Below are 113236 nucleotides of genomic sequence, written 5' to 3' on the forward strand. Positions count from 1 at the left end.
GAGTCATAAGCGTAGATGCGAGCCAAGGCGGGGTTGACCTTGAGGTAATGACCATTGGGACTAGATTGCAAGATCCCCTCTGTGGCATTTTCAAAAATACTGCGGTACTGGCTCTCGGCAAGGCGGAGCGATCGCTCGATCTCTTGGCGCTCTAGCACATTGGTAAATACTTGACCCATCACTTGCAGCAGTGGTAGGAGGGTCTCTAGGTGGGAATGAGCCTGACGTACAAAGTCTAATCCCAAAAAGCCGATCAACTCCTCACCGCGATTGAGGGCAACCACAAGGAGGGACTGAATTTGCTGGACGTCTAGACCTTGGCGATCAGGGGAATCCTTGGGCAGGTTTTGGATGCAAGGCCAGATGACATGATCCTGGCTCTGAATTTCTTCGAAAAAACGGGGATAGTCTTGAGTCACAATCCCCTGAAGCTGTTCCTGCTGAGGTTCAATGCCAGGGGCGCACCATTCGTAGGTATTGGAAAAGCTCCCTTGGGTACCGGGGTCACGTTCAAAGAGGTAAGCGCGATCGGCCTCCGTCATTTCCCCCAAAAGACCCAGCACCTTGTGGATGGCCTGGGGAATCTCCGTCAGGGGGTCGAAAAAGGTTAGCAGTGCTCCATCCTGAAGCAGTGAAGCTACGGAGAGGTGATTCCCCAAAAGCTGCTGGCCAATGCTGTTGGCGCTAATGACTTGATATTGGGGTGGGCGGGTGGCAGAAACACCAATCAGTAGTAGCCCTTGGGCACTGTAGTTAAAAAAAATCTCCAACAGGCGATCGGCCATGGAGAGGGAGGAAGCGGCCAGTGTCTGGCCTTGCAGAGGAGAGGGCTGAACCACGGCCAATGTTTCTAAATTTTATTTCTTAATCCATCTACTCTAAACGATTCTGGCCAAGATGAACTGCTAAATGGAAAACACTTTATGCCACACCAAATGCCACACCAAAACGATGCCGCCTGTGGCTGTAAGGGTGATCAGGTAGAGGGAACGGCTGAGCCGCAGAGCTGCAATAATCGTGCCTTGATCAATGGGGTGCAGCGGTTCTCCTAAAAAGGGTTTCACTTTCACCGTGCCGCGATAGATATTCGTACCCCCCAGCCGTACGCCAAAAGCGGCTGCATAGGCACACTCACTCCAACCGGAATTGGGACTGGGATCCTTGGGCGCATCCTGGCAACACCACTGCCATACCCGCTGCCACTGCCTAGAGCAAAGGGCAACTAGAAAGACGAGCCACCGACAGGGCAACCACGTGAGCACATCATCGGTTTTGGCAGCAAACCATCCCCAGTGGGTGTAGGGTGGCTCGCGATAGCCAATCATTGAGTCCAAGGTACTGGCAGCTTTGTAGGCCATGACGAGGGGCAAGGGGGTTAGTTGCGGAACGATAAGGGTGGCGATCGCCCCATAAAACAGCGGTGCCATCATGCCATCGGTCGTATTCTCACTCACCGTTTCCAGAACCGCCCGCAGAATCTCAGGCGCCTCTAAGTGGGCAGTCTCGCGACCCACATACTTAGCCAAGGACTGGCGTGCCCCCTCAAGATTGCTAGCCGCCAAAGGTGCCAATACCTCTGCCGCTGCATCCCGCAGACTACGACCCGCAAAGCCACTGGCGGTGCCCACGACTGCAATCCCCCAACCGAGGAGGGGCGAAATCGTCATTCCCAGTGCCACCACCCCCCAACTGATGAGGGCAGAACCTAGGATTAAGCTCAGTGTCAGCAGCGCCCCCCCCAACCGCTGTCCCCAAACTGGCCAGCCTTGGCCATAGTTGAACCCGTTGCTAAGGGATTGAATATAGGCTCCCATCCAGCGCACGGGATGCGGCCAGCCCCACGGATCCCCAAGGCCAAAGTCAAGGAGGGCAGCAGCCAGAAGAATCGTGTAGGCAATGAAGGCGCAAGACACAGGAACGATCAACGGGGGCGATCGCTCATTTTAGAACCTTAGCGCCACCCCACCCGGTCCATAATCCGCAGAGCGTCGGCATTGTTGCGGCCAAACACTGCAGCATTGACATTTTGGCCACGGAAGTTGCCAAAGCGCCGCACAACCGGATGCAAGGGTACCCCGGAGCGCACGGGATATTCAAAGTTGGCCATGGCAAACATCTCCTGCGCCTTGGGACTCACTAAGTATTCGAGAAAACGAATGGCCCCTTGCCGATTGGGGGCACCCGCCACCACGCCACCACCGCAGATATTCACGTGGGCACCGCGATCGCGCTGATTCGGGAAGAACAAACCAACCTTCTCAGCAACTGCGCGGTCTTCTGCTTTATCTGAGGCCATTAATCGAGCGAGGTAGTAATGATTTGTAATTGCAATACCTCCAACACCCGCTGCACAAGCGCGAATTTGTGCAGTGTCATTTCCCTCTGGGGGTCGGGCAAAGTTGGCAACCAATCCCCGCACCCACTCTTCTGTTCTTTGAGAACCATGAATCGCCAGCAGTGAGCCTACCAAGGATTGGTTATAGACATGGCTGGAGCTGCGTGTGAGAATCTGCCGCCGCCACCTAGGATTAGCTAAGTCTTCGTAGGTGGACAGTTGATTGGGATTGACGCTGGATTTGTTGTAGATTAGAACGCGTACGCGCCGCGAGAGGCCAAACCAGTGACCTTGGGGTTCCCGCAGGTTGGCTGGCACCACGCTGTTGAGCACCCTTGACTGAATCGGCTGCAAAAGACCGGCCTGCTGGGCTCGCCACAAGCGACCAGCATCCACCGTAATCAACACATCGGCAGGACTCCGACTGCCCTCACTGCGAATCCGTTCAATTAGGGCATCGGCCTCAGCTTCAATGAGATTGACCCGAATGCCAGTTTGCTCGGTGAAACCGTTGTAGAGGGCTTTGTCGGTATCGTAGTGCCGTGCTGAATAGACATTGATCACACCCCCTGCCTGCCGCTGTTGAGCATTGCTCGATTCTGCTTTTTGGTTCCAGAGGTGGTGGGCGACATAGGCCGTTGCCCCAGCGCCCATGCCCAAGAGTACACGGCGACCGACTTTCTGCATAGTTGAGAATTTCTCCTAAATGCAATCTGAGAAATATTCTAGGACGATGGCTTTGTTTTTGCAATTTAGTTGCAATAAGTTAAGTCTTTGCTGTACCACCACTGGCGATCGCTAGGGGATAACTCCACCCAATAGAGCGTAATCACCATCATGGCGCCCGTTTCGAGGTGGCGCACCCAATAGCTGGGATGCCGTTTTGTGGCACTGTCGAGAATAAGCCGCCGCCCAATGCGCCGCCAACTGGGTTCTTTGCTGCGCCAAGCAATGCGGCAACAGGGCCATGGTAACTGCTCGCGGTCAAAAAGGCGACAACAGGCACCCACGACCTCATAGCTGAATGAATAGCCGGGACTGTAGAATTGAGTCCCACTCGCCAAGACAGGTGGCTGTTCTATGGTTGAATCTAAGCCAATCAAGGGGATGCGCTAACGTGCAGGCCAGCTTTCCAGTGTATCAGGAATCCCCCCTAGGGTTCTTGGGCGGCAATCAAAAGGGCACAGCAGCTAAAGCCAATGACGAGGGGGAGCAAAGACTGCAGCCAGCCACTCAAGCCCGTGGTGACTAGGGCGATCGCCAGTGCCAACATCTGTAGGCGGCGTTGCTGCGGGGATGGGGCAGCCGGCAGGTCAATGAATTGCAAGCCATCGGTGGGCAAAGGTAAGGGCATCACGCCGCCAGGGGGAAACGCCCAATACTGGTACTGCTCAATAAAGAGATCTGTCCACCCATGTTCTTGGCACCAAGCCACTGCGGACTGATAGGAGTATTTGAGTAATTGCAACGAAGAATGACGATCCATAGGGGCACTGGTCAGGGCCAGACAATGAACATCTCTATTGAGAACATAACAGAACTGGGAAATCGGTTTGGAACCCTTGTAGTAACTCTTAATCCTTTTGCTTGGGAGAAAATTAAGATTCCCGAAAAAGGTCAGCAGATATACTGAAAGATAGATAGAGTTGTGTCAGAAAGCACAACGGTTCCTACACCACCGTTCGTTGCAGCCGAGTGATGTAAAGAAGTATTTATTTATGTTTTGCAGTGAGGGGTATTGTTAAGCCATCAATTCATGGTTTTCAAGAATCACTAAATTTCCCGCAAATCCCCATGAAATCTGGCTTTGCCATGAGTCCAACCGAATCATGAATTCCCTTAAAATCATCTAGGAGGCGGTTATGTTGCTGGAGGCACCGACTGTACCGGTTTCACCGGTTGCCTTGCTCCATAGCTTGTTAGAACTGCGGCAGGAAATTACTAAAGAGGGGGAAGCCCGTTTTCAACAGTGGCAATCAAAAATTAAGCGATCCGAATTTATACCTAGTGCCCGCAATCTTGCCTACTATTTGGCCTTGCGCTGGCGGGATCTACGGGCAATTCAAATGGCCTTGATGCCTTGGGGGTTATCGTCCTTAGGACGGATCGAGTCGCGGGTGCTCCCCAATTTGGATGCGGTGATCAATACCTTGGGCGCCCTGTGCCATACCCATGAGTCACTGCCCCCCCGCCCACCCTTAGATGCCTTTTTTGCGGGCGATCGCCAACTGCGCCGCCAGACGGAAGAACTCTTTGGACCCATTCGCGGCAAACGCCATGGGCGCATCATGGTGACCCTGCCCCCTGAGGCGGCGACTGACCCCCAATGGAGCATTACCCTGCTGCGCAAGGGCATGAACTGTGCCCGCATCAACTGTGCCCACGATGACCCTGCCACTTGGGAAGCGATGATTGAGCACCTGCAAGCGGCAAGCCACATTACGGGTCAACCCTGCAAAATTCTCATGGACTTGGGGGGGCCAAAACCCCGCATTGCCGACATTTTTCCGGAAACGGTGCGCGTCCACGGCGGCGATCGCCTGCGGCTGACAACGGAAATTTGCCCTGATGGTGGAGAAATACCGCAATTCACCTGCTCCTTGCCAGAAATTTTGCCGCAATTGGCGGTGGGGCAGCGGGTTTGGATTGATGATGGCCACATTGGCGGTCGCATTGTCAGCAAAGATGAGCAAGGGGTGGAACTGACTATCACCCACTGCAAAGAAGGACAGCGGTTGAAAGTGGCCAAAGGCTTGAACTTCCCCGACAGTGATTTGCGCCTGTGTCCTCTGACCGAAAGCGATCGCGAGCATCTGGCCTTTGCTTGCCGCCATGCCGACATCATTGGCTACTCCTACGTCCAGTCCGCCGAGGATATTGCCCTACTGCAACGGGAACTGGAGCATTGTTGTGGCGATCGCGCCGACCAGATGGGCATCATTGCCAAAATTGAGACCCCGAAAGCAATTCGAGCACTGCCAGAACTGATCATCCAAGCGGCGGGTCGGCAACCCTTTGGCGTCATGATTGCCCGGGGTGATCTCGCGGTTGAAATTGGCTACCAACGCTTGGCAGAAATGCAGGAGGAAATCCTCTGGCTCTGTGAAGCCGCCCATGTGCCCGTGGTTTGGGCCACCCAAGTCCTTGAAAACTTGGTGAAAAAAGGCGTGCCCTCCCGTGCAGAAATCACGGATGCGGCGATGGCGGAGCGAGCGGAGTGTGTCATGCTCAACAAAGGCCCCTATGTGGGACTGGCAGTAGATATCCTCGATGATGTCCTTGCCCGCATGGAAGCCCACCAGCAGAAGAAAACACCGCAACTGCGGGCACTGCACTCGTGGCACCCCTACGAGACAATTGTGCGCCAATAAACCTCTAGTTAGCCTTCAGAGAGGATGCTGGGGCGAATTTTATCCCCGTCCCGCAGGGGCCGACCCGAACGGACGACATAGCGATCGCCGGCATTCAAACCACTGAGGATTTCCACTTTGCCCTCCCGCCGTTGGCCTAGGGTGACCTGCCGCTCCTGCACGCGATCGCCAACCACCACAAAAACGCTGCCTTGCCGTGAGGATAGTTGCCCCTCCTCAAAACCACTGAGGGCGGATTGCGGAATCATCAAGCGCGGCGCATTCGCTCCTTGGAAGGCCACCCGTGCCAGTAAACCACTGCCCAAGCGTTCATCGGCATTGTCAATCACGACTTCCACAGGAATCAGACGGGCAGCGGCGGCGGCAGGTGAAATTCGCGTAATCCGTCCTTCATAGGTGCGGTTGGGCACGGCATCAAACGTCACTGTTGCCCCTTGGCCGGGAGCTAATCTCGCTAATTCCCGTTCCGAGACTTCCACAACAACTTTGAGTTGACGAATATCGCCAAGGCGAAGAACTTCTCCCCCCGGTTGCAGTAGGTTGCCCACTTCTGTCAGTCGCTCTAGCACCACGCCATTGAGGGGCGATCGCAGGAGGGCTTGATTCAACCGTGCCCGTGCCTGTTGGACAAAGGCGATTTGGGCTTGCACCCGACCTTGGGCAACGGCCACCCCCTGTTGGGCGGTCACCACCTCTGCTTCACGAGACCGCAGTACCTGCCGTGCTGTTTGCGCCGTTGTGCGTGCCTGTTCCGCTGCTTGTGCTGAGACGGCACCATCCCGCAGCAGGGTTTCAAGGCGGCGGGCGTCACTTTCCGCCTGTTGGAGGGTAAGACGGGCTTCTTCGACGGCTGTACGAGCGCGATTGACGGCGGCTTTGGCTTGGATCACCTCGTTGCGACGGGCAGCCAGTTCTGCCTCTGCTGCAAAGACGGCATTTTTGAGGACAACGGGATCCACCTCCGCCAACAGTTGCCCCGCTTGCACGCGATCGCCCACATCTACACTCAGGTGAAGAACTTGTCCCTCCACCTGCGATCGCACCATCACTTCACGGTAGGGGTGAGTGGTACCTGTCAGGGTTGAGCCTGTTTCCAGCCGTTCCAAGCGTGCCACCGCCACATCAGCAGTAACCCCTTCACTCTCCGGACGCGCGACTGCCGGTGATTCTAAGCGATTTATTGCCGACTGGCATCCCCCCAAGAGCACCGCGATCGCGATCGCCCCCAGCCATTGTTGTTTCGCCATCATCTGTCTATTTATCTTCCCAACTGCTGCCGATAGCCTATCACACCGTCCCCAACTGCATCAGTAACACCTCCCAGACAAGGCGAGGCTGAACGTACTGCTGCAAATACTGACGGGCACGCTCCAATTGCTGAAGCATAGACACCTTCTGCGGGAACGATCCCCCTTGCCAAATTTGCTGCTGCATTAGACCGAGGAGCCAGAGCTGTCGTTCCACATCAAGGGATTGGCTAATATCTCGTGCCAATTCCAAAGCAGTTTGTAAAGGGAGGGGTGTGGTCAGTTGTTTGCCGAGGTGGCGGAACGGCTCAGGAATCTCTCGCCATGTTTGCCACGCTTGCAGAACTGCTCCTGGGGAGCCAGCTCCTAGGTCAAAGAGGGCGGGGCTAACCTCCTGCCAAAATTCAGGGGGGGCGACCTGTCGCAGGACCTGTTCGAGATCGGAACGGTTGAGGGGATAGAAGGGAATTTTCTGACAACGGGAAACTATCGTATTCAAGAGTGCTGACGGACTGGGAGCAATGAGAATCAACGTGGCACGCCCCGGTTCTTCGAGGGTTTTTAGCAGGGCATTGGCGGCGGCTTCGTTCATGGTTTCAGCTTGGGTCAAGACCACTAGCGATCGCGACGCACGCATCGGCGGTTGGCTGAGGTGACGGCTAAGTTGGCGAATTTGCTCTAGACGAATCTGGGGGGCACTGCGGGGAATCTCCTTCTCAGCGGCGAGGAGTTGGCGACGGGTGTAGAGCGTCCCTTGGACACTGTAGGTGGGTTCAATCCAGAGGACATCCGGGTGGTTGCTGAGATCACTGGCCTCGTTGAGAATTGCTTGCAGAAAACAGCGGGCAGTGAGGGCACGGCCTACCCCTTCAGGTCCAATAAAGAGATAGGCGGGGGCGAGTCGCTGGCGATCGAGGGCATGGGTCAGGAGTTGCACAGCGGTTGGTTGACCAATGACAGAGCGAAACCAATTCATGGTTTGGGGAAATGGGCTGCAACATAGGCAATGGCACTGGGGCGATCGCTGACAAGGCCATCAAGCATTGCCGATCGCAGGGCAAGGAGAATTTGCCGTAACTGCGGTCCGCGAGGATAGCCCAACTGTTGCAGATCATGGCCATTTAGGGGCGGCTTTTGCAATCGCCAATGCCAGAGATACTCCCGCAATAGGGCGACATCCCCTAAATCGGCTGCGCTACCTTTTGCCTGCTGTACTGCGGCCAAAAGCACAATGACGGGTAAGGGGTGACGCTCTAAAAATTCACAGTAGCGACTGCGCTGTTGCTGGCTCTGCCGCAATCTCTGCCACTCCTGTTGGCATTGAGGAAAAGTGTCCAGCCACTCACAGATGTGCTCCCCCAGTTGCAGTTGACGGGCGATCGCCCCCGCCGTGGGGACAGTCACAATCAAGGCCAAGAGTTCTAGCTCCCACAGGGGAAAGGTTTGCCACTCTTGCCGCTCAGGCACTTCTGGCCACCACTCCCAAACCAATTTCAAGCGCACCTTGGCCGCCTGATCAAAGGTGACTTGGCGATCTAAACACTCAAGGGCACCCAATTCCGCGAGTAACGTCAAGGCACGCTCACCGCCAAAGTGTTCCGTTGGCGCAAGGGGCAGTTCAAGGATGTGGCGCAGTTCATTGCGCAGCCGACTTTGGAGGGAAGGCCGTTTTGAGGTGGGGCGATCGCGGGTGGCAAAGACACCGCTGGTGAGGGCATATTCAATGTACTGGCGGGTTTGCGGCTCTAGGTCAAAGCCAAGGCGCACAGCAAAGCGCACGGCTCGAAAAATCCGCGTCGGGTCTTCAATAAAACTATTGGGGTGGAGCACCCGAATCAGTCGCCGCTGCAAATCCTCCCGTCCGCCAAAAAAATCAAGGACTTCCCCATGGCGCGGTGGTGTTAGGCGCATGGCTAGGGCATTGATGGTAAAATCGCGGCGGTAGAGATCTTGGCGAATCGAACTGGCAGCCACTTCCGGATGCGCGGCTGGATAGGGATAAAACTCACTGCGGGCGGTGGCAATATCCACAGCAAACCCGGCTAAGGGCAAGGCCTTCGGCCAGTGAAGTGCAGCGGTTTGAAACTGACCGTAGATCTGTAAATCGGTCTCTGGGTAGAGGTCATGGAGCGCTTGTGCCAAATGCACGCCAGCAGCTTCCTCCTGTTGCACCCCATCCACCACCAAATCAAACTCCCGTGTCGGTAAATGGTGATTTCCTTGGGCGATCGCCAGCAGTAGATCCCGCACTGCGCCACCCACAAGGTATAGTTGCCAGCCGCGTTCCTTGGCGATCGCTGCCGCCCGTTGTAGTAGTGTCCACAGTTGCTCCGGCAGCCGTTGTTGCAGTGCCTCGTAAAGATTTAGGGTTGGCAAGGGGCAGACCGTTTCCGTTTCGCGGCTGAGGGCATAGAGGTGGCGCAGCACATCGGTACGGGTGACAATTCCCACAAGATCACCTTGCTTATTCACCACTGGTAATCGCCCAATATCGTACTGCACCATTAGGGCTTGAATCTCTGGCAGTGGCGTTGTCGGGGAAACCGTGCGCACCGGTGCTTTCATGTATCCTTTGACCGGGGCATGGGCAAAGCCGTGGTGCAGCGCTACATCCAAATCTCGCCGTGAAATAATCCCCAGCAATTCCCCTGCAGCACTCACCACCGACAGACCAGAGTGGCCATAGCGCAGCAAGACGCGGTGGGCATCGGCAATGGGGGTTTCTGGACGTACTGTTCGTACGGGTGAGGACATGAGTTCTGCCGCTGTTGGCGGATGGGGAATCTGTGCTTGAAGCGCTGTAAATATCTCTTTGAGCACCGCCTCTGGCTGGTCTGTGGTCATCGTCACTGCGGCGGCTTGGGCATGGCCACCCCCGCCAAGGGGAGCCAGCAAATGGGCAACATTGACATTGGGAATTTGGCTGCGGGCAATAATGGCGAGATGATGTTGGCGATAGCTATGCCCAAGGAGAATGGCATCGCATTCACTGAGATCCGCCAATTGGGTGATTAACCGCGAGAGGCCGGGGAGATACTCCGCCGTATGCAGCAGCACCCAGCCCAGCCGATAGCCCTGATAAACTACTTGCTGGAGATTTGCCCATGCTTGGCGTAGATAAGGTTGCAGGTCTGCACTCAAGCCAGCCTCGGAATAGGTGGCGATCGCCCGCTGATTGGCACCTTGGCTCAACAGCCATGCCAAGGCCTGCACATCCCGCACCGTGGTTTGCTCAAAGGTCAAGGAACCCGTATCGGCGTGAATCCCTAGGGCAAGAACCGTTGCTTCTGTGGGTGTGAGGCGAACCTCTGCGGTCTGCAACTGCTCGCAAATGATAGTACTGGTGGCTCCAACGGGTTCTAACCATTGCTGCTGGGAGACAATATCCCCCGTCATCTCCAAATGGTGATCGTACAGGCCAATTTGGACTTGGGGTTGATCCAGCCATCCTGCGGCTTGCCCCAACTGGCGACGCCACTGCGTATCCACCACCCAAATCTGGCGCAATTGACTGGGGTCAACGGCTCTTGCTTCAATGAGGGGATATTCATCGCGATGGTAGGCCAAAAACTCCCCCACCTTGGGATGGGTTCCCCCAGTCAAGACAATTTTGGTTCCCGGATAAAGGCGTGTGACACCGACGGCTGCCCCAAGGGTGTCAAAATCAGCAATTTGATGACAAAGGACAACATCCATCAAAGATTCCGCAAGGGGATTGCAATCATAGCGTAGCTTAATGGCCTAGGCAATAAATGAGTACAAAAATTAGTGTTAAGTATTTTAGTACAGGAAGGGAATCAGTTTCTTCACCCTTTGCCGATACGTGGCATAGTCCTTAAACTTGGCCAACAGCCACTGTTCTTCTTGAGCGGCCTTGTGGTCAAAGAAGATAAAGAGGGCGATCGCCCCCAGCCCGTGGGAAAGACTCATTTGCCATACACCATAGGCCAAGGCCAAAAAGATCACACTGCTATAGATCGGATGGCGCACCCAACCATAAACCCCCGTGGTCACTAACTGACTGTCCTCCTTGGGATGGGGTAGGGGCGTCAAGTTGTTCCCTAGGTGAAACAAGCCAGCCATGCCTAGACCAAGGCCAATCAGACCCAAGCCAAGGGTCAATCCTAGGCGCACCACCAAGGGCAGGCTAACCACTCGGACCACTGGCAAGAGAATAAAGCCGATACTGAGTACCGTTTGGCCAATGACCCAAAATTCTCCCCGTTGATTGCGCCACCAGTCTTTGCTGAAGCCCCACTCTTGCAGTTTATTCACCTTGGTTGCCGCTGTTGGTGGATATCTTCAATTCTAGCGATCGCGCGCTCATTCCACAGGGGGCAACAATTTTGTGGCTTTCGCACTGGCCTTTTTCGCCTTCGTCTGGCCACTTCCCAGTTTACCCAAGGATTCTTGGAGTGTGCCCATCGGGCAAATCGCGCACCATGCCCGCTGATTAAAGATCACCCCCAAGAGAATCGCAACAATGGAGGTGACGACGCACATATTGACAAAGAGGCCACCTACCGCCACCCAGTTGCCCCATGCCAATGTCATGCGAAGGGCAAAAACCGTCATGATGAAGCTAAACACCGCCCAGCGAAAACTTTGTTTTTTGAAGAGTTTGGGATAGGGACGGTGGGGACTAAAGTGATAAAGCACAATGTCTAGGAACGCGCCACGCGGGCAGAGGTTGCCACACCAATAGCGGCTACGAAAATAGGCCAGCGCAGGAATACCCAGCATCATGGCCAGCATGAGGTACCCCAGCCACGGATACCAGAGGCCACCGATCGCAATTAGAAAAAATAGCCAAATCATTGCCCACTGACTGGGCTTGCCCCTCAACGATCGCTTCATAACCTGCCTAGTTTTATAGTCTTATATGACTATAGAGTTATTTAATAGAAAAAATCAAGGCCTAGATGCAGTGTCTTTATGACTCTTTACGTTGCTCAGGGGAATAGCTAGCCGTGCCGCTCTAGGGCCAATTGCACCAAGCGATGGACTAATTCTGGAAAGGGCACACCACTCGCCGCCCACAGTTGGGGGTACATACTCAGGGCGGTAAACCCCGGTAGGGTATTTACTTCATTAATCAGGATTTCGCCAGTGCTGGGTACATAGAAAAAATCAAAGCGGGCAAGGCCAGCGGCATCAAGGGCTTGAAAGGCCTGTAGGGACATCGTGCGGATCTGCTCACTCACCGCTGGGGGAATCTCCGCAGGAATATGGAGTTGAGCGCGGCCATCGGTGTATTTGGTTTCGTAGTCATAGAACTCGCTGCTGTAGGTAATCTCCCCCACCACCGAAGCTTGGGGTTTATCATTGCCGAGCACCGCGCACTCTAGCTCACGGGCAACCACACCCGCTTCCACAATGATGCGGCGATCCAGTTCGGCAGCGGCCTCAAGGGCAGTTGTCAGTTGTTGGCGATTTTTGGCCTTGGAGATGCCCACGGAGGAGCCAAGGTTGGCAGGTTTGACAAAGCAGGGATAGCCCAATTCAGTTTCAATGCGATCGCACAAATGGTTGTAACGACAGGGATCCGACCACAGGTCACTGCGCTGCAGGGCTACGTAGCGCACTTGGGGTAAGCCCACAGCCCCAAAGACCGTTTTCATCAAGATTTTGTCCATACCAATGGCCGAGGCAGCCACCCCCGAACCCACGTAGGGGCGTTGCATCAATTGCAGCAGGCCTTGCATCGTACCATCTTCACCATTGGGGCCGTGGAGAATCGGGAACCAAACGTCAATGGTTTCGGCAACCGCAGGAAACTGCCACAGGGAGTCCTCTGGTGTTGCGCCCTCGGGGATGCCAACGCGGTCTGTGGAGCGCCAGCGACCGTCTTTTTGGATGTAGATCGGAATCACGTCATAGCGATCGCGATTGTCGCCCTCGGTAAAGGCTTGGGCGATCGCTGCCGCCGAGACCACCGAAACTTCATGCTCCCGTGAGCGACCGCCAAACAATAGCCCGACCCGCAGACGACCCATAGGACAAACCCGTGTGAATGTGACGGTTTCTTGGTACGATTTTCAAGGATTATACAAAGTTTGGGAGTTGCTATGGACGTGGGGCAAAAAGTGCGCGTCTGTCGAATTCGCGATCGCGTCGCCCAAGACATCATTCAAAAACTCGGCCAAGTGGGTCAAATTACTGGTTTTAAGATGACCGATGGCAGTGGGGTTGGCGTCATTGTCACCTTCGACGATCGCTCCAGCACTTGGTTTTTTGAGGACGAAATTGAAGTCGTCGGCTAATTCCTGCCCTGCCGCCTTTTTCACAGCAACTGAGCGGGGTCAATAAGACCTCAGATTTGGATCCCACTGAATCCGATAGAAAAAGGCTGCATTAGTGGTACGTTGTATTGTGGTGCGCTTGCACCAAACGCTGCATTCCACTTTCAGTCTCGATCGTTGTGCCCCTTGGGGAGCGATCGCCCTCTGAAAAAACGCAAATGAATTTACCTAGACAGTAGGCAAACGTCCATGGTCATATCAGCAGAACGAACCAATGTAGGCTTTATTACTCAGGTCATTGGCCCTGTCGTTGACATTGAATTTCCCAGCGGCAAAATGCCCGCCATTTACAACGCCCTGCGGATTCAAGGCAAAAACGAGGCCGGCTTAGACGTGGCTGTAACCTGTGAAGTGCAACAACTCCTTGGCGATAACCGCGTCCGTGCCGTTGCCATGAGCAGCACCGATGGCTTAGTGCGGGGAATGGAAGCCGTAGATACCGGTGCCCCCATCAGCGTGCCCGTAGGGACAGCCACCCTTGGTCGCATCTTCAACGTGCTGGGTGAACCCGTGGACGAAAAAGGCGCTGTCAGTGCCACTGAAACCCTGCCCATTCACCGTCCTGCTCCCAGCTTTACGCAACTGGAAACCAAGCCCTCGGTGTTTGAAACGGGCATCAAGGTGATTGACCTGCTCACCCCCTATCGCCGTGGCGGTAAAATTGGCCTCTTTGGCGGTGCGGGCGTCGGCAAGACCGTGATCATGATGGAACTGATCAACAACATTGCCACCCAACACGGTGGAGTGTCGGTGTTTGCTGGCGTGGGCGAACGTACCCGCGAAGGCAATGACCTCTACAACGAAATGATTGAATCGGGCGTGATCGACAAAAACGATCCCAGCAAATCTAAAATCGCCCTTGTGTACGGTCAAATGAACGAACCCCCCGGCGCACGGATGCGTGTGGGTCTGTCGGGGCTGACGATGGCCGAATACTTCCGCGATGTCAATAAGCAGGATGTGCTGCTCTTTATTGATAACATCTTCCGCTTTGTGCAAGCCGGTTCTGAGGTGTCGGCGCTACTCGGTCGGATGCCCTCTGCGGTGGGATACCAGCCCACCCTCGGTACCGATGTGGGTGCCCTACAAGAGCGGATTACCTCGACCACGGAAGGTTCGATTACTTCGATTCAAGCGGTCTATGTGCCTGCGGACGACCTGACTGACCCTGCTCCGGCCACGACCTTTGCCCACTTGGATGGAACAACAGTGCTCTCCCGTGGTCTAGCTGCAAAAGGGATTTACCCCGCTGTGGATCCCCTTGGCTCCACCTCCAACATGTTGCAGCCGGACATTGTGGGTCAGGAGCACTATCAAACAGCACGGGCGGTGCAAGCGACCCTTCAGCGCTACAAAGAGCTGCAGGACATTATTGCCATTTTGGGTCTCGATGAACTCTCTGAGGAAGACCGCCTAACCGTGGCGCGGGCACGCAAAATTGAGCGCTTCCTGTCTCAGCCCTTCTTTGTGGCGGAAGTGTTCACCGGTGCCCCCGGCAAATACGTCACCCTCGAAGAAACCATCAAAGGCTTCCAGATGATCCTCAGCGGTGAGCTGGATGATCTGCCCGAACAAGCCTTCTACATGGTGGGCAATATCGAAGAAGCCAAAGCTAAGGCTGAAAAACTCAAAGCCTAGGTTTCACAGGTGTCCATACAGGGTGGGGCAACCCGCCCTTTGATCATTGAGTGGCAAGGGAAGCGTTATGGTGATGACCGTCCGGGTAATTGCACCCGATAAAACCGTTTGGGATGCCCCCGCTGAGGAAGTGATTTTGCCCAGCACAACGGGGCAATTGGGTATTCTCTCAAATCATGCCCCTCTCTTAACCGCCTTGGAAACGGGCGTGATGCGGGTGCGCCAAGACCGCGAATGGGTGGCGATCGCCCTCATGGGGGGCTTTGCCGAAGTTGAAAACAACGAAGTGACCATTCTTGTCAACGGTGCTGAGCGCGGGGACACAATTGACCTCGAAAAAGCCAAGGCCGAATTTGCTGAAGCACAGGCCGCCCTCGTTAAAGCCGAACAGGGGGAATCTAAACAGGCCAAAATTCAAGCTACCCAAGCCTTTCGTCGTGCCCGTGCTCGCTTGCAGGCCGCAGGGGGCGTGGTCGAGATTTAGGTTCTTTCCCTGATTTGCTGAACTGCAATTGCTCCCCCTAGGGGGAGTTTTTTGTTTAACTGGCTTCCTCCGTTTGCTGCCGCAGGTAGGCTTGGATAAAGGGATCGAGGTCACCATCCATGACCTCTTGAATGGCTGTCGTTTCCACCTCCGTGCGCAGGTCTTTGACCAGTTGATAGGGATGGAAGACATAGTTGCGAATTTGGTTGCCCCAAGCCGCTTCAACAGCATCACCGCGAATATCAGCAATTTCTTTGGCCTTTTGTTCTTGGGCAATGACTAATAGCTTGGCCTTGAGAATGGCAAGGGCTTTTTCCTTGTTTTGTAGTTGCGATCGCTCCTGCGTACAGCGGACGGCTAAGCCCGTTGGCTTATGGACAATGCGCACGGCTGTTTCCACCTTGTTGACGTTTTGTCCTCCCTTGCCGCCACTGCGAGAGGTGGTAATTTCTAAGTCGCTTTCGGGAATCTCTACCGTAACGGATTGATCCAGTTCGGGCATCACATCCACGCCGGCAAAGCTGGTTTGCCGTTTACCATTGGCATTAAAGGGAGAAATGCGCACCAGCCGATGGGTGCCCTTTTCAGAGCGCAGATAACCGTAGGCATAGCGCCCCCGAATTTCTAGGGTGGCTGACTTAATGCCCGCCTCCTCCCCCTCCGATAACTCGGCCAGATGGGTTTGGTAACCATGGCGCTCCGCCCAGCGGGTGTACATTCGCAGCAACATTTCTGCCCAATCCTGAGCATCAGTCCCGCCAGCACCAGCATTGATCGTGAGAATGGCGTTGTTTTTGTCGTAGGGGCCACTGAGGAGTTGTTCCAGTTCCCATCGACTCAACTGGGCGTCTAAATCCTTGAGCAGCGTAGTCGCCTCTGTCACCAGCCCTTCATCCGGTTCTAGCTCCAGCAGTTCCAGTGCCGTTTCCACGTGTTCAATCGTTTTTTGCCACTGCTGAAGTTGGTTGAGGGCGTCTTTGGCTTCGGTCAACTGTTGGAGTGTGACTTGGGCGATCGCTTGATCATTCCAGAAGTCTGGCTGAGCGGCGGTGTGCTCAAGGTCGTGAATCTTGGCGTTTAAGGCCGCCGGGTCAAAGATAGTCCTGGGTATGACCCAGGCGATCGCGCAACAAAGAAAAATCGCGTTTGAGGGTACTTAAATCAATCATTCTACGATGCAAAAGAGAGGAATTCTGTTGATATTTTATCAAAGGCTTGCCCGCTTCCTCACTGTAGTGTCGGGCATTTCTAGGCTAGCTGCGGGGTTGAGTGACCGAATGTTAAGCTTCTTGCCCTTGCCCTGAGTCCCTTCCAAGTGTCACCATGATCGGTAGGTGAACTCTGGGGAATCTAACCTATGGCCATCAAGAACCCGCCCGAAGTACCCCGTAATCGCTGGATTGGTAATCTGCTTCTTTTCGTGGGGTTGGGATTTCTCCTATTGAACCTACTTTTCCCCCGACTTTTTGCCCCCCGTCCACCTCAGGTTCCCTACAGTATGTTTATCCATCAGGTGCAAGAGGGGAAAGTGGCGCGTGCCTATGTCAGCCAAAATGAAATTCTCTACCAATTAAAGCCAGAGGGAGATAAACCGCCCCAAGTACTAGCGACAACGCCAATCTTTGATCTGGAGCTACCGAAACTCCTACAGGAAAAAGGTGTTGAGTTTGCCGCTGCCCCCCCACCGCGCAACAGTTGGTTGTTGAATGTCCTTGGTTGGGTCATTCCGCCGATTGTGTTTGTGCTCATCTTTCAATTCTTTGCCAGTCGCCAAGCGGGCGGTGGTCCTCAGGGGGTTCTCTCCATCAGCAAAAGCCGCGCTAAGGTCTATGTCGAGGGTGCCAACACGGGGATTCGCTTTGATGATGTGGCTGGGGTTGAGGAAGCTAAGGCGGAGCTGGTCGAAATTGTTGATTTTCTGAAAAATCCCCAACGCTATATTCAAATTGGTGCCCGCATTCCCAAGGGGGTGCTGCTGGTGGGGCCACCGGGAACAGGGAAAACCCTGCTGGCCAAAGCTGTTGCTGGCGAAGCCAATGTCCCTTTCTTCTCCATTTCGGGTTCGGAGTTTGTCGAGCTATTTGTGGGTGTCGGGTCGGCCCGCGTACGGGATCTCTTTGAGCAGGCGAAAAAGCAAGCCCCCTGTATTGTCTTTATTGATGAGTTAGATGCCATTGGTAAGTCCCGTTCCAGTGCCGGTTTTTATGGCGGTAACGATGAGCGGGAGCAAACCCTCAACCAACTGCTCACGGAAATGGATGGCTTTGATGCCACGGGGGCAACGGTCATTGTCCTTGCGGCAACCAACCGCCCCGAAACCCTTGATCCGGCATTGCTGCGCCCTGGACGCTTTGACCGCCAAGTCTTGGTCGATCGCCCCGATTTGACTGGTCGGGAGGCAATTTTGAAAATCCATGCCAAAAAGGTGAAACTGGCTCCTGAAGTGGATCTACACGCGATCGCTGCCCGTACACCGGGGTTTGCTGGCGCAGACTTGGCCAACCTAGTCAATGAAGCAGCCCTACTGGCGGCGCGCAATCAACGGGAAGTGGTGACGCAGCAGGACTTTGCTGAAGCCATTGAACGCATCGTGGCTGGCCTTGAGAAAAAAAGCCGTGTCCTCAACGACAAGGAGAAGAAAATTGTTGCCTACCACGAAGTCGGTCATGCCCTTGTCGGCTGTGCGCTGCCAGGCAGTGGTCGGGTAGAGAAAATCTCGATTGTGCCCCGTGGCATGGCAGCTCTTGGTTACACATTGCAGTTGCCGACGGAGGATCGCTTCCTCCTTGATGAGCAAGAATTGCGCGCCCAAATTGCCACGTTGCTAGGGGGGCGATCGGCAGAGGAAATTGTCTTTGGCACGATCACAACTGGAGCCGCGAACGATCTACAACGGGCCACAGATTTGGCAGAGCGGATGGTGCGCAGCTACGGCATGAGCAAAGTCCTTGGTCCTCTTGCCTTTGAGCAACAACAGGCGAGCTTTTTGACGAACAATGGCATGATGCTACGGGCAGTCAGTGAGGAAACCGCTCAAGCCATCGATCGCGAAGTCAAAGAAATTGTCGAGTCAGCTCACCAGCAGGCGCTCAGTATTCTTAAGGAGAACCGTGACCTTCTCGAAGCGATCGCCCAAAAACTCTTGGAAAAAGAAGTGATTGAGGGCGAAGAACTCCACGAACTACTGAGCCAAGTAAAAACCCCAACCACTGCCTAACCAAGGGAGCTGCAAAACCGCCAAAAAAAAAGACCAGCGGATTACTGGTCATTCAGTCCAATGTTTTTGTCTCAGAAGAGAAGTCAAGGCGCACACAAAGCGGTGAGGGCGATCAAAAAGCTGCACTGCCTTAGCTCCTCTTCTTCTTCCATGATAATGTAGCCAGAGTCACAAAAATTCACATATAAAATCTTTAGGCATTTCTACTCAAACCCATAACCGCAGGTAATCAGTTTAGCGGCCACCGACGGTAATGGCATCGACTTTAATGTGGGGTTGACCAACGGTGACGTAGATACTACCGCTAATCGAGCCACAAAAACCGGGGGCAAGGGCGAGATCGTTGGCTGACATTGAAATTCGCTGCATGATTTCCTTGGCTTCGCCAATCAGTGTGGCTCCCTTGAGGGGCTGTTTGATTTGGCCATGTTCAATCCAGTAGGCTTCCTCAACGGCAAAGTTAAATTGCCCCGTGGCACCGACACTGCCACCCCCCATGCGTTTGCAGTAAATGCCGCGATCAATGGAGGCAATTAAGTCCTCAACACGGTATTCACCGGGGGCAATGTAGGTATTGCGCATCCGCGAAGCGGCAGCATAGGTATAACTTTGGCGGCGGCCACTGCCCGTGCGAGGGTGCCCTGTGCGCATCGAACCCGCGCGATCGCTCAGGAAATTCTTAAGGATGCCATTTTCAATCAGCAACGTGCGCTGCGCCGGCATCCCCTCATCGTCCATATCAATACTGCCAAAGGCACCGCTGGTAATTCCCTCATCCCAAGCGGTCAAGTTTTCATGGGCAATTTTTTCGCCTTTTTTATCGGCAAAGGGGGTCGTACCGCGTTCAATTTGAGTGGTTTCCAAGAGGTGACCACAGGCTTCATGGAAGATCACCCCGCCAAATTGGTTGGCCATGATCACCGGGTAAGTGCCCGATTCCACATAGTCAGCATAGAGCATTTTGCCCGCCGCTTCGGCAACGGTATCGGCCAAGGTGGTGTAGTCCCACTGGCGCAAAAAGTCTGGATTACTGGTATCGCCATTGCGCTCACCAATGGAGGCGCGGTGCTCGCCATCCGCACAGAGAACAGAGGCCACTGCTGATTGGGTGAGGCGAATATCGCGACCAAAGGTGCCATCACTGGCGGCCACCATGACCTCTTGCCAATCGCGAAAATAACTGAGGCGGCGGGATTGCAGATGCTGGGTTTTCTGGCGTAGGCGATCGCTGCCCGCCAAGAGAATATCGGCCACTTCAGCAATAGAACTACAGGCGGCTAGCCAGCCTTCCTTGCGGCCTTGGGCATAGTCCCGCAGCAATTCAAGGTGGATTTCAGGCACGTAAGCTTGCGGACTGGGTAAGAGCAACCCCATTAAGCCCAGAGCCTTCTCTAAAGCTGCCTGCAACCCCTTAAAGCTGAGGTCATTGGTGCTCACGTAGCAATCACTAGTACCGCGAAAAACGCGAATACCCGCCCCTAAACTCAAGCGAGGGGAGACACTCGTCAGGCGATCGTCCTCGACAAGAGTACTAAGGTAATGGTTGCGCTCAAGGAAAATCTCGACAAAATCAGCGCCAGCCGCCCGCCCAAGGCCAAGGAGCGTAGCGAGGGGAGATTCCCAAGAGCCATCAAAGCGATCGCCTTCGGGGGAATAGCTAAGGTGGGCAAGATCTGCAGAACGAAGGAGCGTGGCTGGCATTGTTAACAATCACTTAACATATCCCCACTATAGCAAATTCCCCCTTGCAGCCTAGTTTTCAGCTTTGGCTAAAAAGGAGAGGTGGTAAAGGGTATCCTTGGCGGGGTGGGCTTGCACCTCTTGGAGCACCACCGTTCCCTGCCACGGCAAATCGGGGATCGAAAGCTGGATCGGGGTTTTCTGGAGACGGGCATCCCGCACCAAAAATTCGGCGGCATGGGTATCCACCACCAAGGAAATCGAAGACTCAAGCGTCGGGCCGTAGAGGACGGCAGGGGTTTTGCCCTCACGGCGTAGGGCATTGGGTTTAGCATCGGCAGGGCGTAGGTGCCCCTCAATAGCTAAGGAACGAGACATTGCTGCAACTCCAATTAAGATAAAACGGGATGGACTTGGGTGCCATCATCCTTGAGGAGTGCCCGTTTCGGACCATGGATCGGATCCTCAACAATGATGGTTTGGCTGCGCTCTGCCCCCAACGAGACAATGGCGATGGGCACAGACATAATTTCAGCCAAAAACTTGAGATAGTTCAATGCCGCCTTGGGCAGATCATCAAGGGAGCGGCAATGACGGGTGGATTGCTGCCACCCCGGCAGGGTTTCATAGATGGGACGACAGCGGGCAAATTTGAGGGCATTGCTGGGGAAGTGTTCGCAGCGCTCACCGTCAATATCATAGGCAACACAGACTTTGATCTCTGGCAGCTCATCGAGGACATCGAGCTTCGTAATTGCTAAGCAATCGAGGCCATTGATGCGCACCGCATAACGGCCAATCACGGCATCAAACCAGCCACAGCGGCGGCGCCGTCCAGTTGTGGTACCAAATTCAGCACCGCGATCGCCCAAGAGTTCTCCCACCTCATCCAGTAATTCCGTTGGAAAAGGCCCTTCGCCGACCCGCGTGGTATAGGCTTTGGCCACACCAATGACGCGGTCAATCATCGTTGGACCAATCCCCGCCCCGACACAAGCACCCCCGGCCACAGGGTTTGAGGAGGTGACGTAGGGATAGGTGCCATGGTCAAGGTCTAAAAGAGTACCTTGGGCACCTTCAAAGAGAATGTTGCGCCGCCGGCGGATGGCATCATCCAGCACGAGGGAACCATCGACAATGTGCGATCGCAGGCGCTCACCGTAGGCACAGTACTCTTCAATGATCGGCTGCGGTTCGAGGGGCGCCAGTCCGTAGAGCTTTTCGAGGATCAAATTCTTTTGGGCGATCGCCCACTCCAGCTTGGCGGCCAACTGATCAGCATCCAGCAGATCCAGCATGCGAATCCCCGTGCGCTCGGATTTATCGGCATAGGTGGGGCCAATGCCGCGTCCTGTGGTACCAATGCGCCGTGAGCCACGCCGTTCCTCAGCAGCAATATCCAACTGGCGATGGTAGGGCATCGTCACATGGGCTGTTTCTGCAATCAGCAGATTCTCAGTGCTCACCCCCAACTGTTCCAGTTGTTCGAGTTCCTCAAGGAGCACCTTAGGATCCACCACCGTTCCCGCCCCAATGATGCACTGGGTATCGGGGTAGAGAATCCCTGACGGAATCAGGTGCAATTTTAGGGTCTGGTCTTTGACGACAATCGTGTGACCTGCATTGACACCGCCCTGATAGCGGACTACCACATCGGCAGACTTGCTCAGGAGATCGGTGATTTTACCCTTGCCTTCATCGCCCCACTGGGCACCAACAACGACGACGTTTGCCAAGTGATTTTCTTAACTCGTTAATTAACACAATCGTCTATTGTAACCCTTGGGGCAAATGCACACAAGCGCGCGATCGCAAAAATTTTGCCATTGCCCTGCCCGTCCTAGGGGCGATCGTGCTAGCATAAATAATGCTTTGAATGCCGATGTAGCTCAGTGGTAGAGCACTCGATTCGTAATCGAGCGGTCGTGAGTTCGAATCTCATCATCGGCTTGGCTCACCCATTTCCAATCGTCTGCGAGCAGGAACAGACTGTGTTTGCCTACCTCAGAGGAACTGTTGTTGCCCATCAATCGGAGGGGAGCCATCGCTCTGCCCTCATCCTAGAGGTGAATGGGGTCGGCTATCGCTTACTGGTCCCGTCCCATCTGTTGCGGCAGTACCCACCGAGTGCTGAGGTGGTGCAGATTTTTACCCATCTCAGTGTCCGTGAGGATCAGATGCTCCTCTATGGCTTTGCCTCGGCAGCGGAGCGGGATCTCTTTTTGCGTTTGATCCGTGTCAATGGGGTTGGGCCACAGATGGCGCTATCGTTGCTGGATACCCTACCTTTGCCAGAGCTAGTCCAAGCGATCGTCAGTGGCAATACCCGTCGTCTCAGCCGCGCGCCCGGAGTCGGCAATAAAACCGCTGAGCGCATTGCCTTGGAACTGAAAGCCGCCCTGAGTGCTTGGCGACAGGAAACGGGGTTAACAACGGCTCCCGCTGGCCTGCCCACGGAAGCGATGCGTGAAGAACTGGAGTTGACTCTTTTAGCCTTGGGTTATAGCGATCGCGAGATTGAAGCTGCCCTTACTGCCATCGGCCAAACGAGCACCCTCGCCAAGAATAGCGATCCAGAGGCATGGCTACGGGAAGCCATCACATGGCTAAGTGCCAATACCTAGGCCTTAGGATAAATAGAGACGACACTTAACTCTAGACTGCTATGGGGCAGCCAACCTTCATTGATCTATTTGCTGGCATTGGTGGTATGCGGCTCGGTTTTAGCCAAGCAGGTGGTTGCTGTGTTTTTAGCTCAGAGTGGAATAAGTTTGCCCAAATAACCTACGAAGCAAACTTTGGCGAAGTGCCAGCAGGAGACATTACTCAAATCCCCTCGGAGAGGATTCCTGACCATGACATATTATTAGCGGGTTTTCCCTGTCAGCCCTTTAGCATTGCGGGTGTCAGCAAGCACAATGCCCTAGGAATGAATCATGGTTTTCAGCACCCGACTCAAGGCAATCTATTTTTTGAAATTGCGAGGATCATCAACGATAAACGTCCTAGGGCTTTTTTGCTAGAAAATGTTAAAAATCTTCAAAGCCACGATCGCGGTAGAACCTTTCAAAGGATTCAAGAAATTCTAAATGATTTGGGATACTACATCTATTACCAAGTCATCAATGCTGTTCATTTTGTGCCCCAGCATCGAGAAAGAATTTTTATTGTGGGTTTTAGAGAACCCCTTGAATTTACATTTCCTCAGGTACCAATTCAGCAACATAGAGTTAGGGATATTCTGGAACCGTCAGTAGATGCTAAATATACGTTGAGCAATCATCTGTGGCAGTATTTGCAAAACTATGCTGAAAAGCATCGTGCCCGTGGTAATGGATTTGGCTATGGGCTAGTTGATTTAGAGGGAGTAACCCGAACATTAAGCGCAAGGTATTACAAAGATGGCTCGGAAATCCTCATTCCCCAAGAAAACAAGAATCCCCGCCGCCTGACGCCAAGGGAATGTGCCCGCTTAATGGGGTTTCCCGACTCTTTCAAAATTGTGGTGAGTGATACAAGGGCATACCAGCAGTTTGGCAATTCAGTTGTGGTGCCGCTGGTGAAAGTTATTGCTGATGAGATATTAAAATCCCTAAAGCAGGGAAAATTATTAAAACAAACTAGGCAGCTTACGCTCTTTTAGTTCAGATATGTCATTCAAGGTTTTAAGCAAGCAGGAAAAGAAAGTTTTAAGAAAGATATGTTCAGGCAATAAGTATTACATGAAGCCTATTGTTAAGAGAATTAATCAATGGGTTGCTAGTCAGAAAAACATTAAGGAAGCATGGCTATTAGTGCTTAACCAGTTACACGACATCATACGAGCTTCTCAGATTGATGTGGAAATACTTTTAGATCAAAAGGTTCAACAGGGGAAAATAGAGAATAAAAATCAAGCAATAAAGAGCATTGCTGGCAATGCTTTTTCAAACGCCTTAATTTACATCTTTCTTGTTAACAAGTGTTGCAAAAACATACCTGAATGGATGTTCATAACATCTCAGCTATCAAGTGTTCCAAATTTCAGGTAGTCAATTAATATCAATATCCAAAATGAAGTGCAAAAACCAGATATGGATATTGTGATTTATGCAAATAATAATATTAAGCAAAAACATACACCTGAAAGCTATATCATTTTGTCTCTTAAAACATCCTTAAGGGAAAGGGCGGCTCAAACTTATAAGTGGAAACTCCTAATGGAAGTTGCTCTACATAGCCCTGAATTATGCGAAAAATATAATATCTCCTATCGATCGTCAGTAGTTCCGATTATTTGCTTTGCAACAACAAACTTTTATAACGAAATTAATAACCCTCAGCAACGCGGAATGTTGAAATTCTTTGATCGGTCTTTTATCGCTAAGGAAATAATAGATTTTACAGAAGATGCGTTTATTTATCCTCTTTCTAACTTAATTCCATTTGCTATAGAAAAGCTGTCAAATCCCTATGTTCAGCTTAGTTTGTTTTAACCCCCAAATAAAAAAGGGGCAGTTTTATGCCCCCTAGTATTAGCAAACTATAGCGAACAATTTGAATCTCTAGGAAAACATCGGCAGGTGAGAATAGATGGCTGTCCACAGCGGACTCCAAGGCCCAAGGTTGAGTACTAGAGTTGCGATCGCCACGGTGCTGCTGAGCCATGTCAGCCATTGGGCGTAGATATTTGCTCCTTGCTTCTGTGTTTGCAGGTGTTCAACAGTTTGCTGAAGCTGCTCAACTTCTTGGTTAAGATCTGTAATCTCATGGCGTAGCCCGTCAATTTCACGATCGCGCTCGCTGACTGTGGCATGACAAGCCGCTAGTTTTGCCTCTTTTTCGCGACAGGTGGCTTCAATCGTGGTCAGAGAAGCGGTCAATGTCGCCGTTTGACTGGCGTATTCTTCTTCGAGGCTGCTACTGCGCTGGTAGGCGGTTTCTAGCTCTTGGCGATAGCGATCGCAATTGTCCCGTAGGGCTTTGTTTTCCGCTTGGCTAGTGTTGAGGGCATGCGTCAATTCCGCCACCTGTTGGCGATAGTCACTAACTTGAGTGTGTAGTTGCTGTTGTTGGTCTTCTAGCTCTTGGCGATAGCGATCGCAATTGTCCCGTAGGGCTTCGTTTTCCGCTTGGCTAGTGTTGAGGGCATGCGTCAATTCCACCACCTGTTGGCGATAGTCACTAACTTGAGTGTGTAGTTGCTGTTGTTGGTCTTCTAGCTCTTGACAGCGGTTTTGCAACCGTTCCACCTCTGAGCGCAATTGCTCAATTTCTTGGCGCTGGCGATCGCGCTCCTGTTCACTACGGCTGACCAGTTCCTTTAGCCCTTCGATGCGCTGGGCTTGTTCGCTGACAATTCGGTGCAGGCGATCGCACTCTTCCTTCAAACGTTGCACAGAACCCTTGTACTGCCGCTGTACCCAAGCCCGCAAAAACGATAGGCCAGAGATGGTAAATCCAATCAGGGCATAGGTGCCCACCAATATATGACCCGTGGCCGACATCTGTAACATATTGAACCCCTGAACTTCAGTTGAATGTCAATGAAAACGCCGCCATCCAGAATACAGCCCTTTTCCCAAGGATGGAACCCGCCCAAAACAGTCAAAGCCGCTGTCGGACAGGCCTCTATCTCTTTATCCTTTGGCGATCGCTCCCCTATGCAGGGGCACAGCGATAACTTTATGGGAATGCATGCAGAAACTTCTATTTCCTAGTCTAGCGAGGGAGAATGACCGCTGGGGCTAGCTTCTTGCCAGCATTGGTACAATAAGGGATGCACTTGAATTTGCAAGGGGAAGACCAATGACCGAGGCACCTGTATTGCCCATTCTATTGATGGGGATTGCGAACTTTTTGCAGATCTACTTAATTGTGCTGCTGATTCGGGTTCTGCTGTCGTGGTTTCCCAATATCAACTGGTACAATCCGCCCTTTTCGATTCTCAGTCAGTTAACGGATCCCTACCTGAATATCTTTCGTGGCCTGATTCCCCCCATCGGTGGCCTTGACTTTTCGCCGATTATTGCCTTCTTCCTCTTGCAATTTATTGTCCAACTCTTATCGGGGTTCTCCAGTAGCGCCACGTTCTTCTAAACCATCGCTAGCCTAGGGTGCAATCGCCATGTCAACGCTGCCTGCGTTTCAGGATGAATTTGATGTCATTGTTGTTGGTGCCGGTCACGCCGGCTGTGAAGCGGCCTTGGCAACGGCACGGTTGGGTTGTCGTACCCTCTTGCTGACCCTCAACCTCGATAAAATTGCTTGGCAGCCCTGTAATCCTGCCGTGGGTGGCCCCGCAAAATCGCAACTGGTGCATGAAGTGGATGCCCTTGGGGGCGAAATTGGGCGTGTGACCGATCGCACTTATCTGCAAAAGCGGCTCCTGAATGCCTCACGGGGGCCAGCGGTCTGGGCATTGCGGGCGCAAACCGATAAGCGCGAATACAGCGCCGTCATGAAGCAGGTGGTGGAAAATCAGCCCAACTTGCTCGTGCGCGAAGGCATGGTCACGGATTTAGTCCTTGATGCCAATGACACGGTGATTGGGGTTGAAACCTACTTTGGCGTCGCCTTTCGCTGTCAAGCAGTGATCCTGACAACGGGAACCTTCCTCGGTGGCCGCATTTGGGTGGGAAATAAATCCATGGCCGCTGGTCGGGCTGGCGAATTTGCCGCTGAGGGACTCTCCCAAACCTTAGCACGGCTCGGTTTTGAGGTGGATCGCCTGAAAACAGGAACACCCGCACGGGTAGATCGGCGATCGGTGGACTACAGCAAGATGGAACCGCAACCCCCAGATGAGCAGGTACGCTGGTTTAGCTTTGACCCCACCGCATGGGTGGAAAGACCCCAAATGAACTGCTACTTGACGCGCACCACCGCTGCTACCCACCAACTCATTCGCGAAAATTTGCACCTGACGCCCGTCTATGGCGGTTGGGTGGATGCCAAAGGCCCCCGCTACTGCCCCAGTATTGAGGATAAAATTGTCCGCTTTGCTGACAAAGAAAGCCATCAAATTTTCATTGAACCCGAAGGCCGCGATACACCAGAACTCTATATCCAAGGCTTTTCCACGGGGCTACCGGAACCGCTGCAATTGCAACTGTTGCGCACCCTGCCGGGGCTAGAAAACTGCATCATGCTGCGTCCGGCCTATGCAGTGGAATACGACTACTTGCCGGCAACCCAGTGCTTTCCCACCCTGATGACGAAAAAGATTCAGGGGCTGTTTTGTGCCGGACAAATCAACGGTACCACCGGCTATGAGGAGGCCGCCGCCCAAGGGATTGTGGCCGGGATCAATGCGGCTCGCTTTGTTCAGGGGAAACCGATGATCACCTTCCCACGCCAAGAGAGCTACATCGGCACCCTGATTGATGATCTGTGCACGAAGGAACTGCGGGAACCCTACCGCATGCTCACCAGCCGCTCGGAATATCGCTTGGTGTTGCGATCGGACAATGCTGACCAGCGGCTCACCCCCTTGGGGCACGAGATTGGCTTGGTGAGTGAAGCCCAGTGGCAAGTGTTTCAAGCAAAGCAACAGCGCCTTGCGGCGGAGACCCAACGCCTGCAAATGACGCGCATTAAAGCCCATGAACCCGTGGGCGAAGCGATTGTGGCCGCGACGGGTCAAGCGATTAAGAGTGCCATTGCCCTTGATGAGTTGCTGCGGCGATCGGGGGTACATTACGACCTACTGGATCGCCATGGCCTTGGCAATCCCGATCTGACTCCCCAAGAGAAAGAGGCGGTTGAAATTGCCATTAAATACGCCGGCTACATTGAACGGCAGCAACGGGAAATTGAGCAGATTGCCCGTCAAGACCAGCGTCCGCTCCCTGCGGATTTGGATTACTTTGCCATCCCCACCCTTTCAATGGAAGCACGGGAAAAACTCAGTACCATCCGCCCCCTCACCATTGGTCAAGCCAGCCGTATTGGTGGGGTCAACCCGGCAGATATTAATGCCCTTTTGGTCTATCTCCAAGTGCAACAGCAGCGGCAATCCCTAACGGCGGTGGGGAGCTAGAACCGTGTGGCCGGCTGAACTAGAGTTGTCCTATGTCAGACATCAAGCTCCCCTGTATACTTCTGGCAACCCAGTTGGGGAAGCGAGCAAGCATCTCCCTTGGCCAAAAGCTCCCTTTTTTGCAAAACAAACCCATGATTGCTCTGAACCTGCGTCCCACGATTGAATTAACTGATGAAGCCTTCGAGCAACTTTGCCGTAGTAACCCTGAGCTACGGCTAGAGCGTAGCGCTCAGGGAGAATTGATTGCCATGGCGCCTGCCGGCAGTGAAAGTAGCCGTCAAAACCTCAGTCTCAGTGCCCAGTTATGGCACTGGAACCAACAAACAAAGCTGGGTGTAGCCTTTGACTCCTCCGCTGGTTTTCGTTTACCCAATGGCGCCATTCGCTCCCCTGATGCTGCTTGGATTGAAAAAAGTCGCTGGCAACGCCTCACCCCTGAGCAACGGCGCCGCTTTGCCCCCATCTGTCCTGATTTTGTGTTGGAACTCAAGTCGCCAACCGATGATTTGGCTGCTCTCCAAGTCAAGATGCAGGAGTATGTGGACAATGGTGCCCAACTGGGTTGGTTAGTTGATCCCGAAATGCGACAGGTTTACTGTTATCGATCTGGGCAAGCTGTGCAGGTTTTGGAACATCCCCCTTGTCTTTCAGGAGAGCCCCTGTTGCCTAACTTTGTAATGGATTTCACCTTGATTTGGGATTAGGGATTCTCTATTATAGGACGGCTCTGCCGTTCGTACTGCCCTTCCCCAGCATGAGTGTCGAGGCTTGGCGCGCCCTAGGTCAGTGCCCTGATTCGTGGAGTGGTTTGTCGCTATCGCGGTTACTCTATGGGGGAATTATGGCGCTGGTTTGTGGCGGCTTGGCAATTGCTGCGGCAGGAGCAAGGTTCTCATCTTACGGTTTGTTATCGCCGGGTGTGGCCACGATGACCCGCAATCTTGCTCTTACGGATTATGAGCGGCAACAAATTAAAAAAATCAGTGCGTGGCTGCGGGAGGAAACGAACCCTCTGCAACAGGCGGTGCAATCGGTCAATGCCACAGTCGAGCGTCATATCAGTCGGATGTTGTCCCCTGAACATCTAGCGATTCTGCGTAAGGCGGGCGATCGCCTACTAGCCAATAGTGATCAGGCTTGGCAACACCTGAAACAGCGATTGGGGAACACTCGGATGCCAGTCGATCATTGGCAGGATCTCAAGGATCAACCCCTAGAGGTGTGCGATCGCCTGCAAGCTAGGGTTGCCGGTGCGGCCTTGACCAACGCTGCCTTGGAAGCCCTGATCACTGCTCCCTTTGACTTTCTGGGCGAACTGGTGGATGTGGGGTTGACTCTGCTATTGGGTCTCAAAACCATTCAAGCGGTGGGCTTGTGCTATGGCTTTGGCAGTGAGACCACAGTTGAACAGCACATCATCTGGGGCACATTGGGGATCAGTTTTGCCGGCACTGCCAAGGAACGTCAGCATCTATTGTTGAGTTTGCTGCATCCTTCTGAGGACAGTGAACGGGGGGCGATCGCCGGCCTCTTGGAAGACAGTGCCTTTGAAGTTTTTACCGACAACACAGTGGAGGCGGTGTTGAGTCGCGCATTAGTGATGTTGAGGGAAGAATTGGGTGGCGAGTTGATCCCCGTGATTGGCACTGCTTTGGGGGTTCTGGAAAGCGAACAATTTGCCCGAGAAGTGGCAACGACCGCGCGATATGTTTATCAGTTGCATTGGCTACTGCGTGCTCACGGTGGCAGCGGAGTGGATGGTTGACAGCGGCTACCGCCGCCAAAGTCCATGGTCGTGCCAAAATCTCTGTGGAAGAAACAATCCACTACTATCTTGCCGATGACGCTGTTTTGGAATGGCTACCTCAAGAAAAGAAACAGTCGTTTGTCACTATCGGGGTTACTCAATTTTATTCAATTAATGGAGTCAATTCTCTTTTCATTTCTTCTGCTGTCTTGATACAGTTAAATCCCCAAAAATAGTTACAGGCTTCATACTGATCATGTGTAACACTCAGTGAGATATCGCGAAATAAATTCGTTAAATGTGATGAAATTGATTGATATGTTTTTCTTTCTTGATAAAATTTTATACCATTCTCTACCCTGATTTTCAAGGGAATGTTGATCAGAACATCTGCTGTACAGATTATCTGTTGTTCAAATAGCCAATGGGGTTTATTCATGTAAATACAGTACCCAATGTGAGTACCAATAGCGTTAGAAGCAGTGACATCTGACAGCCAGATGATTGATTTAAGACGATTCAGAAAATTCCAATCATAAATGTGACCTGCTGTTGTGCAGTGAAACCCTGCATTCAGGTAGAGTTCTACAATTTCAGGACGGCAATCTTTCCAGTAAAAACAAATAAGTACTGATTCAAACTGATGATCCTTTGATACTCTTCTAAGCCATTCGATAGCCTGTAAATGATTGAATGAAGTTTTAATTAGATGGGTTGAGTGTGCAGGGAAAAATAGTAGCGTTTTTCCAAGTTTTTTCTTGTAATCCTTTAGTGTTTCAATATCGATTAACTCTGCGTAATGTATATATGGCCCTATAGGTAATACTTTCCTCTCTGTATACTTTGAAATAACTTCTTTTCTAAACTCACTGAATGTAATAATTGCCCTTGCAAAGGGATCATCGTCAGGTGCTCCGGAATCATCTAGATAGCAACCATGTTCGATAGGCGCCAGAAGCTTTTTTTTAGGCTGAATGCCAGCATAATGCTTGATTGTTTTGGATATACCATAGAGTGAGTTTTGTGAAAATTCTTCCGGAACTAAGTGATAGCAAATTCTCATAGGGATATCTACGTTATTAATATCCCGGTCAAACTGAAGTATGTTTGCATTCTTTTCTATGTAGGGCAAATATAGGTAAGACTCAAGTTTTGTAATTGGGTTTCTTGCAGGTGCAATCAGAAACAGTCTAATAGCCCTGATCGTTTTCTCAATCCCTCTTGACAAAGATCGATTTAGTAGCATGACTTCTTGTATATCCGTTTTTAGAGGAGGAATAATTCTTCGTCTAAGATTATACTAGGCGCTGATTCTTATTAACAGAAGCTAAAGCTAATTTGGTTAGTAATAGAGTTTATTAAGTTTGGGCAAATGACATTGGCGGTACTGTTGGGTCTGAAAATGATCCAAGAGTTGGATCTATGCTCCTAGCAGTGAGATTGTGGCTGAACAGAAGATCATTTGGGGCACGTCGGGGTGAGTTTTCTAGCTATAGTCTATAGTCAAGGATCATGAGTATCTCTACAGTGCTGGCTGCTGCGTGCTCACGGTGGCAGCGGAGTGGATCGCGCTTGCAGTTGATCGCCAATGCGCTGTAGGGCAGCCATAGAGCCAGTGAGGAGGAGGCGATCGCCCGCCATTAGGGGACAGTCCTCCTTGGGTTCCAAGAGCAGCGTTCCCTCTCGCCGCAGGGCACGGATGGTGATGGTCTCAGGCAGATGCAGATCGGCAATGGTGCGATGTTGTTCGCCAATCTCTTTGGGCAACATGATCCAAAGAAACAAGGTTTCCCCTTGGGGCACACTGACACGGCCATTGATCAGGGCTTCACAAGCTGCAAACTCTGCTGGCTGACCAACAATCAGGAGGCGATCGCCCCCCTCAAGACAGGTTTCACCACTGGGATAATCCACCTCAGTACCATTGGCACGGACAATGGCCAACAGAGTCACCCCCGTCAACTGGCGCAGTTGAATTTCCGCAAGACTCATGCTCCGAATGGGGGAATCCTCAGGGACGGTCAGCCAGCGACTATTCATATCCTGAGCTGCTTGCCGCAGGAGACGGGCGGTTCCCTCCGGGGGAGTATCGCCGCGCAAATTGGCGTAGTGGCTGTCGCGCACCTGTTGTACCTGCTGCTGAATGTGGCGTTCACCCATGCCTAGCGTAAAGAATAGATGAGCGGCCAACTCCAGACTGGCTTCAAACTCGGGCTGCACCACCTCCCGTGCCCCCAGTTGATAAAGCAACTCAATGTCGCGATCGCTATTGGCGCGCACAATGACATCCAGTTCCGGGGCAAACTCTAGGGCACGCTTGAGACAGAGGCGGGTACTCATACTATCCGAGAGAGCGATCGCCATACCAAGGGCTTGATCGACGCCTGCTTTGGCCAGAATGGTGGTACTAGCGGCATTGCCGTAAATGTAGGGCAGTTGGGCATCGCGCACTTCGTTAATCACCGTTTCACTTTGCTCAATGACCAACACGGGATAATTTTGTTTTTGAAGGAGTTTCACCACACTCTTGCCGACGCGACCATAGCCACAGACAATCACATGGTTCCGCTGCGGCAACCCCGTTAAATCCATGTCGAGGATTTCATCTTCCTTGAGGATGCGGCGCAGTAGGGGCAGTTCCAACAGCACAGGCACCAGCTTTAACAAAAAGGGCGTCACCAGCAACGTCACTGCTGTCGTGCCGAGGGTGAGCAGATAAACTTGTTGGGACACCAATCCCAAGCCCCGCCCTGCCGTCAGCAGCACAAAGGAAAATTCCCCAATCTGAGCCAGCCCAATCCCCGCCAGTAATGACGTTTTCCACGAATAGCCAAAGAGCTTGACTATGGGGGTGGTGATCAGGAATTTACCCAGAATCACTAGGCTGACCAGTTCAATAATGCGATCCAAGTGCTGCCAGAGAAACACTGGATCAATGAGCATACCAATGGAAGCGAAGAAGAGCGTGGTAAAGACATTGCGGATCGATTCCACGTAATCGAGAGTTTGATCGGCATACTCCACCTCGGAGATCATCAGACCGGCAATAAAGGCACCAATCTCAATCGAAAGCCCCAAATACTGGGTCAGCAGGGCAATTCCCAAACAGAGGGCAACGACGCCTAAAAGGAAAAGCTCACGACTTTCTGTTTTGGCCAGTAGCCGTAGCAGAGGCGGCAGCAACCACATCCCAGCGGCGATCGCCCCCACGGCAATCAAAGCAATGGTCAAGACTGCTTGGCCGAGGGCAAGTCCCAACTCCTCTGGGGGTTTGTTCAGGGCGGGTAAGACGGCAATCATCAAGCCCACCGCCAGATCCTGCACCACCAAGATGCCCAGCATAATTTGCCCTTGGATCGACTCCAGCTCATTGCGATCCATGAGGCTGCGCAGCACCACTGCTGTTGAAGAGAGGGAGAGGACAGCACCGAGGAAAATCCCCTGATTGGGGGAACTTACCCAGCCAACCCCAACGGAAATGAGCGTTGTAACTGCAATGGTCAGGAAAATTTGCAGGGCACTGCCCCCCAAGCTAACCCCTTGAACTTTGCGAATTTCACCGAGGGAGAAGCTCACCCCTAGGGCAAAGAGCAAAAAGGCCACCCCCAGTTGTGCCAAACCTTCCACTTGAGGTACTTCCTTGAGGAGTCCCAAGCCCGTTGGCCCGACCAACATACCGGCCAAAAGGTAGCCCAGCAGGATCGGTTGTCGCAGCAAAGCCGCCAACACACCTCCTACTGCCGCTGCCCCCAGTACCACACTGAGGTCAATGACAAGGCGAAAATCTTCGGTCATGGGATCTCATGCTAGGGCATCAAGGCTAGCATCTGAGCCACAACGGCAAAACTCTCACTGTAGAGGAAGTCTTGTCCCCAGCGCTGAAGTTCCTGACTCAAGAGCACCTCAGCCGTGAGATCACTCAGGGGAGACACATGATAAGTACGGCACATTTGAGCACTGCCCCCGGCCTCCATGCGCATACAGCCACGGGTTTCTGAGCAAATGATTGTACAGCAATCGGCTTGGAGATTGGAGGAGGTGAGTTTGAGGTCAATTAAATCCCCCAGCACGAGGCCAGCATCACCCGTGGGAATGCCTGCTAATTCTGCCTTAATCAACCGTTGATCGGAGGCCACCAGTTCCACGTGATAGACATCATAGTCACCGCACTCGTGGCGGATCTGGCGCGGCTGCCACTGAAGCCGGGAAGCTAACCAGCCAAGGTACATTAAAGCTTGGGCGGGATTGCCCTTTTCGTAGTCAATGACCACCTGATCAATTTCCTGAATGGCCAAACGGCGTTCGGGGGGATCAAAGGCTTCAGCCGCCAGTTCTTGCCATGCCCCCAGACGGCGCCAGTTTAGATCTGTTAGGGGAAGCGGTTGTTCAAGGAGGGGGGCAATTGCCCGCAAGCCCCGCAGCGGATCGAGAAATTCACTGGAATCCACAATCACGCGGCTAAATTGGGGCGCAAGGGTTTGAAACAACTCAAAGTTATTGAACAAGTCCCCCTTCCACCACAAAAAGCGGGGGAGTTCGCGAATGATTAAAGACTGCAACAGGGGTTCCACCCGCTGGAAGGCGCTATGGGTGCCCTTGAGGGTAATGTATTCACAGCAAACGAGGGAACTGCGCATCTTTTTGTTGATCGGGCAGTAGGCCGCCACCTGAGCAGTAATTCCCGTATCTTCGCCAAGGGTAGGACACAGGGCAATCACCCGACAGGGATTTTGGCTGGCGATCGCGTCAGCAATGCCACTACCGCGCATATCCACGGCATAGCGATCGCTCCGAGGGGTTCCCTGAGCATATTCTGCCTGCAAGGCCTGCCGCAGTTGGGGCGTGACTCGACCCGTCAAGGGCAAGTTGTGATTCTTTTCAGCAGCACGAATCGCCGACTGCATGCGGGGGCCAAGAATACCATCAATGGGGCCTGTGTAGTAGCCCAAGGCCGCTAGCAATTGTTGGGTATCATCCGCCTCATAGACAACTAGGGTAAAGGTGGTTGCCCGCACTGCTGCTGGCGCCGTACCATCCCCGCCATGGCTGAGCCAAATTTGCCGCAAACTTTGCTCAATATCATCTAATGAGACATCCACGGGATCTTGGAGCGCTACGAGGGGAGTTGATTCAGTTGCCATACCTAGGTACCTATCTGTGAATGAAGTTCGGCCTTGATTCCCATCTCTTCCCATGATGGATAAAGATCACAGTCGCCGCCACCGCCGACCATCGGCATTAATCATCGCTTCTGCGGCATCGGGATCCCATGTCCCCGCTTCATAGGTGGGAATCGTGTCTGGATCCGTAGGGGCATCCCAAGCACTGAGCACCGGCATCACCACCCGCCAAGCCGCTTCCACCTCATCCGCCCGGGTAAACAGGGTTTGATCCCCGAGCATGCAGTCCAGCAAGAGCCGCGCATAGGCATCCGCCGTTGCCATTCCAAAGGAGGAGCCGTAGCTAAAGTCCATTTCCACCGTGCGCGTGCGCAGATCTGCACCGGGCATCTTTGCCTCAAAGCGCAGGGCAATCCCCTCATTCGGCTGGATACGCATTGTTAGAATATTGGGGTTGGTTTGGCGGGCGGCCGACTGGAAAATCAGCAGGGGCACATCGCGAAACTGAATCGAGATTTCCGTCACTTTTTTTGCCAAGCGTTTACCCGTGCGCAAATAAAAGGGCACCCCCTGCCAGCGCCAGTTATCAATCACCAGTTTGAGTGCCACATAGGTGGGCGTGGTGGAGGTGGGACTCACCCCCGGTTCTTCGCGGTAACCCACCACAGGTTTGCCCTTCATCCAGCCGGCTCGGTATTGGCCGCGGACAGCACAGGCATCGAGATTATCCAAATCTGCTAAACGGGTGGCTTGGAGCACCTTCACCTTTTCGTTGCGCAGACTATCGGCATCGAGGGCATTGGGGGGTTCCATGGCGGTCAAGGCCAATAACTGAAGGATGTGGTTTTGCACCATGTCCCGCAGAGCACCCGAAGTTTCATAGTAGCCCGCGCGGTCTTCAACCCCCACGGTTTCGGCAACGGTAATCTGCACATGATCTATGTACTGGCGGTTCCAGAGGGGTTCAAAAATAGCATTAGCAAAGCGAAACACCATCAGGTTTTGAACGGTTTCTTTGCCGAGGTAGTGGTCAATACGGTAAACCTGCTCCTCTTTGCACACCGACTGCACCACTTCATTGAGGGCTTGGGCAGAGGTGAGATCGCGGCCAAAGGGCTTTTCAATGACGAGGCGATGCTTTTGGGGATCACTCAATAGACCGGCTGCCCCTAGTTGTTGAATCGCTTCAACGAAAAAGTTCGGTGCGACCGCAAGGTAAAAGACGCGATTGCCGCGAGTTTGGCGTTTTTCATCCAGCTCGGCCAAGAGGGTTTTCAGCTTGGTGTAGGCGGCGGGATCATCCATATTGCCAGAGCAGTAAAACAGGCCTTGGGCAAATTCTTGCCACAGGGGTTCCGCCTGAATGCCACCGCCAAATTCCTCGACCCCTTGGCGCAGATGCTCGCGAAAATAGTCATCACTCCAGTCGCGACGCGCCACACCAACAATCGTGAGTTCTGGGGGCAGACGGCGTTCCAGTTTCAGTTGATAAATGGAGGGAATGAGCTTGCGCTGGGTGAGATCTCCACTGGCACCAAAGATCACTAGAATCAGTGGTTCTGGGGTGCGCTCTTGGCGTAATCCGACCCGCAGGGGATTTTCAAATAGGATTACCATGGGTTACACCTGTGTCACAGTTGCGTTGGCAGGGGTAGGCTGAATAAAGGATTCCACAAGGGCAACGTTCTCAGGGCTGCCAATAATGAGTGGTGTGCGCATGTGCAGATGATCAGGCACGACATCGAGGAGGGGTTGGGTGCCGGTACTGGCTTTGCCACCGGCCTGTTCCACGAGGAAGGCGATCGGTGCCGCTTCGTAGAGTAGACGCAACTTCCCCGCGGGATTTTTCTGGGTGCCCGGATAGAGAAAGACCCCCCCCTGCATGAGGATGCGGTGAATATCGCCGACAAGGGCACCACTGTAGCGGGCACTGTAGCCGGGCTGGCGATGGACATGGCGGACATAGTTACGAATGGATTCTTCCCATGCCCAGAAGTTGCCTTCGTTGACACTGTAGATGGAGCCACTAGCGGGAATTTGCAGGTTCTCGATCGCCAGAATAAACTCGCCGAGGCTAGGGTCAAGGACAAAAACATGGGTGCCCCTGCCCAGGGAATAGACCAGCATCGTACTAGGGCCATAGAGAATATAGCCCGCGGCAATTTGCTTGTGGCCATCTTGTAGAAGATCAGCAGCGGTGCCGTCTAGATCAGTGCCCTCCTGCTGGCGAATCGCAAAAATGGAGCCTACGTTCAGGTTAATGTCCACATTGGAGGAACCATCGAGGGGATCGTAAAGCAGCGTGTAGCGGCCAATGGGGCAGTTTTCGGGAATGTAGTAGGGCTTTTCCATTTCCTCAGAAGCAAGGCGACACACCAAGCCACTTTGCTTGAAGGCCGCAATAAAGACTTCATTGGCATAGACATCCATTTTTTTGACGTCTTCCCCTTGGATGTTCACTGCCCCTGTAAAGCCCAACACCCCCTCCATGAGACCCGCTCGACTCAAACGGCGAGCAATCAGTTTGCCAGCAAGGGCAATGCGATTCATCAGGGCACTCAGGTCTTGGGCAGCGGCGTCAAAGCTTTGGAGTTGCTGGAGAACGTGGCGAGATAGGGTCAAACAATCGCGATCGAGGGCTTGTTCGTGAGCTGCAAAATCAGTCATAGCCCCTCCCTAGTGAGGATGCATCTAGCCCCGATCCTAAACTGTCTCTTTTCAGAAGTGGTAAGTCTTTAGATCAACTAAAGATTCAGGGAAGCACTGCTAGTACTGATGCGGTGCATGCCGGCAGCAGCAAACTGGGCAAAGGTTGCATTGGCAGTTTCGCTGAAGTCCACGACCCCCGGCACCACCACAGGGGACATACAATCCTCAAGGAGATAGACGCGTTGCGCTAGTTGGGGATCGCGCTGCTGAATTTCACTGAGCAGGTCGGCCACCGTCCAAGCAACACAGTGACTTTTGGCTTGACCGGCAATGATCAGGCGATCGCCCGCCAGCAGATGCTCAATCAAAGCGCTATTCACCGCCACTAAAGGACGCCCTTGGAGGTCATGGCTCACCTCTGGACGCAACACCGAATAATTCTCCGTCAGGGGGTGGCTCCCCTTGAGTTCGATGCGGGTTTGCTGCTGTCGCGCCACAGTATGAAAGAAACAGGCCTCCTCCACAGCAGACACAAGGGCATGGCCAATCCCCCCCAGCATCGAGTGGTAAGGCCAAATCGTCAACGGAAATTTGCCTTTGGCGGCTAACTGGGCAACGTAGTGCCGGGCATAGGCCTGCAAACTCTCTTGATCAGTCATGCCGAGGGAGGTTAGCAGATGGGGATTGGGTTGCCATCGCCCCCGCTCAACATCGTCAACGGTAATCGTGGTTAGAGGTGGCGGCGGTTCCCCGGTAGCATCTCGCCAAAAGAGGGGATGAAAAATTTGACTGGCGGTATGGGTATCGAGGGTAACAATAATCTCGCTAATGTGGGCAAGGTGGGTGTAGATAAAGCGGCAGAGGCGTTGATTATCCGCAACCGCCCCTTGGACAAATAGCTCAAAGTCGGGTAGGCAAAAGGTGTTTTGCACATCAATGAGCAAAAGGATCGTACGCTGCCGATCCTCAGCGGCAGGGGGAATTTGATACTGCTGTGCCCATTGCCGCGCCTGCACTGCTCGCTCTTGGTAGGGAACGCGCCACACTTGAGCAACCTTAGTGGCATCAAAAAAATCGGGGATAGGCAGTTCTTTGATCGGCGCCATAGGCAAGGGATCCGCTGCAGACCCGCTGCAAAATAGTGTAAAAAGTATTTTTGGATACAATTGTTAATTTTTAATAAAAGTCTAGAATATCAGAAATTCTACGGATGCGCAACAATTGATTACCTCTATAAAGTAGAGTTAGTCAAAGCTTAATCTTGATTGGGAAATTCGCAATGCTGGTGCGTACACTCAAGAGTGTTTTAGAGCAACATATTGCCGGAGTCCCGGGCGTGTTAGCTGTGTTAATTGGCCGCACGACGGATGGAGCAACCATTGCCGAAATTAACTACAGTGGCAATAGCCTTGAAAATGAGTCCTTGAGTTCTTTGGGTGCCTATGCCAGCGATCTGCTGCGAGCCAACAATCGCGTGTGCCAAGTGGTGGATCCGGCCTCAGAGGCAGACTATCTGCTAGCGGGTTCGGCAGAGGTGCGATTGGTCATCAAAGCCTTTAGCAAAACTCCCTACTTTGTCCTCTTTCTCACCAAGGGTAGCACGAACCTGAAGCTGGTCTTTGAGCGGATCAAGGCGATCTTGGCGGATGGCAAGCCCCTGTTGCCGCCTGTCCAAGACAACACCACCTCCGTCGCTCAACTGCTGCTTAGCTATGCCCGTCGCTATGCGCCGGATCCCAACTTTGTGGCGCTGCGGCTGTCGTTGAAAACGGGCTTGCACCGCGAGCGATTGGAAAAAGGCCAGTTGGATGAACGGGAAGTGCGCATTCTCTACAAGGGCGTGGCCGATATCTTGGGTGTGGAACGCCTGCCGGTTGCCCTTCCCTAGGTTGATTTGACTCACCCTTCACCATTTAACAAAAGATTGGCCCTATGTTTGAGCATCTCCGTATCGATCGCCCCCGCAAGCTGGTGGCTTTTTTTGACGAACCAGTGATTTTCCACTGCCACCACTACAACCTATTTCTCCAGCAAACCATTGAAGACCCCGACTGGATTGATGGCGTCAGTATCCTACAGACCTCAGCCCAAGAGATTTTCTATAGCTTGCTCGCCAATGCCTTTAATACGTTGGGAGTGCAAACGCCAGCGGAACGCCTTGCCACCGCCGCCCAGATTTTTAGCTTTTTGGGCTTTGGCCACCTCAACTTTGAGGTGACAGAAGAGGGGGGTGAGGTGGAATTAACCCACTCCCACTATGCAGAGGGCTGGCTTGGAAAATACGGTGAGCAGGTGAGCCGCACGAAACCCATTGATCACTTGGCGGTGGGTTATGTGGCCGCAGCCCTAGATGCCACCTTTGCGGCGTTGGGTACCTATGTGGCTGAAGAAACCAGTTGTATGGTAGTGACGCGGCAGGATCACTGCATGATCCATGTGACCAAAGCACCGGTGCGCCGCTCCCTAACACCGAGTCCGCAAATGGGCAAGCTCATTGATCAACCGGCGCCCCTGCCGCAGCCAGAAACCAGTGTGGACTACGATGCGGTGAACGAAGCCCTCTGGGGACTGCCCCTAGAAGGGGATGTGAATGGTCAAATCCGAGCGTTTAATGTGCTGCTGACGCGCATGCCTGCCAACTACTACAACCGCATTCAGTACCGTTTCTTGGATGAGCTGCAAAAGGTAGATCCGCAGCTTTTAGAGGTGGGGCAGGCCTTGATCCGTGAATCAGGCCATGTTTGTGTCTTTTACACCTTTGGCAATATCATGGAGTCTTTGGAGTGGGAAACGGTCGTTGGCCCGATGTTAAAAACCGATACCGATTGGATTCACGGGGGGTATGCCGTTGCCAGTAGTTTGGGATGGGGGCGTTGGCAAGCCCTAGAGGTGGTCGGGAATGAATCCTGTCGGGTGGCCATTGATGGCAACTACGAAACCAACTACTTCTTGGCTTCCTATCCCCATACCCTGCAACCGGCCTGTTATTTTGCCCAAGGGGCGGTACCGGCAATGATGAACATTGTCTATAACGGGCGCATTCAACAGAAGCCTGTCTTAGATGAGGCGTTTTACAATCGTCTCTTTCAACGGGGCGGTGTGTTTCAAGGGGCAGAGGTGAAGGCGCGGGAAAAGGGTGATCCCTGGTGTGAATTTTATGCTCAACGCCTATAAGTTAAGTTCTGAGAATGCCAATTCAACTCTCTAAACGGCGGGAATGTGGCGGTACATGGGTGGTTGATGTGGATCTGGGGCGATCGCCCACCAACGAGGAACTCACTACCCTTGCCCAGCGCCATGGTGGTCGCTGTCGCCAATTTCAACAGTTGGTGTGGCTCGATTTCCCTAGCGGTCGGATTACGGCCTCCCTGCGGCTGTCGCGTCTGACGATTCGCCTTGGGGATAACGCCCTCGAAGCAGCCATTATTGCGGAGTTGCAGCAGCTTGCTGCGGCCAGCGTGCCGGCCTGTGCAATGGATGCTTAGCAGTAATTATGGCGGGTTGGCTCGGCACGTACGACTTCCTACTGGTTTCAATGACCTTGGGGGCGATGCTGGCCTTGTCACTCTATTTGCCCCTGATGAGTGGCCAACTCTCCCTTGCGAGTCCAGCGTTTTATGCCATGGGTGGCTATATTGCTGCCTTGGTCTCAACCCGTCTTTTTCCTGACCTGAACCCCTATCCCGTGCCCTTGGTGCTGGGGGAAATGGTGTTGGCGGCTGTGGTCTGTGGTGTGGTGGGCTGGGGCTTGGGGGTGCCGGTGCTGCGGTTACGGGGCATTTATTTTGCCATTGCCACGATTGCTTTCTCTGAGGTGCTGCGGGTGTTGGCACTCAATCTGGAGGTGACCGGGGGGGCGATCGGCATCTTTGGCATTCCCCAACCCTTTAGTACACCCTTGGGCTATTTGTGGCTGACGCTGCCCTTGCTGGTCATGGTGGCGATCGCCATCGGTCGCTTGGAACAGACCCGTGCGGGCAAGGCGATGCAGGCCATTCGTGCCGATGAATTGGTGGCACAGACCCTTGGCATTGATACCACTCGCTACAAGGTTTTGGGTTTTGTCTTGGGGGCAATTCTAGCGGGGGTGGCGGGAGTTTTGGCGGCCCATCTTTTGAATACTTGGAATCCGCGTCAGGGCACGTTTGATATGGGGGTGTTGGCACTGACAGCAGTGCTGGTGGGGGGCAATCGCACGTTTGTGGGGGCGATCGCTGGCGGTATGCTCTTTACAGCTCTGCCTGAACTCCTGCGGGGACTCGCCGATCAACCCTATTTGCCAGTGGCAGTGGCCACTTTTTTCCGCGATGGCCGTCTGATGCTCTATGGGTTGCTGATTATCCTCGGCACACGGTTCTTTCCCCAGGGGTTGTGCCAGCCTCCCAACTGGCGATCGCTCTGGTGCACCCTATTGGGCAACAAAACGAGGAAAATGTAATCAGTCCTCCTGCATTTGGCTGCTTCATGTCCCATCTGCGTTGCCCCATTGAACCCTCTTTCTCCTGCAGCCCATCTCAGCAGCCCTCCAGCGGCGAAACGTCTATTCGTCATGGCTCCATTTGCATCCTTTACATTCAGTGGGCAGGGCGAGCTGCGGAGCTGTTTTTGACCTCTTGGTATCCGATCCTAAAGCTCTGCAACTGATTCCACCCCAGCAAGGACAACTCAGCCTATGACGCCTCCCTTCACCACGGTTTCCCTAACCCTGACCAGTGACCTGACCCAACTGGAGGCTCTCTTGGCATGGTTCAATCAATATCGCCCCACGACGCTGCCCATCGAAGAGTGGTTGAAATTGGAACTCGCCCTTGCCGAGGGGTTTACCAATGCTGTGCGCCATGCCCATCGCGATCGCGCCAGCGATACCCCCATTCGCATTGATCTCTCCCTTGCAGATACTGTGATTGAATTGCGCATTTGGGATCAAGGGGATCCCTTTGATTTGATGGCCAAACTGGCAACACTCCCCAGCCAAATTGCCCTCGATGCCGAAGGGGGACGCGGCCTACGCCTCTTGGCAACCATCATGGATGAATTGGACTATCAGCGCGTGGGCAATACGGGTAACTGTTTGATTCTGCGCAAAACCGTGAAGCCGACTCCCCAATAACCCTATTCCTTGTGGGGGAAAAGGCGGGCTGCCAATTCCTCGTAGGTGGCATCAAAGGGACAGCGATCGCCCATCGCACACTGGCGACAGTATTTGCCATCGCTATAGCGCTCGAGGTTTTGACGGTTAAAAAAGTAGGGCTTGTGGCTAAAGGTACTGGCCACCCACTGCCACGAGAGGTTATTACTGGCCGGATCGCCATCGAGGAGATGCTGCAAAAACCAAGCGGCTCCCGCCTGCCAGCGCACCCGACACCAATGCACCACATAGGCTGCCAACCATAACCGCGCATGGTTATGCAAGTAGCCCATTCGTTGTAGGTCGGCACTAAAGGCATCCATACAGGCCAGTCCCGTTTCCGCTGCGATGAGTGCAGGAGGTAAGTCGGTTTGATAATCGGTTGCTTGCCAACCCGTTTTATAGGGTTCGATGTCCTGCCACAGGCGATCGCCCCAACGGATATAGAGGCGCTGCCAATAGTCTCGCCACGCCAGTTGTTGCAGTAAGGCTTCCGCTTGATAGGGGTGAGACACCACTTCCCGCAGGCGATCGCGCACCGCCGCCAAACTGATCACCCCGTGGCGCAAATAGGCCGAAAGCCCCGTTACTGCCCCCGCCAAAAAGTTGCGACTCTTGCCATACCGTAGAGGCTGTATCTTGGCCAAACGCTCTTGGGCTGCTGCTAAGCCACCACGGGTTTCACTGACCGCGTCATCCTCCCCCACCACATCGGCAAAGACTTGGCGCAGATAGGGCACATAGGCATCACGAGTTCCCGCCATTCGCTCCACAGCAGCAGCCGCGAGCAGGTCTTTAGCAGAATTTGTCATCGGTCTAAGGGCTTAATAAACGTTGCAGGCGATCGCGATTATCCAAGTGTCCCACAAGGCGGCGCACCGGCTGGGGATAGACCCGCACTAAGGTTGGCGTGGCCTGCACTTGATCCTCCTCCGCCAGATCGGGTTGCTTGGTGACATCCACCACTTTGAGCGTATAGGGCACCTTGAGGAAGCGACTCAGCAAGTCATGGAGATTCTTCAGGGCAACTTCCGTGGCATGGGTTTCTCCACGCACATAGAGGCGAAAGACATAGCGATCGGGTTCCGAAGGACGCGGTGCAAAACTGCTCAGGGGGGTGGCTTCCTGCAAATCATAGATCAGTTGGTGCTGCTCCCACAGTTGGGGAAAGCTGCTGCGGTAGGCCTCTAGGGCTTGGACATCGCAGGGATGCTGCGGATCCTGTACCAACTGCCACGGCAATGTGGGCTGATGAGCAGGGGCAAAGAGGGCATTCAATAGGGGACGATGGGGCCATGCCAAGGGATAGACCTCCGCCGCCACTCGCAGGCATTGCTGCTCCTCATCAAACCAGTAATCTACCGCCGCTGTGTAGCAGGGGGATAGAAAAAGGGGCGGCTCCTCCAAATCCAACAGTTGTTGCAGGGCTTGACAAAGCGACTGATGCCAATGCCCCTGTTTTGATGGGTCACGGCAAAAGACCACATCCTCCCCCGGTGTAAAGAGGGCCAACCCCTTGTATAAGACAGGCTTGAGGCCAACCATTGCTCTAGACACGACCCCGTAGAATTTGCGCCATTTCGTTGGGTTTGGGGGAGTTTTCGATGGCGGTTTCCTCATCAATGCGCCCCGCCTCATAGAGTTCGTAGAGGCATTGGTTCATCGTGCACATGCCGTCATACCGACACTGCGGAATAATCGCCTCAATTTCCTCCACTTCACCCCGCAAAATGTAGTCCTTGATGGCATCGGTGTTGATCATGATCTCGTGAATCGCTGCCCGCTTACCATCCGTCGTACGCACAAGGGCTTGGGCAATGACTGCCACCAGCGACTCCGCCACCTGCATCCGCATCGGTCCTTGTTCATCGGGGTTGTAGAGGTTGAGGATCCGCTCAATCGTTTTCACGGCACTGTTGGTGTGCAACGTACCAAAGACCAAGTGACCCGTTTGCGCTGCTTTTAGGGCTGTATTCACTGTCTCGCGATCGCGCATCTCCCCAATCAGAATAATATCGGGGTCTTCCCGCAACGACGCCTTCAGAGCATTGTCAAACTTCAGTGTATGGATACCCACCTCCCGCTGGCGGATCAGGGCACGGCGACTTTGGTGCACAAACTCAATCGGGTCTTCAATGGAGATAATGTGCTTCGGCATTTCGGTATTGATATAGTCCACCATTGCCGCAAGGGTGGTGGATTTCCCAGAACCCGTTGGCCCTGTCACCAGAATCAGACCCTTGTGGTAGTGGCAGAGATCCTTGAAGACCGGCGGCAAATTCAATTGCTCTAGGGTCAGAATCTTCACCGGAATCAAGCGCAGCACCATGGCGGGGCCTTTGAGGGCGACAAAGATGTTGATCCGCACACGGCATAGCCCTTCGTACTGATAGGCACCATCGTATTCAAGGTGGGTGCGAAACTGCTCAATTTGTTGGGGGGTCAGCAGTTCATTCAGCCAGTAGTTAAAGGTTTCCTCATCAGTAACGGGATAGTTGGTAATTTCTAAACGTCCGCGATCGCGAAAGCGCGGCGCTTCGCCAACCCCAACATGAATATCGGAATAGCCGTGCTCAAAAGCCTCCCGCACCAGTTGTTCCATTGTCGGGCCAGAGATCCGCGCGGCTGGTGTGGGCATCGGTTGGGTCGGTACTGCCTGTTGGGGCATTCCCGGCTGCGGCGGCATTGGTCGTGGCGGCATCCCCGGTTGTGGTGGCATGGGTCGAGGCGGCATGCCGGGCTGTGGGGGCATCCCTTGGGGAGGCGGTGGGGGGGCAGCAGGACGGGGAGGCGCCATTCCCGGTTGGGGAGGCAGCGGCGGAACACCCGCCCCCATTGGCGGCCGGGGCGGTGGCATCGGGGGTGAATTGGGAACACGTGGCGGTGGAGGAGGAGGACTTTGGGGATTCGTCATAGGGAAACTCGTGAGAGGGCTAGCAATGGATCAGGTATTTTCAGTGTGCCACTGTTCTTGGAAAAGGAGAGCAGTCGTTAGCGTTATGTTAAAACTTGGCGGCACAGGAACACCCACAGCGGTAACACCGCCACAAAGCTCAGGGTACTCAGAGCAATCACCGCCGGTGGCAGTTCGGTATTGAGTTCGTATTCCTCTGCCAAAATTAGCGCGGCAAAGGCGGTGGGCGTACCAGTCATAATCGCGATCGCCAGCAACGTATCGCCCCGCAAGCCCAAACCATAGGCGATCGCCATCATCGTCAATGGCAGCAACAACGTCTTCACTAACATAGGCAGCAACCCCATACGAAAACTTTGCCAGCCGGGGAGCCGACTCAAACGAATTCCAGTGAGGACAAAGGCAAAGGGAATCACCAAGTGAATATCCATCTCACACAACTTTTCAATCGCCTCGGGAAAGGAAAGATCATGGGTCGCAAAGCCGGCCATGGAGGCCCAAAGGGTCGGCACGGTTGGAATCACCGCCAAGGCGCGCCACCAAGGTTGATCATTGCCCTTACCGTAGTACTGACCGAGAAATGAACCCAATCCATAGGTGCCGAGGGCATTTTGGGTAATGGCATAGAAGGCCGCCCAGGGCAATGCCGTGGCACTCAGGAGAGGAATCGTGACCCCCAAACCGACAAAGCCCGTATTGCCGAGAATGCTGGCAATCAGATAGCTCCCCTGAAAGCGGCGACTTTCTCCTTCGGGAACTGTACTTGTCAGGAAGGGAGGAGTATAGTGGAGCCATTGGGGCTGAAAGTAGCGTTGCTGCCAATAGTAAAGGCCTTGGGCAAGGGTATAGCCGACAATGAGCGCCACAAAGGCCAGCAGCGGTGCCAACCAAATTAACCCCGCGAAGTTGGTTTGCCGCACCAAAGCAAAAATTTGAATGGGTACCCCGACCCAATAGAGGCTGCGCCCCAACCATTGGGGAATCACTGCTGGCAACCAACGGCCACAGATGAACCCCAGACTTGTCCAAATGACTAAGGGACTAGCTGCGCTGAGTGCACCCACCATCGCGATCGCCCTTAACGATTCTCCACTCAATATACTGTGGACATTCCTAAATTCCTAAATACAGGAGTTGAGTCATGGTTTGCCAAAAAGGCTCCGCCCTCAGGTTTGTCGTGCTCCTAGGGGTGGTTTCCCTCTGTGCCGACGCCACCTATGAAGGCGCCCGCAGTCTTACGGGGGTCTATTTAGGAGTATTGGGTGCCAGTGGTACCGTTGTCGGCCTCGTAGCGGGTTTGGGGGAATTCATCGGCTATGGTCTACGCCTTGGGATTGGCTATCTCAGCGATCGTACCCGTGCCTATTGGCGCATTACCACCCTTGGTTATGCCATCAATACCTTAGCTGTGCCCCTCATGGCCTTGACCCATCGTTGGGAAGTCCTAGCGGGATTCATGATTGCTGAGCGCACCGGTAAAGCGATTCGTACACCCCCCCGCGATGTGTTGCTCTCCTACGGTGCTCGCCAAGTGGGTCGCGGCTTTGGCTTTGGTCTCCATGAGGCGATGGATCAAATTGGTGCCGTTGTTGGGCCGCTGATGGTGGCCGGCGTCTTTGCCCGCACCCAGCACTATCAATGGAGTTTTGCCGTCCTCGCCATCCCTGCCCTGATGGGGCTGGTCGTTTTATTGGTGACGCAGCGGCGGTACCCAGAGCCACGGGACTTTGAAACGGTGGTGCAGGATCTGAATACCAAAAGACTACCAACACTGTTTTGGATTTATCTATTGGCCGTGGCCTTTCTGGGCGCCGGTTATGTGGATTTCCCCTTGATTGCTTTTCATTTACAGCAGGGAGACAGTCTGCAAACGAGCCAAATCCCGCTGCTCTACGCCTTGGCGATGGGGGTTGATGCCGTGGCTGCGCTGCTCTTTGGGTACTTACTGGATCGCATTGGCATCATGGCCTTGATCCTTGCGGTTGTGCTGTCGGTAGGCTTTGCTCCCTTGGTCTTCCTCAGTTCTGCGGTGATTTGGGGCATGGTGCTGTGGGGTATTGGCATGGGTGCCCAAGAATCCATTGTGCGGGCGATCGTCGCCAACCTCGTCCCCCCAGAGCGGCGGGGGTCAGCCTATGGCATCTTTAGCACTGGCTATGGCTTAGCGTGGTTTCTCGGCAGTTTCCTCATGGGAGTGCTCTACGATCGCTCCTTGGGGCTGTTGGTATTGGTGTCGGTAGGGCTACAACTGCTAGGGCTGCCACTGCTGTTGTGGATTAGGATCAGGCGTCCTGGGTAGGGGCTGCTTCTTCGGCAAGCGCCTGTAACCGGTAGAGATGGGCATACACCCCATTGCGGGCCAAGAGTTCACTGTGGGTGCCCTGCTCCACCAGTTGTCCCCGTTTGAGCACAAAAATGCGATCCACATGGCGAATCGTGGCCAGGCGGTGGGCAATCATAATGGCGGTTCGATTCACCAACAGGCGGTTCAAGGCCTCCTGAATCATTACCTCTGTACCCACATCCAAATTGGCGGTTGCCTCATCAAGGACAAGGATTTCTGGATTGCGAATCGCTACCCGCGCAAAGGCTAAAAGTTGTCGCTGCCCCGCTGATAGATTCGTGCCCCGCTGCCGCAGGGGAGTGTCATAGCCTTGGGGCAACTGCTCAATGAAGTCGGCAATGTTCATTTCGGCGGCCACCCGCTGAATTTCGGCAAGGGTGTAGTTGTCACCGAGGGCAATGTTGCTTTTCACATCCCCTGAAAAGAGAAAGCTATCCTGCAAAATCACGCCAATGTGCTGCCGCAGTTCTGCTTGGGTAAAGTCGCGGACATTGCGACCACTAACAAGGACTTCACCGCGCGTTGGATCATAGAGGCGACAAAGCAAGCGAATAATTGAACTTTTACCTGCACCCGTAGGACCAACAATCGCCACCTTTTCGCCAGCATGGATCTGAAAGGAAAGTTGCTTGAGGACGTAGTCATCGTCTTTGTAGGCCAGCCAGACATCGCGAAACTCAACGGCAGCGGCTGTATTTTCTGGCTTGGGCAAACGCAAAAAGGTGCGATCGGGATCCTGAATTTCAATCGGTTCTGAGAGCAGATCATGGATGCGCTCAATGGCGGTTAAGCCCGCTTGCACCGTGGTAAATTTCTCCGCCAACTGCCGCAACGGATCAAAAACGCGCTGGGAAAAGAGAATAAACGTGGCCAAAGTGCCAAAGTCAATCGTGCGCTGCTCCACCAAGGCACCGCCCAGCCAGAGAACCCCCGCGATCGCCACAAAGGCAATCCACTCCAACGTTGCTGATACTGCCGAATCGTAGAAAATCGTCCGATCCACCTCTTTGATGTAGCGTTGATTGCGCCGCCGAAACAGTTGGCTATTAAAGGCCTCACGGCGAAACAGTTGCACCACGGTAATGCCAACGATGTTTTCCTGAAGATCGGCATTCAGTAGCGACAGCTCCTCGCGGGATTTGTAGTTGGCCACGCGGTAGCGATGTTGAAAATAGATAATCAGGGCAGTGATCGGCAGTACCAAGGCCAGCAGCAGCGTTGCTAGGAGGCGGTCAATGAAAAACATTGTCAGGATGACCACCAGCATTGAGAAGACATCGCTGAGAACCCCCACGGCGCCAGTGGCAAACACATCCCCCAGAGCATCCACATCACTGGTCAAGCGGGTAATGAGCTTACCGACGGGGGTGCGGTCAAAAAAGCGCGACGATAACCGGAGCACGTGGTCAAATAAGTCATGGCGAATATCGGCAGTAATGTTTTGGCCAATTTTTTGAATCCAGTACCCCTGCACCGCCTGCACCCCAAAGCGCAGCACCACGGTAATCAGCAGTGCAATGCTCAGTAGATCAATCCCTTGGGTCAGGGTCAAAGGTTTCAAAAAGCTATAGGTACTCTCTTCGCCTTTGAGGAAGGCGATCGCCTGACCAATGATGATCGGTTGTAATGCTGCTGCTGCCGCCAAGGGAATCAAGAGCAAGCCACTTCCCACCAGTCCCCAGCGATAGGGCTTGAGGTAAGGAATCAGTCGTTGCAAAAGTTGCCAATCCGTGGAGCGTGTTGCCGCTGTCATGCCCTGCTGAAATTTGTGAACATCCTTTTTCCCAGTCTAGTGGGTGCTTGTAATTGTTTGTAACAATTTACACGCTTTAGGGAGTTGTCATCTGGCCATCCCTTAGCTACACTAAAGGTAGTTCGGGCTATTAATCCCCCGCATAGCCCCACTGAAATCCCCGAAAAGGTAAGTTACGCCGAAAGGGTAACGCACAAATCAAGGATCCTGTAGCCGCCGCTTCAGAAAATGGTATGGATGTCCTTGATGCCGAAGGGATTTTTTCCAAGCTTCTCAACCGCTCTAAACTTAGGGTGTAGGTTAGCTTGGTTGTTGATACGTAGGATAGTCAAGCGATCGCCACCCGCTTCCTATCACTCTTTTGAAATCGCAGTAGGCTAGAACTAGCGGCACCCCGTTCCATTCTATTGATCGGTTTATGAGTGATTCCCGTTTGCTGGATATTGCGCGGCAGGGCGACCCCCGTGCCATTGGTACGCTGCTGAATGCTGTCCTCCTGCCAAAGCGGGTAAAGGCCACTGTGGTACGTCAGGCCGAGGAGTTAATGATCACGCTGCATTCAGAAAAAATACTCAATCAGGGGGCAGCCGTAACCTTGATCCGCACTGCCTTAGAAAAATTGCACTTGCCAGAGATTCAACGGGTTTTCATTGAGTCACGGGTGTTGGGCGTCCCTCTCTGGGAAAGTCATTTTCAGCTCCAAGTCCTGCCACCCACCCAACCCCATCGAGACGTGGTCGAGGATCCATGGGGCACCGAAACGGCAGCGACTGAGCCACCCCCCCCTGAACCCACGCTGCTGGATTTAATGTCTGCTTTTATGACCTCCGAGGTACCTGCCACATCTGAAAGTCAGGATGCTGTGGCGCGATCGCCCGAAGAGAAGGAACACCCGATTCCAGTAGAGAGCACACCTGAATATGGGGATGTAGCTCCTCCCTTAGAGCAAGTCACTGAGAATGGAACAGGGGCAGAACCCATCAGTGAGCCGCAAGAGCGTTTCCTAGATGAGATTCCAGAAATCGATCCTGATGAGGACATTAGTTTGGCAGATTTAGCTGCCGCCTTTGACCCCAACCCACCCTCACCAGAACCCAATACTGACCGTGAAGAATCTCCATCTGAGTCGCCCTCGCTGCAAGAAGAACACATTGAAGCCAGTACCGTTGGGGGGTTCTCAGGGGAATGGGAATTGCCAGTCCTCGAAGTCGCTGCTGAACCACCTCCAGAAGCTTCTGAGTCCATAGAAGAGAGCATTGCAACACCAGAAGCCCAAGACAGTATTGCTGAGATCCCTGAACCAGCACCCGAACTCTCTGAAGCTACCCTAGAGCAACCGACCCTTGAAGCATACGACTTCCCTGAACCGACGACTGAGGATATTGCCGCCCTAGAAGCCTTAGAGGCGGAGATCGACCCCCAGCCCGCCATGACTGCTGAGATGACGGCTGAAGCTGAATCCTCGCCTGAGGGGGCGATCGCCCCAGACGCTGCCTCTGTTGTTGAGGATCCTTGGGCAGTCTCAGACATGTTGCCCACTGCACCCCCAGTTCCTTCAGAATCTTCTGCCCTTCCCCAACACCAAGAAGCCGCCAACTATCCTCCCCTACGGGATCCTTGGTTAGAGGCCGAGCCTGAGCCACCGGTTCAGGCAGATAAGACACAAGAACCCCCACCACCCCCTGAAACCGCCACAGAACCCCCCCAGCCCCCCTCTGAATCCGAGATTTACACCATTCCCACCATTGAAAAAGTCCCCCGCGATCATCAATCAAAGGTGGCAGGTCTTGCCGGCATAGTCATGGGTCTGGGCTTTTGTGCCACGGGATTAGGAACCATCATCGGTCTGCCGATGGTCGTGGGCAGTATGTGGATGCTTGGGGATGAGGAGGTATGGAGTGGCGAGTGTCCCCATTGTCATCACCCGCTGAAAGTTCCGGTCGGTAAGCTGTGGCGCTTTAGTTGTGAAAAGTGTCAAGGGTTGATTGAAATGAAGAATGGCCGCTTCTACGCGCGGCAAACGCCCCCTGCACCCCCCTCGTCTTGAATCTGAATCTAAACAGAACTCTAGATGTCTGACTTAGGTGTCTAAATTCTCTAAATTCAAACTGACCCGACCCCGTTGGCGACGGGCTTCAAGAGCTTGGGCAATGAGATCCAATAGCCCCGGTGCTTCTTCCTGAATCGTCAGCAATAGGCGTTCGCCCATGGCCAGATCCGCGTCGAGCGGCGGAGGCTCGTGTTCAACCAACTCTCGCAGTCGCGGCACTGTATTGTCAACGATTTCCACGAGTGCCCCCAAGCAGCGAAAAAATTGCCGTTCGGTGAGGGTGCTGTCCTCAATGGGGAATTCAATCATGGCACGCACTTCACCCTCATTGGGGTCGTACTCCCACTGCAACATTTTTGTCTGCCACGAAATGCACAGTAGCGTTTGCAAAATGGCATCACGAAACTGGTGGGTTTTAATCCCCGGCAAAAGATTGGGGGCATAGAGCTTAAAAAACTCGCCTCCCTCATCTAGCTCAATGACGACGATAAATCGCTCAAGGTGATCACCGTTGACGCCCGTAATAATTTGGTGGTTGGCCGCATTCAACCGATAGTTCAGTTGGTGCCGTTGGAGATATTGGGCAATTTGGCTGAGGGCGATCGCCATGCCACGGTGATCCTACACTGCTGCCAAGGGTCGGTGGCTAATCGTTGTTCCCAAAATCTCTAAAAATGCCGCCAACCACTGGGGATGGGCAGGCCAAGCGGGCGCCGTGACCAGATTGCCATCCACTACGACTGCATCCACTGCCACACTGGTAAAGTTACCCCCAGCACTCACGACCTCAGGGCCACAGGCCGGATAGGCCGTACAGGTTTTGCCCGCAAGAACGCCTGCTGCCGCCAACAGTTGGAGGCCGTGACAAATGGCTGCAATCGGTTTTTGGGTCTCGCCAAAGTGCTTGGTGATTTCCAGGACCCGTGGATTGAGGCGCAAATACTCTGGGGCACGACCCCCCGGCACCACTAGTGCATCGTAGGTAACGGGGTCAATCTCTGCAAAAGTGGCATTGAGGGTAAAGTTATGTCCCCGCTTTTCACTATAGGTTTGATCCCCCTCAAAATCGTGAACTGCCGTGCGAACAATGTCCCCAGCGACTTTATCAGGGCAGACAGCATGCACGGCATGACCCACCATTTGGAGGGCTTGGAACGGCACCATCACTTCGTAATCTTCCACATAGTCACCCACAAGCATGAGAATCCGTTTGCCGCTCATGATTCGCTGCCTCTTAAACTGACCTGTCTTGATCCTGACATAACTTGTGTTACCGGCAAAAGTTAATCTTAGTAAGGGGAATAATCAGGTGCAGTGTAGTGCTAAAAAGACAGACCTCGGCTGGGGTTTACTTTGTGGGTGCTGGCCCCGGTGATCCAGAATTACTCACCCTCAAGGGACAACGGCTGATCCAAGAGGCCGATGTGATTTTCTATGCCGATTCTCTTGTGCCGACGGGGATTTTGCAGTTTGCACCGCCGAGTGCCACCTGTATTCCCACAGCCGCAATGACTCTTGAAGAAATGATTCCGCTGATGGTTGAAGCAGTCCAAGCGGGTAAAAAAGTGGTACGGTTGCAATCGGGAGATCCGAGCCTCTACAGTGCCATTCACGAGCAGATTGCCCGCCTCACCGAAGCAGGCATTACCGTTGAAGTTGTCCCCGGCATCAGTGCCTATCAATTGGCCGCCGCCCGCCTCAATGCCGAACTCACCCTACCCGAATTGGTACAGACAATTATCCTCACCCGTGCCAGTGGCCGTACACGCGTCCCACCAACAGAAGAATTGGCCAGTCTAGCCGCCCACAAAGCCAGCCTTTGCCTCTACCTGAGTGCGAATTGTGTCCACCGTGCCCAGCGAGATTTGCTTCAGCACTATCCACCCGAAACCCCAGTTGCTGTGGGCTACCGCTTGGGATGGCCCGATGAGCAGTTGTGGCTGGTTCCCTTGGCTGAAATGGCGGCGTTTAGTCAGCAGCAGCGCTTGACGCGCACCACCCTTTACCTGATCAGTCCAGCACTGGCAGTACAACATCAAGGCCATGGCTCATTGCGCTCCTGCCTCTATAGTCCAGAACATCACCATCTATTTCGCCCCCATTAACCTGCGTATAATTGGGATACCTTGTAGGCAAAGGCTGTGGACAACTGGCTAAGCAAAGCACTGATCTTTTTGATTCGCGCTTATCAGCATTGGATTTCGCCCTTATTTTTGCCCACCTGTCGCTATAGGCCCACTTGTTCTGTCTATGCGATTGAGGCGATCGCCCGATTTGGAGCAGTCAAGGGAACCTATTTAGCTATTCGTCGTATTTTGCGCTGCCATCCCTTTGCCGCCGGCGGCTATGACCCTGTACCCGATCCCCACGATGACTCTGTGCCCCCCTCTTCCCCTTGTTAGTGTCCGGGAGAGCCTATCGACCCTCTACGGCATCGGCATAGCGATAAATTTCTATTCCCAATGCTGCGGCAACTGGTCGTGCCCGATCCTCTACCATTGGCGAAATCACGATTTTACGGTCAATTTGGCGTTGGGGGTGACGTGCATAAAAATTCACCTTGCGATCAAAGATATACATCCCTGCCTTGTCAATTGAAGATTTATAGCTATTTCGAAAAAGAATGAGATATTTTCAAGAGGGATAGGCTATACTCAAAGCGTCATGAATGTTACTCAAGAATATGAGCTATGGCTTGAACTGACGAGAGCGGGTTGTCTCCTACATCCAGCAAGGTGGCAAAATCAGTGAAGCAACTCAAATCTTCCAGGTGAGCCGCGCCACTATCCATCGCTGGCTGAAGCGAGAGGACTCAGCCCCCACGGTTGTCCCCCGTCGTCCTTGGAAACTGGATTGGGCGTCTTTAGCAGCCGATGTTGCTGCCCATCCCGATTGATGGAGAGCGAGCGGGGAAGCGTCAGAAAAGAGAGAGTTGAGTCGCAGGACGGTATAGACACCAGAAAGACTTCATCGCCCCAATGCTGTTTTGCGGATACTTGAATGCGGTAGGGTTTGTGAGCTGGCTGAGTCAGTACTGTTTGCCGGCATTAAAGAGACCTTCGTTGTTGATGATGGATAATGCACCGATTCATCCGAAAGGGGCGATTCAGGCAGTGGTGAAAGCGGCGGGTCACGAGGTGTTATTTTTACCGAAATACTCTCCTGATTTGAATGTGATTGAGCACGACTTCAGTGCGCTGAAGCGAGCGCGGATGTATGCAGGGTCAAACAGTTCGATTGATGAAGTGATTCGCAAGTATTGTGCTGGATGATATCTCATTCCTTATTGGAATAGCTATATGTGGTGAATGGCAAGCCTGCCATCGAGTGGGTGATGGATCGCTATCAAGTCACTGTGGATAAAGACAGCCAAATTCGCAATGACCCCAACGACTGGTCAGCAGATCCCCGCTACATTATTGACTTACTGAAGCGCGTGGTGCGAGTGAGCGTCGAAACGCTCCAGATTGTCCAACAGCTTTCAAAGTTCAAGCTCCTCAGCAAAAAGGCAACTGCCCCCTGATTAGCGCCTAGGCAAAGACTGCCGTGCGATTGCCATACACGAGAATGCGGTTCTGCAAATGCAGCCGTACTGCCCGTGCCAAGACCACCCGTTCTAAATCCTTGCCCTTGCGAATCAGATCTGCCACCGTATCGCGATGGCTAATGTGCACAACTGCCTGCTCAATAATCGGTCCTTCATCCAAATCCGCTGTAGCATAGTGGGCCGTGGCACCAATGATTTTTACCCCCCGCTCATAGGCACGGTGGTAGGGATTCGCCCCCGCAAAGGCAGGCAAAAATGAATGGTGAATGTTGATCACTTGGGGAAAGGCCTCAATAAATTCTGGACTGAGTACCTGCATATACTTGGCCAGCACCACCAGATCGATGTTGTAGTCCTTGAGCAGTTGCAGCTGCTTGGCTTCGGCAAGGGGCTTGGTCTCTGGTGTCACGGGGATATAGTGAAAGTCAATGCCAAACTGTTCGGCAATGGGACGTAAATGCTCATGGTTACTGATAATCAGGGGAATTTCCGCAAAGAGATCCCCCGCTCGCTGCCGCAGCAGCAAATCCCACAGGCAATGATCTTGGCGGCTCACCCAAATGGCCAAGCGATAGGGAATATCCGACGCCCGCAACTGCCAGCGCACCCCTTGCCAACTGGCAAAGACTTTTTCCCGCTGTGCATAGTTGATAAATGTGGCAGCAATCTGATCGCGGGGGATTTCAAAGCCCTCTAGTTCCCACTCGAGGCGGGAGAGAAAAATGCCCGCGACAGCATCCGTGTGGTGATCAGCATGAACAATGTTACCGTTGTAGCGATAGACAAACTGCGCCAATTTGGCCACTAACCCCCGCTGATCAGGACAGGAAATGCAGAGGGTCATGGTGGGCATGGACATAGGAATAAAGGGAATAAAGCAAGGCAGAGCAACCTGTATTCTACTACTGCTGAGGACTGGCGGCGCGATTTAACACCTTGGCGAGGTACTGCCCTGTGTAGGATTGGGGCACCAGTGCCACCGCTTCAGGGGTGCCGACGGCAACCACCTCTCCGCCGCGATCGCCCCCCTCTGGTCCAAGGTCAATAATCCAATCGGCACAGCGAATCACATCCAGATTGTGCTCAATCACCAAAATCGAGTTGCCCTTGTCCACAAGACGCTGCAATACATCGAGGAGTTTATGCACATCGTAAAAAGACAGCCCCGTGGTGGGTTCATCAATGAGGTAGAGCGTTTTGCCCGTGGCACGCCGCGACAGTTCAGAAGCCAATTTGAGGCGTTGGGCTTCGCCCCCAGAGAGGGTCGGTGCCGTTTGCCCTAGTTTGAGATAGCCCAAGCCCACATCCACGAGGGTTTGCAGCTTGCTCACTGCCTTGGGGATATTTTCAAAAAAGGCCAGTGCCGTCTCGGCGGTCATATCCAAAACGTCGGCGATCGAGCAGCCTTTGTACTTCACTTGCAGGGTATCGCGATTGTAGCGTGCCCCCTTGCACACTTCACACTGCACATAGACATCGGGCAAAAAGTTCATCTCAATCACATTCACCCCTTGGCCAGCGCAGGCTTCACAGCGTCCGCCCTTGATATTGAAGGAAAATTGCCCTGGTTTATAGCCCCGTGCCTTGGCCTCCACGGTTTGGCTAAAGACCTCACGGATAACATCAAACACCCCAATGTAGGTGGCAGGGTTCGAGCGGGGGGTACGACCAATGGGAGACTGGTCAATGACAATCACCTTGTCAATGGCATTTAAGCCTTCAATCTCGCCAACTCCCTTGGGGAGCGGCACACTGTGACCGAGATGGTGCTGCAGGGCAGGATAGAGGACTTCGTGCATGAGGGTGGATTTCCCCGACCCCGATACCCCCGTCAGACACACCAGCTTACCGAGGGGAATTTCTACGGTGATGTTCTTGAGATTATTGCGAGATACCTGTTTGAGAATCAGGGATTGACCATTCCCCGGCCGGCGATCGCTGGGGGTTTCAATGCGCTTGCGCCCCGACAGATAAGCCCCCGTCAGGGAGTCGGGATGATTGAGAATCGCCTCTAGGCTGCCTTGAGCCACAATCTGGCCGCCGTAGATCCCCGCCCCTGGGCCAATATCAACAATGTGATCGGCAGCGCGGATCGTGTCCTCATCGTGTTCAACCACAATCAGCGTATTCCCCAAGTCCCGCAGGCGAAACAGTGTTTGCAGGAGGCGATCATTATCCCGCTGATGCAAGCCAATACTGGGTTCATCGAGGACATAGAGCACTCCCGTCAGGCCAGAGCCAATTTGAGTGGCCAAGCGAATGCGTTGGGCTTCACCACCAGAGAGGGTGGCCGCACTGCGATCCAGCGTCAGGTAATCTAGCCCCACATCCACGAGAAACTGTAATCGCGCGGTCACTTCCCGCAGAGCCAGCTCCGCAATCTGCTGTTGGCGGGCACTCAGTTGGAGCGATCGCAGCCGTGCTAAACACTCACGAATCGAGACACTGGTGAGATCCGTGAGGCGATATTGCCCCAAGCGCACTGCTAGGGCGGCGGGTTTTAGGCGTTGACCACCACAGGCGGGGCAGGTTTGATTGACTTGGTACTCTTCCAATTTTTGCTTGTAGGCTTCGGAGGTGGTCTCGCGGTACTGCCGCTCTAGAATTGGGATCACCCCTTGGAATTGGCGGTAATAGTCCCGTTTGCGATAGCGGGAATCGGCGGGGATGAGAATTGGGGTATCGGTGCCGTAGAGGATAATTTCCCGTTGCAACTCCGTGAGGCGGTGCCACGGTGTATTGATGTCAAAGCCAAAGGCCTCAGCAATACCACAGAGGAGAGCAAGGTAGTAGTCGTGTTCTTTCTCGGCCCAGGGGGCGATCGCCAGATAGACCGGTAGTTCAGGATTGGGGACAATCAACTCCGGACTAAATTTGCGCAAATAGCCCAAGCCATGGCACTCTGGACAGGCACCGTAGGGGGAGTTAAAGGAAAAGAGCCGCGGCGATAGCTCATCCATCACGGCCCCATGCTCCGGACAGGCAAAATTTTCGGAAAATAGGAGCGTTTGACCCTCAGCCTCACCCTCGCGGGGTACCACACTGACCATTGCCGTACCATTGGCATGGTGCAACGCCGTTCGCAGCGAGTCCGCTAAGCGTTCTTCAATGCCAGGTTTGAGCACAAGGCGATCGACAACAATTTCAATCGTGTGGGCATGGTTTTTATCCAGTTCAATGGCATCACTGAGGTCGCGCACCTCGCCATTAATGCGAACCCGCACAAAGCCTTCACTAGCAAGACTCGCTAGCAGCTTCTTGTGGGTGCCCTTTTTCCCCTTGACAATAGGAGCTAGAACTTGAAAGCGCGTCTGAGGGGGCAACTGCATCACCTGATCCACCATTTCATCAATGGTTTGGGGGCGAATCGAGCGATCGCAATGGGGGCAATGGGGTTCACCCGCACGGCCATAGAGCAGCCGCAGGTAATCATAGATTTCCGTCACCGTGCCCACCGTCGAGCGAGGATTGTGGGAAGTGGACTTTTGATCAATGGAAATCGCTGGACTCAGCCCCTCAATGGCATCCACATCCGGCTTATCCAACTGACCGAGAAATTGCCGTGCATAGGCACTGAGGGACTCCACATAGCGGCGTTGCCCTTCAGCAAAAATCGTGTCAAAGGCCAGAGAGGACTTACCGGAACCAGAAACCCCTGTCATCACAATCAGGCGATCGCGGGGCAGATCGAGGTCAATGTTTTTCAGATTATGCTGCCGTGCACCCCGAATCCGAATTTCACCCGTAGGCACTGCATCGCCCATGCTGCAAACTGCGAATGTTAAAAAAACGTTACATTGAGGGTTATTATAGCAACGCGGCCAGACCCGTTTGGCACCATCCAATAAAAAAGCGGGGTGTGGTTTCCCCGCTGTGAGTGTAACTTAGGTTACTTGCGCTGAACCCAGTGAGTTTCAGGGATTCACCGACGGGTTGGGCTTAGTAGTCGAAGTCACCGCCCATGCCGGCACCGGCGCCTGCAGGATTGTTGTCCTTGGGTTCGGGTTTGTCAACGATGATGCACTCGGTGGTCAGCACCATACCGGCAATAGAGGCCGCATTTTGCAGAGCCGAGCGGGTGACTTTGGCAGGGTCAACGATACCAGCATCGAACATGTTGACATATTCATCTTTGGCGGCATCATAACCCACATCGAAGGGTTTTTCTTTGACCCGTTCGACAATGATGGCACCGTTTTGACCCGCGTTTTCAGCGATGCGACGCAGGGGAGCGCTAAGGGCACGCTCAACAATGTTGGCACCAATCAGTTCTTCACCCGTCAGGTGCTCAGCCGCCCAGTTGCTCAACTCAGGCGCCAAGTGCACCAAGGTGGTACCGCCACCGGGAACGATCCCCTCTTCAACAGCGGCTTTGGTGGCGTTAATCGCATCTTCCAGACGGAGTTTGCGATCTTTCATTTCGGTTTCAGTGGCAGCACCGACTTTAATCACTGCCACACCACCGGCCAGTTTGGCCAACCGCTCCTGCAGTTTTTCTTTGTCATAGCTGGAGTCGGTTTCTTCGATTTGGCGACGGATTTGCTCGCAGCGAGCTTTGACGGCTTTTTCATTGCCTTCGGCCACAATCGTGGTGTGATCTTTGGTGATGGTGATGCGGCGAGCTTTACCGAGCATATCCAGCTTGGTATTTTCCAGCTTCAGACCGGCATCTTCGGTGATCACTTGACCCGCTGTGAGGACGGCAATATCTTCGAGCATTGCTTTACGGCGATCGCCAAAGCCGGGAGCTTTCACCGCAGCCACATTCAAGACACCGCGCAGACGGTTGACCACGAGGGTCGCCAAGGCTTCTTTCTCGATGTCTTCAGCAATGATCACCAGCGGTTTACCGGCGCGAGCCACTTGTTCGAGGATCGGCACCAGATCTTGCACTAAGGTAATTTTCTTGTCGGTGATCAGCACGAAGGGTTCATCAAGCACCGCTTCCATGCGCTCGGTGTCGGTGGCAAAGTAGGGGGAGATGTAGCCCTTGTCAAAGCGCATCCCCTCAGTGACCTCGAGTTCGGTGGTCATGGATTTGCCTTCTTCGAGGGAGATCACGCCTTCTTTGCCCACCTTGTCCATGGCATCGGCAATCATCCGACCCACTTCTTCATCGTTACCGGCAGAGATCGCTGCCACTTGGGCAATGGCTTTGGAATCTTCCACCGGACGGGCATGTTCAGCAATTTTTTCCACAAGGAAGTGGGTGGCTTTGTCAATCCCGCGTTTCAGGGCAATGGGGTTAGCACCGGCAGCTACGTTGCGCAGCCCCTCTTTCACCATGGCATGGGCAAGAACCGTTGCCGTAGTCGTACCGTCACCGGCAGCATCATTGGTTTTCGAGGCGGCTTGGCGGATCAGCGCCACACCGGTATTTTCAATGTGATCTTCCAGTTCAATTTCCTTGGCGATCGTCACCCCGTCGTTGACAATTTGGGGGGCGCCAAATTTTTTCTCCAGAACCACGTTCCGCCCTTTAGGACCAAGGGTCACGGCCACGGATTCAGCCAAGATGTCCATCCCTTTTTCGAGGGCACGACGAGCATTTTCGTTGTAGATAATGCGCTTCGCCATAGGTGTTTCCTACCTCAATCGTTCAACAGTGATGAAAAATCGCACAGAAATGTAAGGAGTGTCAGCGACTTAGCCAACAATGGCCAAGATGTCTTTTTCCGAGAGGAGAACGTAGTCTTCGCCCGCCAGTTTCACTTCAGTACCGGCATATTTGGAGTACAGCACTTTGTCCCCCACTTTCACATCCATGGGCTGACGCTTGCCGTCTTCAGTGAGTTTGCCAGGACCGACGGCGGTCACTTCGCCCACTTGGGGTTTTTCACGGGCATTGTCGGGCAGGAGAATCCCCCCTGCGGTACGTTCTTCACTTTCGCTGACTTTGACAAAAATGCGATCGCCCAACGGCTTCACAGTTGAAACGCTTAGAGATACGGCTGCCATAGCGTACTGTTCTCCCAATTGTAAGAGTATGGATTGATAGCACTCACTGCACGGCTCATCGCGCAGTTTTTGGGGGGCAAGAGCATCACTTGCAGTTGTTTAGCACTCTCACCCTTCGAGTGCTAATGTAGCGAGAGACGGTTGGCGATCGCAACTCCTGTTGCAGTACGGTTTTCCGAACGGAACTTTAGCTCTTTAGTCCCGTCGTGGCAATGCCGCGAATCAGTTGCCGCTGACCCAAAATAAACAAAATCATCACCGGCACAGTGGCAATCACCGCCGCCGCCATCATCAACGGCCAATCATTGGTGAACTGCTCCTGAAAACTGGCCAAGGAAAGCTGCACTGTGATCAGTTCTGGCTTAGTGGTAAAGACCAAGGGCTTAAAGAGGTCATTCCACTCCCCAATAAAGGTAAAGATAAAGAGTGTGACCAAGGCCGGTCGGCTCAGGGGCAAGAGAATATGCCAGAGGACTTGCCAGCGATTTGCCCCATCCAAGAGGGCTGCCTCCTCAAGGGCAACGGGCAATGTGAGAAAAAACTGCCGCATCAAAAAGACGCCAAAGCCATTGGCCGCCGTCGGCAAGATCAAGGCGCCATAGGTATTGATCAGATGACCCGCCTTGAGGATGAGGAAAATTGGGATCACCAAAAGTTGAAATGGGATCACTAGGGTTGCCAGCATCAGCAGCAAAATCGTCTGTTGCCCCGGAAACGAAAGTCGCGCAAGGGCGTAACCCGCTAGGGCTGAGGTCACCAACTGGAGCGCCGTTACCGCTAAAGCCACAAACGTTGAGTTGGCAAAGGCCAAGATAAAGTGTCCCTCCTGCCATGCTGCCTGATAGCTCTGCCATGTCCAGCCTTGGGGTGGCAACAATTGGGTAGGTAGGGTTCCCGGTGGCCAGCCCGACGTACAGAGCACCACCAGTAGGGGGCTGAGAACCAGCAACGCCCCCAATGTCAATACTAGGGTCAACCCCAAGGAGTGACCCCTGCCCAAGAGCCGTTTCAGCCCATCCACAACCTTCCGCTCCCCAAACAAAACCCTGCGCCCTTCGGAAAGCCAGCCTCTTGAGAGCTGCATGTCCAATTCTCCCTCATCCCTGCTTTAACTGCCAGTGAGGTACATTCTCCTTCCCCCTTTCATAGAGATTTATCTGCCCCACTCAGGGGGTTGGGAGGGCGCTTGAGGACATCCTTGCAATCAAGATTTTGCTCAAGACGCTATCAAGGGAGCACTATACCACCCTTTGCGTCTCGCAAGAGAGTGTTTGACCACCCTCCTGAGGACTTGCTTATTCAAAGTGCTGCAGGCACAGAGACCGATTCCAAGACAAAGCTTTGAGTTTCCTCCCCAAGTTTGCATAGGAGACAAGCTGTGCCAGTTAGAGAAGTTGCAATTGTCCACCCTTGTGGAGTGTCCAGTAATGACTCATCTGTACAACCCAAATCCTGCTGTTATTTACCGCTGGGTGATGAGTTCTTGCCTTGTTGGTTTAGGATGTGCAACCCTGCACTTAGCTCCTGTAACTGCCCAAATTGCCGTCTATGAAGGGCGGCGTGTCACCGGGGATGTTACCATGACACTTCCCGACGGCAGCACCTACAAAGGGGAATTGCTCAATGGTCGCTTTAATGGCCAAGGTATCCTCACAATGGCCAATGGCAACCGCTATGAAGGGGAATTTCGCAATGGCCGCTACCACGGTCAGGGGGTGCTCACCTATGCCGATGGGGGACGCTACGAAGGGGGGTTTGTGGATGGCATCTTCAATGGCAAGGGCACTCTCCAACTGGCCAATGGTCAACGCTACGAGGGCACGTTTCTCAATGGTCAATACCATGGGGAGGGGGTGCTCACCTTTCCCGACGGTACCCGCTATGAGGGGCAGTTTCTAGCGGGCAAGTATCATGGAACTGGAACGCTCTCCTTCGGAGATGGCACAAGCTATGCCGGACAGTTTCGCAATGGCTTATTTGAAGGACAGGGGGTCTTTACGCTACCGGATGGCTCCCGCATTGTGGCCACATGGCGCAATGGTCGCCGCGAACCCCGCTAATCTGCTTCAATCAGGCTGTGAGTGATCCGCTGACGGCGGCGCTAAGTCCCTACGCCCGCTTTGGGGTGCGCCTTGGCCTTGAACCCATCCAAGCGCTGCTGAGTGCTTTGGGGTCTCCCCAGTTACAGGTGCCCTTGATCCACGTTGCGGGGACAAATGGCAAAGGGTCGGTGTGTGCCTATTTGGATAGTGTTTTGCGGGCGGCGGGCTATCGCACGGGACGTTATACTTCACCCCATCTGTTGAGTTGGTGTGAGCGCATTTGTGTCGATGGTGAACCCATTGCCCCTGAGGTCTTTTTGACCTTGATTCAACACATTGAAGCGGTACTGCCACAGGTGGCTTATCCCCCCAGTCAGTTTGAAGTGATCACGGCGGCGGCATGGTTGTATTTTGCCCAGCAGCGGGTGGATGTGGCGGTGATAGAGGTGGGCTTGGGGGGGCGCTTGGATGCCACCAATGTATGTCAGCCCCCTTTGGTGAGTGTGATTACCTCCATCGGTTGGGATCATTGGCAGCGGTTGGGCAATACCTTGGGGGCGATCGCTGGCGAAAAAGCAGGTATTCTCAAGCCGGGCGTGCCAGCCGTCATTGGCCCTGTTCCCCCCGAGGCAGAGGCGGTGATTGCGCAGCGTTTGGAAGCTTTGGGGTGCCCAGCGATCTGGCCAGAACCAGCCCAGTGGTGTGCAAAGCGGCCGGGATGGGCGATTTGGAGGGGGATGGAGTACCCCTTGCCCTTGGCTGGAGAAATGCAGTTGGTCAATTCAGCGATCGCGATCGCCACGCTACAACAGTTACAATCTCAAGGCTGGCAGATTTCCCGAGAAGCGATTCAACAGGGAATGGCACAAACCCGCTGGCCGGGACGACTGCAATGGTTACAGTGGCAAGGGCGCAAACTGCTCATTGATGGTGCCCACAATACTCCTGCCGCCGCCTACCTACGGCAATACGTGGATCAACTGGGCTGGACAGAGGTGACATGGGTGGTGGGGATGCTCGCCAATAAGGATCATGAGGGGATTCTCAAACATCTCCTGCGAGGGGGCGATCGCCTGTGGTTGGTACCCGTACTGGATCACGCTAGCGCTGACTTAGAGGACTTGAAGGCACTTGCCTACACCTGTTGCCCTGAGTTAGGGGAATGCCGTCTTTTTAAGGAGGTGACTGAGGCACTCGATAGGGCAGGCGATCGCTGTGTGGTCTGTGGCTCCCTTTACTTAATTGCTGGCGTTTTGGGAAAGAACTCATAATTGATGTGGGACACTCCCTTTCAAGGAGACACTTATTTCTACGGCACAGAGCCAAACGATTTCCTCAAAGCCCATGCCCATGACTTTGTGCCCCAAGGGCAAATTCTCTCCCTCGTCGAAGGGGAAGGGCGTAATGCCGTCTATCTTGCTCAGCAGGGATATGCCGTCACGGCTGTGAATGCCTAGGACTGGCGAAAGCCCAGCGCCTTGCTCAAGAACGGGGAGTCGCCATTACTACCTATCACTGCGATCTGCGGGATGTTGACCTTGGTGAAAATGCGTGGGATGGGATGATTGCTATTTTTTGCCATCTGCCACCGGAGCGGAACGGTAAAATCAAGGTAATGTTGTCTTATTGCTATGCCGCCGCGACGCACCCGTAGCCAAGTCATTATTCTCGATGCCCTTAGAGCCAGTGGCCGAGCGCTCTCGGCACAGGAACTATTTTTGGAACTACGGCAGCGGCAAACTCCCCTAGGACTGGCAACGGTTTATCGCACCCTCGATAGTCTGCGCATCAATGGTGAGGTGCAAGCACGGGCGTTGCCCAGTGGCGAATTGGTCTATAGCCTCGTGCAGCAGGATCAACACTACCTCACCTGTTTGCACTGTGGGGCATCGATTCAGATTAACTGCTGCCCAGTCCAGCACTTAGAAGCTGAGCTACAACAGTCCTACCATTTTGAGATTTTCTACCATACCCTTGAGTTTTTCGGTCTTTGTGCCAAGTGCCAAGTGACGGTGCAGCGCTAAAAGGGTATTCTGGATCAGACAGGTCTTCAGAAAGGGTGTGATTGAATTTGCCAACTGTACCTGGACACGGGCGATCGCCCAAGGCTGGGAAAATCCCTACCGCGTTCGCTATGCCAGCAATTTAGACGATGGCCCTTGGCATGGCATGCCGCTGGGGGGGTTTGGCGCAGGTTGCATTGGCCGTTCTTCTGCTGGGGATTTTAATTTCTGGCATATTGACGGCGGAGAGCACATTTTTGGCACCCTAGCGGCCTGTCAATTTAGTCTTTTTGAGCAGGGAGAGCAGACACAGGCCTATGCCCTAGGGACTCCCCCTAGCGATGGCCGCCTCAGCACTTGGCAATGGTATCCGGCTGGCAAAGGTATCTACGCTGCCCGCTATCCCCGCAGTTGGTTTGTCTATGAGGGGGTCTTTAAGGCTGAGATCACCTGCGAACAGTTTTCACCGATTCTGCCCCACAACTACCAAGAAACCAGTTACCCCGTGGCAGTGTTTCTGTGGACGTTTAGCAATCCCACGGATCAGCCCCTCACCCTCAGCTTGATGTTCTCGTGGCAAAATACCGTCGGTTGGTTTCGCAATACCACCCCTTCCTCTGCCATTGAAATCCGCGATGATGGCAGCCCCGTCTATACCTACATGCCCCCTTGGGGTCAAAGTGACGGCAATTTTAATGAACTGATTCAAACGGAGTCCTACCAAGGTTGGCGACTGCGCCGTACGCCCCACCCGAACCCACCCCAAGAAGGCGATGGTGAATGGGCAGCATTGGTTCCCACAGGCCTTGGTGAGTTTTTTGGCTGTAGTCGCTGGCAGCCAGAGGGGGATGGGGCACAACTGTGGCAATCATTTTCGGGGGATGGTTCCCTACCAATTGTCAATGATCCAACCCCAGCGGCAGCGGGAGAACAGGTGGCCGCCGCCTTTGCGGTGCGCTTTGCCTTGGCACCTAGGCAAACAAAACAAATTCCCGTGGTCTTGGCGTGGGACTTTCCTGTGACTGAGTTTGGTAAGGGCGTGATCTATTACCGTCGCTACACGGATTTTTGCGATCGCAGTGGCACCAATGCTATCACCCTTGCCGCCCGTGGCCTAGAGCATTACAAGGAATGGCAACAGCAGATTCGCACTTGGCAAGCGCCAATTCTCACCCACCCCGATTGGCCCGACTGGTTCAAGATGGCTCTGTGCAATGAGCTGTACGTCCTCAGTAGTGGTGGAACGCTTTGGAGTACCGCCAGCGATCGCGACCCCGTGGGGCAGTTCGCCGTTCTAGAATGCCTTGACTACCGCTGGTATGAAAGTCTGGATGTGCGGCTCTATGGCTCCTTTGCCCTGCTGCAACTGTGGCCAGAACTGGAAAAATCCGTAATGCGTGCCTTTGCGCGGGCGATTCCCACCGCTGATCCCACCCGGAGAATCATTGGCTACTTCTATCGCGGTGACCCCGAAACCGCCTACAAAGCCCCTCGCAAACTGGCCAATGCTGTACCCCACGATCTCGGTGCGCCCAATGAGCATCCTTGGGAAAGGACGAACTACACTGCTTATCAGGACTGCAATCTTTGGAAGGATTTAGCTTCTGACTTTGTCCTTTTGGTCTATCGCGACTTTTTGTTTACTGGGCAGACGGATCTCGAGTTTGCGCGCGAATGCTGGCCGGCAGTGGTGGCGGCCTTGGCCTATTTGAAACAATTTGATCGCGATGGCGATGGCCTGCCAGAAAATGGCGGTGCCCCGGATCAAACCTACGATGACTGGAAGCTACAGGGGGTCAGTGCCTACTGTGGTGGCTTGTGGTTGGCAGCCCTCGAGGCAGCGATCGCCCTCGGCACGATTCTCCAACAACCGCAGGTGGAGACCTACCGCCAGTGGCTCAAGCAAGCTCGCCCCCGCTACCATCAACTGCTGTGGAATGGCGAGTACTATCGTCTCGATACCGGCAGTGGTTCCGATGTGATCATGGCGGATCAGCTCTGCGGTCAGTTCTATGCCCAACTCTTGGGTTTGGCGGATATTGTGCCCCCAGACTGTTGCGATCGCACCCTGCGAAAAATCTACGACATCTGTTTTCTCGAATTTCACAATGGCCAGTTGGGTGCCGCCAACGGTTTATTGCCCAATGGTCAACCCGAAAACCCCTACGCTACCCATCCCCTTGAAGTCTGGACAGGGATTAACTTTGGCTTGGCCGCCTTTTTGTGGCTGCGGGGTATGACCCGCGAAGCATGGCGCTTAGCCGAGGTGGTGGTACGGCAAATCTACGACAATGGTTTGCAATTTCGTACACCGGAGGCGATTACGGCCAATGGGACGTTCCGTGCCTGTATGTACCTGCGACCGATGGCCATCTGGGCACTGGCTCTCGTCAGCCGGGGATCACGAGCCACCTAAAAGTTTTGTAACCTATTTTACATTGTTTCAGTTTTCTAGGGTAATTGAAACTGCACTCCCTGCGATCGCCTTATCCGTCTCATCATCACATCTTATCTTTCCTCAATTCCCTCTAAAGGTCATAGGGTGTAGGCTCAAGATCAAGAAACAATAGCTTTTCACTGGTTCTGGAGTACGCACCATGACCCCCTTAGCGCGATCGCTAGCTGCCCATCCCACTAGCTTTGCCACTATTGAGCGCTATTTACAGCAAGAAGAAGTGATTATTTTGCCCATGGCTACCGTCTATAGCTTTGTGGTGAATGGCACCAGCCCAAGGGCAATAGCGAACCTACGCCGTCTCAAACACTTTAGTACAGAGCAACCTCTGGCTATTCTCACGCGGAGCGATCGCGCTGCTGAAGTGGCAGAACTCTCTCGAGATGCTAAAACCATGGTGGATCACTTTCCCTATCCTGTGACCATGATTGTCAAGGGTAAACCCCACCTCGATCCACAAATTATGCAGGGGTTTAACTGTGTTTATCTGGCCTGTCCCGACCAGTTCATTTACGATCTAGTGGGGGCTTTGCCCTTCTTTTTAGTGGCAGCAACGGTCAAGGTGGGAACGGAACTGATTGTCAACTTTGAGGATGCCCAAAAATACTACGGCGAGCAGGTACCGCTGATTGTGGATGGCGGCCGCTGTCGCTATGGGCGGCGGGGCACACTCGTGGACTTTACGCTGGCATACCCAACAATCATGAACTTTGGTCCTGTATCGGTGGATGACTTACGACCCATCTTGCCCCATATTATTTTGCCCTCCCATTTAATGAAGTAGATATAGTTCATTTGAGAAGTAGCCCCTTTGACTCCCCACTATGTACGACCGACCAGAACCTGAAGCGGGAGCTATGATGCAAGATCAGCCGAAATAGACTTAAAGATAGCAGGGAGGGTGTAGTCATCCTTTTGAAGCGGAAATCTTTAGAATGGGGTTACAGGTCATCTCATAATAGCCAGTTTTAATGGAGCGAGAAGAAATTATTGCGCTCATTCAGCGTGAGCTACCGCAGCTTGTGGCTCAAGACCCCAGCTTGAGAGATTTCATCCTGCGCACGGTCTTGGACGTTTCTTTGCCTCGCCGTGAGGCAGATATCAAGTTTGACCGTATCCTCACGGAACTACAGCGCGATCGCGAGGAACAGGCCAAGCGTTGGGAAGAACAGAACCGCAAGTGGCAAGAACAGGATCGCCGCTGGCAAGAACAGGCCAAGCGTTGGGAAGAGCAAGACCGCAAGTGGCAAGAACAGGTTCGGCGTTGGGAAGAACAGTCACGCCGCTGGCAAGAGCAGGCCAAGCGTTGGGAAGAGCAAGACCGCAAGTGGCAAGAACAGGTTCGGCGTTGGGAAGAACAGGATCGCCGCTGGCAAGAACAGGCCAAGCGTTGGGAAGAGCAAGACCGCAAGTGGCATGAGCAACTTGCAGAGATTCGGCGTCTTGACAAGCGGTTTGACAATACAATTGGCGCCCTTGGTGCTCGCTGGGGAATTGCTTCAGAAACCAGCTTTCGCAACGCCCTCGCTGGCATTTTGACGGAATCCTTTGGGGTTGAAGTTTTGAACTTAACCCTCTACGACCATGAGGGTGAAGTCTTTGGCCGCCCTGATCAAGTAGAGCTAGACTTGATTATCAAAAATGGCTTAACCATTGCCTGTGAAATCAAATCTTCTATTGATAAGGCAGGGATGTATATTTTTGACCGTAAGGTAAATTTCTATGCGCAGCATCACCAGCGCCAAATTGACCGCAAAATTGTGATCTCGCCAATGGTTGATCCGCGTGCACGACCTGTGGCTGAGGCGCTAGGGATTGAACTCTATAGTTATGCCGACTCAGTGGAGGGCTTGTAATGAACGATTGAGTGATCCTGAATACTTTGGGAAGAAGCTATTGGACGAGTTGCAATATTTGCAACTGGAACTCAGTCGTCGCTGCTCGATAGGGCATTGGAGCCTTGATTGGCCGCCAGAGCTACTGGTCACTTAGAATATCAAGTTTCGTTGCAGAATTCAACACTTCTGCGTAGTACTCTTATGTGAAATAACTAAGAAATTATATCACTAGTAAGTTGAGACTCGAAATTTTGTAACCTATTTTACATTGTTTCAATTTGTGAAGCTGCGACAATGGTGACCAATGGGCTGCCCGTTTATGATAGGGGATAGCGCGTCAACAGCCACTTCTTTAGATAACCTATGGATAATCTCAGCCAACGTTACCTACGTCTGTGCCAAGCCTATAGCCAACTGGCAGAACGCTATACCAAACTTGATATTGACCACATGACGCTGCGGGAGAAGCTTGTTCCTTTTCTGATGGCGTTCAAATATTACAAACAAATGACAGAGCAGCTCACGGCTGAAAAAGAGGCGATGCAGCGGGAACTCAACGATCTGCGCGATCGCTACCAGTTGCTCGTGAGTCAAAATGGCAATGCCCCCATCAATGAAGAACTGTTCAGTGCCCTTGCTGAAGCAGAGGAGCAGATGGGACTCATTGAAGAAACCCTCAAAGAACAGGACGCTGACCCCGACCCCAACCTCCTTCCCCTTGAAAAGCAATTGCTGGAAGAATATACAAGGGGGAGTGGTGACTTTCAAGCGCTGCTCCCGCAAGCGTTGAGTCACTCCGGGGGGACTACCTAGATGCTCTGGCCAGCCAGTGAAGAATTTGCTGCCCTCTGTCGTGCCCAATTAGAACTTGTTGTCAATAGCTTGGGTGCCTCTTCGCTGGCGGTCTATCTGAGTGAAACGCTCAACGACTCCCCCTCGTGGTCTCCCGTTGCTGTCTATCCAGAGGCAGCAGCAGCCCTGAGCTTACCAATTCCCCCAACACTGCCACCGCCAACCCAAGCAGCAGAGACCCCGTTAAGCTATCGCCCTCAACAGGTCGTTTCGTCCTTGGCCAATCAACTGATCCTGCCCCTGATGTACCAAAATTGGGTCTTGGGGGTACTGGTGGCGCAGCGGCAACACCGTCCTTGGCTGGCGGCAGAGCAGGCACAATTGCAACAGGTGGCGCAAACACTGGCGATCGCCTGCGTCTTGGATCAACGGCAACAATGGCTCAGCCACTCCCCTGCCAACCCACTGGATCAACAGCAACAGCGCTTTGATGACCTGCTCCATCAACTGCGCAATCCCGTGGCCGCCATTCGCACCTTTGTCAAGCTTCTGCTCAAACGGTTGGAACCTGATCACCAGGGGCGCCCTCTCGCCGAAGGCATTGCCAAGGAAACAGAGCGGCTCATGGCATTGTTGGAGGACTATCGCCAACAGCGCAACGAGATTCCCGCCCTCACGGGCAGCCAGCCCCTACCCCTTGCGGGTAAACCCCTTGATCTAGCTGAAACCCTCTCACCGCTGATCACCGCCGCCCAAGCCCGTGCGGAAATGGAGGGCAAAACCTTTGTCGTGGAGAGACCGCCCCAACTGCCGCCCATCTGGCTAGAGGAACGGGTGCTTCAGGAGGTTGTGGGCAATCTGCTGGATAATGCCTTTAAGTACACCCCCAAAGGCGGCACCATTGGTTTGCGCTTGACCCTCACGCCCGCAGTCTTAGAATTAACCGTTTGGGATACCGGCTGTGGGATTCCTTTGGAGGTGCAGTCACGGCTCTTTGAACGGGGCTACCGCGGGATTCAAGCCGACAGTGGGATTGAGGGCAGTGGTCTGGGGTTGGCGATCGCTCAAGATTTGCTGCGTCCCTATGGCCTCAGTCTGCGGGTCACGAGTCCCTACGAGGGCGATCGCGGTACGGCTTTTACACTGACGATTCCCTTACCAATGAAGGTGGAACGATGAGTGCTCTGAAACAGCGTCTTGCCAAGATCAGCAGTCAGGGGCATCAATTCCTTGTGGTGATCTTTGCCCTACCCCTATTAATTTCAGCCACAACGGGAATCGCCCATCGTCTTGGGCGCAGTTGGTTTGGGCTATCTAAAGACTTTGGGCGAGCAATGATGACCCTTCATGAAGGCCGCTATCTGGGGGAATGGGGCGTGCCGCTCTATGTGTTGGTCATTGGTCTGGGGTTGCTGGGAATCATTGCCACGGGTTTGGCTCTCCTGTGGGGGCGATCGCTCCCGGCGCAGTGGTCAGCACGGCGGCTGCATCATCTTTTGGCTGCCATTGCAGCATTGCCCTTGCTTGTGAGTGCCACGACGGGAATGGCCTATCGCCTTGGCCGCAACTGGTTTGGCCTCTCCAAAGAACAGGCGGCGATTTTCCTGAGCCTGCATCAGGGAACCTATTGGGGCGAGGTGGGGCGTCCCTTCTATGTTCTTTTGGTGGGTCTGAGTTTGTTGACACTTCTGGCCACGGGACTCTCGATGCTGACTCTCCTGCGACGGCTGCCCCACTGGCGTCCTAGGGTGACCCCGGAAACCTAGCTGCGAAATGTTACAAACTATGAGCAAGCGTTGCCAAAGGTAAGCGCCTATGGAGTAATAAATACAGCACTTGATCGCGACTGTTATTCCACAAAGGAGTTGTTCATGGCGCTGACCGATACCCAAGTTTACGTTGCCCTTGTGATTGCGCTGCTACCTGCGGTGTTGGCATTTCGGCTGTCCACTGAGTTGTACAAGTAGTTGCACCTGTCATCGCTAACTGGCTGCATAACGTCATTTCTCCAAACTAAAATTTATCAGGCGGTTCCCGATGTTGTCGGTAAGACAAAGGGGTCGCTTTTTTCTTTTTATACTGATAGACAACTCGCCGTTCATGGTTTAGTCATGGTTCACTCTCCTCGAAAAATTCCTGCGATCGCTTGGGAAGCGGGTGCCAAAATTGCAGTGAATCTGATCCTGCTCGCCTTTGCCCTAGGGGCGATCGCCAAGCTGGTGCCCTATCAACTCAGTCAACTGCAAAAGCTCCATGCCCTCGAAGCAGAAGTGGCGCAGCTGGAGGCACGAGTTAAGGAATTGCAACTGGAACAGGAGCGCGATCGCCAACCCCAAGCACGGCAGCGCATTGCCCAAGAGGAGGCCAATTTAATTGCTGCCAATCAGCGGCGGATCATCTGGGTACAACCTAAAAACCCCAAGCAAGAACCGGACTAAGCCCAGCCTACAACAAGGCCAAGACTAAACCACAGACACCACAGAGGGCAGCACTGAGGGACGCATAGGTCATTTTCCGTTTTTGCCGCTTGTACTGCTGGCTAAGTTGATCCTCAACACTCAGGGAAATGATGAATTTTTGTCCCCGCTTTTGTGGCTTTTGCAGGCGGAGTACCCCCCCCTGATCCGAGGCCATGCCCACCACTGAAACAGGTTGCCCCAAGGGCAGCACCCACTCCTGATAGCGATAACCCAGCGTCGTCGTGCTACCAAAGCGCCAATTCAATGACAAGAACCCCAAGGAAAAGGCAAAGGAATGGGGTTTATCCGCAGGCCGCAGTTCGTCTAAGACCTGCATTGCTTCAATCTCGGCACCGAGGGGGTTTACCTCAATTTCCCCCTGATGATCTCGCAGAAAAAATAGGGTTGACTGCTCATGGCGCCCAATAATTTCCGACTGGCGTTCTCGACGATTGTGGCGATCGCTCCCCTCTTTTTCATACTCGCGGCTGATGATTGTTTTGTAATAAACACAGGGAATACGCTTCACTTCCGAGAGCAAGGGTTGAGACGTGGTGACTTGGCCAACCACCTGCACGTACTCGCGCCAACTGCCGCTACCGATTTCCTGAGCCACCTGTTGCTGGCATTGCTGTAACTCACGAATAGAGCTAGGGTTGGCCACCTTCATTGCCTTTAACTTCAGCCGATAATAGCCCTCAAGGGCAAAGAGAAAGGCCGACCCCGTTAAGCAAAGGTGAGCAATAACCCCCATGACTGGCGCTCAATCCCTCTCTGATGGTTTTAGAGAGAACTGTCTTAACTCAAGGATAATAAACCAATGGTGAGGCCAAAGAGACCATCAACAACGAGCGTACTCAAGACAGCGCCCATAAATCCCCACACAGGCAAAACAGCGGGATAGCCACGACGAATCTGGGATTCAAAGAGGGGCAGCAAACCAATGAGGAGCAAACTCAGGCTCAAGAGAACCCCCCACACTTGGCCACTAAAGGTCTGGGCTTGGGCGATCGCCTGTGCCAGCATCTCCTGAACGGAAATCACATCCCCTTCAAGGTACATGATGGCTCGCCAATGGGGGATCACATCAATCAGGTAAAAGTAGGCATCGGTGACGGCGGTGCCCAGAAAAGATCCCAAAAAAAAGAACACCCCCACCAGTTGCTGCCGCTGCCGTAGGTGCCAGAGCATGAGCGGAATGGGGAGCGCCTCAATGGGCAAGTGCCACAGGGGTTCCCAGCGCAACCATCCCCAGTAGAGCGACCCTGCCCCCCAGCACCAGCTAAATCCATAGAGCATCTCCCCCCAATAGCGGCAGTGGGGTTGGCGTTGGAGATAGAAACTAAGACCTAGAAGCAGCGGCGTCAGAGCCAAACTCAGCCAAGGCTGTGTCCGCACGAGGGGCGCTTCAATAAACACGGGAACCGACACCAAGAAGGCAGCAAAGCCAAAAAGGAACCAAGCTAGCCGCGAGCCAAGGCGCAGCGCAGGAAAAACCGAGGGGGAGGTAAGAGCAGTCAAGGGAATATCAGGAATTGTTAACTTTTATTTCTTTCCTTTAAGGTATCACAGGCTGGAACGTCGTGGTCGGGGCGATCGCCGAGGGGCTTTTGAACGCGCTTTGCGCCGCAGTGTTTCTGAGAGATCAATAAAGGCATCCCGCTGCAAAATGGGGTAGGTGCCAATCCAGAGGCGATGGCGGGGCAGGAAAACTTCAGAAATCAGTTCAATCTCTGCCAGATCAGGACGACGGGAGAGAACCAGCATTTCCGCTGCATCGCCGGGGCGAATCCCTCGATGTTGACGCAGTAACTTGGCCTGCACTCTGGTTTCAAAGCCGGTTTTATCACCAATCTCCAGATTCAAGCAGCGTTCACGGTTCTCAATGATCACCAATTGCCCCTTGTCGTCAACGGTTTCCTCTTTACCAATTAGCTCTTCGGTGACATAGACATCCAAGACGCGCCCGCGCCAAAAACCCCCATAGGGAAACCGCCGATGGCGACGATTGCGAAATGAGGCCAACACTGCCGGTGCCCAGAGCCAATAGAGACCTGCAATCAGACCCAAAACCAGTTGGGTGCTATCCCCTAAAAAATTCAAACCAAAAGCAACAATGGCCACCGCCACCACAGAGAAGGTTAAGCGTCGTAGAAAGTCCTGAAGTTTGCCCCAAACATAGCGATACTGGGAACCCGTGGCCACCAGTGGCACCAATTGACGGACTTTTTCTTGGGTGAGGGGAATGAGCACAACCAGTTAGGGCGTAGGCGTTGTCTCCAGTGTATTCGTGGCGGGACGAGGCGGCTGGCGATCGCGCCACCAAGCAAGGAGGGTACTGGCAATAAAAATACTGGAATAAGCCCCCGTCGTGAAACCAATGATCAGCGCTAGGGCAAAGTAGCGCAGCGTGTCACCGCCAAAGATGAAGATCGTAATCAGGGGCAGTAGGGTCGTTAGGGTGGTATTAATCGAGCGGCCAAGGGTTTGCACAACCGCCTGATCCACCACCTCTTTAATGCCAAGCTCTGGGTTGAGCTTCAGGGTTTCCCGCACGCGATCGTAGATCACCACCGTATCGTTCACAGAAAAACCAATGATCGTGAGCAGCGCCACAATAAAGAGGCTATCAATTTCCACCCCTGCCACGAGTCCCAAAATGGCAAACACCCCCGTGGTCACCAACACATCGTGGACAAGGGCGACAAGGGCAAAACAGGCATAGTCAAACTGAAAACGCAGCGTGAGATAGATCGTAATGCCAATAAACGACACCAAGAGCGCCAGCAACCCCGATCGCAGGATTTCTTCGCCAAGGGTAGGGCCAACGGTCTCAATCTGCGTTTTCTGGGGGTCAAAGTCACCAATTTTCTGCGTGAGGGCAGCACTGAGGCGAGTGCGCTGATCCACATCGAGGGGTACCGTCCGAATACTCACCCCGTACTGATCAATAATTTGCAGACTGCTGTTGCCTAGGCCTTGCTGATTAAGCACTTGACGCACCGCATCAATATCAATCGGCTGAGAACAGGTCTGCGTAGCGCTACAGGCCAGTTCAAATTGCAGCCGTGTGCCACCGATAAAATCCAAGCCCAAGCGCAGGGGACTCCCTAGGGACACCCAAGAGATGGCCATTGCCACAAGGCCACTGAGAATGACTACTAAGGATAACCCCCACCAGAGCGATCGCTGGCGATTGACACTAAAGCTCATCGAAAGCTCTCCAGTTTTGGACAGAACCAATTGGGCTGACGCAGACTGGGAATGCTAATGGCGTAAAACAAGAACGTGCGACTACAGGTCAGCGCCGTAAACATACTAATGCCGATCCCGATGGCAAGGGTCACGGCAAAACCGCGCACAAACCCTGTCCCCAAGGCAAAGAGGGCAGCACAGGCAATCAAGGTGGTGACATTGCTATCGAGAATACTGGCAAAGGCGCGATCGAACCCCGATTCAACGGAACGGTAGAGGGTTTTGCCTGCCCGTAATTCCTCGCGGGTGCGCTCAAAAATCAGCACATTGGCATCCACCGCCATACCAATACTGAGAATAAAGCCCGCAATCCCCGGCAGTGTCAGCGTCACCCCAAACAGCAGAAACGCCGCGTAGGTAAAGATGGCGTAGAGAATCAGGGCAATATCGGCAATCAATCCCGGCAGGCGGTAGTAGGCCACCATAAAGATCAGCACCAGCACCAAGCCCGCCAAACCGGCATAGAGGCTATCGCGAATGCTATCTTGACCCAGCGAAGCCCCCACCGTGCGGTTTTCCACCACCTCGAGGGGAACGGGCAGCGCCCCCCCTTGTAACTGAATGGCTAAATCATTGGCAGTTTGGGCAGTGAAGCCACCGGAAATCTCTGCACTGCCGCCAACAATCCCTGTTTCTGCATATTCCACCGCCACCGTTGGCGCACTAATCAGGCGATCGTCAAGAAAAATCCCCAGGCTGCGCCCCGTGCCAGCAATCTCCTTGGTCAGTTGGGCAAAAAGTTCAGCCCCTTGGCTGTCAAAACGGACAATCACACTCCAGTTCGGGGATCCCGGGGCGACGGGACTGGCAAAGGCTTCCCTGAGCATTGCGCCTGTCAAATCCGAGGGCGTGAAGAGGCGGGCGATCGCCTGCTGGCTTTTTTCAAGGGATTCACGGTTTTTGGCCAGCTTTGCCTCAATCTCCTTCAGGGCATCAGGATGATTGGCATTTTGAGCCTGCTCCGCCAAGAGTTGCGCCTGTTCCAAGAGCAGTTGCGACTGAAGTTGCCGCTCAATTTGCAATTGGGTCTCTGTGCCCGGCTTCTGGGCGGCAAAGAGCAGTTGTGCCGTCCCCTTGAGAATCCGTTCCGCCTGCTGAGGATCGGTGACCCCCGGCAATTGCACCAAGAGCTTGTCATCCCCAGCAGTTTGCACCACAGCTTCGGCAACACCCAAGCCATCAATCCGCCGTTGCACCACCCCTTGCACTGCCGCCAGCACTTGGGGCGTAATTTGGGGTACCTTGTCCGTGGTTTGCACTTGCAGCGTCAGTTGGGCACCCCCCCGCAGATCTAAGCCCAGCCGCGCCGGTGTGCGCACAATCACCCACGTGGCGGCCATCAGCAAGACCAAAATGACAATTAACCAGCCGCGATATTTACCCATGGTTAGACCTGTCCCTGCACCAGCTGCTGCACGGCCGCTACAATTTGGGGCGGTTGCACAATTGTGAGATTCTCTAGCGTGCCGTTGTAGGGGGTGGGAATATCTTGGGAGGAAAGGCGGACCACAGGGGCATCCAGTTCGTCAAAGTAGCGTTCCATAATCGAGGCCGAAAGCTCAGCCCCAATGCCACCGGTTTTCATGCACTCTTCGACAATCACCACCCGATGCGTTTTACGAACCGAGGCACCAATTGTCTCAAAGTCCAAAGGCTTTAGGGAAATTAGGTCAATCACTTCGGGGTCGTAGCCCTCTTTTTCAAGGGTTTTCACCGCTTGCAGCACATGGTGGCGCATCCGCGAGTAGGTCAAAATGGTAACATCTTCGCCACTGCGGACAATCTCAGCTTTATTGAGGGGCAGCAGGTATTCCTCTTCGGGAAGGTCTTCCTTGAGGTTGTACAGGAGTACATGCTCAAAGAACAGCACTGGGTTGGGATCACGAATCGCCGATTTGAGCAAGCCCTTGGCGTTGTAGGGGGTTGAGCAGGCAACAATTTTTAATCCGGGGACTGCTTGAAAGTAGGCTTCAAGACGCTGCGAGTGCTCTGCCCCCAATTGCCGGCCAACACCGCCGGGACCGCGAATCACAATCGGAATTTTAAAGTTGCCGCCAGAGGTGTAGCGCAGCATGCCAGCATTGTTGGCGATTTGATTGAAGGCCAAGAGCAAAAAGCCCATGTTCATGCCCTCGACAATGGGACGCAAGCCGGTCATTGCTGCCCCGATCGCCATGCCGGTAAAGCTATTTTCAGCAATGGGGGTATCCAATAGACGCAGTTCACCATACTTTTTGTAGAGGTCTTTGGTGACTTTGTAGGAGCCGCCATAATGTCCCACATCTTCCCCCAGCACAAACACTGTGGGGTCACGCTCCATTTCTTCATCAATGGCAGCACGAAGGGCATTAAACATTAAGGTCTCGGCCATGGTTGCGCGGCATACACTCATTAAGGACTATTTCCTAGGGTAGTTGAAACTGCACCGCTTGCGATCATGCTTATCAGACTCATCATTAAACGCAATCTATTCTCAACTCCCCCTAAAACCTATTGAGCATAGACTAGAGATCAAGGGCGCATTTACTGCCTAATGATTTTCGGAGTACCAAACATGACCACCTTGGCGCGATCGCTCCCCGCTGATACTCGCAGCTTTCAAACCATTCAAACCCACTTGCAGCAGGATCATGTCATTATTCTGCCCATGGCCACGGTCTATAGCTTTGTCGTCAACGGCACGAGTCCAAGGGCGATCGCGAAGCTGCGTCGTCTCAAGCACTTTAGTACGGAACAGCCCTTAGCCATTCTCACCCGGGGCGATCGCGCGGCTGAAGTGGCAGACCTCTCCCAAGAGGCAAAAACCCTGCTGGCTCACTTTCCCTACCCCGTCACTATGATTGTCAAGGGCAAGCCCCACCTAGACCCACAAATTACGCAGGGTTTTGATTGTGTCTATCTCGCTTGTCCCGATCGCTTTATCTACGATCTCGTGGGTGCCTTGCCCTTCTTTTTGGTGGCAGCAACGGTGAAAGTGGGGACGGAACTCATTGTCAGCTTTGAGGACGCCCAAAAATACTATGGCGAGCAAGTGCCGCTGATTGTGGATGGGGGGCGCTGTGCCTATGGACGGCGGGGAACCCTCGTGGACTTCACCCTTGAATACCCAACCATTATGAACTTTGGCCCTGTGTCTGTGGATGACTTGCGACCAATATTGCCCAACATTATTTTGCCGTCACATTTAATGAAATAGATATAATGATTGAGCATTTTCGCGTTAGGGGGGCGTCACTATTTCTCAGCATTGCCAGTCCCTACTGATTACGGGTGTGGATACCGGTGTGGGCAAAACGATGATCACGCGGGCACTGTGGTCTTACGCCCATCGCTATCGTCCCCAAGAACGCTGGGGCATTCTCAAACCAATGCAGAGCGGTACTGCGGTCGAAATCGGAGACGGTGACTACTACTGCCAAACTCTGCCTCTGCAACAAACCGCCAGTGAAGTGTGTCCCCTCAGTTTTGCAGCACCCCTTGCGCCTCCCATTGCCGCTGAGTTGGAACAGCGCACGATTGATTTAGCCCCTGTGTGGCACACCTACCAGCAGCTTCAGCAGCGATTTGATTACCTTTTAGTGGAAGGGATTGGCGGTCTAGGGTCGCCCATGACTTGGGAGTGGACGGTGGCGGACTTGGCAGCCGCTTGGAAGTTGCCCATTGTCTTGGTGGCAACGGTGCGCTTGGGGGCGATCGCCCAAATTGTGGCCAATATTGCCCTTGCACGGCAGTACAAGCTGGACATTCGCGGTCTGATTCTCAACTGTGTCACCCCCTGTAGCGACACGGATATTGTGCAGTGGACACCACCAGAATTTCTCAGCCGTTTTACCCAAGTGCCCGTGCTGGGGGTACTGCCCTGTGGTCAACACTCCAATGAACAGTTGGCGGAAATAGTGGCTGAATGGCCGCTGCATCTGCTTTGGCGTTGAGGACGGCGAGCCGGGAAATTATTTTGAGGCTAATCAAAGCGCATAATAAAAATGATTTAGATTTCATTGACACGTCGATCGCTGCAACTGACCTATGCTAAAGCTCTATGGTGGTGCTAAATCCCGCGCCAGTATTGTTCGCTGGTATTTAGAAGAATTGGGAATTCCCTATGAATTTGTGCTGATGGATCTACAAGCCGGGGAGCAACATCAGCCCGACTTTCTCAAACTCAACCCCATGGGTAAAGTGCCTGTGATTGTTGATGGGGATGTCGTGCTCTGGGAATCGGGGGCGATTTTGCTTTATCTTGCCCAAGTTCACGGTAAATTACCCAAGGATGCGGCTGCCGCTGCCCAAGTTTATCAGTGGGTGCTGTTTGCCAATTCCACCTTGACACAGGCAATGTTTCCGCCTGAAACGCGCGATCGCCAGCTGCCGCGACTACTCAAAGGCATTGAGACCGCCCTCATGGGGCAATCCTACATTCTCGGCAATGACTTTTCCGTTGCCGATGTCGCCCTCGGGTCAGTGCTGGCCTATCTACAGATGCTCTTTCAGGTGGATTTGAGTCCCTATCCTGCAGTGGCGGACTACGTGGCTCGCTTGCAACAACGGCCTGCATTCCAGAAAGGCTTACTGGGGGCTGGGGTATGAATGTGATCTTTCGTGAGGTCGATCCCTTTGATTTATGGATTTGGGTGGAATTTGCCGCACCGCCTTCATCCGTTGAGCAGCAGTACCTTGAGGAAGTGTTTAACTCGTGGTTTTTCCTCGGGAAGCTGGGGGGATTCAATGCTGAGAATCTCCAAGTCCAGGAAACGGGGTTAGACCTCAGTTACCTAGAGTACGATCGCGCCCAGGCTGACAGTTCGATGATGGCCGTGATGCACAATATGGGCGAGTTTGAATACAACGATCGCTGGGCACGCTGCTGGTTTGACTTGGGCACCAGTGACGCTTTAGCCTTGGATGTCCTGATTAATGCCCTCAATCAATTCAGTGAGGACTATGTACCCTTAAAAACGCTTGTCATTGGCGGTGACAACCCCGAATGGCCGATCGCCACCAGTGAACAGCGGGAAATGATTGAACAATCGGCGTGGAACTAAGTGCGCGGCGTCTTGCCCTCGATGCCCTAGAACGGGTGGCCAAGGGAGCCTATGCCGATGTGGCACTTCATCAGGTGTTGCAGCAGCGGTCTCTCAAGGAAGGCGATCGCGCCCTGATCACTGAACTGGTCTATGGGACTATCCGCCAACAGCGCACCCTAGATACCCTTGTTCAGGGGTTTTGTCAGCGACTGCCGCCCTTGAAGGTACAGTTAGTGTTGCGCCTTGGCCTCTACCAATTGCGCTATCTGGATCGCGTTCCCCCCCATGCTGCCGTGGACACCAGTGTTGAACTGGTCAAAGAGATGGGTTTAGGCGGCTTTGCCAAACTGGTGAATGGGGTCTTGCGCCGTTACAGCCGCTCCACCACCGATCCCCTTGAGGCTCTCATTGCTCCCCTGCCCTTGGTCTCCCAACTGGGATGTCGCTATAGCTTTCCCGATGAGCTGATTGCATCTTGGTTGGAGCGTTTAGGACAACAGGAGTGTATTGCCCTCTGTCAGTGGTTTAATCATCCCCCCCGCCTTGATCTGCGCCTCAATCCATTGCGGACAACGACTAACCAACTGATGGCTGACTTTGCGGCGGCAGGCTGTGGCGTCAAACCGATTCCCGACTTGCCCCAAGGACTCGTCCTGCCCCACTGTGGCCAACCCATGCAGTCACTCCCTAGTTATGCCGCAGGCCACTGGTCAGTTCAGGATCGGGCAGCGCAGTGGGTCAGTCATTTGCTGGCTCCGCAGCCCGGTGAAGTCGTGATTGATGCCTGTGCAGCCCCGGGGGGTAAAACCACGCATATTGCTGAGTTGATGGCTGACCAAGGCCGCGTCATTGCCTGCGATCGCACCCCCAGTCGCCTGCGGAAGTTGGCGCAAAATCGCGATCGCCTCGGCCTGAAGAGTATTGAAATTCACACCCTTGATAGTTCAACAGCAGGGGATTTTGCAGCGATGGGCGATCGCGTTCTTTTAGATGTGCCCTGCTCCGGTACAGGTACCCTCCACCGCCATGCCGATAGCCGCTGGCAACCCCTGAGAACACGCTTGGCTGAACTAGTGCCCCTGCAAGCTCAACTCTTAGCCAATGTTTGCCAGTGGGTGAAACCCCAAGGTTTGCTTGTCTATGCCACCTGTAGCCTAGAACCTGCCGAAAATGAAGCCCAGATTCAACACTTTTTAGCTCACCATCCCCAGTGGCACATTGAGCCGCCACCCCCAACCTTTCCCCTCAAAGCTACCCCCGAAGGCTGGATCACCGTGTGGCCGCAACGGCACGATATGGATGGCTTTTTTATGGTGCGGTTGCGACGCGGTAGCTAAGCCCCAAAGCCACCAAAATTAAAAGACCTACCCCCATCAGGCCAGCGATCGGGTTGCCATTGATGCCGGTTAGCCACTCTGGCGCTACCCCCGTATAGCTCACCAATTTGCCCACGTTGACACCAAAATAAGCCCAGACCAAGCCACCGTGGAGTCCCATGGGAAAGCCCAATCGTCCGCCAAAGATCCATTTACTCAAACCAAGAATCCAGCCCAACAGTGCCAAGCCGAAAAACTGCGGCCATGTGGCCAAAATGACCTCCAAGGGATGCAGATAGTGCAACGCGGCAAAGATCAGGCCATTGAGCACCAAGGCAAACCATGGTTGGTACTCTAGCTCTAGCTCCTGCAACAGCCAGCCGCGAAACAACAATTCCTCAGCAAAGCCCACAGCAACACCGGTGAGGACGCCATCCAACAGCAGTAGCCCAAAGCGATCCGGTAGCCCCTGCCAGCTTACCCAGCCCAAGAGTCCTTCGATGAGAAATAGCAGGGCAACCAAAAACACCCCCGCCAGCCAGCCCAGCAGGGCATCCCGCCCAAAGTTCCACCCCCCCTTAAGGCCATAAAACACTAGGGGCGATCGCTGTTGGTGTACCCGCCGTCCCCAGACTCGCAGCAAGAGAATAAAGATGAGGTACAACAGCCCCATATTGACAAAGCTGGCAGCACCGCCCTCTCCCCAGAGAAAATAGATGCTCAAACCGATGGGCAGCCACAGCAGCACCAGCGTTAGGGCAAAACTAACGATGCGAATCCAGAAGGGACGGCGGATCATTTGCCGCCAAAATTGAGCGAAAATTGGCCTATTCAGTCGGTTCAATGGTACTCGTCAGCCCTGCCATTTTCAGGCCTTCACAATAAAATTCAGCATGCTCAAGGGCACAGGTGATCACCAAGGCCACCCCCGTCAGGTGCGCCTCCATCATGATATCCACGGCTTGCGGTTGGGTGAGGCTCGGCACCGTCTTCAGCAATACCTCCACCACATACTCCATGGAATTGACATTGTCATTGTGAAGGAGCACACGATAGCGGGGCGCCAACTTGCGAACGGTTGCTGGTTTTTCAATGGTTTGCACTGACATTGTTGGCCATGCCTCCATTCAGTGGACATTCAGTATCAGGAATTCAGCAAATATGCTTAAGATTTTAGCAAACGGATCAAACTTGACCACTTGCCGATTCCGGACGCAACAGTGGGAAAGCAATCACATCGCGAATACTGGGGGAATCCGTCAGCAACATCACCAAGCGGTCAATACCAATCCCTAGGCCTCCTGTGGGTGGCATTCCATGCTCTAGAGCTGTGAGGAAATCTTCATCAACACTGTGGGCTTCCAAATCCCCAGCCGCTTTGCGCCGTGCCTGTTCCTCCAAGCGTTGCCGTTGATCCAATGGATCCGTTAACTCCGAAAAACTATTGGCGTGTTCGCGACCAACGATAAATAATTCAAATCGCTCCACCAGTCCCGGTTGGCTGCGGTGGGGCTTGGCCAAGGGGGAAATCTCCACAGGATAGTCAAGAACAAAGGTGGGTTGAATCAATGTCGGTTCAACAGTCTGCTCAAACACTTCGTTAAGCACTCGGCCAATCGTGTCACAGGCGTCTAAGTCTTTTACCCCTGCTTTTTGGGCTGCTTTCTTCGCCGCTGCTAGATCGCACAATTGGCGAAAATCAATCCCAGTGGCTTGCAACACTGCATCGTGCATGGTCACCCGTCGCCATGGCGGCGTCAGATCAATCGTTTCCCCTTGATAAGTCATCTTGAGCGTGCCCAACACCTCCATCGCTGCTGTGGTGATGATTGCCTCCGTCAGCGTCATCATATCGTTGTAGTCGGCGTAGGCCTGATAGACCTCAATGGACGTAAATTCAGGGTTGTGCTTGGTTGAGATGCCCTCATTGCGAAAGATGCGCCCCAGTTCATAGACCTTCTCAAAACCACCGACAATCAGGCGCTTCAGGTGCAGTTCTGTGGCAATGCGCAAATAAAGCTGCATCTCTAGCGTGTTGTGATAGGTAATGAAAGGACGAGCCTCGGCTCCCCCGGCTTCCGCCTGTAGCACCGGCGTTTCAATTTCAATAAAGCCTTGTTCATTGAGGTAGCGGCGAATGGCGGCGGTGATCAGTGCTCGCTTGCGGAACGTATCGCGTACGTGGGGGTTGACAATGAGATCCACATAGCGCTGACGATAGCGTTTTTCCACATCCGTGAGGCCGTGCCACTTGTCCGGCAGAGGCAGCAATGACTTCGTGAGCATGGTGTAGGATTCCACCACAACCGAGAGTTCACCCTTTTCTGTGCGCTTGAGGGTGCCCACAGCGCCAAGGATATCGCCGACATCCGTCAGGTGTTTCAAATCGGCAAAGGCGGCTTCCCCCATGCCTTGGCTAATGGTTTGCTTATCGAGGTAAAGCTGAATTGTGCCGCTGTCGTCCTGAAGTGTAAAAAAGGCCAGCTTGCCAAAGACGCGCCGCGCCATAATCCGACCGGCGACACTGACGCGATCGCCCACCGCTTCACCAGCGGCCAAGTGAGCATATTTTTCTTGCAGAACTGCTGCAGTATGGGTGCGCTCCCAACGATAGGCATAGGGGTTCATGCCCTGTGCTTGCAGTGTTTTGGCTTTCTCAATCCGTGTTGCCCGAATTTCGGCTCCCGTTGCCCCCACGTCGGCCATATTGGTAGAAACTCTCCACGATTAGCAAACCTTAACCTTCTCATTGTACGCTCTGGAATCGGTACCAACGCTGCTAAAGGGGAATCGAGTACAGTGGATGCTAGTGCAACCGACAACGTAGAACAAACGGCTATGACCCCTGCGAAGTCCCCTCGCCGTAAAGTGTCTAACCCCATTGACCTCCAGAATCCGCAGTACTACTTCAACCGCTCCCTGAGTTGGCTGGAATTTAATAAGCGGGTACTCCACGAGGCCTATGACCCCCGCACACCGCTCCTAGAGCGGCTGAAATTTATGGCCATTTTCAGTTCCAACTTAGATGAATTTTTCATGGTGCGGGTGGCGGGTTTGAAGCAGCAAGTGGAAAGTGGCATTGTTCAAGGGGGAGCCGATGGCATGCCCCCAGCGGAGCAATTACAAGCAGTGCGGCAATATCTGCTACCAATCGTTACTGAGCAACACCGCTATTTCGACCAAGAATTGCGTGCTCTCTTGGCCAAGGAAGCCATTTTTCTCACCCGCTTTAATGAGTTGACCCCTGAGCAGCAGGCCTACCTCAACGACTACTTCCAAGCGCAAGTTTTTCCGGTGCTCACCCCCTTAGCAGTCGATCCGGCGCACCCCTTTCCCTATATCTCTAGCCTCAGCCTCAACCTTGCGGTTCTGATCCGTGATCCCGAATCTGGCCAAGAGCGACTGGCACGGGTGAAGGTACCGAATCGGTTTCCGCGCTTTGTTGCCCTGCCCCAACATTTGCACTCGCCTCAAGGTGCCCATTGGCTAGGCGTTCCCCTCGAAGAAATGATTGCCCACAACCTCAGTGCCCTCTTTCCGGGGATGGAGATTCAGGCCTACTTTGCCTTTCGCATTACCCGTAGTGCTGACCTCGAACTAGAAACGGACAAGGCGGATGATTTACTGATTGCCATTGAGCAGGAAATTCGCAAGCGTCGCTTTGGCTCGGTGGTGCGTCTAGAGGTGCAGCGGGGCATTCCACCGCTTCTGAGGCAAACCCTGATGGAAGAGATGGATCTTGAGGAGATTGATGTCTATGAACTGGATGGTCTGTTGTGCCTCAATGATTTGTTTGCCTTTATGAGCTTGCCCCTGCCCCACTTGAAGGATTCGGAATGGTACCCCCAAGTGCCTCCCCGTTTTCAGCGGGTGGAAGAGCGGGAGTCAATGTTTGACACCACCAGTGAGATTACAACTTTGGGCACCGACTACTGGGAAGCCGTGGCCAATGAACTATTTAGCCTGATTCGGGAGGGAGATATTCTGGTGCACCACCCCTACCATTCCTTTGCGGCAACGGTGCAGCGCTTTATCACCTTGGCGGCCCACGATCCCCAGGTGCTGGCGATTAAAATGACCCTCTATCGCACCTCAGGGGACTCGCCGATTGTCAGTGCCCTGATTAAAGCCGCAGAGAATGGCAAACAGGTGGCGGTCTTGGTGGAACTGAAGGCGCGCTTTGACGAGGAGAACAATATCCTCTGGGCACGGAAGCTGGAAAAAGTGGGCGTCCACGTGGTCTATGGCGTACCGGGTCTCAAGACCCACACAAAAACGGTTTTGGTTGTGCGCCAAGAGGCGGGGCAAATTCGTCGCTATGTCCACATTGGCACGGGCAATTACAATCCCAAAACTGCTGGCCTCTATGAGGACCTAGGGCTGTTTTCCTGCCGTGACGAGTTAGGAGCGGATCTCTCGGAACTCTTTAATGTGCTCACGGGCTATTCCCGCCAACGGGATTATCGCCAGCTTCTCGTTGCCCCGGTTACAATGCGCGATCGCACGCTGCAATTGATTTACCGTGAGATTGAACACGCCCGCAATGGTCACCCCGGCCGAATTATTGCCAAGATGAATGCGATCACAGATACGCAGGTGATTCGTGCCCTCTATGAGGCGTCCCAAGCAGGGGTAGAAATTGATCTAATTATTCGTGGCATGTGCTGTCTGCGGCCGGGGGTACCGGGGGTGAGCGATCGCATTCGGGTGATTAGTATCATTGGCCGCTTTTTGGAGCACTCACGGATTTTCTACTTTGGCAACAATGGCGAGCCAGAGTACTACATTGGCAGTGCCGACTGGCGATCGCGCAACTTAGACCGCCGCGTTGAAGCCATTACCCCCATTCAAGATCCAACCATTCAACTGGAACTCAAAGAGCTGCTGGAAATTATGTTGGCAGACAATCGCCAAGCGTGGGAGCTGCAACCCGATGGCACCTACCAGCAACGACAGCCAGCCTCCGGCGAACCCGAACGCGGTACCCACCGTGTTTTAATGGCACGTACCCTCAAGGAAGTAGAAGCGAGCCGCTAGCTAGCGCCTGCATACCCTTGCGCCATGGCTCGAAAGTCTGGACTGTTTTGCAGGAGTTCTTGGTAGCTCCCGACAGCCGCCACTTGGCCATTGGCCATTAGGTACAGGCGATCGCACGCCATGACAGTGCTGAGGCGGTGGGCAATCATAATAATGGTTTTTGCACCACTAAGGGCTTGAATCGCATCCATCACTCCCGCTTCCGTTTGATTGTCAAGAGCCGCTGTTGCTTCATCCATAATGAGCACTGAGGGGTTGTGGTAAAGGGCACGGGCAATGCCAATTCGCTGGCGCTGTCCTCCCGAAAGGCGCACCCCCCGTTCACCCACAACGGTATCTAGTCCCTCAGGCAGAGTACGGACAAACGTGGATAACTGAGCCGCTTCTACCGCCGCCCACAAAGCCGTTTCATCAATGGCCTCTGCCGGTAAGCCAAAGGCAATGTTGTGGCGCAGCGTGTCATCGGAAAGATAAATGGTTTGGGGAATATAGCCAATCTGCCGTTGCCATTGGGCAAGGTTGTGGTAAATACTCTCACCATCCACACGAATATCCCCTTGAGAAGGTTCTAGGAGTCCCAAAATTAGATCGACAATCGTGGTTTTCCCTGCCCCTGAAGATCCGACAAAGCCAATCATTTCCCCCTGTTTAATTGTGAGAGAAACCCCACAGAGGGCTGGCCGAGGGGCATTGGGATAGGTGTAGTGCAGATCAATTAGTTCGAGGCGATCCTGAAAAATTGGTTCTGCTGCTGCAGCAGCGGTAGAGGGAGCCTGCAACATTCTGGCTTCTAAAAGATCGTCATACAACAAATCGACAGAAGCAGAATAGTAAATAACGGAGTTAAGGTTGTTGGTTAAGCGAGTTGCCGATGGCAACAGACGAAACGCTGCAGCTGCAAATAGAGAAATTAGCGGCAGAACTTGTGCCACGTTGCCCCGCTGAAGCAAGTTGACGATAACAATAAGAATAATTGTGAGAACAGCTAACGTTTCAAAATAAGCACGGGGTAACTGCTGAATAAACTGCAAAACTAAGTTTGCTTTGCGGTCTTCAGTCATGTTTTCAGTATAGGTCTTCAGGAATTGCTGCTCGCGACCTAGGACTTTCGCTTCTTTGATACCACCCAAACTCTCACTAATGCTTTGGATCGATTTTTGAGCATAATCAATGCGACGTTGACCCACTTCCTTGAGCTTATGGCGAAAGGCTTGAAAGAAAAGCAAGGATAGAGTTGAGATTAGGATAATAACCAAGATTGAGATGAGAGGGTTACTCCAAATAATGACTGAAAATATGGCAAAAACAATTAGAGATTCAGAAAAAATAACTAATAAAGGCAGGAGATACGAATTAAAAACATTATTTATTTCAGTATTTACATTCTGGATTAGTTTAGCAGTATTGTTTTGCAGGTGAAATGTGTAGGGTTTGTAGAGATAGGATTGCAACAATAAACTTGAGAATTTGCGGTACTTACTGTTCAGAAACCGCAACTGAAGATAGGTGCTCAAGGCAATAAACAGGTTCTTGCCCACATATAAAAGCCCTAGGGCAGCACTGAGGATCAATAGCCACTGGGATTGCTCTGCAGGGGTTAGAGGAACCTCTCGCCAAAATAGGAGGGCGTTTAAGCGTTCCGGTTTTTCGACGACAGCAATAAAGGGCAGCACCAAGCCTACCCCCAAGGCTTCCCAAATACTGCCAATGAGCATCAAGACACCAATGCCTGCCAGTTGCCAGCGATCGCCCCGATCCAGTAGTCGCCAAATTTTGCCAAGGGAGCGCAGTGCAGGGTGCTTTAACATTCCGTTTTAGGGGTAACAACGCCTTGATCTTAGGCTACTTATGCCCAAGTCGTGCTTCCCAAATCTGGCGGAATATCTTGCCAGCGACCTTGACCGACAGCCCGAACCGCTTCCCGCAAATCCACTGCTTTGGTATAAAGTGCCTTACCGACGATCACCCCCGATAACCCTTGGGGACTGAGGGCAAAGAGACTGAGAATATCTGTGAGGGAACCCACGCCACCCGATGCAATGACCGGGCGATCGGTTGCCGCCAATAACTGCCGCAGTGCTGGAATATTCGGCCCTTGGAGAGTGCCATCCCGCTGAATATCGGTGTAAACAAACCCTGCTACCCCCATTGTTGCCATTTTTTGGGCAAGATCGGTGGCCAAGATCGTTGAGGTGTCTAGCCAACCCCGCGTTGCCACATAGCCATCGCGAGCATCCAGCCCTACCCAAATGCGTCCGGGGTATTCTGCGGCCAAACTGGCCACTAGCTCTGGATCCTCAAGAGCCACGGTACCCAAAATGGCACGATTGACACCTTGGAGAAAGAGATCAGCCACTGCTTGGCGCGATCGCAAGCCACCCCCCACCTGCACAGGAATTTCAAGGGAGGCGACGATCTTGGCAATCAGATCATAATTTCGCGGTTCGCCCGTTTTGGCTGCATCTAGGTCAACGACATGCAAGCGGGGAGCACCCAACCGCTGCCAGTAGAGGGCAACTTTTAGAGGATCATCATGAAAAACCTTGACCTTACCATAGTCCCCTTGCACTAGGCGCACACATTTGCCGTCAAGTAAATCAATGGCGGGGATAACATCCATTGGCGTCAGAAATCCTTATTGAAAAATTGAAAATTTGAGCGTAACTCCCATCCTAGCAGTCACAAGGGGTGAAGCGCATCGGAGGATTGCTAACATAGTCCCCTTCGTTCCTGAATTGACAAGAGCCACCCATTGAAGGCCGCGCCCTGTCTAAATTCCTGTGGCGATCGCGTGATTATGCAACAGATTTAATGGGATTCCGTTTGAACATGTCCCCCAGATCCTCGCGCAGCAGGTGGGGAAACCTTCATAGGCGGACAGAAAATTCAGGCTGCATTTCCTCGAGCCTTGGGAATTTGAGTGCTGCTCACCAGTCACGGTAAGCTAACAAACAAAGGATTTGCTTGGGGTACAAGGACATGGCTGTTGCTGCCGCCATTATTCTCTTGTTGTTGAGTGGCTGGGTGAATGACCATCCGTGGGGATGGCTGCTGATTCTTGGTCTAGGGTTGGGCTATTGGTACTGGCGGCGATCGCCCGCTGCGCCAAACCCGGCTCCCCCTCAACCTTCTCTGCATCCTCAATTACTGGAAAAGCAACTGGCAGACACGCGGAGCCTTTTGCAGGAACTTCCCATAGAGCGCCAAGCCTCCCTACAATCAGCCCACAGCCAACTCCAACAGCGGTTAGATAGCCCAACGGTTGAGGTGTGTGTTCTCGGGCAATCGGCCTATGCTCTCAATCGGGTGTACGATGCCGTCGCTACCCTACCCCTCGATAGCTGTACGTTTCAGCAGCAAACATTGGCAACGGTGCCCCAGGCAGACTTAGTGCTTTTGACCGTAACGGGTGCCCTTACCGCCAGTGAGTTTGAGATGCTGCGGGTATTGCAAGCAAGCCATTATCACGTTCTTGTGGTGTGGTATCCAGAAATGGTGCAGGAGCGCGATCGCCCGAAGGGCGCGCTTTGCGATCGCGTGGCAGTGCATTTACAGCAGCAACTGCAACAACTCCAGATTGGACAAGATCAACTCATTCCCTTTACACCCCACAATCCCCAAGAACTCACCTCCGCAGTGCTGCACTGTCTCACCCAACAGCGAGCGAATCTGGTCTTAGCCGGCACCTATCGCCGTGCCCAACAACTCCATCAACAGGCGCAATCCGCCCTCAACCAGTATCGCCAAGAACGAGCCACCCCGATCATTGAACGCTACCAATGGCTGGCAGCGGCGGCAACGGCAGTGAATCCTCTTCCGCTTCTGGATCTCGTCATGGCCGGGGGGCTATTGGTGCGCCTCACGTGGGATCTCGGTCAAATCTACCAACGCTCCTTTCGCTTGGCGGATGCTGAACCCCTTGCCAAGGAGCTATTGCGGCTAATGGTGCAGTTGGGGGCTGTGGAACTGGGCACCCAATCCCTAGGACAGTGGCTCAAGGGCAATTCCCTCACCTATTTGGCAGGGAGCTGTTTACAGGGGGCAACGGCAGCCTATGTGTTGCGCTTGAGTGGCTTGAGTTTGATCCATTACTTTGAGACTGCTCCCCAAGCAAAATCTCTGCCCTTGGTGACTCGATTGCAGCAAAGCCTTCAGTGGGCACAGCAACAGGTGGGACGCTCTCCCTTGCAAACCCTAGGACAGTCTCTTGCCTTGCCGTCGGCCTAGCCAGTAACGCAGGAGTTGAGCGGCAAAAAGCACAACAAATGCGGGATTGTTCAGCAGATAGCGTTGCCAGAGGCGGCGGGGTTCTTGCAGGAGTCGAAAGAGCCACTCCAGACCGATCGCCATCATCCAGCGAGGCGCTTGCGCCACAACGCCACTGTGAAAATTAAAGGCCGCTCCCACACCCACCAAGACAATCGGCAGAAAAGGGCTTTGGCGAGCCATCCACTCCTCCTGCTTGGGACAGCCAAGGCTGACAAAAACCAGATCAGCACCGCTATCAAGAATGCGCTGGCGATCGCTGGCCTCCTCCTCAGGGGTCAAGGGGCGAAAGGGCGGCGCGTAGGCACCCACCAACTGCATCTTGGGAAAGCGCTCTCGCAGATTCCATTGCAGCCGCTCTAACACGAGGGGTTCACTGCCATAGAGGAAAATACGCCAGCCTTCCTCTTGGGCGCGATCGCACAACGCCAGCATCAAATCCGGTCCATAGACCCGCTCTGCTTGCGGAAAGTCCAAGAGCCGTAAGCCCCACACCAAGGGCATGCCGTCAGAGGTCACCAGTTGGGCACCATTCACCACCTGTTGAAAGGGCGATCGCCACACCCCCGTCATCACCACATGAACATTCGCGGCAACCACATAGCCCCCCTTGCCTTGAGCAATCCACTCAGCGATTAGATCACAGGCTTGGTTGTAGGTGGTGACATCAATCCGTGTCCCTAAAATGTGCGCCGACTCCACGCTGGGGCTACTCCGCATGTTTCACTTGATTCCAGCGTAGGACATTGGTTGCAGAACCGAAGTGAACATCCGACAATGCAAAGCAGATGTCATGTTGTGCCCTGCGGAATGAATTTAGAAGAGTGCTATCGCATTCTGGAGTTGCCACAAGGGGCGTCCTTAGCTCAAGTGAAATCCGCCTACCGACGGCTAGCACGACGCTATCATCCCGATGTCAACCCCGGCGATCGCACTGCCCATGAGAAGTTTATTCTCCTCCAACAGGCCTATGAAAAATTAGTACGAGGACTGCCCACCTTTCGGCCTACCCCTGTTAAATCAGAACCCCAATCTCGCCCACCGCAGCCACCGCCGCCTCTCTCTGCCTTTGAGATTGAACTGAAGCACGCTAGCTATCGCCAACTTCAGGAATTTCTCAAATATCGCTGCTATCAACGTGCCATATCCCTTGTGGAAGGGTTGGCCAGTCGGCTGCCTCAAGATGCCGAAGTGCGCCAGTGGCAAGCCGTCACCTATCAGTGCTGGGCGAGGCAACTCATTCGCGATCGCCAGCCCCAAGCGGCACGGGAATACCTGCATCGCGCGCTGAAAGCCGATCCGGATAACCGACTCCTTTGGCAAGAAGCAGAAAAGGACTTTCGTACCCTTGATCGCCTCTACGGCAAAGAAATCTAAGTCCAATCCTCCCGTTTATTGCTGCCCAGCTTGTAAACACCGCCGCGAGCGTGAATGGCACGGGTACGCTCAAACAGTTCTTCCTCCGTGAGTTGCCATTTTTCTAGCAGCTCTGCCATTAACTTCTTATTGGTTTCGGCACCGGGGAAGCCATCATAGCGAATCAGCAATCGCCCCAATTCCGCCAAGTTGTAATCACTGATGCCCTCTTGTCCCAAGCGCTCGAGGACTAAGCGATCTTGGGCTTCGCGGGGATGTTGTAGGTTCTGGGAGTTTGTCATTTTACCCTCCAAGATTTATTGATGAAACTTTAACGGCTAGTTTTGCGATAGCGATTCCCCGGCTGCTGCTCGACCCAACCCGTTAGCTCCAAGTGCATTAGTTCTGCCATCACCACCCCTGTTTCCAAGGGTACGCGCTGCACAATGTCATCAAAGGCAACACTATTGCTGCCTTGGCTCAGTTGTTGAATCGCCTCGAGAATCTGTTGCTGGGGGGGCGATAGCGTTGGGGGTGGGGCTGAGAAGGGTGTTGGATCGAGGGGGGGTGTATGCCCCAATTGTTCGAGGAGAGCTTCTTCTCCCAAGATAATCTGTGCCCCTTGATTCACCAGACTCAGGGCACCCTTGGCACGGTGGTTATCGAGATGCCCCGGCAGCACATAGACATCACGACCATACTCGGCAGCATAGCGAGCAGTGATCAGGGCACCGGATTTGTAGGGAGCCTCTGCAATAATCACCGCACGGCACAGACCAGCAATGATGCGGTTGCGACGGGGAAATTGGGGGCGATCGGCACCCACGCCCCTAGGATACTCGCTCAAGAATCCCCCGCGTTCACGAATCTGGTAATAAAGCGAACGATTTTCTGGTGGGTAGATCATATCCACACCCGTGGCTAAGACGGCCAGTGTGGCACCTCCAGCTTCTAAAGAGCCACGATGCGCCGCGCCATCAATGCCTGCGGCCATGCCGGAAACAACAATAAACCCAGCTTGGGCAAGGGCATACCCCAGCTTGTGCGCCCAACGCTGCGCATATTCTGAAGGATCACGGGTGCCGACAATGGCAACAGTTGGTGTGGGTTGACTGAGAATTTCTAAAATGCGAGTCCCGCCATAGTAGAGCAAGGGCGGCGGATCGGGAATTTCGCGCAGCAGTGGTGGATAGCGAGGGTCACTCAGCACCCAATGGTGGGGATTTTGCTGGCAGTGGTGCTCGTAGAGAGCTAGGGGTTGGCACTGCTGACGATAGTGGGCGATCGCCCCTTGGAGTTTGGCACCAATCCCCTCTACTTTTCCTAAGGTTTCTACGGAGGCTTCCCAAGCAGTTTTCAAATCGCCAAAGTGCTGCCAGAGGCGTTTGAGTAACACCGAGCCAAGGCCGGGTACCTGTGACCAACTGTACCAATAGGCAGCATCAGCGGGAACCAAGGGCGCTTAGTAGGCTTCCTGCAACTCGTAGAAGTCAGGGGTGATGTAGTCTTTGCGCAGCGGCCAGCCCACCCAATCCTCGGGCATAAGGATGCGCTTCAAATTTGGGTGCCCCTCATAGACAATGCCAAACATATCGTAGGATTCCCGCTCTTGCCAGTCGGCGGTTTTCCAAATCCAATAGACGGAAGGCACACGGGCATCATCCCGAGGGACAAAGACTTTAATCCGCACCTCTGGGGGGCGATCGGCATTATCACTGAGCTTGATCAGGTGGTATGTGCTCACCAAGTCTTGGCCGGGACCCGAATCATAGGCGGCTTGGCACTGCAAATAGTTAAAGCCGTCGGCATAGAGGGCTTGGCACACCGCCAGCAGGCGATCGCGATCCACTTTGATGATTTCTACGCCAGAGGCATCGGTACCGAGGGATTCCACACTCAGGTTTTGAGACTGGAGAAGGCGGTATACAGGGCCAGCTTCAACAATGGGGGCTTCGGGGGTGTCACTCATGTTCGCTGCTCCAACCTAAAGGCAATCAACTCACTCAAGACCATTCGAGGGCACGTTTGCGCCACGCATAAACTAGAGCCACGACCAGAATGGCAATGAAAATCAAGGCTTCAATAAAGGCCAGTAAGCCCAACTGATGGAAGGCCACCGCCCAAGGATATAAAAAGACCGTTTCCACATCAAAAATGACAAAGACGAGGGCAAACATGTAGTAGCGCACATTGAACTGAATCCACGCGCCACCAATGGGTTCCATCCCCGATTCGTAGGTCGTCAAGCGGATCATCCGCCCGGATTTGGGACGCAATAGCGCAGAGGCAGCTAAAGCCAGTACGGGTACCAGACCACAGATAATCAAAAAGCCAAGAAAATACTCGTAACCACTGAGAACAAACACGGTTGCAGTGTCCCTCGATCTTGGAATTGCTACCATTTTGACACACTCCCCTAGCGATCGCTAGGCTAGGGATCAATAGAAAAAACTAAATTGCCCTATAGCGAATCATTAGGGATGTCCCAACCCACTGTCCTCTGTGCTGGCGAAGTCCTCTTTGACTGTTTAGAAGTGCCCCCTGATCCCCCGCAGTGTTTTCTGGGGGGTGCCCCGGCCAATGTGGCCTGTGGTTTGGTGAAGTTGGGGGTGAGTGCGGCCTTTTTGGGGGCTGTGGGGGACGATGCCTTAGGGGAGCAAGCCTGTGCCGAATTAGCCGCTTTGGGCGTCAATATCGAAGCGGTCGAGCGGGTCGCTGGGGTGCCGACGCGGCAAGTGCGCGTTCAATTGGTGGGGGGCGATCGCCAGTTTGTGGGATTTGCGCCAGCGGGAACTTCTGTCTTTGCCGATATGCAGTTCTCTGGCCAGCAAGTCTCGCCATCGTTCCTAGCTGGGGCACAATTTTTCGTCACCGGCACGCTCGGACTAGCCAGTGAACCCACCGCCACCACCATTGAACATCTAGTCCAGCAACTGCGGCAAAACGGTGCCTTTATTCTCATTGATGCCAACTGGCGACCGATCTTTTGGCGGGATGCGAGTGCTGCTCCTGAACGCATTCGTCCTTTTTTAGCACAGGCGCATTTCCTGAAACTGGCCAAGGAAGAGGCGGAATTATTTTTCTCTGACAGTGATCCCCAAGTTGTCTATCGTGCCCTTTGGGGGACGGCACCTGACCATGCTGTGGTCATTACTGACGGGGATCAAACTATTCACTACTGCTGGCACGGAAATCAAGGGGAATTACAACCACCCGCCATGCCCGTTGTGGATACCACTGGTGCCGGCGATGGCTTTGTTGCGGGTTGGATTGCCCAGTTATTACAGGGCAGCCCGGAAATCTACCGTGACCCCCAATGGCAGGCTGCTTGTTTAGAATTTGCCACGGTGGTGGGGGCGCTCGTGACGACAAAACGGGGGGCGATCGCTGGTCAACCCACCCTTGCTGAGGTCACTCAATGGCTTCGGGATCATCCTCAAAGAAAAATACGGACGCACTCACCGCCCTAGCAGTGGTTGATGGGCTTGTCGCGATCGCTGGCTGATGTTCACGGCTAGGGATGGCTGCCGCCAAGGGACAGGCCCGCCAAAACCCCCGCACCGGCACATTCAGTTTTTCACAGGTACCACCACGCCGCCCTTCGGAATAATAGAAGCGGCAAAAGCGGCAAGTTGTGGGAGTGAGAATTGGGCTGTCCATCGCGGGGATCAACTCCGAAGTAAAATCTTTAGGCTCTCTACCTTCCATCCTATGAAATTGTCCTCAGCGACTTTTGCAGTGATCACAGGGTCAAAGAGGCCTAGGAAGCAGGTTTTAGCGATCCCCAGTGGTCAAAAGTGCTTTTAGATTCTTTTCATACTCCCGCAACACTCCGTAATAATACGGACATCAATTGTAGGAAAAGTGAAAAAAAGGTTACGCCCGCAGACGCAACCCATGGAGATCAGTATATTTTTAAGCCGCAGAGGAAATTAACGCACTGCCGCCGTCGTGGGTGCCTTGGCGGGGATCAAGAACAACTTGATCATTTGCCACACATTCGAGAGATAGAGGGGAAGTTTCTTCAGAAAACCGCCATTTTGCTTGCTAATTTCTGTCAGCTTGGCATTGTTTTCGACACACCGCTCTAACCGCTGATAAAATTCTGGATGATCGACATCGAGAATCACCGGAAAAACACGGCCTGCGGTTTCATTGGTTTTGGCAATCACCTCACGATCATACTCGCGGGCATCCAAGCCAATCGCAGCATAGAACTTCGCCCGTTGCAAATCGTTGAGGTACATTGTGGCAAAGACCGAGAGCAGGAAGAAGCGGCACCACAGTTTTGGTGGCAGCCAGCAGACCATGAAGTAGCGTGCCCATTTCTTACCAGAGAGGGACAGGGGAATTTCCTTAATCTTTTGCCAGAAGGTGCGCGGCCGATCGAGCATTTGCGGCTGGGCACGCATCACGGCATCAAAGAAGTCACCGTGGCGGTTTTCGTCTTGGCACCAGTTCTCAAAGAAGCGGAAGATGGGGTAGATGCGATGTTCGGGGTGCTTCTCCAGATGGCGATAGATCGTAATGTAGCGCCAGTAACCAATTTTCTCGGAGAGGTAGGTGGCGTAGAAGATGAATTCCGGTTCAAAGTAGGTGTAACTGCGGTGCTGCGTCAAAAAGCCAAGATCCAGCGATAGGTTAAAGTCGGCCATCGCTTTATTCAAGAAGCCAGCGTGGCGGGCTTCATCGCGAGACATCAGGGCAAAGCATTCTGCCAATAGGGGGTTGCGATCCTTGAGCTTGCGGCTGAGTTCTTTGTAGAGGAGAAAGCCAGAAAATTCCGCTGTGCAGGAACGCTCCAAAAATTCAATAAATAACTGGCGGGTTTCGCCATCAATGTGATCCCAAGACTGTTCAAATTCTGCATCCCGCACAAAGTGGTGGCGGTTGTAGTCGCAGCGGAATTCCTCAAGGATGGCCTGAAGTTCTGCTTTGTTTTCAGTAATGTCCATATTGGCCATCGCTTCAAAGTCAGTGGTATAGAAGCGGGGCGTGAGGATGGTTTCCTTGGCGGGGGCTTTAATGCCCGGCCGCAGTTCTTCAAACTCTGGTTTGGCGACGGTATTAACCATAAAAAGCTGCGTCTCGCTCTTGCTAACGGCACTCATAAAGCATGGTAGCGAAAATCCCCAATGCATTACAGGTCATTACAGAACCGTTACATTCCCCACCAGCGGCTGAGTTGATTGCGCCAGCGATCGCCCCAAGAGGCCGCCCATGTGGGTTGGCGATAACGTTGAATCAACTGTTGCCCCAAGGGAGTGAGGCGATAGCGATCGGTGAGGCCTTGGCCATCCACTTCGCGGCGCAGTAAACCGACGCGGATCAACCAGTCCAACTCTGCTTCTGCTAGGAGCACAGGCAAGGGCGATCGCGTGAATCCCGATTGAAGACCCGCTTCGCCCACAATTTCTAGGAGTGCCACACTCCGCTGCTGCATTGTCTGAAACAAGAGGGGCAAAAAGGGACTACAGCGCAGGGCGCGATCGCCCCGTTCCAAAACCTTCGGAGAATACGCGATCGCCACTGCCGCCAAACCTACAGAGAATTTAAGTGGCTGGTATCAATGAAGGTTGCCCGGTCATTCACTGACGTACCAGGGGCGGGGGGTGTGCGGGGCGATTGAGTTGCGGGAGAGGTTGATGGCGAAGAGGGAGTTTCTGCCTCCTGACGACGGCGATCGGGTAAGACCACGCGCTCCATGATGAACTCAATCGTGCCCTTGCGCAGCCATCCCCGTGCTACCAAAATATCGCCGAGTCTTGCCCCTGTGGCTCGCTGATCGGCTAAGGCAACTTCAATTTGTGCGGGTGTCACCAATTCTGCTTCAACCAGATAGTTCCCCAAGCGTTTCGTGTAGCTGTCATCATGGGGACGCTGGATAAAGGGGGGCTTTTTCGCAGGTGCCTCAGTCTCTGCTGCCACGCCTGGCAGGCTGTCAAAGTCACGTTGATCCCCCGCTAGGGCAACCAAGCATTCTTTGATTTTCATCAGAATTTCCGCTGCTCGCCGGGGTTGATTTTGCTGGGCTGCCTGCTCCAAGAGCCGTGCTTCTGCCTCAATCAGCGTTTGCCGGGATGCCACTGCTGCAACTTGTAAAATGCGTGCCTGCTGCTGAAGGACAGCCATATCTCGTTCAAGAAGGGCTTTTTTGCACTGCTTGAGAACAAGGGATCCCTGCTTCAGCAGAACTTTGTGGGTAGGAGTAGTCATAGACAGCAACAGCGGGGATAAAGAACATGACTTAAAAGAATATTAAAGCTTGGCAACTGCCTTTGGCATTGTTTAGGCGATGGGGAACACGCAATCTACTTTTACTATAGCCCTTTGTATTGAACCCATTCCGCTGCAACTGCGTCAAATGTAAAGGTTCTGTAAAGATAGGGTCACTGTTGCTGCCGTAGGACGGTGTTGAAGAGTTCTTTGACTTGTTCCCACGCATCCCGTGCTGCTGCTGCATCGTAGCTATCCCGTTGATCGCAGAAGAAGCCATGATCCGCTGGATAGATGAAGATGTGGTGGCGAATGCCGTGGTGGCGCAGCGCCGTTTCAATTTGCTTCACCTGTTCCATGGGAATACTTTGGTCGCGATCGCCAAAGAAGGCATAGAGCGTGCCGCGAATTTTCGGTGTGATTTCAATGGTGGGTAGGCCACCGCCGGGGGTCATGGTTGTCATCCCGGCGCCATAGAATGAGGCCGTGGCTTTAATGTCCGGTAACTGAGCCACCAGATAGGCCACATGACCGCCAAAGCAAAAGCCAATCGTACCAATGGCATCCCCATCCACATTTTCAAGGCCGCGCAGATAGGCAATGGTCGCTTGGGTGTCACTAAGGAGTTCCTCGGCTTTGGTTTGGTTTTTGTACTGCCGCCCCAAATCAATATCAGCGGCGGTGTAGCCCGTTTCAAAGCCGGGGGCAAAGCGTTGGTAAATGGCGGGGGCGATCGCCACATAGCCTTCGCGGGCAATACGTTCGGTCACATCGCGGATATGGGCATTGACGCCAAAAATTTCCTGAAAGACAATCACTGCCGGATAGCGGCCGGGGGCAACAGGCTCGGCTAAGTAGGCATCAATCAGCAGATCGCCATTGACCACCTTGACCCAACGACTGGTAATCTCCACCATCGTGAACCTCCTAGGCAGGAATGTCGAGGTCTGGAAACGTGCGCTTGAAGTCGCTAATCAATTCATCGAGTTCGGCGAGGGCGGATTCAATGTCAATGGTGAGGGTGCCATGACCGGGGAGTTCCAAGAGCTTTTTGAGGCTCTCCCGTTTCGCCAAAACAACTGCTAGACGTTCCTGTAGGGTGGGTAACTCCATCTTGTACCTCGCTGCAAAGCTCACTATTACTCTACCGTTTCGTTGGCCAGCTTCTTCCCTTTGACAGGTGGCGGGGGCACCAGTTCCACATTGATTTCATTCACAGGGCGCGGCCGCAGTTCCAGAGATTGCGATCGCGGCAGCAAATCAAACACTTCCCGAAACGTGTCATCGAGGGTTTCAAAGGGCACCACACCGATAAATTCCTGCCGCAATTGGCCTTGGCGATCGAAAATCAGGGTTTGCGGCACCCGGCCTTTGTAGTAGTAGCCCGCTTCATTGGCGGAGAACTGCGCCCCAAAGGGTAAGGCATCGACATCAATAGCGATGAAATCGGTGACGCGACCATAGTACCCCTGCAATTGGGAGATGGTTGAGGCAAACTGCTTGCAGTCGCGGCTATCGTTCACATAAAACAGCAGCAATGTGGCGCGATCGCTCTGACGCGATTTCTCTAGGGTGACCTTTGGTGGCACTAAGGAGCCATTGCCAGCGTAAAGAGCAAAGATATTCCCATCGTAGCGATCGTCTTGTAACCCCGCCCAACTCGGCGCTGTCCACAGTCCCCACAGCAGGAGGACAAGTCCTAACCAGCCCCAAACCCGTTTCATTTTTCGCTCCATCACGCTCTGTAAAGACACTATACCGCCACGCCATCCCCCTCCCGTGCATTGTAGAACCAATGCCACCCCTTCTAAGGTAGGAAGAGTGTCTTTATTGCTTTTGCCAATAGCTACAGGGGTGCTCTTTCTGGGGCTTTTTTCGGCGTGATCAGGCGTGATCAAAGGAATGAATCTATACCAACGTTTAGGGATAGTCACGATTTTCAGTACAGTGCTACTGGCCAGTTGTGCGCCCGCCTCGCAAAAGGGCACTCTCCAGCTCTATGCCAATGGTGAAGAGCGCTTGCAAACGGGATGGACAAGCAAAGATGGCTGGAAGCTCGAGTTTGACCATGTCTATTTGACGTTGGGTACGGTGACTGCCTACCAAACCCATCCCCCTTTTGATCCTGAGGCGGGCGATCGCCCCGACAGTGAAGTGACGGTTGTGTTTAGCGATCCTATGACGGTGGATTTGGTGAGTGATCAGCGTCCCCTTGTAGGCAGTGCTGCGGCGGCGGTGGGTCACTTCAATGCCCTGCAGTGGCAGACCCTCGCACCCAGTTTACAACTGGTGGGAACAGCGCAGCGGGGCAATGTCACTCTCCCCTTTGACATTACGTTGGATCAGCCCTTGGCCTTTGTTTGTGGCGACTACATTGGCGATGAACGCAAGGGAATAGTCACAGCGAACAGTTCCGCTGAGCTAGAGATTACGCTCCACTTTGATCATCTTTTTGGTGATGGCGCTGAACCAGCAACGGCGGAGATCAATCGCGACGCGGTAGGCTTTGACCCCTTTGCTGCCCTAGGCACTCCTGAGGGAGTCACGGTTGACTGGACAGGATTACAGCAAAAACTCAGCCCCAAAGATTTTGAAACACTGCGCAAAGCCCTTAGCGGTCTGGGGCATGTCGGCGAAGGTCACTGTCGGGAGGTTTCCTCATGAAAACAGTTTTAGCGAGTGTGGCTACCTTAGGACTGATAGTTCCCCAAGCCCTTGCCCATGGGGTTGAGTTGCGCTACAAACCGCAACAGGTGATTCACATTACAGCGCGCTATGACAGTGGCGAACCGATGGCAAATGCTAGGGTACAGGTCTTTGCCCCCGATCGCCCCCAAGAAGCAGCAATAACAGGAACCACCAATACCCAAGGGGAGTTTCAATTTGTGCCCGATCGCCGCGGTCAGTGGCAGGTGCAGGTACGTCAAGGGGGACATGGCGGCCTACTCACGATTCCGATAGCAACCGATGCCCAAGCAACGGCTGAGGTTGCTCTTACCGCCGTCCCAGAACCGCCAAGGACGGTTTCCCTGAGTCAATACACTCCCGCACAAATCACGGTCATGGTCTTGGCAGTGCTCTGGGGTGCCATTGGCACAGCTTGCTTTGCTTGGTCGCGGCGGCGGCTGCCAGTGGAGTCGTAGTCATGCACATCCCCGATGGTTTAGTGCCGCCCCTGTGGTGTGGACTGGGTTATGCCGGTAGCGGTGGTCTCCTGTGGTGGTCTTGCCGCCGTTTGCAGCGGGCAACGGTGGATCCGCTGGCGATCGTGCCGCGATTAGCTCTATTAACCGCTGCCTTTTTTACCGCCTCTGCGGTTTATATCCCGCTGCCTCCCGCCAGTGTGCACCTCATGTTCCTTGGCAGTCTGGGGATTCTTTTGGGGGAAGGGGCAATGATAGCCGTGGTGGCGGGATTATTTCTACAGGCGGTGATGTTTGGTCATGGCGGTCTGACGACCTTGGGTCTCAATGCGCTGATCATGGGGATTCCAGCGCTCCTTGCCGCTGCTGTTTTTCGGGGGCTGTGGCATCGCTGTCCGCCAAGGGGGCGATCGCTCCTCGGGTTTATCCTTGGGGCGGGGGCTGTGCTGTTGGCTGTTCTCTTATTTGGCGCAGTGATTCTCCTGAGCCTGCCAGCACCCTTGGATCAACAGCGGGAATGGCTAGCGATCGCTGCGATTGGGATTGGCCATTTGCCCCTTGCTATGTTGGAGGGAGTGGTCACGGCTTCACTGCTGGTCTTTTTGGCCAAAGTCAAGCCAGAATTCCTGTCCCAAGGCGTATGCTTTTCCCGTGAAAATTCTCCTTACCCTACTGCCGACCCTCGCTGAACTCTACGGATTAATCTTTCTGTGCATGGGCATTGGCTATGGCAGTAGCCGTTTTTTGCCATCAACGACGGGGGCTTGGCTGGCGCAAGGGTTGTTCTGGGTGGGGACGCCCCTAACGGCATTTAGTTTTATTGTCACCACCCCGATTACGGGTCACAGTACGTTGGCTCCGCTATTGGCGTGGCTAGGAATGGGGATCGGCGTCAGCTTGGCGTGGCTGTGGTTGCAGCAATATCCCGCTCACACGCGGCAGGAGCAGGGCAGTTTTCTCTTGGCGACCATGGTGGGCAACACGGGTTTTATTGGCTTTCCAATTACTTGGCGACTGCTGGGGCAAGAGCACTTCAGTTGGGCGTTGTTTTTTGATCTGATGGGGACGCTCCTCATTTCCTATAGTGCTGGCATTGGCGTGGCGGCGAGTTTTGGCGATCGCGCCATTTCCATCGCAAAACTGCTGTGGCACATTGGCCGGAATCCAACCCTTTGGTGTGTCGGCATCGGACTGCTGCTACGACAACATCCCCTACCCGCGATCGCCCAACAGGGACTTTTAACCTTGGGGTGGTTAATGGTGATTGCTGGATTGATCTATATGGGCATCTGCCTCGGTGAGGCTCCCCTCAAGCTCCGCTGGGAACGCATCATTCCCTGTCTGACGATTAAGATGCTACTGGTACCGCTCCTGTTGGGTCTCGGATTAACCCTCGTAGGCATCAGCGGCCGACCCCGTCTAGGGATGGTACTCCAAGCTGGCATGCCCCCCGCCTTTATGACCCTAATTCTGGCGGATGTATATCACTTGGACCGGGCTTTCGCTGCCAGTGTGATTTTAACCAGCCTCTTTGCCTTAATTCTTCTATTGCCCCTGTGGCTGGTGCTCTTTGCCGGGTAGGGGCATTTGGTGGCTAATCGTCGGGAGTCAAGCGCAACAGCAGGTAGCCTGCGCCTAAACCAACCAGAACCAGGGTAAACGTAATTACCGCAGTATTGAAAATCTCTTCTGCCATAGGGCGGCCTCAGCTAACAAGAACTCATTGTAACCAATTTGGCTCCTTTGCTTACCACGGCTCCAAAACAGGTTCCCGCAGTAGCTCATGGGTACCACGATTCACGGTCAAGAAGATCCCGCGGGGTGTTTTGGTCAATAGATACGTGTACTCACCATTGACGGCTTCAAAATAGTACCCTTGAGGACTCCAATCCCGCAGGGGCAGCCGAATTGATAGGCGCGGATCCTGCTTGTGTCGTGCCATATAGTAGGCGGGGCGATCGCCCCCACAGATATTCACCCAATAGCTACGAGTCTCCGTGGCCACAAAGGTACTTTCATAGGAGCGACAGGAAAGGGGGCGTGCCAGTGCCGCCAGTGGTGTCATCGTCAATAGGGCAACAGCCGCTAGGGTGGAGCCAACAAACCTCATGGTCATCTCGCAGCAATTTCTCACTCCAGTCTAGCCAAAGAGGCGGGAAAGGGTTTCACCCTCGGTAAGATAGATGATGACGACTGCTGTTTACCTTCAACAGGGATGCAATGACGCTCGCGATCGCCCCCTTTCCGATTACCGCCATTGTTGGTCAAGAAGCCATTAAACTTGCCCTGCTGTTGGCCGCGGTTGATCCCGGTTTGGGGGGGGTGATCATTGCCGGGCGGCGGGGGACTGCCAAATCTGTTCTTGCGCGGGGTATTCATGCCCTATTGCCCCCCATTGAAGTCATTGATCAAGGGGAGATCCCAGTACCGATCATTGCCAACCCCGATCCCCAACGTCCCCAAGACTGGGATAGCCGCTTGCAGGCTTGGCGCCAAAGTCATCCCGATGTTGCTTTGACCACCAAAGTGATTCCAGCCCCCTTTGTGCAAATTCCCCTAGGGGTCACCGAAGATCGCCTCTTGGGAGCTGTGGATGTGAGTCAATCGGTGCAGCGGGGTGAAGCGGTCTTTCAGCCCGGCCTCTTGGCGGCAGCCCACCGCGGCGTGCTCTATGTGGATGAAATCAATCTCTTGGATGAACAATTGGCCAATGTGCTGATGGCCGTGCTGAGTGCTGGGCGCAACCCAATTGAACGGGAGGGGATTAGTCTGGATCACCCCTGTCGTCCCCTGTTGATTGCCACCTTTAATCCCGATGAGGGAGAAGTGCCGCCCCATCTGCTGGACCGGTTTGCGATCGCCCTATCGGCGGATACGGTTCTGGGCTTAGATGAGCGGGTTGCAGCGGTGGATCATGCCACCCAATTTGCTGATTCGCCCCAAGCCTTTTTGCAGCAGTACGATGCTGAGCTAGAGGATCTGCGCACCCAAATTATTCTGGCGCGGGAATGGCTCAAGGAGGTAAAAATTCAACGGCAGCAAATTGCCTATCTGGTCACCGAAGCCCTACGGGGCGGTGTTCAAGGCCATCGAGCAGAACTCTTTGCGGTGCGGGTGGCCAAAGCCCATGCTGCCCTGAATGGCCGCAGTGAAGTGAATGCCGAAGATCTACGCCGCGCTGTTGAACTGGTGATTGTGCCGCGAGCCACGCAACTGGAACCGCCGCCGGAGCAACCACCGCCCCCACCTCCACCACCGCCCCCGCCGGAGAATCAGCAGTCTAACCCCGAAGAAGAACCCGATGAGCCAGAGACGCCACCGGAAGAGCAGCAGGAAACGCCACCCATTCCTGAGGAATTTGTCTTTGAGGCCGATGGCACGGTCTTGGATGAGTCGGTGCTCTACTTTGCCCAACTGACCCAACGCCAAGGGAAATCGGGGAGTCGCAGCCTGATTTACTCCCAAGATCGCGGTCGCTATATCCGCCCCATTTTGCCCCGTGGCCGAGGGGGTCGAATTGCTGTGGATGCCACCCTGCGCAGCGCCGCTCCCTACCAAAAATCCCGTCGCCTACGCCAACCCCAACGCCGCGTCATTGTTGAAAACAGTGATCTGCGAATTAAACGTTTGGTACGCAAAGCGGGTGCCTTGATTATTTTTGTCGTGGATGCCTCTGGCTCCATGGCACTGAACCGCATGAATTCTGCCAAGGGCGCTGTTTTACGCCTATTGACCCAAGCTTATCAAAACCGCGATATGGTGGCGCTGATTCCCTTTCGTGGCGAGCAGGCAGAGGTGCTCCTACCCCCCACCCGATCCATTGAAGCGGCACGGCGACGCCTTGAAACCCTGCCCTGTGGGGGTGGCTCTCCCCTTGCCCACGGCCTGACCCAAGCGGTGCGAGTGGGTTTGAATGCCAAGCAAAGCGGTGAGATTGGTCAAGTGATGATTGTGGCCATTACCGATGGTCGGGGCAATATCCCCCTGAGCCGTTCCCTTGGCGAAACTATTCCGCCGGAGACCAAGCCCGATGTCAAAGCGGAAGTACTGGAAATTGCCGCTAAAATTCAAGCCTTGGGTCTGAAGCTCTTGGTGATTGATACCGAGAATAAGTTTGTCTCCACGGGGATGGGCAAGGAATTGGCCCAGCAAGCAGGGGGTAAGTATTACCATCTGCCCAAGGCCACCGATCAGGCGATCGCCCAAGTGACGCAGAATGCCCTGCAATTTTAGCCACCAATAAAAAACCCTCCCCCCAGTTAGAGAGGAGAGAACCTAGCAAACTATTGGGGCAGTAAGCCTACATCATGCCGCCCATGCCCCCCATACCGCCATCCGCAGGAGCTGCCGGTTTCGGTTCCGGTTTTTCGACCACAAGGGCTTCTGTCGTCAGTACCATGCCGGCGATCGAACCAGCATTTTGCAGGGCAGAGCGTACGACTTTGGCAGGGTCAATAATACCCGCACTAACGAGATCGTCATAGGTGCCCGTTGCAGCATTAAAGCCATAGTTAAAGTCACCGGCACGGACATTCTCGACGACTACGGCTCCTTCAACACCAGCATTGTCAGCAATTTGAGCCACCGGGGCTGCCAAGGCACTGGCAACAATGCGTGCCCCCGTTTGTTCCTCGGGACTGAGGCTAGGCAGCAGGGCATCAATGCGACTGGCCAAGTGAAGCAAGGTCACACCACCGCCGGGCACAATCCCTTCAGCCACTGCCGCTTTGGTGGCATTGAGGGCATCTTCGAGGCGGAGTTTGCGATCCTTCAATTCCGTTTCGGTGGCAGCCCCCACTTTGATCACCGCTACGCCGCCCACGAGCTTGGCAATGCGCTCTTGCAGCTTTTCTTTGTCGTATTCGGAGTCGGTCTCGGCCAACTGCTTCTTGAGCTGTTCGACCCGCTTTTGAATATCGGCTTTATTGCCTTTCTCGGACACAAGGGTGGTGGTGTCTTTGGTCACGGTGACGGAGGCGGCTTCTCCCAGCATGGTGATTTCCACATCATCTAGGGTCAGTCCCACTTCCTCAGAAATGACTTGACCGCCCGTGAGAATGGCAATGTCTTGGAGCATTGCTTTACGCCGTTCGCCAAAGGCTGGGGCTTTCACGGCAACCACATTGAGGACACCCCGCAGTTTATTCACCACCAATGTGGCGAGGGCTTCGCCTTCTACATCTTCAGCAATGATCACGAGGGGACGACCACTGCGAGCCACTCTTTCTAGGGTGGGAATCAGGTCTTGGATACTGGTAATTTTTTTGTCCGTCAACAGCAGATAGGCATTGTTGAGTTGAACAATCATCCGCTCTGGATCGGTGACAAAGTAGGGGGAAATGTAGCCGCGATCAAACTGCATCCCCTCAACAATTTCCATTTCTGTATTCAGGGATTTCGATTCTTCAATGGTGATCACGCCATCTTTGCCGACTTTGGCCATGGCTTCACCAATCATGGCTCCCACTTCGGGGTCATTACCGGCAGAGACGGTGGCCACTTGGGCAATCATATCCCCTTCAACGGGTTTGGCCACTTCGGCAATGCCCTCGACAATGGTTTTGATCGCTTTTTCCATACCGCGCTTGAGGGCAATGGGGTTAGCACCGGCAGCCACGTTTTTCAGGCCTTCACGGATCAGGGCTTGGGCAAGGAGGGTGGCAGTGGTTGTGCCATCACCGACGACATCATTGGTTTTGGCGGCCACTTCCCGAATCAGTTGGGCACCAGTATTTTCGTAGGCATCTTCCAGTTCGATTTCCTTGGCGATCGTCACACCATCGTTGACAATTTGCGGTGCGCCATACTTTTTCTCAAGCACCACGTTGCGCCCTTTGGGGCCAAGGGTAATTTTCACGGCATCGGCAAGGGCATTAATTCCGCGTTCGAGCGATCGCCGGGACTCTTCATGAAATGCGACTAATTTTGCCATGGGTGGCTATCCTTTAGTAACTTGGAGGTCATGATTGAGGGACTGCAAACTTAGCAGGCTTCAAGCCATTGTTTACAGTACTGTGGAAAACCAGCTGAGGGCAATGGCAGAAAATGTAGGGGATTCCGCACTTGCTCGCGTACACTGACAATAGACTGACAATAGATTAACAAGCTTCGCAGCCATGGCTGGCCGCCACCTCAATCAACAACGCCTACAGGTCTTCTTGTACGTCACCTTAATGCTCGGCATTGCCCTTGCAGCGGCCAAGGAGTATTTTTACTTGAACAATGGCCAAGGGGGGCAAGATTGGCAAATTGGTGCTCCACAGGTGGATGTCATTGCTGCTCAGCCAAAACGCTCCCTTGCGGAAATACGAGCCTTTGCCCTGCAATTGGTGAATCGCGATCGCCAGCTCAATGGACTGCCGCCCCTTGTTGCCGATGAATTACTCACAGAGGCAGCACAACGCCACGCCGAAGATATGCTCAAACGCCAATACTTTAGCCATACCAATCCCGATGGGCAATCCCCAATGGATCGCTTTATCGCCTTGGGGGGACGCGGTGGCGTCGGTGAAAATATCATGGAGCAGAAGGGCACCCCCGGATTGGTGCTCAACTATAAGCTGATTGAGCGGTTCCAAAAAGGCTGGATGTATAGTGAGGGGCACCGCCAAAATATCCTGCGGCCTGAATTTACCCGCTTTGGCTTTGGCATTGCTTTGAACTCAGCTCACGGAGAAGTCTATGCTGTACAGATGTTTGCACTGCCAGCCCAGTAAAGGCAGAGCGTTGCTGCGCGGATCATTTCCAATGTAATCAATGTCAACTTAACCGCATTCGCTATGTTCACTGAAGAGATGTATGTTGTCCTTGAATCTACTGTCAGCGATGAGACCTTTCTCACACCGATGGAGCTACAGGCCAAGCTGGTGGAGTATTTAACAGGAACCGATGTTTCCCTAACGCCGGATCTACTTGCTTTGCCCGATGTGGAAAGTCGTGCCCACCACCTCATGACAACGGGTTGTGAACTGCAATTACCCAATGGTGGCTACCTTCAGTGGTATGCCGTGCGTTTAGAAAAATAATCGTTACACAGAGTTACGAAACTCCTGCTCGGAAAATTCCGTTCTAATATAGATAAGGCTCTTGGATCAATCAAGGGTTCAGACGATTATTTATTCTTTCGTGGTGTCCAAATCGTCAGGAATAGCAGGGTAACGAGACTGTGGCCGATCGCCGTCGTCAACAAAAGAAAAAACCGCAAATGACCTACAGTTGGCCGTTGGCGGGCACCTACCAAGCCCTTAGCTCGGCATCGGTGGATTTGATCTGGCGCAAAGTGGTGAATTTGGCCGATGTGTCGTGGCATCCCTTGATTTTGCGCACCAATGTGCCCTACGGACTCGTACCCAAGCCGGGGTTTATTTTCCAAGCCATGACGCGTTGGATTCCGTGGCCGATTCAGATTTTTGTCGAACGGGTATCACCGGGAAAACTGTTGAGTATTCGCATTTTGGTCTTGCCGGGGGTAGAGGAACGGGTAACCTATCGTTTAGAATCAACGGTCTGGGGGAGTCAGATTTCCTGCTCAGTGATGTTGCGGGGGTGGCTGGCGCCGCTGATTTGGTCACTGATTCGCGATTCTGCGGCAGGGTTGGCTGCCCGCTTAGCAGTTGCGGCTGAGGAAGATCCCCCCTCTGCTCAGCCCCCCATTGATCCCTGCTTAGGTTTTTAGACGGACAAAAGAAAACTCTATGCTCAGCGATAGCGATCGCGTTCGTGTTCTCAGTGAAGCCCTGCCCTATCTCCAAGCCTTTGCCGGACGCACCTTTGTCGTTAAATACGGCGGTGCCGCCATGAAGGAGGAGCACCTCAAAGACTCGGTGATTCGCGATATTGTCTTTCTTTCCTATGTGGGGATTCGGCCGGTGGTGGTTCATGGGGGTGGCCCTGAAATCAATGCGTGGTTAACTAAGCTCAACATCGAACCCCAATTCAAAAATGGGCTGCGCGTCACCGATGCCGCGACAATGGATGTGGTGGAGATGGTCTTGGTGGGTCGGGTCAACAAGGAAATTGTCACCCTGATTAATCAGGCGGGCGGTAAAGCGGTGGGGCTGTGCGGCAAAGATGGCAACCTGATTCGTGCCCGCGCCCAAGGAGAAGAGAGCATCGGCTTTGTCGGTGAAGTCCAAGGCGTGGATACCCGCGTGATTACGGCACTAGTGGAGAAGGGGTATATTCCCGTCATCTCCAGTGTGGCTGCCGATGATACTGGGCAAGCCTACAATATCAATGCTGATACTGTTGCTGGCGAGATTGCGGCGGCTTTGGGGGCTGAGAAGCTGATTTTACTGACGGATACCGCAGGCATTTTACGGGATTATCGTGATCCGAGTACTCTCATTTATCGCCTTGATATTGCCGAAGCGCGGCAACTCATTAAAGAGGGGGTTGTCTCTGGCGGGATGATTCCTAAAGTCACCTGTTGCGTGCGATCGCTCGCTCAAGGGGTGAAAGCAGCGCACATTATTGATGGCCGGGTGCCCCACGCCCTGTTGCTAGAAATTTTTACCGATTCGGGGATTGGCTCAATGCTCGTGGGTTCCAATGCAGCCTACGATCGCGCCTTCACTGATTGAAACTTTTTGCATGAAGAAGGGCGTCCTAGGGTATGACGAGGATGTCTTAGCGTCAGGGTCTATTACCTATGAAATTCTTCTCTTTAATCTTAATTAGTAGCAGCTTAGCCACTAGCTTGAAACTGCCAGCACGCGCCATTCCCCAACCCTACCCCCCAGTGGCGGTGAATAGTTTTATGAATACCTGCATCGAGCGTGGCCGGCGATCAGCGCCCATTGTGCCCCGTTCAGTGATGAATAACATTTGTCAGTGCTCCATCAACTACATTCAAGAGCGATTGAGCTACACTGATTTTCAAACCCTTGATCCCAATGGCAGTCAACCGCAATCTCCTGGCCAACAGCGGGCACAGCGGGTTCTCGATGAAAGTGTGAACTACTGCATTCGCCAACAACTGGGGGTCTAGGCACTTTTTGACCCTGCTGCGCGTCGGAAAACTTAGCTGGCGATCGCCAACGGCCAAGGCAAGTCTTTGTGCTAGATTGGGCGTAGGCTAAAGGATCGAAAATTTAGGACGAATCATATGGGAATCACACACCGCACGCTCGTTGTCAGTACGACAGTGGTCATGACGGCATTGGTTGCTGTCACGGGTGCGGGTCTGCACTGGTCCCGTAGCCTAGCGGGTTTCCGCCAAAGTCCTAAGGAACTGGTGGATGAAGTATGGCAGGTCATTGACCGTGAATACGTTGATGCCACCTTCAATGGCAATGACTGGCGTGCCGTGCGGCGGGAGTTTCTCTCTCGGAACTACACCAAACCCGAGGATGCTTACAAAGCGGCACGGGAAATGCTCGAGAAGCTCAATGATCCCTACACCCGCTTTATGGATCCGGAGCAGTTTCGCTCCATGCAAATTGAAACCTCTGGTGAACTCACAGGGGTAGGTATCACCATTACCCAGGACGAAAAGACCAAAGAAATCACCGTGGTTTCCCCCATTGAAGGGAGTCCCGCCGCTGAGATGGGTTTAATGGCCAAGGATGTGATCCTGAAAATTGATGGCAAATCCACCAAGGGCATGGATCTCAACCAAGCTGTCAGCATGATCCGTGGCCCGGTGAATACAAAAGTGCGCCTGACGATCCAGCGGGGCGATCAAATCTTGAACTATGAGATCACCCGTGCCCGCATTGAAATTCATCCCGTTCGCCACAGCCTACGCCAAACTCCCCAAGGGCCTGTCGGCTATATTCGCCTTGTCACCTTTAGCTCCAATGCAGCAGCAGAAATGCGCGCTGCCATTCGGGAGTTAGAAAAGCAAGGCGTTGAAGGCTATGTTCTGGATTTACGCTCCAATCCGGGTGGCCTACTCTTTGCTAGTGCTGAAATTGCCCGCATGTTTCTACCGCAGGGCGATATTGTCTCTACGGTCAATCGCCAAGGGGAAGCAGAACGCTTACGTGCCGGTCGCGGCTTCTTGACCAATAAGCCCCTTGTGGTGCTCATTGATGGCGGCTCGGCCAGTGCCAGCGAAATCCTCGCAGGTGCTCTACAGGATAATGGCCGTGCCGTGTTGGTGGGAACACGCACCTTTGGGAAAGGCTTGGTGCAGTCCGTCCAGCCGGTGGGCGACGGGGCAGGGATTGCAGTGACGATCGCCAAATACTTTACCCCCAGTGGTCGTGATATTAACAAGAAAGGCATTGAACCCGATATTGAAGTCACACTCACGGAGCAGCAGCGGGAACAACTGACGCGCGATGACATTGCCACCGATCGTGATCCTCAATTTACACGGGCCCTTGCGGTTCTCAATGAACGTATCCTAGCGGAGCGACGCAATACCCAATCAGCGCGTCCTCCCCAGACAGCCAATCCTTAAGTTCACTCAGTTAGGTGAGCACCGTGGCCGACCACCGCCGACAAGCCCAGCGGGTATTGTTCTTGGCGCTAGGGGTCAATGTTGCCCTGACGGCCATTAAAGCCATTGTTGGTGTTCTC

General features: G+C 53.6%; 116 protein-coding genes, 1 tRNA gene and 2 pseudogenes (2 of these 119 only partly in view). 58 read left to right on the forward strand and 61 right to left on the reverse strand.

Annotated features, from left to right (window positions below; genetic code table 11):
- The 5 genes from RHK62_RS03435 to RHK62_RS03455 all read right to left on the reverse strand — a co-directional run.
- On the reverse strand, positions 1-839 hold the 5' portion of the coding sequence (locus RHK62_RS03435) for a PAS domain-containing protein (RefSeq protein ID WP_302678983.1). The gene continues 175 nt to the left of window position 1, outside the view; only the first 839 of its 1014 coding nucleotides appear in the window; its start codon is at positions 837-839; its stop codon lies off the left edge, out of view.
- Positions 840-905: 66 nt separating this feature from the next.
- Positions 906-1913 (reverse strand): adenosylcobinamide-phosphate synthase CbiB, encoded by a 1008-nt coding sequence (gene cbiB / locus RHK62_RS03440; RefSeq protein WP_206201266.1) that lies wholly within the window; start codon positions 1911-1913, stop codon positions 906-908.
- Between the two features lie 38 nt (positions 1914-1951).
- Complete coding sequence (locus RHK62_RS03445; protein WP_206201265.1) at positions 1952-3022, reverse strand: Fe(3+) ABC transporter substrate-binding protein; 1071 nt, start codon at positions 3020-3022, stop codon at positions 1952-1954.
- A 65-nt stretch (positions 3023-3087) separates the two neighbouring features.
- A complete protein-coding gene (locus RHK62_RS03450; RefSeq protein WP_310453273.1) occupies positions 3088-3399 on the reverse strand; it encodes a hypothetical protein in 312 nt (103 codons plus the stop codon).
- Positions 3400-3488: 89 nt separating this feature from the next.
- Entirely contained in the window at positions 3489-3821 is a 333-nt protein-coding gene (locus tag RHK62_RS03455) for a hypothetical protein (protein ID WP_310453274.1), read from the reverse strand.
- 376 nt (positions 3822-4197) lie between these two features.
- Between RHK62_RS03455 and RHK62_RS03460 the strand changes: the two genes are divergently transcribed.
- Complete coding sequence (locus tag RHK62_RS03460) at positions 4198-5706, forward strand: pyruvate kinase (protein ID WP_206201263.1); 1509 nt, start codon at positions 4198-4200, stop codon at positions 5704-5706.
- A gap of 8 nt (positions 5707-5714) precedes the next feature.
- Here the strand turns inward: RHK62_RS03460 and RHK62_RS03465 are convergent, their stop codons facing one another.
- The 6 genes from RHK62_RS03465 to RHK62_RS03490 all read right to left on the reverse strand — a co-directional run bounded on the left by RHK62_RS03465 (position 5715) and on the right by RHK62_RS03490 (position 12949).
- Positions 5715-6956 carry an efflux RND transporter periplasmic adaptor subunit gene (locus tag RHK62_RS03465; protein ID WP_302678979.1) on the reverse strand — a complete coding sequence of 414 codons (1242 nt, stop codon included), beginning with the start codon at positions 6954-6956 and terminating at the stop codon, positions 5715-5717.
- Between the two features lie 37 nt (positions 6957-6993).
- Positions 6994-7929, reverse strand: coding sequence for a DNA polymerase III subunit delta' (locus tag RHK62_RS03470; protein WP_206201262.1), 936 nt, complete (start codon positions 7927-7929; stop codon positions 6994-6996).
- Positions 7926-10649 (reverse strand): CBS domain-containing protein, encoded by a 2724-nt coding sequence (locus tag RHK62_RS03475; RefSeq protein ID WP_310453275.1) that lies wholly within the window; start codon positions 10647-10649, stop codon positions 7926-7928. The genes RHK62_RS03470 and RHK62_RS03475 overlap by 4 nt, the downstream gene beginning before the upstream one ends.
- 84 nt (positions 10650-10733) lie before the next feature.
- Positions 10734-11228 (reverse strand): isoprenylcysteine carboxylmethyltransferase family protein, encoded by a 495-nt coding sequence (locus tag RHK62_RS03480; RefSeq protein WP_206201260.1) that lies wholly within the window; start codon positions 11226-11228, stop codon positions 10734-10736.
- Between the two features lie 48 nt (positions 11229-11276).
- Positions 11277-11810 carry a 4Fe-4S binding protein gene (locus RHK62_RS03485; protein WP_302678977.1) on the reverse strand — a complete coding sequence of 178 codons (534 nt, stop codon included), beginning with the start codon at positions 11808-11810 and terminating at the stop codon, positions 11277-11279.
- 107 nt (positions 11811-11917) lie between these two features.
- Positions 11918-12949 (reverse strand): D-alanine--D-alanine ligase family protein, encoded by a 1032-nt coding sequence (locus RHK62_RS03490; protein ID WP_310453276.1) that lies wholly within the window; start codon positions 12947-12949, stop codon positions 11918-11920.
- Between the two features lie 72 nt (positions 12950-13021).
- Here RHK62_RS03490 and RHK62_RS03495 point away from each other — a divergent pair, with 72 nt between their 5' ends.
- From RHK62_RS03495 to atpC, 3 genes are all read left to right on the forward strand, one after another.
- Entirely contained in the window at positions 13022-13216 is a 195-nt protein-coding gene (locus RHK62_RS03495; protein ID WP_149817325.1) for a DUF2862 domain-containing protein, read from the forward strand.
- A gap of 228 nt (positions 13217-13444) precedes the next feature.
- On the forward strand, positions 13445-14893 hold the full coding sequence (gene atpD, locus RHK62_RS03500; protein ID WP_149817323.1) for a F0F1 ATP synthase subunit beta: 1449 nt from the start codon (positions 13445-13447) through the stop codon (positions 14891-14893).
- Between the two features lie 67 nt (positions 14894-14960).
- Positions 14961-15377 (forward strand): ATP synthase F1 subunit epsilon, encoded by a 417-nt coding sequence (gene atpC / locus RHK62_RS03505; RefSeq protein ID WP_302676665.1) that lies wholly within the window; start codon positions 14961-14963, stop codon positions 15375-15377.
- 55 nt (positions 15378-15432) lie between these two features.
- Here the strand turns inward: atpC and prfB are convergent.
- Positions 15433-16546, reverse strand: a protein-coding gene (gene prfB, locus RHK62_RS03510; protein WP_206201256.1) for a peptide chain release factor 2 whose coding sequence is annotated in 2 segments (ribosomal slippage) — positions 15433-16470 and positions 16472-16546 — 1113 coding nt in all. Because the reading frame shifts where the segments join, the coding sequence is not laid out codon by codon here.
- Positions 16547-16734: 188 nt separating this feature from the next.
- Here prfB and ftsH4 point away from each other — a divergent pair.
- Entirely contained in the window at positions 16735-18594 is a 1860-nt protein-coding gene (gene ftsH4, locus RHK62_RS03515; RefSeq protein ID WP_310453277.1) for an ATP-dependent zinc metalloprotease FtsH4, read from the forward strand.
- Between the two features lie 234 nt (positions 18595-18828).
- On the opposite strand, the gene RHK62_RS03520 is transcribed toward ftsH4, so the two are convergent.
- Genes RHK62_RS03520 through RHK62_RS03530 form a run of 3 tightly spaced genes read right to left on the reverse strand, consistent with a single transcriptional unit; the run spans position 18829 to position 22010 of the window.
- Positions 18829-20295: a TldD/PmbA family protein gene (locus RHK62_RS03520; RefSeq protein WP_302678972.1), complete on the reverse strand. Its 1467-nt coding sequence runs from the start codon at positions 20293-20295 to the stop codon at positions 18829-18831.
- Positions 20296-20346: 51 nt separating this feature from the next.
- Positions 20347-20652 carry a 50S ribosomal protein L25 gene (gene rplY, locus RHK62_RS03525; RefSeq protein WP_302678971.1) on the reverse strand — a complete coding sequence of 102 codons (306 nt, stop codon included), beginning with the start codon at positions 20650-20652 and terminating at the stop codon, positions 20347-20349.
- Positions 20653-20666: 14 nt separating this feature from the next.
- Complete coding sequence (locus RHK62_RS03530; protein WP_149817309.1) at positions 20667-22010, reverse strand: adenylosuccinate synthase; 1344 nt, start codon at positions 22008-22010, stop codon at positions 20667-20669.
- A 142-nt stretch (positions 22011-22152) separates the two neighbouring features.
- Here RHK62_RS03530 and RHK62_RS03535 point away from each other — a divergent pair.
- The 5 genes from RHK62_RS03535 to RHK62_RS03555 all read left to right on the forward strand — a co-directional run bounded on the left by RHK62_RS03535 (position 22153) and on the right by RHK62_RS03555 (position 24749).
- Positions 22153-22224: transfer RNA gene (locus RHK62_RS03535), tRNA-Thr, on the forward strand.
- Positions 22225-22265: 41 nt separating this feature from the next.
- Positions 22266-22898 carry a Holliday junction branch migration protein RuvA gene (ruvA, locus tag RHK62_RS03540; RefSeq protein WP_310453314.1) on the forward strand — a complete coding sequence of 211 codons (633 nt, stop codon included), beginning with the start codon at positions 22266-22268 and terminating at the stop codon, positions 22896-22898.
- 41 nt (positions 22899-22939) lie between these two features.
- Positions 22940-23917 (forward strand): DNA (cytosine-5-)-methyltransferase, encoded by a 978-nt coding sequence (gene dcm / locus RHK62_RS03545; protein ID WP_302676670.1) that lies wholly within the window; start codon positions 22940-22942, stop codon positions 23915-23917.
- A gap of 7 nt (positions 23918-23924) precedes the next feature.
- Complete coding sequence (locus RHK62_RS03550; protein WP_302678969.1) at positions 23925-24305, forward strand: hypothetical protein; 381 nt, start codon at positions 23925-23927, stop codon at positions 24303-24305.
- Between the two features lie 15 nt (positions 24306-24320).
- Complete coding sequence (locus tag RHK62_RS03555) at positions 24321-24749, forward strand: BsaWI family type II restriction enzyme (protein WP_310453315.1); 429 nt, start codon at positions 24321-24323, stop codon at positions 24747-24749.
- 69 nt (positions 24750-24818) lie between these two features.
- Here RHK62_RS03555 and RHK62_RS03560 read toward each other — a convergent pair whose 3' ends face one another.
- Positions 24819-25769, reverse strand: coding sequence for a hypothetical protein (locus RHK62_RS03560; protein ID WP_310453278.1), 951 nt, complete (start codon positions 25767-25769; stop codon positions 24819-24821).
- Positions 25770-26061: 292 nt separating this feature from the next.
- On the opposite strand from RHK62_RS03560, the gene RHK62_RS03565 reads away from it, so the two are divergent.
- The 4 genes from RHK62_RS03565 to RHK62_RS03580 all read left to right on the forward strand — a co-directional run bounded on the left by RHK62_RS03565 (position 26062) and on the right by RHK62_RS03580 (position 30062).
- Complete coding sequence (locus tag RHK62_RS03565; protein ID WP_149817300.1) at positions 26062-26352, forward strand: YggT family protein; 291 nt, start codon at positions 26062-26064, stop codon at positions 26350-26352.
- Between the two features lie 28 nt (positions 26353-26380).
- Positions 26381-28294, forward strand: a complete 1914-nt coding sequence (gene mnmG / locus RHK62_RS03570) for a tRNA uridine-5-carboxymethylaminomethyl(34) synthesis enzyme MnmG (RefSeq protein ID WP_206201248.1) — start codon at positions 26381-26383, stop codon at positions 28292-28294.
- A 134-nt stretch (positions 28295-28428) separates the two neighbouring features.
- A complete protein-coding gene (locus tag RHK62_RS03575) occupies positions 28429-29001 on the forward strand; it encodes a Uma2 family endonuclease (RefSeq protein WP_206201247.1) in 573 nt (190 codons plus the stop codon).
- A gap of 224 nt (positions 29002-29225) precedes the next feature.
- The gene (locus tag RHK62_RS03580; RefSeq protein ID WP_310453279.1) at positions 29226-30062 is read left to right on the forward strand and encodes an EcsC family protein; all 837 of its coding nucleotides are present in this window, start codon (positions 29226-29228) and stop codon (positions 30060-30062) included.
- Between the two features lie 145 nt (positions 30063-30207).
- On the opposite strand, the gene RHK62_RS03585 is transcribed toward RHK62_RS03580, so the two are convergent.
- The 6 genes from RHK62_RS03585 to RHK62_RS03610 all read right to left on the reverse strand — a co-directional run bounded on the left by RHK62_RS03585 (position 30208) and on the right by RHK62_RS03610 (position 38919).
- Positions 30208-31290: a hypothetical protein gene (locus tag RHK62_RS03585; protein ID WP_310453280.1), complete on the reverse strand. Its 1083-nt coding sequence runs from the start codon at positions 31288-31290 to the stop codon at positions 30208-30210.
- A 299-nt stretch (positions 31291-31589) separates the two neighbouring features.
- A complete protein-coding gene (locus RHK62_RS03590; RefSeq protein WP_310453281.1) occupies positions 31590-33839 on the reverse strand; it encodes a cation:proton antiporter in 2250 nt (749 codons plus the stop codon).
- An 11-nt stretch (positions 33840-33850) separates the two neighbouring features.
- Complete coding sequence (gene opcA / locus RHK62_RS03595) at positions 33851-35185, reverse strand: glucose-6-phosphate dehydrogenase assembly protein OpcA (RefSeq protein WP_206201244.1); 1335 nt, start codon at positions 35183-35185, stop codon at positions 33851-33853.
- Between the two features lie 66 nt (positions 35186-35251).
- Positions 35252-36781, reverse strand: a complete 1530-nt coding sequence (gene zwf / locus RHK62_RS03600; RefSeq protein ID WP_310453282.1) for a glucose-6-phosphate dehydrogenase — start codon at positions 36779-36781, stop codon at positions 35252-35254.
- Positions 36782-36784: 3 nt separating this feature from the next.
- A complete protein-coding gene (gene fbp / locus RHK62_RS03605; RefSeq protein ID WP_206201242.1) occupies positions 36785-37831 on the reverse strand; it encodes a class 1 fructose-bisphosphatase in 1047 nt (348 codons plus the stop codon).
- A gap of 77 nt (positions 37832-37908) precedes the next feature.
- Positions 37909-38919, reverse strand: coding sequence for an isochorismatase (locus tag RHK62_RS03610; RefSeq protein ID WP_302676679.1), 1011 nt, complete (start codon positions 38917-38919; stop codon positions 37909-37911).
- Positions 38920-39092: 173 nt separating this feature from the next.
- On the opposite strand from RHK62_RS03610, the gene RHK62_RS03615 reads away from it, so the two are divergent.
- The 5 genes from RHK62_RS03615 to RHK62_RS03635 all read left to right on the forward strand — a co-directional run bounded on the left by RHK62_RS03615 (position 39093) and on the right by RHK62_RS03635 (position 42923).
- Positions 39093-39701, forward strand: a complete 609-nt coding sequence (locus RHK62_RS03615) for a hypothetical protein (RefSeq protein WP_206201240.1) — start codon at positions 39093-39095, stop codon at positions 39699-39701.
- Positions 39702-39745: 44 nt separating this feature from the next.
- The gene (locus tag RHK62_RS03620; protein ID WP_310453283.1) at positions 39746-40987 is read left to right on the forward strand and encodes a hypothetical protein; all 1242 of its coding nucleotides are present in this window, start codon (positions 39746-39748) and stop codon (positions 40985-40987) included.
- A gap of 14 nt (positions 40988-41001) precedes the next feature.
- Positions 41002-41298 (forward strand): hypothetical protein, encoded by a 297-nt coding sequence (locus RHK62_RS03625; protein WP_206201238.1) that lies wholly within the window; start codon positions 41002-41004, stop codon positions 41296-41298.
- Positions 41299-41306: 8 nt separating this feature from the next.
- The gene (locus RHK62_RS03630) at positions 41307-42251 is read left to right on the forward strand and encodes a branched-chain amino acid ABC transporter permease (RefSeq protein WP_206201237.1); all 945 of its coding nucleotides are present in this window, start codon (positions 41307-41309) and stop codon (positions 42249-42251) included.
- 234 nt (positions 42252-42485) lie between these two features.
- Positions 42486-42923, forward strand: a complete 438-nt coding sequence (locus tag RHK62_RS03635) for an ATP-binding protein (protein ID WP_149817272.1) — start codon at positions 42486-42488, stop codon at positions 42921-42923.
- 2 nt (positions 42924-42925) lie between these two features.
- Here the strand turns inward: RHK62_RS03635 and RHK62_RS03640 are convergent, their stop codons facing one another.
- The 4 genes from RHK62_RS03640 to RHK62_RS03655 form a co-directional block, all read right to left on the reverse strand.
- Complete coding sequence (locus RHK62_RS03640; protein WP_206201236.1) at positions 42926-43753, reverse strand: FAD-binding domain-containing protein; 828 nt, start codon at positions 43751-43753, stop codon at positions 42926-42928.
- Between the two features lie 4 nt (positions 43754-43757).
- Positions 43758-44486, reverse strand: a complete 729-nt coding sequence (locus RHK62_RS03645; protein WP_302678960.1) for a circadian clock KaiB family protein — start codon at positions 44484-44486, stop codon at positions 43758-43760.
- A gap of 4 nt (positions 44487-44490) precedes the next feature.
- The gene (locus tag RHK62_RS03650) at positions 44491-45855 is read right to left on the reverse strand and encodes a type IV pilus twitching motility protein PilT (RefSeq protein WP_302678959.1); all 1365 of its coding nucleotides are present in this window, start codon (positions 45853-45855) and stop codon (positions 44491-44493) included.
- A gap of 83 nt (positions 45856-45938) precedes the next feature.
- On the reverse strand, positions 45939-46922 hold the full coding sequence (locus RHK62_RS03655; protein WP_302678958.1) for an AEC family transporter: 984 nt from the start codon (positions 46920-46922) through the stop codon (positions 45939-45941).
- Positions 46923-46996: 74 nt separating this feature from the next.
- On the opposite strand from RHK62_RS03655, the gene RHK62_RS03660 reads away from it, so the two are divergent.
- Positions 46997-48154: an MFS transporter gene (locus RHK62_RS03660; RefSeq protein WP_310453284.1), complete on the forward strand. Its 1158-nt coding sequence runs from the start codon at positions 46997-46999 to the stop codon at positions 48152-48154.
- Here RHK62_RS03660 and RHK62_RS03665 read toward each other — a convergent pair.
- On the reverse strand, positions 48138-49952 hold the full coding sequence (locus tag RHK62_RS03665) for an ABC transporter ATP-binding protein (protein ID WP_302678956.1): 1815 nt from the start codon (positions 49950-49952) through the stop codon (positions 48138-48140). The genes RHK62_RS03660 and RHK62_RS03665 overlap by 17 nt on opposite strands.
- Positions 49953-50370: 418 nt before the next feature.
- Here RHK62_RS03665 and RHK62_RS03670 point away from each other — a divergent pair, with 418 nt between their 5' ends.
- Positions 50371-51999 (forward strand): hypothetical protein, encoded by a 1629-nt coding sequence (locus RHK62_RS03670; RefSeq protein WP_310453285.1) that lies wholly within the window; start codon positions 50371-50373, stop codon positions 51997-51999.
- Positions 52000-52032: 33 nt separating this feature from the next.
- Here the strand turns inward: RHK62_RS03670 and RHK62_RS03675 are convergent, their stop codons facing one another.
- Together RHK62_RS03675 and RHK62_RS03680 are read right to left on the reverse strand one after the other, a co-directional pair.
- Positions 52033-52611: a hypothetical protein gene (locus tag RHK62_RS03675; protein WP_302678954.1), complete on the reverse strand. Its 579-nt coding sequence runs from the start codon at positions 52609-52611 to the stop codon at positions 52033-52035.
- A gap of 12 nt (positions 52612-52623) precedes the next feature.
- Positions 52624-53223 (reverse strand): DJ-1/PfpI family protein, encoded by a 600-nt coding sequence (locus RHK62_RS03680; protein WP_310453286.1) that lies wholly within the window; start codon positions 53221-53223, stop codon positions 52624-52626.
- Positions 53224-53321: 98 nt separating this feature from the next.
- Between RHK62_RS03680 and cobM the strand changes: the two genes are divergently transcribed.
- Both cobM and yidD read left to right on the forward strand, forming a co-directional pair.
- Positions 53322-54107 carry a precorrin-4 C(11)-methyltransferase gene (gene cobM / locus RHK62_RS03685; protein WP_206201227.1) on the forward strand — a complete coding sequence of 262 codons (786 nt, stop codon included), beginning with the start codon at positions 53322-53324 and terminating at the stop codon, positions 54105-54107.
- Positions 54108-54143: 36 nt separating this feature from the next.
- Positions 54144-54404 carry a membrane protein insertion efficiency factor YidD gene (gene yidD, locus RHK62_RS03690; RefSeq protein ID WP_206201226.1) on the forward strand — a complete coding sequence of 87 codons (261 nt, stop codon included), beginning with the start codon at positions 54144-54146 and terminating at the stop codon, positions 54402-54404.
- 13 nt (positions 54405-54417) lie between these two features.
- Here the strand turns inward: yidD and RHK62_RS03695 are convergent.
- Positions 54418-54606, reverse strand: a pseudogene (locus tag RHK62_RS03695) (hypothetical protein); the annotation flags it as partial.
- A gap of 121 nt (positions 54607-54727) precedes the next feature.
- Between RHK62_RS03695 and RHK62_RS03700 the strand changes: the two are divergent.
- Positions 54728-55274: pseudogene (locus RHK62_RS03700) on the forward strand (transposase).
- Between the two features lie 32 nt (positions 55275-55306).
- Complete coding sequence (locus RHK62_RS03705) at positions 55307-55525, forward strand: type ISP restriction/modification enzyme (RefSeq protein ID WP_302678951.1); 219 nt, start codon at positions 55307-55309, stop codon at positions 55523-55525.
- 7 nt (positions 55526-55532) lie between these two features.
- Here the strand turns inward: RHK62_RS03705 and purU are convergent, their stop codons facing one another.
- From purU to RHK62_RS03730, 5 genes are all read right to left on the reverse strand, one after another.
- Complete coding sequence (gene purU, locus RHK62_RS03710) at positions 55533-56408, reverse strand: formyltetrahydrofolate deformylase (protein ID WP_206201223.1); 876 nt, start codon at positions 56406-56408, stop codon at positions 55533-55535.
- A 43-nt stretch (positions 56409-56451) separates the two neighbouring features.
- Complete coding sequence (gene uvrA, locus RHK62_RS03715) at positions 56452-59313, reverse strand: excinuclease ABC subunit UvrA (RefSeq protein ID WP_310453287.1); 2862 nt, start codon at positions 59311-59313, stop codon at positions 56452-56454.
- Positions 59314-59488: 175 nt separating this feature from the next.
- The gene (gene groL, locus RHK62_RS03720) at positions 59489-61126 is read right to left on the reverse strand and encodes a chaperonin GroEL (protein ID WP_310453288.1); all 1638 of its coding nucleotides are present in this window, start codon (positions 61124-61126) and stop codon (positions 59489-59491) included.
- Positions 61127-61195: 69 nt separating this feature from the next.
- Positions 61196-61507: a co-chaperone GroES gene (gene groES, locus RHK62_RS03725; protein ID WP_149820030.1), complete on the reverse strand. Its 312-nt coding sequence runs from the start codon at positions 61505-61507 to the stop codon at positions 61196-61198.
- Positions 61508-61694: 187 nt separating this feature from the next.
- Entirely contained in the window at positions 61695-62519 is an 825-nt protein-coding gene (locus RHK62_RS03730) for a carbohydrate ABC transporter permease (RefSeq protein ID WP_315862916.1), read from the reverse strand.
- 415 nt (positions 62520-62934) lie between these two features.
- On the opposite strand from RHK62_RS03730, the gene RHK62_RS03735 reads away from it, so the two are divergent.
- The 12 genes from RHK62_RS03735 (at position 62935) to RHK62_RS03790 (ending at position 73075) form a co-directional block, all read left to right on the forward strand.
- The gene (locus RHK62_RS03735; RefSeq protein WP_206201218.1) at positions 62935-63567 is read left to right on the forward strand and encodes an MORN repeat-containing protein; all 633 of its coding nucleotides are present in this window, start codon (positions 62935-62937) and stop codon (positions 63565-63567) included.
- Positions 63537-64820 carry a bifunctional folylpolyglutamate synthase/dihydrofolate synthase gene (locus RHK62_RS03740; RefSeq protein WP_399377950.1) on the forward strand — a complete coding sequence of 428 codons (1284 nt, stop codon included), beginning with the start codon at positions 63537-63539 and terminating at the stop codon, positions 64818-64820. The genes RHK62_RS03735 and RHK62_RS03740 overlap by 31 nt, the downstream gene beginning before the upstream one ends.
- A 3-nt stretch (positions 64821-64823) precedes the next feature.
- On the forward strand, positions 64824-65006 hold the full coding sequence (locus RHK62_RS03745) for a hypothetical protein (RefSeq protein ID WP_302678947.1): 183 nt from the start codon (positions 64824-64826) through the stop codon (positions 65004-65006).
- Positions 65007-65180: 174 nt separating this feature from the next.
- Positions 65181-65573: a Fur family transcriptional regulator gene (locus tag RHK62_RS03750; RefSeq protein WP_206201216.1), complete on the forward strand. Its 393-nt coding sequence runs from the start codon at positions 65181-65183 to the stop codon at positions 65571-65573.
- 37 nt (positions 65574-65610) lie between these two features.
- Positions 65611-67968, forward strand: a complete 2358-nt coding sequence (locus RHK62_RS03755) for a GH116 family glycosyl hydrolase (RefSeq protein WP_302678946.1) — start codon at positions 65611-65613, stop codon at positions 67966-67968.
- Between the two features lie 181 nt (positions 67969-68149).
- Positions 68150-68791, forward strand: a complete 642-nt coding sequence (locus tag RHK62_RS03760; RefSeq protein ID WP_206201215.1) for an L-threonylcarbamoyladenylate synthase — start codon at positions 68150-68152, stop codon at positions 68789-68791.
- Positions 68792-68978: 187 nt separating this feature from the next.
- Positions 68979-69863 carry a DUF3782 domain-containing protein gene (locus tag RHK62_RS03765; RefSeq protein ID WP_310453290.1) on the forward strand — a complete coding sequence of 295 codons (885 nt, stop codon included), beginning with the start codon at positions 68979-68981 and terminating at the stop codon, positions 69861-69863.
- Between the two features lie 345 nt (positions 69864-70208).
- A complete protein-coding gene (locus RHK62_RS03770; protein WP_206201212.1) occupies positions 70209-70658 on the forward strand; it encodes a hypothetical protein in 450 nt (149 codons plus the stop codon).
- Positions 70659-71816, forward strand: a complete 1158-nt coding sequence (locus RHK62_RS03775) for a HAMP domain-containing sensor histidine kinase (RefSeq protein ID WP_206201211.1) — start codon at positions 70659-70661, stop codon at positions 71814-71816.
- Entirely contained in the window at positions 71813-72403 is a 591-nt protein-coding gene (locus RHK62_RS03780; protein ID WP_206201210.1) for a PepSY domain-containing protein, read from the forward strand. The genes RHK62_RS03775 and RHK62_RS03780 overlap by 4 nt, the downstream gene beginning before the upstream one ends.
- A gap of 105 nt (positions 72404-72508) precedes the next feature.
- A complete protein-coding gene (psaM, locus tag RHK62_RS03785) occupies positions 72509-72604 on the forward strand; it encodes a photosystem I reaction center subunit XII (protein WP_011056052.1) in 96 nt (31 codons plus the stop codon).
- A gap of 144 nt (positions 72605-72748) precedes the next feature.
- A complete protein-coding gene (locus RHK62_RS03790) occupies positions 72749-73075 on the forward strand; it encodes a hypothetical protein (RefSeq protein ID WP_149820046.1) in 327 nt (108 codons plus the stop codon).
- A 7-nt stretch (positions 73076-73082) separates the two neighbouring features.
- Here RHK62_RS03790 and RHK62_RS03795 read toward each other — a convergent pair whose 3' ends face one another.
- Genes RHK62_RS03795 through RHK62_RS03820 form a run of 6 tightly spaced genes read right to left on the reverse strand, consistent with a single transcriptional unit; the run spans position 73083 to position 78722 of the window.
- Positions 73083-73850 (reverse strand): E3 ubiquitin ligase family protein, encoded by a 768-nt coding sequence (locus RHK62_RS03795; RefSeq protein ID WP_206201209.1) that lies wholly within the window; start codon positions 73848-73850, stop codon positions 73083-73085.
- 44 nt (positions 73851-73894) lie between these two features.
- Complete coding sequence (locus tag RHK62_RS03800; RefSeq protein WP_310453291.1) at positions 73895-74617, reverse strand: DUF3120 domain-containing protein; 723 nt, start codon at positions 74615-74617, stop codon at positions 73895-73897.
- Between the two features lie 45 nt (positions 74618-74662).
- Complete coding sequence (locus tag RHK62_RS03805) at positions 74663-75349, reverse strand: phosphate ABC transporter permease (RefSeq protein WP_286625396.1); 687 nt, start codon at positions 75347-75349, stop codon at positions 74663-74665.
- A 6-nt stretch (positions 75350-75355) separates the two neighbouring features.
- Complete coding sequence (secF, locus tag RHK62_RS03810) at positions 75356-76309, reverse strand: protein translocase subunit SecF (RefSeq protein WP_310453292.1); 954 nt, start codon at positions 76307-76309, stop codon at positions 75356-75358.
- Positions 76306-77736 carry a protein translocase subunit SecD gene (gene secD, locus RHK62_RS03815; protein WP_206201206.1) on the reverse strand — a complete coding sequence of 477 codons (1431 nt, stop codon included), beginning with the start codon at positions 77734-77736 and terminating at the stop codon, positions 76306-76308. The genes secF and secD overlap by 4 nt, the downstream gene beginning before the upstream one ends.
- 2 nt (positions 77737-77738) lie before the next feature.
- Positions 77739-78722 carry an alpha-ketoacid dehydrogenase subunit beta gene (locus tag RHK62_RS03820; protein WP_206201610.1) on the reverse strand — a complete coding sequence of 328 codons (984 nt, stop codon included), beginning with the start codon at positions 78720-78722 and terminating at the stop codon, positions 77739-77741.
- A 183-nt stretch (positions 78723-78905) separates the two neighbouring features.
- Between RHK62_RS03820 and RHK62_RS03825 the strand changes: the two genes are divergently transcribed.
- From RHK62_RS03825 to RHK62_RS03845, 5 genes are all read left to right on the forward strand, one after another.
- Positions 78906-79547 (forward strand): L-threonylcarbamoyladenylate synthase, encoded by a 642-nt coding sequence (locus RHK62_RS03825; protein WP_302678944.1) that lies wholly within the window; start codon positions 78906-78908, stop codon positions 79545-79547.
- Positions 79548-79587: 40 nt separating this feature from the next.
- Positions 79588-80283: a dethiobiotin synthase gene (bioD, locus tag RHK62_RS03830; RefSeq protein WP_315862915.1), complete on the forward strand. Its 696-nt coding sequence runs from the start codon at positions 79588-79590 to the stop codon at positions 80281-80283.
- Positions 80284-80377: 94 nt separating this feature from the next.
- Positions 80378-80938 carry a glutathione S-transferase family protein gene (locus RHK62_RS03835; protein WP_302678942.1) on the forward strand — a complete coding sequence of 187 codons (561 nt, stop codon included), beginning with the start codon at positions 80378-80380 and terminating at the stop codon, positions 80936-80938.
- Entirely contained in the window at positions 80935-81393 is a 459-nt protein-coding gene (locus RHK62_RS03840; RefSeq protein WP_149820062.1) for a DUF3531 family protein, read from the forward strand. Before RHK62_RS03835 ends, RHK62_RS03840 begins: the two co-directional genes overlap by 4 nt.
- Positions 81384-82712, forward strand: coding sequence for a 16S rRNA (cytosine(967)-C(5))-methyltransferase (locus RHK62_RS03845; RefSeq protein WP_310453293.1), 1329 nt, complete (start codon positions 81384-81386; stop codon positions 82710-82712). Before RHK62_RS03840 ends, RHK62_RS03845 begins: the two co-directional genes overlap by 10 nt.
- On the opposite strand, the gene RHK62_RS03850 is transcribed toward RHK62_RS03845, so the two are convergent.
- The 3 genes from RHK62_RS03850 to lysS all read right to left on the reverse strand — a co-directional run bounded on the left by RHK62_RS03850 (position 82684) and on the right by lysS (position 85397).
- Positions 82684-83490 (reverse strand): type II CAAX endopeptidase family protein, encoded by an 807-nt coding sequence (locus RHK62_RS03850; protein WP_310453294.1) that lies wholly within the window; start codon positions 83488-83490, stop codon positions 82684-82686. The two genes, RHK62_RS03845 and RHK62_RS03850, sit on opposite strands and share 29 nt — an antisense overlap.
- A 28-nt stretch (positions 83491-83518) precedes the next feature.
- A complete protein-coding gene (clpS, locus tag RHK62_RS03855) occupies positions 83519-83800 on the reverse strand; it encodes an ATP-dependent Clp protease adapter ClpS (protein WP_024123996.1) in 282 nt (93 codons plus the stop codon).
- A gap of 76 nt (positions 83801-83876) precedes the next feature.
- The gene (gene lysS / locus RHK62_RS03860; RefSeq protein ID WP_310453295.1) at positions 83877-85397 is read right to left on the reverse strand and encodes a lysine--tRNA ligase; all 1521 of its coding nucleotides are present in this window, start codon (positions 85395-85397) and stop codon (positions 83877-83879) included.
- A 132-nt stretch (positions 85398-85529) separates the two neighbouring features.
- Here lysS and ppk1 point away from each other — a divergent pair, with 132 nt between their 5' ends.
- Positions 85530-87728 carry a polyphosphate kinase 1 gene (gene ppk1 / locus RHK62_RS03865; protein ID WP_310453296.1) on the forward strand — a complete coding sequence of 733 codons (2199 nt, stop codon included), beginning with the start codon at positions 85530-85532 and terminating at the stop codon, positions 87726-87728.
- Here the strand turns inward: ppk1 and RHK62_RS03870 are convergent.
- On the reverse strand, positions 87725-89536 hold the full coding sequence (locus tag RHK62_RS03870; protein WP_310453297.1) for an ABC transporter ATP-binding protein: 1812 nt from the start codon (positions 89534-89536) through the stop codon (positions 87725-87727). The two genes, ppk1 and RHK62_RS03870, sit on opposite strands and share 4 nt — an antisense overlap.
- A gap of 38 nt (positions 89537-89574) precedes the next feature.
- Positions 89575-90348: a 1-(5-phosphoribosyl)-5-[(5-phosphoribosylamino)methylideneamino]imidazole-4-carboxamide isomerase gene (gene hisA, locus RHK62_RS03875; protein WP_310453298.1), complete on the reverse strand. Its 774-nt coding sequence runs from the start codon at positions 90346-90348 to the stop codon at positions 89575-89577.
- A gap of 359 nt (positions 90349-90707) precedes the next feature.
- Between hisA and RHK62_RS03880 the strand changes: the two genes are divergently transcribed.
- Positions 90708-91955, forward strand: a complete 1248-nt coding sequence (locus tag RHK62_RS03880; protein WP_206201197.1) for a YcjF family protein — start codon at positions 90708-90710, stop codon at positions 91953-91955.
- On the opposite strand, the gene RHK62_RS03885 is transcribed toward RHK62_RS03880, so the two are convergent.
- Positions 91923-92696 carry a WecB/TagA/CpsF family glycosyltransferase gene (locus RHK62_RS03885; protein ID WP_310453299.1) on the reverse strand — a complete coding sequence of 258 codons (774 nt, stop codon included), beginning with the start codon at positions 92694-92696 and terminating at the stop codon, positions 91923-91925. The genes RHK62_RS03880 and RHK62_RS03885 overlap by 33 nt on opposite strands.
- Positions 92697-92804: 108 nt before the next feature.
- On the opposite strand from RHK62_RS03885, the gene RHK62_RS03890 reads away from it, so the two are divergent.
- Complete coding sequence (locus tag RHK62_RS03890) at positions 92805-93371, forward strand: J domain-containing protein (protein WP_225901650.1); 567 nt, start codon at positions 92805-92807, stop codon at positions 93369-93371.
- Here RHK62_RS03890 and RHK62_RS03895 read toward each other — a convergent pair.
- Genes RHK62_RS03895 through ndhC form a run of 4 tightly spaced genes read right to left on the reverse strand, consistent with a single transcriptional unit; the run spans position 93368 to position 95716 of the window.
- Positions 93368-93652, reverse strand: a complete 285-nt coding sequence (locus RHK62_RS03895) for a DUF3288 family protein (RefSeq protein ID WP_206201194.1) — start codon at positions 93650-93652, stop codon at positions 93368-93370. The two genes, RHK62_RS03890 and RHK62_RS03895, sit on opposite strands and share 4 nt — an antisense overlap.
- A gap of 29 nt (positions 93653-93681) precedes the next feature.
- Positions 93682-94806, reverse strand: a complete 1125-nt coding sequence (gene dprA, locus RHK62_RS03900) for a DNA-processing protein DprA (protein WP_302678934.1) — start codon at positions 94804-94806, stop codon at positions 93682-93684.
- Positions 94807-94812: 6 nt separating this feature from the next.
- Positions 94813-95319, reverse strand: coding sequence for an NAD(P)H-quinone oxidoreductase subunit J (locus RHK62_RS03905; protein ID WP_302678933.1), 507 nt, complete (start codon positions 95317-95319; stop codon positions 94813-94815).
- Between the two features lie 34 nt (positions 95320-95353).
- On the reverse strand, positions 95354-95716 hold the full coding sequence (gene ndhC, locus RHK62_RS03910) for a photosynthetic/respiratory NAD(P)H-quinone oxidoreductase subunit C (protein WP_149820086.1): 363 nt from the start codon (positions 95714-95716) through the stop codon (positions 95354-95356).
- A 114-nt stretch (positions 95717-95830) separates the two neighbouring features.
- On the opposite strand from ndhC, the gene RHK62_RS03915 reads away from it, so the two are divergent.
- Positions 95831-96820: a carbohydrate kinase gene (locus RHK62_RS03915; RefSeq protein WP_302678932.1), complete on the forward strand. Its 990-nt coding sequence runs from the start codon at positions 95831-95833 to the stop codon at positions 96818-96820.
- On the opposite strand, the gene RHK62_RS03920 is transcribed toward RHK62_RS03915, so the two are convergent.
- The 7 genes from RHK62_RS03920 to RHK62_RS03950 form a co-directional block, all read right to left on the reverse strand.
- Positions 96762-97010, reverse strand: coding sequence for a hypothetical protein (locus RHK62_RS03920; protein ID WP_190278043.1), 249 nt, complete (start codon positions 97008-97010; stop codon positions 96762-96764). The two genes, RHK62_RS03915 and RHK62_RS03920, sit on opposite strands and share 59 nt — an antisense overlap.
- 272 nt (positions 97011-97282) lie before the next feature.
- The gene (acsF, locus tag RHK62_RS03925) at positions 97283-98425 is read right to left on the reverse strand and encodes a magnesium-protoporphyrin IX monomethyl ester (oxidative) cyclase (protein WP_149820092.1); all 1143 of its coding nucleotides are present in this window, start codon (positions 98423-98425) and stop codon (positions 97283-97285) included.
- An 86-nt stretch (positions 98426-98511) separates the two neighbouring features.
- Positions 98512-98880, reverse strand: coding sequence for an Npun_F0494 family protein (locus tag RHK62_RS03930; RefSeq protein ID WP_302678931.1), 369 nt, complete (start codon positions 98878-98880; stop codon positions 98512-98514).
- A gap of 11 nt (positions 98881-98891) precedes the next feature.
- Complete coding sequence (locus RHK62_RS03935) at positions 98892-99566, reverse strand: hypothetical protein (RefSeq protein WP_302678930.1); 675 nt, start codon at positions 99564-99566, stop codon at positions 98892-98894.
- 173 nt (positions 99567-99739) lie between these two features.
- Positions 99740-100483, reverse strand: coding sequence for a dienelactone hydrolase family protein (locus RHK62_RS03940; protein WP_310453300.1), 744 nt, complete (start codon positions 100481-100483; stop codon positions 99740-99742).
- 10 nt (positions 100484-100493) lie between these two features.
- The gene (locus RHK62_RS03945; RefSeq protein ID WP_149820101.1) at positions 100494-100679 is read right to left on the reverse strand and encodes a hypothetical protein; all 186 of its coding nucleotides are present in this window, start codon (positions 100677-100679) and stop codon (positions 100494-100496) included.
- 26 nt (positions 100680-100705) lie between these two features.
- Positions 100706-101290, reverse strand: coding sequence for a thylakoid membrane photosystem I accumulation factor (locus RHK62_RS03950; RefSeq protein WP_225901648.1), 585 nt, complete (start codon positions 101288-101290; stop codon positions 100706-100708).
- Positions 101291-101468: 178 nt separating this feature from the next.
- Between RHK62_RS03950 and RHK62_RS03955 the strand changes: the two genes are divergently transcribed.
- The 4 genes from RHK62_RS03955 to RHK62_RS03970 are packed head-to-tail and all read left to right on the forward strand — an operon-like array spanning position 101469 to position 104290.
- On the forward strand, positions 101469-102230 hold the full coding sequence (locus tag RHK62_RS03955) for a DUF4382 domain-containing protein (RefSeq protein WP_310453301.1): 762 nt from the start codon (positions 101469-101471) through the stop codon (positions 102228-102230).
- Positions 102227-102709, forward strand: coding sequence for a carboxypeptidase regulatory-like domain-containing protein (locus RHK62_RS03960; protein WP_206201186.1), 483 nt, complete (start codon positions 102227-102229; stop codon positions 102707-102709). Before RHK62_RS03955 ends, RHK62_RS03960 begins: the two co-directional genes overlap by 4 nt.
- Before the next feature lie 2 nt (positions 102710-102711).
- On the forward strand, positions 102712-103398 hold the full coding sequence (cbiM, locus tag RHK62_RS03965) for a cobalt transporter CbiM (RefSeq protein WP_310453302.1): 687 nt from the start codon (positions 102712-102714) through the stop codon (positions 103396-103398).
- A complete protein-coding gene (locus RHK62_RS03970) occupies positions 103361-104290 on the forward strand; it encodes an AEC family transporter (RefSeq protein WP_310438475.1) in 930 nt (309 codons plus the stop codon). The genes cbiM and RHK62_RS03970 overlap by 38 nt, the downstream gene beginning before the upstream one ends.
- Positions 104291-104303: 13 nt before the next feature.
- Here the strand turns inward: RHK62_RS03970 and petM are convergent, their stop codons facing one another.
- Positions 104304-104405 (reverse strand): cytochrome b6-f complex subunit PetM, encoded by a 102-nt coding sequence (gene petM / locus RHK62_RS03975; protein WP_011057256.1) that lies wholly within the window; start codon positions 104403-104405, stop codon positions 104304-104306.
- A 51-nt stretch (positions 104406-104456) separates the two neighbouring features.
- On the reverse strand, positions 104457-104819 hold the full coding sequence (locus RHK62_RS03980; protein ID WP_302676726.1) for a hypothetical protein: 363 nt from the start codon (positions 104817-104819) through the stop codon (positions 104457-104459).
- 110 nt (positions 104820-104929) lie between these two features.
- Here RHK62_RS03980 and bchD point away from each other — a divergent pair, with 110 nt between their 5' ends.
- The gene (gene bchD / locus RHK62_RS03985; RefSeq protein ID WP_310438476.1) at positions 104930-106942 is read left to right on the forward strand and encodes a magnesium chelatase ATPase subunit D; all 2013 of its coding nucleotides are present in this window, start codon (positions 104930-104932) and stop codon (positions 106940-106942) included.
- A gap of 67 nt (positions 106943-107009) precedes the next feature.
- Here bchD and groL (RHK62_RS03990) read toward each other — a convergent pair whose 3' ends face one another.
- Complete coding sequence (gene groL / locus RHK62_RS03990; protein ID WP_310453303.1) at positions 107010-108641, reverse strand: chaperonin GroEL; 1632 nt, start codon at positions 108639-108641, stop codon at positions 107010-107012.
- 184 nt (positions 108642-108825) lie between these two features.
- Between groL (RHK62_RS03990) and RHK62_RS03995 the strand changes: the two genes are divergently transcribed.
- From RHK62_RS03995 to RHK62_RS04025, 7 genes are all read left to right on the forward strand, one after another.
- Positions 108826-109425: a CAP domain-containing protein gene (locus RHK62_RS03995; protein WP_206201181.1), complete on the forward strand. Its 600-nt coding sequence runs from the start codon at positions 108826-108828 to the stop codon at positions 109423-109425.
- 63 nt (positions 109426-109488) lie between these two features.
- On the forward strand, positions 109489-109734 hold the full coding sequence (locus RHK62_RS04000) for a chlororespiratory reduction protein 7 (protein ID WP_206201180.1): 246 nt from the start codon (positions 109489-109491) through the stop codon (positions 109732-109734).
- A gap of 179 nt (positions 109735-109913) precedes the next feature.
- Complete coding sequence (locus RHK62_RS04005; RefSeq protein ID WP_225901696.1) at positions 109914-110384, forward strand: SRPBCC family protein; 471 nt, start codon at positions 109914-109916, stop codon at positions 110382-110384.
- A gap of 19 nt (positions 110385-110403) precedes the next feature.
- Positions 110404-111291, forward strand: a complete 888-nt coding sequence (argB, locus tag RHK62_RS04010; protein ID WP_310453304.1) for an acetylglutamate kinase — start codon at positions 110404-110406, stop codon at positions 111289-111291.
- 116 nt (positions 111292-111407) lie between these two features.
- Entirely contained in the window at positions 111408-111698 is a 291-nt protein-coding gene (locus RHK62_RS04015) for a hypothetical protein (RefSeq protein ID WP_310453305.1), read from the forward strand.
- Positions 111699-111815: 117 nt separating this feature from the next.
- Positions 111816-113117 (forward strand): carboxyl-terminal processing protease CtpC, encoded by a 1302-nt coding sequence (gene ctpC / locus RHK62_RS04020; RefSeq protein ID WP_206201176.1) that lies wholly within the window; start codon positions 111816-111818, stop codon positions 113115-113117.
- Positions 113118-113140: 23 nt separating this feature from the next.
- Positions 113141-113236: the 5' end (the start) of a cation diffusion facilitator family transporter gene (locus RHK62_RS04025; protein ID WP_302678920.1), read on the forward strand. The gene runs 795 nt beyond the window's last position; only the first 96 of its 891 coding nucleotides appear in the window; its start codon is at positions 113141-113143; its stop codon lies off the right edge, out of view.

Source organism: Thermosynechococcus sp. HY213, from assembly GCF_031460975.1.
Classification (GTDB): Bacteria; Cyanobacteriota; Cyanobacteriia; order Thermosynechococcales; family Thermosynechococcaceae; genus Thermosynechococcus.

What these genes read in the sequence shown, in the direction of transcription:
- RHK62_RS03445 (WP_206201265.1), bottom strand. Translation starts at nt 3,022, where the DNA reads ATGCAGAAAGTCGGTCGCCGTGTACTCTTGGGCATGGGCGCTGGGGCA.
- RHK62_RS03455 (WP_310453274.1), bottom strand. Translation starts at nt 3,821, where the DNA reads ATGGATCGTCATTCTTCGTTGCAATTACTCAAATACTCCTATCAGTCC.
- RHK62_RS03460 (WP_206201263.1), top strand. Translation starts at nt 4,198, where the DNA reads ATGTTGCTGGAGGCACCGACTGTACCGGTTTCACCGGTTGCCTTGCTC.
- RHK62_RS03465 (WP_302678979.1), bottom strand. Translation starts at nt 6,956, where the DNA reads ATGATGGCGAAACAACAATGGCTGGGGGCGATCGCGATCGCGGTGCTC.
- RHK62_RS03470 (WP_206201262.1), bottom strand. Translation starts at nt 7,929, where the DNA reads ATGAATTGGTTTCGCTCTGTCATTGGTCAACCAACCGCTGTGCAACTC.
- RHK62_RS03475 (WP_310453275.1), bottom strand. Translation starts at nt 10,649, where the DNA reads ATGGATGTTGTCCTTTGTCATCAAATTGCTGATTTTGACACCCTTGGG.
- RHK62_RS03485 (WP_302678977.1), bottom strand. Translation starts at nt 11,810, where the DNA reads ATGAAGCGATCGTTGAGGGGCAAGCCCAGTCAGTGGGCAATGATTTGG.
- RHK62_RS03490 (WP_310453276.1), bottom strand. Translation starts at nt 12,949, where the DNA reads ATGGGTCGTCTGCGGGTCGGGCTATTGTTTGGCGGTCGCTCACGGGAG.
- RHK62_RS03495 (WP_149817325.1), top strand. Translation starts at nt 13,022, where the DNA reads ATGGACGTGGGGCAAAAAGTGCGCGTCTGTCGAATTCGCGATCGCGTC.
- atpD (WP_149817323.1), top strand. Translation starts at nt 13,445, where the DNA reads ATGGTCATATCAGCAGAACGAACCAATGTAGGCTTTATTACTCAGGTC.
- atpC (WP_302676665.1), top strand. Translation starts at nt 14,961, where the DNA reads ATGGTGATGACCGTCCGGGTAATTGCACCCGATAAAACCGTTTGGGAT.
- ftsH4 (WP_310453277.1), top strand. Translation starts at nt 16,735, where the DNA reads ATGGCCATCAAGAACCCGCCCGAAGTACCCCGTAATCGCTGGATTGGT.
- RHK62_RS03520 (WP_302678972.1), bottom strand. Translation starts at nt 20,295, where the DNA reads ATGCCAGCCACGCTCCTTCGTTCTGCAGATCTTGCCCACCTTAGCTAT.
- rplY (WP_302678971.1), bottom strand. Translation starts at nt 20,652, where the DNA reads ATGTCTCGTTCCTTAGCTATTGAGGGGCACCTACGCCCTGCCGATGCT.
- dcm (WP_302676670.1), top strand. Translation starts at nt 22,940, where the DNA reads ATGGGGCAGCCAACCTTCATTGATCTATTTGCTGGCATTGGTGGTATG.
- RHK62_RS03550 (WP_302678969.1), top strand. Translation starts at nt 23,925, where the DNA reads ATGTCATTCAAGGTTTTAAGCAAGCAGGAAAAGAAAGTTTTAAGAAAG.
- RHK62_RS03560 (WP_310453278.1), bottom strand. Translation starts at nt 25,769, where the DNA reads ATGTTACAGATGTCGGCCACGGGTCATATATTGGTGGGCACCTATGCC.
- RHK62_RS03565 (WP_149817300.1), top strand. Translation starts at nt 26,062, where the DNA reads ATGACCGAGGCACCTGTATTGCCCATTCTATTGATGGGGATTGCGAAC.
- mnmG (WP_206201248.1), top strand. Translation starts at nt 26,381, where the DNA reads ATGTCAACGCTGCCTGCGTTTCAGGATGAATTTGATGTCATTGTTGTT.
- RHK62_RS03575 (WP_206201247.1), top strand. Translation starts at nt 28,429, where the DNA reads ATGATTGCTCTGAACCTGCGTCCCACGATTGAATTAACTGATGAAGCC.
- RHK62_RS03580 (WP_310453279.1), top strand. Translation starts at nt 29,226, where the DNA reads ATGACCCGCAATCTTGCTCTTACGGATTATGAGCGGCAACAAATTAAA.
- RHK62_RS03585 (WP_310453280.1), bottom strand. Translation starts at nt 31,290, where the DNA reads ATGCTACTAAATCGATCTTTGTCAAGAGGGATTGAGAAAACGATCAGG.
- RHK62_RS03590 (WP_310453281.1), bottom strand. Translation starts at nt 33,839, where the DNA reads ATGACCGAAGATTTTCGCCTTGTCATTGACCTCAGTGTGGTACTGGGG.
- opcA (WP_206201244.1), bottom strand. Translation starts at nt 35,185, where the DNA reads ATGGCAACTGAATCAACTCCCCTCGTAGCGCTCCAAGATCCCGTGGAT.
- zwf (WP_310453282.1), bottom strand. Translation starts at nt 36,781, where the DNA reads ATGGTAATCCTATTTGAAAATCCCCTGCGGGTCGGATTACGCCAAGAG.
- fbp (WP_206201242.1), bottom strand. Translation starts at nt 37,831, where the DNA reads ATGACTGATTTTGCAGCTCACGAACAAGCCCTCGATCGCGATTGTTTG.
- RHK62_RS03610 (WP_302676679.1), bottom strand. Translation starts at nt 38,919, where the DNA reads ATGGCGCCGATCAAAGAACTGCCTATCCCCGATTTTTTTGATGCCACT.
- RHK62_RS03615 (WP_206201240.1), top strand. Translation starts at nt 39,093, where the DNA reads ATGCTGGTGCGTACACTCAAGAGTGTTTTAGAGCAACATATTGCCGGA.
- RHK62_RS03620 (WP_310453283.1), top strand. Translation starts at nt 39,746, where the DNA reads ATGTTTGAGCATCTCCGTATCGATCGCCCCCGCAAGCTGGTGGCTTTT.
- RHK62_RS03625 (WP_206201238.1), top strand. Translation starts at nt 41,002, where the DNA reads ATGCCAATTCAACTCTCTAAACGGCGGGAATGTGGCGGTACATGGGTG.
- RHK62_RS03630 (WP_206201237.1), top strand. Translation starts at nt 41,307, where the DNA reads ATGGCGGGTTGGCTCGGCACGTACGACTTCCTACTGGTTTCAATGACC.
- RHK62_RS03635 (WP_149817272.1), top strand. Translation starts at nt 42,486, where the DNA reads ATGACGCCTCCCTTCACCACGGTTTCCCTAACCCTGACCAGTGACCTG.
- RHK62_RS03640 (WP_206201236.1), bottom strand. Translation starts at nt 43,753, where the DNA reads ATGACAAATTCTGCTAAAGACCTGCTCGCGGCTGCTGCTGTGGAGCGA.
- RHK62_RS03645 (WP_302678960.1), bottom strand. Translation starts at nt 44,486, where the DNA reads ATGGTTGGCCTCAAGCCTGTCTTATACAAGGGGTTGGCCCTCTTTACA.
- RHK62_RS03650 (WP_302678959.1), bottom strand. Translation starts at nt 45,855, where the DNA reads ATGACGAATCCCCAAAGTCCTCCTCCTCCACCGCCACGTGTTCCCAAT.
- RHK62_RS03655 (WP_302678958.1), bottom strand. Translation starts at nt 46,922, where the DNA reads ATGGTGGGTGCACTCAGCGCAGCTAGTCCCTTAGTCATTTGGACAAGT.
- RHK62_RS03660 (WP_310453284.1), top strand. Translation starts at nt 46,997, where the DNA reads ATGGTTTGCCAAAAAGGCTCCGCCCTCAGGTTTGTCGTGCTCCTAGGG.
- RHK62_RS03665 (WP_302678956.1), bottom strand. Translation starts at nt 49,952, where the DNA reads ATGACAGCGGCAACACGCTCCACGGATTGGCAACTTTTGCAACGACTG.
- RHK62_RS03670 (WP_310453285.1), top strand. Translation starts at nt 50,371, where the DNA reads ATGAGTGATTCCCGTTTGCTGGATATTGCGCGGCAGGGCGACCCCCGT.
- RHK62_RS03675 (WP_302678954.1), bottom strand. Translation starts at nt 52,611, where the DNA reads ATGGCGATCGCCCTCAGCCAAATTGCCCAATATCTCCAACGGCACCAA.
- RHK62_RS03680 (WP_310453286.1), bottom strand. Translation starts at nt 53,223, where the DNA reads ATGAGCGGCAAACGGATTCTCATGCTTGTGGGTGACTATGTGGAAGAT.
- purU (WP_206201223.1), bottom strand. Translation starts at nt 56,408, where the DNA reads ATGTCCATGCCCACCATGACCCTCTGCATTTCCTGTCCTGATCAGCGG.
- uvrA (WP_310453287.1), bottom strand. Translation starts at nt 59,313, where the DNA reads ATGGGCGATGCAGTGCCTACGGGTGAAATTCGGATTCGGGGTGCACGG.
- groL (WP_310453288.1), bottom strand. Translation starts at nt 61,126, where the DNA reads ATGGCGAAGCGCATTATCTACAACGAAAATGCTCGTCGTGCCCTCGAA.
- groES (WP_149820030.1), bottom strand. Translation starts at nt 61,507, where the DNA reads ATGGCAGCCGTATCTCTAAGCGTTTCAACTGTGAAGCCGTTGGGCGAT.
- RHK62_RS03735 (WP_206201218.1), top strand. Translation starts at nt 62,935, where the DNA reads ATGACTCATCTGTACAACCCAAATCCTGCTGTTATTTACCGCTGGGTG.
- RHK62_RS03740 (WP_399377950.1), top strand. Translation starts at nt 63,537, where the DNA reads ATGGCGCAATGGTCGCCGCGAACCCCGCTAATCTGCTTCAATCAGGCT.
- RHK62_RS03745 (WP_302678947.1), top strand. Translation starts at nt 64,824, where the DNA reads ATGTGGGACACTCCCTTTCAAGGAGACACTTATTTCTACGGCACAGAG.
- RHK62_RS03750 (WP_206201216.1), top strand. Translation starts at nt 65,181, where the DNA reads ATGCCGCCGCGACGCACCCGTAGCCAAGTCATTATTCTCGATGCCCTT.
- RHK62_RS03760 (WP_206201215.1), top strand. Translation starts at nt 68,150, where the DNA reads ATGACCCCCTTAGCGCGATCGCTAGCTGCCCATCCCACTAGCTTTGCC.
- RHK62_RS03765 (WP_310453290.1), top strand. Translation starts at nt 68,979, where the DNA reads ATGGAGCGAGAAGAAATTATTGCGCTCATTCAGCGTGAGCTACCGCAG.
- RHK62_RS03770 (WP_206201212.1), top strand. Translation starts at nt 70,209, where the DNA reads ATGGATAATCTCAGCCAACGTTACCTACGTCTGTGCCAAGCCTATAGC.
- RHK62_RS03775 (WP_206201211.1), top strand. Translation starts at nt 70,659, where the DNA reads ATGCTCTGGCCAGCCAGTGAAGAATTTGCTGCCCTCTGTCGTGCCCAA.
- RHK62_RS03780 (WP_206201210.1), top strand. Translation starts at nt 71,813, where the DNA reads ATGAGTGCTCTGAAACAGCGTCTTGCCAAGATCAGCAGTCAGGGGCAT.
- psaM (WP_011056052.1), top strand. Translation starts at nt 72,509, where the DNA reads ATGGCGCTGACCGATACCCAAGTTTACGTTGCCCTTGTGATTGCGCTG.
- RHK62_RS03790 (WP_149820046.1), top strand. Translation starts at nt 72,749, where the DNA reads ATGGTTCACTCTCCTCGAAAAATTCCTGCGATCGCTTGGGAAGCGGGT.
- RHK62_RS03795 (WP_206201209.1), bottom strand. Translation starts at nt 73,850, where the DNA reads ATGGGGGTTATTGCTCACCTTTGCTTAACGGGGTCGGCCTTTCTCTTT.
- secF (WP_310453292.1), bottom strand. Translation starts at nt 76,309, where the DNA reads ATGAGCTTTAGTGTCAATCGCCAGCGATCGCTCTGGTGGGGGTTATCC.
- secD (WP_206201206.1), bottom strand. Translation starts at nt 77,736, where the DNA reads ATGGGTAAATATCGCGGCTGGTTAATTGTCATTTTGGTCTTGCTGATG.
- RHK62_RS03820 (WP_206201610.1), bottom strand. Translation starts at nt 78,722, where the DNA reads ATGGCCGAGACCTTAATGTTTAATGCCCTTCGTGCTGCCATTGATGAA.
- RHK62_RS03825 (WP_302678944.1), top strand. Translation starts at nt 78,906, where the DNA reads ATGACCACCTTGGCGCGATCGCTCCCCGCTGATACTCGCAGCTTTCAA.
- RHK62_RS03835 (WP_302678942.1), top strand. Translation starts at nt 80,378, where the DNA reads ATGCTAAAGCTCTATGGTGGTGCTAAATCCCGCGCCAGTATTGTTCGC.
- RHK62_RS03840 (WP_149820062.1), top strand. Translation starts at nt 80,935, where the DNA reads ATGAATGTGATCTTTCGTGAGGTCGATCCCTTTGATTTATGGATTTGG.
- RHK62_RS03850 (WP_310453294.1), bottom strand. Translation starts at nt 83,490, where the DNA reads ATGATCCGCCGTCCCTTCTGGATTCGCATCGTTAGTTTTGCCCTAACG.
- clpS (WP_024123996.1), bottom strand. Translation starts at nt 83,800, where the DNA reads ATGTCAGTGCAAACCATTGAAAAACCAGCAACCGTTCGCAAGTTGGCG.
- lysS (WP_310453295.1), bottom strand. Translation starts at nt 85,397, where the DNA reads ATGGCCGACGTGGGGGCAACGGGAGCCGAAATTCGGGCAACACGGATT.
- ppk1 (WP_310453296.1), top strand. Translation starts at nt 85,530, where the DNA reads ATGACCCCTGCGAAGTCCCCTCGCCGTAAAGTGTCTAACCCCATTGAC.
- RHK62_RS03870 (WP_310453297.1), bottom strand. Translation starts at nt 89,536, where the DNA reads ATGTTAAAGCACCCTGCACTGCGCTCCCTTGGCAAAATTTGGCGACTA.
- hisA (WP_310453298.1), bottom strand. Translation starts at nt 90,348, where the DNA reads ATGGATGTTATCCCCGCCATTGATTTACTTGACGGCAAATGTGTGCGC.
- RHK62_RS03880 (WP_206201197.1), top strand. Translation starts at nt 90,708, where the DNA reads ATGGCTGTTGCTGCCGCCATTATTCTCTTGTTGTTGAGTGGCTGGGTG.
- RHK62_RS03890 (WP_225901650.1), top strand. Translation starts at nt 92,805, where the DNA reads ATGAATTTAGAAGAGTGCTATCGCATTCTGGAGTTGCCACAAGGGGCG.
- RHK62_RS03895 (WP_206201194.1), bottom strand. Translation starts at nt 93,652, where the DNA reads ATGACAAACTCCCAGAACCTACAACATCCCCGCGAAGCCCAAGATCGC.
- RHK62_RS03905 (WP_302678933.1), bottom strand. Translation starts at nt 95,319, where the DNA reads ATGAGTGACACCCCCGAAGCCCCCATTGTTGAAGCTGGCCCTGTATAC.
- RHK62_RS03915 (WP_302678932.1), top strand. Translation starts at nt 95,831, where the DNA reads ATGTCCCAACCCACTGTCCTCTGTGCTGGCGAAGTCCTCTTTGACTGT.
- RHK62_RS03920 (WP_190278043.1), bottom strand. Translation starts at nt 97,010, where the DNA reads ATGGACAGCCCAATTCTCACTCCCACAACTTGCCGCTTTTGCCGCTTC.
- acsF (WP_149820092.1), bottom strand. Translation starts at nt 98,425, where the DNA reads ATGGTTAATACCGTCGCCAAACCAGAGTTTGAAGAACTGCGGCCGGGC.
- RHK62_RS03935 (WP_302678930.1), bottom strand. Translation starts at nt 99,566, where the DNA reads ATGACTACTCCTACCCACAAAGTTCTGCTGAAGCAGGGATCCCTTGTT.
- RHK62_RS03940 (WP_310453300.1), bottom strand. Translation starts at nt 100,483, where the DNA reads ATGGTGGAGATTACCAGTCGTTGGGTCAAGGTGGTCAATGGCGATCTG.
- RHK62_RS03945 (WP_149820101.1), bottom strand. Translation starts at nt 100,679, where the DNA reads ATGGAGTTACCCACCCTACAGGAACGTCTAGCAGTTGTTTTGGCGAAA.
- RHK62_RS03950 (WP_225901648.1), bottom strand. Translation starts at nt 101,290, where the DNA reads ATGAAACGGGTTTGGGGCTGGTTAGGACTTGTCCTCCTGCTGTGGGGA.
- RHK62_RS03955 (WP_310453301.1), top strand. Translation starts at nt 101,469, where the DNA reads ATGAATCTATACCAACGTTTAGGGATAGTCACGATTTTCAGTACAGTG.
- RHK62_RS03960 (WP_206201186.1), top strand. Translation starts at nt 102,227, where the DNA reads ATGAAAACAGTTTTAGCGAGTGTGGCTACCTTAGGACTGATAGTTCCC.
- cbiM (WP_310453302.1), top strand. Translation starts at nt 102,712, where the DNA reads ATGCACATCCCCGATGGTTTAGTGCCGCCCCTGTGGTGTGGACTGGGT.
- petM (WP_011057256.1), bottom strand. Translation starts at nt 104,405, where the DNA reads ATGGCAGAAGAGATTTTCAATACTGCGGTAATTACGTTTACCCTGGTT.
- RHK62_RS03980 (WP_302676726.1), bottom strand. Translation starts at nt 104,819, where the DNA reads ATGAGGTTTGTTGGCTCCACCCTAGCGGCTGTTGCCCTATTGACGATG.
- bchD (WP_310438476.1), top strand. Translation starts at nt 104,930, where the DNA reads ATGACGCTCGCGATCGCCCCCTTTCCGATTACCGCCATTGTTGGTCAA.
- groL (WP_310453303.1), bottom strand. Translation starts at nt 108,641, where the DNA reads ATGGCAAAATTAGTCGCATTTCATGAAGAGTCCCGGCGATCGCTCGAA.
- RHK62_RS03995 (WP_206201181.1), top strand. Translation starts at nt 108,826, where the DNA reads ATGGCTGGCCGCCACCTCAATCAACAACGCCTACAGGTCTTCTTGTAC.
- RHK62_RS04000 (WP_206201180.1), top strand. Translation starts at nt 109,489, where the DNA reads ATGTTCACTGAAGAGATGTATGTTGTCCTTGAATCTACTGTCAGCGAT.
- RHK62_RS04005 (WP_225901696.1), top strand. Translation starts at nt 109,914, where the DNA reads ATGACCTACAGTTGGCCGTTGGCGGGCACCTACCAAGCCCTTAGCTCG.
- argB (WP_310453304.1), top strand. Translation starts at nt 110,404, where the DNA reads ATGCTCAGCGATAGCGATCGCGTTCGTGTTCTCAGTGAAGCCCTGCCC.
- ctpC (WP_206201176.1), top strand. Translation starts at nt 111,816, where the DNA reads ATGGGAATCACACACCGCACGCTCGTTGTCAGTACGACAGTGGTCATG.